The organism is Lacticaseibacillus jixianensis, from assembly GCF_003946485.1.
GTDB classification, from domain to species: Bacteria; Bacillota; Bacilli; order Lactobacillales; family Lactobacillaceae; genus Lacticaseibacillus; species Lacticaseibacillus jixianensis.
Window position 1 is genome coordinate 1 of sequence record NZ_RHOJ01000001.1, and the last position, 112,445, is coordinate 112,445.

Annotated in this window: 110 protein-coding genes, 2 tRNA genes and 1 riboswitch (1 of these 113 running past the window's edge); of the genes, 66 read left to right on the forward strand and 46 right to left on the reverse strand. The window is 59.4% G+C overall.

What is annotated here, in order from left to right; genetic code table 11:
• Positions 1-113: 113 nt before the first annotated feature.
• Positions 114-1,496, reverse strand: a complete 1,383-nt coding sequence (locus EKM85_RS00005; protein WP_125584222.1) for an aspartate kinase — start codon at positions 1,494-1,496, stop codon at positions 114-116.
• A gap of 111 nt (positions 1,497-1,607) precedes the next feature.
• Positions 1,608-1,782: riboswitch (Lysine riboswitch) on the forward strand.
• 72 nt (positions 1,783-1,854) lie between these two features.
• On the opposite strand from EKM85_RS00005, the gene dapD reads away from it, so the two are divergent.
• From dapD to EKM85_RS00045, 8 genes are all read left to right on the forward strand, one after another.
• Positions 1,855-2,571 carry a 2,3,4,5-tetrahydropyridine-2,6-dicarboxylate N-acetyltransferase gene (gene dapD, locus EKM85_RS00010; RefSeq protein WP_125584223.1) on the forward strand — a complete coding sequence of 239 codons (717 nt, stop codon included), beginning with the start codon at positions 1,855-1,857 and terminating at the stop codon, positions 2,569-2,571.
• A gap of 12 nt (positions 2,572-2,583) precedes the next feature.
• The gene (locus tag EKM85_RS00015) at positions 2,584-3,741 is read left to right on the forward strand and encodes an N-acetyldiaminopimelate deacetylase (protein WP_125584224.1); all 1,158 of its coding nucleotides are present in this window, start codon (positions 2,584-2,586) and stop codon (positions 3,739-3,741) included.
• Positions 3,741-4,625 carry a 4-hydroxy-tetrahydrodipicolinate synthase gene (gene dapA / locus EKM85_RS00020; RefSeq protein WP_125584225.1) on the forward strand — a complete coding sequence of 295 codons (885 nt, stop codon included), beginning with the start codon at positions 3,741-3,743 and terminating at the stop codon, positions 4,623-4,625. Before EKM85_RS00015 ends, dapA begins: the two co-directional genes overlap by 1 nt.
• On the forward strand, positions 4,622-5,368 hold the full coding sequence (gene dapB / locus EKM85_RS00025) for a 4-hydroxy-tetrahydrodipicolinate reductase (protein WP_125584226.1): 747 nt from the start codon (positions 4,622-4,624) through the stop codon (positions 5,366-5,368). The genes dapA and dapB overlap by 4 nt, the downstream gene beginning before the upstream one ends.
• A 24-nt stretch (positions 5,369-5,392) precedes the next feature.
• Complete coding sequence (locus tag EKM85_RS00030) at positions 5,393-6,580, forward strand: aminotransferase class I/II-fold pyridoxal phosphate-dependent enzyme (RefSeq protein WP_125584227.1); 1,188 nt, start codon at positions 5,393-5,395, stop codon at positions 6,578-6,580.
• A gap of 4 nt (positions 6,581-6,584) precedes the next feature.
• Positions 6,585-7,673, forward strand: a complete 1,089-nt coding sequence (locus EKM85_RS00035) for an aspartate-semialdehyde dehydrogenase (protein WP_125584228.1) — start codon at positions 6,585-6,587, stop codon at positions 7,671-7,673.
• 103 nt (positions 7,674-7,776) lie between these two features.
• Positions 7,777-9,501: an ABC transporter ATP-binding protein gene (locus EKM85_RS00040; protein WP_125584229.1), complete on the forward strand. Its 1,725-nt coding sequence runs from the start codon at positions 7,777-7,779 to the stop codon at positions 9,499-9,501.
• Entirely contained in the window at positions 9,501-11,282 is a 1,782-nt protein-coding gene (locus EKM85_RS00045) for an ABC transporter ATP-binding protein (protein WP_125584230.1), read from the forward strand. The genes EKM85_RS00040 and EKM85_RS00045 overlap by 1 nt, the downstream gene beginning before the upstream one ends.
• A 201-nt stretch (positions 11,283-11,483) precedes the next feature.
• Here EKM85_RS00045 and EKM85_RS00050 read toward each other — a convergent pair whose 3' ends face one another.
• A complete protein-coding gene (locus EKM85_RS00050) occupies positions 11,484-12,350 on the reverse strand; it encodes an ROK family protein (RefSeq protein WP_125584231.1) in 867 nt (288 codons plus the stop codon).
• Between the two features lie 201 nt (positions 12,351-12,551).
• Between EKM85_RS00050 and sstT the strand changes: the two genes are divergently transcribed.
• Together sstT and gdhA are read left to right on the forward strand one after the other, a co-directional pair.
• Positions 12,552-13,847 (forward strand): serine/threonine transporter SstT, encoded by a 1,296-nt coding sequence (sstT, locus tag EKM85_RS00055; RefSeq protein ID WP_125584232.1) that lies wholly within the window; start codon positions 12,552-12,554, stop codon positions 13,845-13,847.
• Positions 13,848-13,967: 120 nt separating this feature from the next.
• The gene (gene gdhA, locus EKM85_RS00060; protein WP_125584233.1) at positions 13,968-15,311 is read left to right on the forward strand and encodes an NADP-specific glutamate dehydrogenase; all 1,344 of its coding nucleotides are present in this window, start codon (positions 13,968-13,970) and stop codon (positions 15,309-15,311) included.
• A 182-nt stretch (positions 15,312-15,493) separates the two neighbouring features.
• On the opposite strand, the gene EKM85_RS00065 is transcribed toward gdhA, so the two are convergent.
• Positions 15,494-16,024, reverse strand: a complete 531-nt coding sequence (locus tag EKM85_RS00065) for a hypothetical protein (RefSeq protein WP_125584234.1) — start codon at positions 16,022-16,024, stop codon at positions 15,494-15,496.
• Positions 16,025-16,243: 219 nt separating this feature from the next.
• Between EKM85_RS00065 and EKM85_RS00070 the strand changes: the two genes are divergently transcribed.
• Positions 16,244-16,444, forward strand: coding sequence for a cold-shock protein (locus tag EKM85_RS00070; RefSeq protein ID WP_054662248.1), 201 nt, complete (start codon positions 16,244-16,246; stop codon positions 16,442-16,444).
• 296 nt (positions 16,445-16,740) lie between these two features.
• On the opposite strand, the gene EKM85_RS00075 is transcribed toward EKM85_RS00070, so the two are convergent.
• Entirely contained in the window at positions 16,741-17,307 is a 567-nt protein-coding gene (locus EKM85_RS00075) for an NADPH-dependent FMN reductase (RefSeq protein ID WP_125584235.1), read from the reverse strand.
• A gap of 49 nt (positions 17,308-17,356) precedes the next feature.
• The gene (locus EKM85_RS00080) at positions 17,357-17,914 is read right to left on the reverse strand and encodes a TetR/AcrR family transcriptional regulator (RefSeq protein ID WP_164510608.1); all 558 of its coding nucleotides are present in this window, start codon (positions 17,912-17,914) and stop codon (positions 17,357-17,359) included.
• 140 nt (positions 17,915-18,054) lie between these two features.
• Here EKM85_RS00080 and EKM85_RS00085 point away from each other — a divergent pair, with 140 nt between their 5' ends.
• A complete protein-coding gene (locus tag EKM85_RS00085) occupies positions 18,055-18,756 on the forward strand; it encodes an ABC transporter ATP-binding protein (RefSeq protein ID WP_125584237.1) in 702 nt (233 codons plus the stop codon).
• An 11-nt stretch (positions 18,757-18,767) separates the two neighbouring features.
• The gene (locus tag EKM85_RS00090; protein WP_125584238.1) at positions 18,768-21,380 is read left to right on the forward strand and encodes an ABC transporter permease; all 2,613 of its coding nucleotides are present in this window, start codon (positions 18,768-18,770) and stop codon (positions 21,378-21,380) included.
• Positions 21,381-21,416: 36 nt separating this feature from the next.
• Here the strand turns inward: EKM85_RS00090 and EKM85_RS00095 are convergent, their stop codons facing one another.
• The 6 genes from EKM85_RS00095 to EKM85_RS00120 all read right to left on the reverse strand — a co-directional run bounded on the left by EKM85_RS00095 (position 21,417) and on the right by EKM85_RS00120 (position 26,007).
• Positions 21,417-21,917: an NUDIX domain-containing protein gene (locus EKM85_RS00095; RefSeq protein WP_125584239.1), complete on the reverse strand. Its 501-nt coding sequence runs from the start codon at positions 21,915-21,917 to the stop codon at positions 21,417-21,419.
• A gap of 38 nt (positions 21,918-21,955) precedes the next feature.
• Positions 21,956-22,162, reverse strand: a complete 207-nt coding sequence (locus EKM85_RS00100; RefSeq protein ID WP_125584240.1) for a helix-turn-helix domain-containing protein — start codon at positions 22,160-22,162, stop codon at positions 21,956-21,958.
• A gap of 11 nt (positions 22,163-22,173) precedes the next feature.
• A complete protein-coding gene (locus tag EKM85_RS00105) occupies positions 22,174-22,650 on the reverse strand; it encodes a DUF2975 domain-containing protein (protein ID WP_125584241.1) in 477 nt (158 codons plus the stop codon).
• A gap of 102 nt (positions 22,651-22,752) precedes the next feature.
• Positions 22,753-24,255, reverse strand: a complete 1,503-nt coding sequence (abc-f, locus tag EKM85_RS00110; RefSeq protein WP_125584242.1) for a ribosomal protection-like ABC-F family protein — start codon at positions 24,253-24,255, stop codon at positions 22,753-22,755.
• Positions 24,256-24,519: 264 nt separating this feature from the next.
• Positions 24,520-25,143 carry an SDR family oxidoreductase gene (locus tag EKM85_RS00115; RefSeq protein ID WP_125584243.1) on the reverse strand — a complete coding sequence of 208 codons (624 nt, stop codon included), beginning with the start codon at positions 25,141-25,143 and terminating at the stop codon, positions 24,520-24,522.
• A 21-nt stretch (positions 25,144-25,164) separates the two neighbouring features.
• Positions 25,165-26,007, reverse strand: coding sequence for an aldo/keto reductase (locus EKM85_RS00120; RefSeq protein WP_125584244.1), 843 nt, complete (start codon positions 26,005-26,007; stop codon positions 25,165-25,167).
• A 109-nt stretch (positions 26,008-26,116) separates the two neighbouring features.
• Here EKM85_RS00120 and EKM85_RS00125 point away from each other — a divergent pair, with 109 nt between their 5' ends.
• Positions 26,117-26,824 (forward strand): TIGR00266 family protein, encoded by a 708-nt coding sequence (locus EKM85_RS00125; RefSeq protein WP_125584245.1) that lies wholly within the window; start codon positions 26,117-26,119, stop codon positions 26,822-26,824.
• A gap of 130 nt (positions 26,825-26,954) precedes the next feature.
• Entirely contained in the window at positions 26,955-27,839 is an 885-nt protein-coding gene (locus EKM85_RS00130) for an NAD(P)H-dependent flavin oxidoreductase (protein ID WP_125584246.1), read from the forward strand.
• Between the two features lie 44 nt (positions 27,840-27,883).
• On the opposite strand, the gene EKM85_RS00135 is transcribed toward EKM85_RS00130, so the two are convergent.
• Genes EKM85_RS00135 through EKM85_RS00145 form a run of 3 tightly spaced genes read right to left on the reverse strand, consistent with a single transcriptional unit; the run spans position 27,884 to position 29,766 of the window.
• Complete coding sequence (locus EKM85_RS00135) at positions 27,884-28,639, reverse strand: hypothetical protein (protein WP_125584247.1); 756 nt, start codon at positions 28,637-28,639, stop codon at positions 27,884-27,886.
• 50 nt (positions 28,640-28,689) lie between these two features.
• Positions 28,690-29,433 (reverse strand): permease prefix domain 1-containing protein, encoded by a 744-nt coding sequence (locus EKM85_RS00140; protein ID WP_125584248.1) that lies wholly within the window; start codon positions 29,431-29,433, stop codon positions 28,690-28,692.
• A 3-nt stretch (positions 29,434-29,436) separates the two neighbouring features.
• Positions 29,437-29,766 (reverse strand): PadR family transcriptional regulator, encoded by a 330-nt coding sequence (locus EKM85_RS00145; RefSeq protein ID WP_125584249.1) that lies wholly within the window; start codon positions 29,764-29,766, stop codon positions 29,437-29,439.
• Between the two features lie 101 nt (positions 29,767-29,867).
• Between EKM85_RS00145 and EKM85_RS00150 the strand changes: the two genes are divergently transcribed.
• A complete protein-coding gene (locus tag EKM85_RS00150) occupies positions 29,868-30,209 on the forward strand; it encodes a hypothetical protein (protein WP_164510609.1) in 342 nt (113 codons plus the stop codon).
• 72 nt (positions 30,210-30,281) lie between these two features.
• Positions 30,282-30,800, forward strand: coding sequence for a nitroreductase family protein (locus EKM85_RS00155; protein ID WP_225418911.1), 519 nt, complete (start codon positions 30,282-30,284; stop codon positions 30,798-30,800).
• Positions 30,801-30,878: 78 nt separating this feature from the next.
• On the opposite strand, the gene EKM85_RS00160 is transcribed toward EKM85_RS00155, so the two are convergent.
• The 5 genes from EKM85_RS00160 to EKM85_RS00180 form a co-directional block, all read right to left on the reverse strand.
• The gene (locus EKM85_RS00160; protein ID WP_125584252.1) at positions 30,879-32,351 is read right to left on the reverse strand and encodes a family 1 glycosylhydrolase; all 1,473 of its coding nucleotides are present in this window, start codon (positions 32,349-32,351) and stop codon (positions 30,879-30,881) included.
• Positions 32,335-34,224, reverse strand: a complete 1,890-nt coding sequence (locus EKM85_RS00165) for a beta-glucoside-specific PTS transporter subunit IIABC (RefSeq protein ID WP_125584253.1) — start codon at positions 34,222-34,224, stop codon at positions 32,335-32,337. The genes EKM85_RS00160 and EKM85_RS00165 overlap by 17 nt, the downstream gene beginning before the upstream one ends.
• Before the next feature lie 89 nt (positions 34,225-34,313).
• On the reverse strand, positions 34,314-35,150 hold the full coding sequence (gene licT / locus EKM85_RS00170) for a BglG family transcription antiterminator LicT (protein ID WP_125584254.1): 837 nt from the start codon (positions 35,148-35,150) through the stop codon (positions 34,314-34,316).
• A gap of 885 nt (positions 35,151-36,035) precedes the next feature.
• Positions 36,036-36,584 carry an NADPH-dependent FMN reductase gene (locus EKM85_RS00175; RefSeq protein ID WP_125584255.1) on the reverse strand — a complete coding sequence of 183 codons (549 nt, stop codon included), beginning with the start codon at positions 36,582-36,584 and terminating at the stop codon, positions 36,036-36,038.
• 63 nt (positions 36,585-36,647) lie between these two features.
• Positions 36,648-37,592: a Dyp-type peroxidase gene (locus EKM85_RS00180; protein WP_125584256.1), complete on the reverse strand. Its 945-nt coding sequence runs from the start codon at positions 37,590-37,592 to the stop codon at positions 36,648-36,650.
• A 279-nt stretch (positions 37,593-37,871) separates the two neighbouring features.
• On the opposite strand from EKM85_RS00180, the gene EKM85_RS00185 reads away from it, so the two are divergent.
• Positions 37,872-39,494: an ABC-F family ATP-binding cassette domain-containing protein gene (locus EKM85_RS00185; protein WP_164510610.1), complete on the forward strand. Its 1,623-nt coding sequence runs from the start codon at positions 37,872-37,874 to the stop codon at positions 39,492-39,494.
• Positions 39,495-39,663: 169 nt separating this feature from the next.
• Here the strand turns inward: EKM85_RS00185 and EKM85_RS00190 are convergent, their stop codons facing one another.
• Positions 39,664-40,290 carry an HAD family hydrolase gene (locus tag EKM85_RS00190; RefSeq protein WP_125584257.1) on the reverse strand — a complete coding sequence of 209 codons (627 nt, stop codon included), beginning with the start codon at positions 40,288-40,290 and terminating at the stop codon, positions 39,664-39,666.
• Positions 40,291-40,428: 138 nt separating this feature from the next.
• On the opposite strand from EKM85_RS00190, the gene EKM85_RS00195 reads away from it, so the two are divergent.
• From EKM85_RS00195 to EKM85_RS00205, 4 genes are all read left to right on the forward strand, one after another.
• Entirely contained in the window at positions 40,429-41,541 is a 1,113-nt protein-coding gene (locus EKM85_RS00195) for an exonuclease SbcCD subunit D (RefSeq protein WP_125584258.1), read from the forward strand.
• On the forward strand, positions 41,541-44,627 hold the full coding sequence (locus EKM85_RS00200) for an AAA family ATPase (protein ID WP_164510611.1): 3,087 nt from the start codon (positions 41,541-41,543) through the stop codon (positions 44,625-44,627). The genes EKM85_RS00195 and EKM85_RS00200 overlap by 1 nt, the downstream gene beginning before the upstream one ends.
• A gap of 105 nt (positions 44,628-44,732) precedes the next feature.
• Positions 44,733-44,879, forward strand: a complete 147-nt coding sequence (locus EKM85_RS11395; protein ID WP_164510607.1) for a hypothetical protein — start codon at positions 44,733-44,735, stop codon at positions 44,877-44,879.
• Between the two features lie 355 nt (positions 44,880-45,234).
• The gene (locus EKM85_RS00205; protein ID WP_125584260.1) at positions 45,235-45,882 is read left to right on the forward strand and encodes a TetR/AcrR family transcriptional regulator; all 648 of its coding nucleotides are present in this window, start codon (positions 45,235-45,237) and stop codon (positions 45,880-45,882) included.
• Positions 45,883-46,429: 547 nt separating this feature from the next.
• Here EKM85_RS00205 and EKM85_RS00210 read toward each other — a convergent pair.
• Positions 46,430-47,242, reverse strand: coding sequence for a Cof-type HAD-IIB family hydrolase (locus tag EKM85_RS00210; protein WP_125584261.1), 813 nt, complete (start codon positions 47,240-47,242; stop codon positions 46,430-46,432).
• 98 nt (positions 47,243-47,340) lie between these two features.
• Between EKM85_RS00210 and mutY the strand changes: the two genes are divergently transcribed.
• The 4 genes from mutY to EKM85_RS00230 all read left to right on the forward strand — a co-directional run bounded on the left by mutY (position 47,341) and on the right by EKM85_RS00230 (position 49,904).
• Positions 47,341-48,444, forward strand: coding sequence for an A/G-specific adenine glycosylase (mutY, locus tag EKM85_RS00215; protein ID WP_125584262.1), 1,104 nt, complete (start codon positions 47,341-47,343; stop codon positions 48,442-48,444).
• Positions 48,441-49,121, forward strand: a complete 681-nt coding sequence (locus tag EKM85_RS00220) for an NAD(P)H-dependent oxidoreductase (protein ID WP_125584263.1) — start codon at positions 48,441-48,443, stop codon at positions 49,119-49,121. Before mutY ends, EKM85_RS00220 begins: the two co-directional genes overlap by 4 nt.
• On the forward strand, positions 49,121-49,300 hold the full coding sequence (locus EKM85_RS00225) for a hypothetical protein (protein ID WP_125584264.1): 180 nt from the start codon (positions 49,121-49,123) through the stop codon (positions 49,298-49,300). The genes EKM85_RS00220 and EKM85_RS00225 overlap by 1 nt, the downstream gene beginning before the upstream one ends.
• 70 nt (positions 49,301-49,370) lie before the next feature.
• Positions 49,371-49,904: a DUF308 domain-containing protein gene (locus EKM85_RS00230; protein WP_164510612.1), complete on the forward strand. Its 534-nt coding sequence runs from the start codon at positions 49,371-49,373 to the stop codon at positions 49,902-49,904.
• A 132-nt stretch (positions 49,905-50,036) separates the two neighbouring features.
• Here EKM85_RS00230 and EKM85_RS00235 read toward each other — a convergent pair whose 3' ends face one another.
• The 4 genes from EKM85_RS00235 to EKM85_RS00250 form a co-directional block, all read right to left on the reverse strand.
• Positions 50,037-51,080, reverse strand: coding sequence for a hypothetical protein (locus tag EKM85_RS00235; protein ID WP_125584266.1), 1,044 nt, complete (start codon positions 51,078-51,080; stop codon positions 50,037-50,039).
• Between the two features lie 200 nt (positions 51,081-51,280).
• The gene (gene thiD / locus EKM85_RS00240; RefSeq protein ID WP_125584267.1) at positions 51,281-52,114 is read right to left on the reverse strand and encodes a bifunctional hydroxymethylpyrimidine kinase/phosphomethylpyrimidine kinase; all 834 of its coding nucleotides are present in this window, start codon (positions 52,112-52,114) and stop codon (positions 51,281-51,283) included.
• 143 nt (positions 52,115-52,257) lie between these two features.
• A complete protein-coding gene (locus tag EKM85_RS00245; protein WP_125584268.1) occupies positions 52,258-53,310 on the reverse strand; it encodes a hypothetical protein in 1,053 nt (350 codons plus the stop codon).
• A complete protein-coding gene (locus EKM85_RS00250) occupies positions 53,303-54,142 on the reverse strand; it encodes an SbcC family exonuclease (protein WP_125584269.1) in 840 nt (279 codons plus the stop codon). The genes EKM85_RS00245 and EKM85_RS00250 overlap by 8 nt, the downstream gene beginning before the upstream one ends.
• Positions 54,143-54,336: 194 nt before the next feature.
• Here EKM85_RS00250 and EKM85_RS00255 point away from each other — a divergent pair, with 194 nt between their 5' ends.
• From EKM85_RS00255 to EKM85_RS00265, 3 genes are all read left to right on the forward strand, one after another.
• Positions 54,337-55,494: an MDR family MFS transporter gene (locus EKM85_RS00255; protein ID WP_125584270.1), complete on the forward strand. Its 1,158-nt coding sequence runs from the start codon at positions 54,337-54,339 to the stop codon at positions 55,492-55,494.
• A 382-nt stretch (positions 55,495-55,876) separates the two neighbouring features.
• Positions 55,877-55,949: transfer RNA gene (locus EKM85_RS00260), tRNA-Ala, on the forward strand.
• Between the two features lie 259 nt (positions 55,950-56,208).
• A tRNA-Ala gene (locus tag EKM85_RS00265) sits at positions 56,209-56,281 on the forward strand.
• Positions 56,282-56,503: 222 nt separating this feature from the next.
• On the opposite strand, the gene EKM85_RS11400 is transcribed toward EKM85_RS00265, so the two are convergent.
• Positions 56,504-56,674, reverse strand: coding sequence for a hypothetical protein (locus tag EKM85_RS11400; RefSeq protein WP_164510613.1), 171 nt, complete (start codon positions 56,672-56,674; stop codon positions 56,504-56,506).
• Positions 56,675-56,942: 268 nt separating this feature from the next.
• Here EKM85_RS11400 and nrdD point away from each other — a divergent pair, with 268 nt between their 5' ends.
• From nrdD to EKM85_RS00280, 3 genes are all read left to right on the forward strand, one after another.
• A complete protein-coding gene (gene nrdD / locus EKM85_RS00270) occupies positions 56,943-59,129 on the forward strand; it encodes an anaerobic ribonucleoside-triphosphate reductase (RefSeq protein ID WP_125584271.1) in 2,187 nt (728 codons plus the stop codon).
• A gap of 176 nt (positions 59,130-59,305) precedes the next feature.
• A complete protein-coding gene (locus EKM85_RS00275) occupies positions 59,306-60,100 on the forward strand; it encodes a transporter substrate-binding domain-containing protein (RefSeq protein ID WP_125584272.1) in 795 nt (264 codons plus the stop codon).
• 30 nt (positions 60,101-60,130) lie between these two features.
• Positions 60,131-60,835, forward strand: a complete 705-nt coding sequence (locus tag EKM85_RS00280) for an amino acid ABC transporter permease (RefSeq protein ID WP_125584273.1) — start codon at positions 60,131-60,133, stop codon at positions 60,833-60,835.
• 57 nt (positions 60,836-60,892) lie between these two features.
• On the opposite strand, the gene EKM85_RS00285 is transcribed toward EKM85_RS00280, so the two are convergent.
• From EKM85_RS00285 to EKM85_RS00300, 4 genes are read right to left on the reverse strand one after another with little or no spacing between them, the layout of a single operon-like run.
• Complete coding sequence (locus tag EKM85_RS00285) at positions 60,893-62,158, reverse strand: MFS transporter (RefSeq protein ID WP_125584274.1); 1,266 nt, start codon at positions 62,156-62,158, stop codon at positions 60,893-60,895.
• A 19-nt stretch (positions 62,159-62,177) separates the two neighbouring features.
• Positions 62,178-63,458 carry an MFS transporter gene (locus tag EKM85_RS00290; RefSeq protein WP_125584275.1) on the reverse strand — a complete coding sequence of 427 codons (1,281 nt, stop codon included), beginning with the start codon at positions 63,456-63,458 and terminating at the stop codon, positions 62,178-62,180.
• Positions 63,459-63,470: 12 nt separating this feature from the next.
• Complete coding sequence (locus tag EKM85_RS00295) at positions 63,471-64,235, reverse strand: LiaF transmembrane domain-containing protein (protein WP_125584276.1); 765 nt, start codon at positions 64,233-64,235, stop codon at positions 63,471-63,473.
• Positions 64,235-64,684: a LytTR family DNA-binding domain-containing protein gene (locus tag EKM85_RS00300; RefSeq protein ID WP_125584277.1), complete on the reverse strand. Its 450-nt coding sequence runs from the start codon at positions 64,682-64,684 to the stop codon at positions 64,235-64,237. The genes EKM85_RS00295 and EKM85_RS00300 overlap by 1 nt, the downstream gene beginning before the upstream one ends.
• Positions 64,685-65,502: 818 nt before the next feature.
• Here EKM85_RS00300 and EKM85_RS00305 point away from each other — a divergent pair.
• The 3 genes from EKM85_RS00305 (at position 65,503) to EKM85_RS00315 (ending at position 66,676) form a co-directional block, all read left to right on the forward strand.
• A complete protein-coding gene (locus EKM85_RS00305) occupies positions 65,503-65,859 on the forward strand; it encodes an iron-sulfur cluster biosynthesis family protein (RefSeq protein WP_125584278.1) in 357 nt (118 codons plus the stop codon).
• A 77-nt stretch (positions 65,860-65,936) separates the two neighbouring features.
• Positions 65,937-66,356 carry a GNAT family N-acetyltransferase gene (locus tag EKM85_RS00310; protein ID WP_164510614.1) on the forward strand — a complete coding sequence of 140 codons (420 nt, stop codon included), beginning with the start codon at positions 65,937-65,939 and terminating at the stop codon, positions 66,354-66,356.
• A gap of 26 nt (positions 66,357-66,382) precedes the next feature.
• Positions 66,383-66,676, forward strand: coding sequence for a hypothetical protein (locus EKM85_RS00315; protein ID WP_125584280.1), 294 nt, complete (start codon positions 66,383-66,385; stop codon positions 66,674-66,676).
• A gap of 30 nt (positions 66,677-66,706) precedes the next feature.
• Here EKM85_RS00315 and EKM85_RS00320 read toward each other — a convergent pair whose 3' ends face one another.
• Positions 66,707-67,729: a zinc-binding alcohol dehydrogenase family protein gene (locus EKM85_RS00320; protein WP_125584281.1), complete on the reverse strand. Its 1,023-nt coding sequence runs from the start codon at positions 67,727-67,729 to the stop codon at positions 66,707-66,709.
• 82 nt (positions 67,730-67,811) lie between these two features.
• On the opposite strand from EKM85_RS00320, the gene EKM85_RS00325 reads away from it, so the two are divergent.
• Positions 67,812-68,228: a hypothetical protein gene (locus EKM85_RS00325; RefSeq protein WP_125584282.1), complete on the forward strand. Its 417-nt coding sequence runs from the start codon at positions 67,812-67,814 to the stop codon at positions 68,226-68,228.
• 55 nt (positions 68,229-68,283) lie between these two features.
• Here EKM85_RS00325 and EKM85_RS00330 read toward each other — a convergent pair whose 3' ends face one another.
• Together EKM85_RS00330 and EKM85_RS00335 are read right to left on the reverse strand one after the other, a co-directional pair.
• Positions 68,284-68,754 (reverse strand): hypothetical protein, encoded by a 471-nt coding sequence (locus EKM85_RS00330; protein WP_125584283.1) that lies wholly within the window; start codon positions 68,752-68,754, stop codon positions 68,284-68,286.
• Positions 68,751-69,929: an AI-2E family transporter gene (locus EKM85_RS00335; RefSeq protein ID WP_125584284.1), complete on the reverse strand. Its 1,179-nt coding sequence runs from the start codon at positions 69,927-69,929 to the stop codon at positions 68,751-68,753. Before EKM85_RS00335 ends, EKM85_RS00330 begins: the two co-directional genes overlap by 4 nt.
• 212 nt (positions 69,930-70,141) lie before the next feature.
• Between EKM85_RS00335 and EKM85_RS00340 the strand changes: the two genes are divergently transcribed.
• Positions 70,142-70,333 carry a hypothetical protein gene (locus EKM85_RS00340; protein WP_125584285.1) on the forward strand — a complete coding sequence of 64 codons (192 nt, stop codon included), beginning with the start codon at positions 70,142-70,144 and terminating at the stop codon, positions 70,331-70,333.
• Between the two features lie 166 nt (positions 70,334-70,499).
• Positions 70,500-71,126, forward strand: a complete 627-nt coding sequence (gene lexA / locus EKM85_RS00345; RefSeq protein WP_125584286.1) for a transcriptional repressor LexA — start codon at positions 70,500-70,502, stop codon at positions 71,124-71,126.
• Positions 71,127-71,177: 51 nt separating this feature from the next.
• Here lexA and EKM85_RS00350 read toward each other — a convergent pair whose 3' ends face one another.
• From EKM85_RS00350 to EKM85_RS00365, 4 genes are read right to left on the reverse strand one after another with little or no spacing between them, the layout of a single operon-like run.
• The gene (locus EKM85_RS00350) at positions 71,178-71,651 is read right to left on the reverse strand and encodes a hypothetical protein (RefSeq protein ID WP_125584287.1); all 474 of its coding nucleotides are present in this window, start codon (positions 71,649-71,651) and stop codon (positions 71,178-71,180) included.
• An 8-nt stretch (positions 71,652-71,659) separates the two neighbouring features.
• A complete protein-coding gene (locus EKM85_RS00355) occupies positions 71,660-72,604 on the reverse strand; it encodes an AEC family transporter (RefSeq protein ID WP_125584288.1) in 945 nt (314 codons plus the stop codon).
• Between the two features lie 49 nt (positions 72,605-72,653).
• Positions 72,654-73,196: a 5-formyltetrahydrofolate cyclo-ligase gene (locus tag EKM85_RS00360; RefSeq protein WP_125584289.1), complete on the reverse strand. Its 543-nt coding sequence runs from the start codon at positions 73,194-73,196 to the stop codon at positions 72,654-72,656.
• Positions 73,196-73,552, reverse strand: coding sequence for a DUF488 domain-containing protein (locus EKM85_RS00365; protein ID WP_125584290.1), 357 nt, complete (start codon positions 73,550-73,552; stop codon positions 73,196-73,198). The genes EKM85_RS00360 and EKM85_RS00365 overlap by 1 nt, the downstream gene beginning before the upstream one ends.
• 123 nt (positions 73,553-73,675) lie before the next feature.
• On the opposite strand from EKM85_RS00365, the gene EKM85_RS00370 reads away from it, so the two are divergent.
• Together EKM85_RS00370 and EKM85_RS00375 are read left to right on the forward strand one after the other, a co-directional pair.
• Positions 73,676-74,608 carry a magnesium transporter CorA family protein gene (locus EKM85_RS00370; protein ID WP_125584291.1) on the forward strand — a complete coding sequence of 311 codons (933 nt, stop codon included), beginning with the start codon at positions 73,676-73,678 and terminating at the stop codon, positions 74,606-74,608.
• Between the two features lie 60 nt (positions 74,609-74,668).
• Positions 74,669-75,610, forward strand: a complete 942-nt coding sequence (locus EKM85_RS00375; protein WP_125584292.1) for a magnesium transporter CorA family protein — start codon at positions 74,669-74,671, stop codon at positions 75,608-75,610.
• On the opposite strand, the gene EKM85_RS00380 is transcribed toward EKM85_RS00375, so the two are convergent.
• Together EKM85_RS00380 and EKM85_RS00385 are read right to left on the reverse strand one after the other, a co-directional pair.
• Positions 75,601-76,971 (reverse strand): class II fumarate hydratase, encoded by a 1,371-nt coding sequence (locus tag EKM85_RS00380; protein ID WP_125584293.1) that lies wholly within the window; start codon positions 76,969-76,971, stop codon positions 75,601-75,603. The two genes, EKM85_RS00375 and EKM85_RS00380, sit on opposite strands and share 10 nt — an antisense overlap.
• Entirely contained in the window at positions 76,971-77,855 is an 885-nt protein-coding gene (locus EKM85_RS00385; RefSeq protein WP_125584294.1) for a LysR family transcriptional regulator, read from the reverse strand. Before EKM85_RS00385 ends, EKM85_RS00380 begins: the two co-directional genes overlap by 1 nt.
• 251 nt (positions 77,856-78,106) lie before the next feature.
• Here EKM85_RS00385 and EKM85_RS00390 point away from each other — a divergent pair, with 251 nt between their 5' ends.
• From EKM85_RS00390 to EKM85_RS00400, 3 genes are all read left to right on the forward strand, one after another.
• Positions 78,107-79,789 (forward strand): malolactic enzyme, encoded by a 1,683-nt coding sequence (locus tag EKM85_RS00390; protein ID WP_263853283.1) that lies wholly within the window; start codon positions 78,107-78,109, stop codon positions 79,787-79,789.
• A 2-nt stretch (positions 79,790-79,791) separates the two neighbouring features.
• The gene (locus EKM85_RS00395; RefSeq protein ID WP_125584296.1) at positions 79,792-80,778 is read left to right on the forward strand and encodes an AEC family transporter; all 987 of its coding nucleotides are present in this window, start codon (positions 79,792-79,794) and stop codon (positions 80,776-80,778) included.
• Between the two features lie 238 nt (positions 80,779-81,016).
• Entirely contained in the window at positions 81,017-82,510 is a 1,494-nt protein-coding gene (locus tag EKM85_RS00400) for a metallophosphoesterase family protein (protein WP_125584297.1), read from the forward strand.
• A gap of 44 nt (positions 82,511-82,554) precedes the next feature.
• Here EKM85_RS00400 and EKM85_RS00405 read toward each other — a convergent pair whose 3' ends face one another.
• A complete protein-coding gene (locus EKM85_RS00405) occupies positions 82,555-83,055 on the reverse strand; it encodes a thiol peroxidase (RefSeq protein ID WP_125584298.1) in 501 nt (166 codons plus the stop codon).
• A 172-nt stretch (positions 83,056-83,227) separates the two neighbouring features.
• Here EKM85_RS00405 and EKM85_RS00410 point away from each other — a divergent pair, with 172 nt between their 5' ends.
• Entirely contained in the window at positions 83,228-83,722 is a 495-nt protein-coding gene (locus EKM85_RS00410) for a flavodoxin domain-containing protein (RefSeq protein ID WP_164510615.1), read from the forward strand.
• A 138-nt stretch (positions 83,723-83,860) separates the two neighbouring features.
• On the opposite strand, the gene pepF is transcribed toward EKM85_RS00410, so the two are convergent.
• On the reverse strand, positions 83,861-85,669 hold the full coding sequence (gene pepF / locus EKM85_RS00415) for an oligoendopeptidase F (RefSeq protein ID WP_125584300.1): 1,809 nt from the start codon (positions 85,667-85,669) through the stop codon (positions 83,861-83,863).
• Positions 85,670-85,787: 118 nt separating this feature from the next.
• On the opposite strand from pepF, the gene EKM85_RS00420 reads away from it, so the two are divergent.
• Together EKM85_RS00420 and EKM85_RS00425 are read left to right on the forward strand one after the other, a co-directional pair.
• Positions 85,788-86,135, forward strand: a complete 348-nt coding sequence (locus EKM85_RS00420; RefSeq protein WP_125584301.1) for a hypothetical protein — start codon at positions 85,788-85,790, stop codon at positions 86,133-86,135.
• Between the two features lie 404 nt (positions 86,136-86,539).
• Positions 86,540-86,989, forward strand: coding sequence for a universal stress protein (locus EKM85_RS00425; RefSeq protein WP_125584302.1), 450 nt, complete (start codon positions 86,540-86,542; stop codon positions 86,987-86,989).
• A 76-nt stretch (positions 86,990-87,065) separates the two neighbouring features.
• On the opposite strand, the gene EKM85_RS00430 is transcribed toward EKM85_RS00425, so the two are convergent.
• Complete coding sequence (locus EKM85_RS00430) at positions 87,066-89,411, reverse strand: HAD-IC family P-type ATPase (protein WP_125584303.1); 2,346 nt, start codon at positions 89,409-89,411, stop codon at positions 87,066-87,068.
• A gap of 136 nt (positions 89,412-89,547) precedes the next feature.
• Between EKM85_RS00430 and EKM85_RS00435 the strand changes: the two genes are divergently transcribed.
• The 6 genes from EKM85_RS00435 (at position 89,548) to apf (ending at position 94,357) form a co-directional block, all read left to right on the forward strand.
• Positions 89,548-90,447 (forward strand): proline iminopeptidase-family hydrolase, encoded by a 900-nt coding sequence (locus EKM85_RS00435; protein WP_125584304.1) that lies wholly within the window; start codon positions 89,548-89,550, stop codon positions 90,445-90,447.
• A gap of 62 nt (positions 90,448-90,509) precedes the next feature.
• Positions 90,510-90,839: a hypothetical protein gene (locus tag EKM85_RS00440; protein WP_125584305.1), complete on the forward strand. Its 330-nt coding sequence runs from the start codon at positions 90,510-90,512 to the stop codon at positions 90,837-90,839.
• A gap of 151 nt (positions 90,840-90,990) precedes the next feature.
• Positions 90,991-91,509 carry a GNAT family N-acetyltransferase gene (locus EKM85_RS00445; protein WP_125584306.1) on the forward strand — a complete coding sequence of 173 codons (519 nt, stop codon included), beginning with the start codon at positions 90,991-90,993 and terminating at the stop codon, positions 91,507-91,509.
• Between the two features lie 18 nt (positions 91,510-91,527).
• Positions 91,528-92,694 carry a cation:proton antiporter gene (locus EKM85_RS00450; RefSeq protein WP_125584307.1) on the forward strand — a complete coding sequence of 389 codons (1,167 nt, stop codon included), beginning with the start codon at positions 91,528-91,530 and terminating at the stop codon, positions 92,692-92,694.
• Entirely contained in the window at positions 92,691-93,359 is a 669-nt protein-coding gene (locus tag EKM85_RS00455) for an HAD hydrolase-like protein (protein ID WP_125584308.1), read from the forward strand. Before EKM85_RS00450 ends, EKM85_RS00455 begins: the two co-directional genes overlap by 4 nt.
• A 242-nt stretch (positions 93,360-93,601) precedes the next feature.
• The gene (gene apf / locus EKM85_RS11405; RefSeq protein ID WP_164510616.1) at positions 93,602-94,357 is read left to right on the forward strand and encodes an aggregation-promoting factor; all 756 of its coding nucleotides are present in this window, start codon (positions 93,602-93,604) and stop codon (positions 94,355-94,357) included.
• Positions 94,358-94,437: 80 nt separating this feature from the next.
• Here the strand turns inward: apf and EKM85_RS00465 are convergent, their stop codons facing one another.
• Positions 94,438-94,953 carry a MarR family winged helix-turn-helix transcriptional regulator gene (locus EKM85_RS00465; protein ID WP_164510617.1) on the reverse strand — a complete coding sequence of 172 codons (516 nt, stop codon included), beginning with the start codon at positions 94,951-94,953 and terminating at the stop codon, positions 94,438-94,440.
• Positions 94,954-95,091: 138 nt separating this feature from the next.
• On the opposite strand from EKM85_RS00465, the gene EKM85_RS00470 reads away from it, so the two are divergent.
• Positions 95,092-95,976 (forward strand): alpha/beta hydrolase, encoded by an 885-nt coding sequence (locus EKM85_RS00470; protein ID WP_125584428.1) that lies wholly within the window; start codon positions 95,092-95,094, stop codon positions 95,974-95,976.
• Here EKM85_RS00470 and nrdI read toward each other — a convergent pair.
• Positions 95,964-96,431: a class Ib ribonucleoside-diphosphate reductase assembly flavoprotein NrdI gene (gene nrdI, locus EKM85_RS00475; protein WP_125584429.1), complete on the reverse strand. Its 468-nt coding sequence runs from the start codon at positions 96,429-96,431 to the stop codon at positions 95,964-95,966. The genes EKM85_RS00470 and nrdI overlap by 13 nt on opposite strands.
• A gap of 137 nt (positions 96,432-96,568) precedes the next feature.
• Here nrdI and EKM85_RS00480 point away from each other — a divergent pair, with 137 nt between their 5' ends.
• From EKM85_RS00480 to EKM85_RS00515, 8 genes are all read left to right on the forward strand, one after another.
• On the forward strand, positions 96,569-97,522 hold the full coding sequence (locus EKM85_RS00480) for a hypothetical protein (protein ID WP_125584310.1): 954 nt from the start codon (positions 96,569-96,571) through the stop codon (positions 97,520-97,522).
• 404 nt (positions 97,523-97,926) lie between these two features.
• Positions 97,927-98,400: an S-ribosylhomocysteine lyase gene (locus tag EKM85_RS00485; RefSeq protein ID WP_125584311.1), complete on the forward strand. Its 474-nt coding sequence runs from the start codon at positions 97,927-97,929 to the stop codon at positions 98,398-98,400.
• 164 nt (positions 98,401-98,564) lie between these two features.
• Complete coding sequence (locus tag EKM85_RS00490) at positions 98,565-99,791, forward strand: hypothetical protein (RefSeq protein ID WP_125584312.1); 1,227 nt, start codon at positions 98,565-98,567, stop codon at positions 99,789-99,791.
• Positions 99,784-100,479 carry an ABC transporter ATP-binding protein gene (locus EKM85_RS00495; protein ID WP_125584313.1) on the forward strand — a complete coding sequence of 232 codons (696 nt, stop codon included), beginning with the start codon at positions 99,784-99,786 and terminating at the stop codon, positions 100,477-100,479. Before EKM85_RS00490 ends, EKM85_RS00495 begins: the two co-directional genes overlap by 8 nt.
• The gene (locus tag EKM85_RS00500) at positions 100,472-101,677 is read left to right on the forward strand and encodes a hypothetical protein (RefSeq protein ID WP_125584314.1); all 1,206 of its coding nucleotides are present in this window, start codon (positions 100,472-100,474) and stop codon (positions 101,675-101,677) included. The genes EKM85_RS00495 and EKM85_RS00500 overlap by 8 nt, the downstream gene beginning before the upstream one ends.
• Positions 101,674-102,798 (forward strand): hypothetical protein, encoded by a 1,125-nt coding sequence (locus tag EKM85_RS00505; protein WP_125584315.1) that lies wholly within the window; start codon positions 101,674-101,676, stop codon positions 102,796-102,798. The genes EKM85_RS00500 and EKM85_RS00505 overlap by 4 nt, the downstream gene beginning before the upstream one ends.
• A 13-nt stretch (positions 102,799-102,811) precedes the next feature.
• A complete protein-coding gene (locus tag EKM85_RS00510; RefSeq protein WP_125584316.1) occupies positions 102,812-103,936 on the forward strand; it encodes a hypothetical protein in 1,125 nt (374 codons plus the stop codon).
• Between the two features lie 15 nt (positions 103,937-103,951).
• A complete protein-coding gene (locus tag EKM85_RS00515; protein WP_125584317.1) occupies positions 103,952-104,650 on the forward strand; it encodes an ABC transporter ATP-binding protein in 699 nt (232 codons plus the stop codon).
• Positions 104,651-104,698: 48 nt separating this feature from the next.
• Here the strand turns inward: EKM85_RS00515 and EKM85_RS00520 are convergent, their stop codons facing one another.
• Together EKM85_RS00520 and EKM85_RS00525 are read right to left on the reverse strand one after the other, a co-directional pair.
• Complete coding sequence (locus tag EKM85_RS00520) at positions 104,699-105,520, reverse strand: Cof-type HAD-IIB family hydrolase (RefSeq protein ID WP_125584318.1); 822 nt, start codon at positions 105,518-105,520, stop codon at positions 104,699-104,701.
• Between the two features lie 146 nt (positions 105,521-105,666).
• Positions 105,667-107,088: a DHA2 family efflux MFS transporter permease subunit gene (locus tag EKM85_RS00525; RefSeq protein WP_125584319.1), complete on the reverse strand. Its 1,422-nt coding sequence runs from the start codon at positions 107,086-107,088 to the stop codon at positions 105,667-105,669.
• 457 nt (positions 107,089-107,545) lie between these two features.
• On the opposite strand from EKM85_RS00525, the gene EKM85_RS00530 reads away from it, so the two are divergent.
• The 5 genes in view from EKM85_RS00530 to EKM85_RS00550 are tightly spaced (at most 49 nt apart) and all read left to right on the forward strand, a layout consistent with a single transcriptional unit that may run on beyond the window.
• Positions 107,546-108,556, forward strand: a complete 1,011-nt coding sequence (locus EKM85_RS00530) for a LacI family DNA-binding transcriptional regulator (protein WP_125584320.1) — start codon at positions 107,546-107,548, stop codon at positions 108,554-108,556.
• Between the two features lie 4 nt (positions 108,557-108,560).
• Complete coding sequence (locus tag EKM85_RS00535) at positions 108,561-109,727, forward strand: galactokinase (RefSeq protein ID WP_125584321.1); 1,167 nt, start codon at positions 108,561-108,563, stop codon at positions 109,725-109,727.
• A gap of 49 nt (positions 109,728-109,776) precedes the next feature.
• Entirely contained in the window at positions 109,777-110,769 is a 993-nt protein-coding gene (gene galE, locus EKM85_RS00540) for a UDP-glucose 4-epimerase GalE (protein ID WP_125584322.1), read from the forward strand.
• Positions 110,769-112,232 carry a UDP-glucose--hexose-1-phosphate uridylyltransferase gene (locus tag EKM85_RS00545; protein WP_125584323.1) on the forward strand — a complete coding sequence of 488 codons (1,464 nt, stop codon included), beginning with the start codon at positions 110,769-110,771 and terminating at the stop codon, positions 112,230-112,232. Before galE ends, EKM85_RS00545 begins: the two co-directional genes overlap by 1 nt.
• A gap of 11 nt (positions 112,233-112,243) precedes the next feature.
• Positions 112,244-112,445, forward strand: the 5' end (the start) of a protein-coding gene (locus tag EKM85_RS00550; RefSeq protein ID WP_125584324.1) for an aldose epimerase family protein. Its footprint extends 800 nt past the window's final position; only the first 202 of its 1,002 coding nucleotides appear in the window; its start codon is at positions 112,244-112,246; the stop codon falls past the right edge of the window.

Sequence of the window (112,445 nt, forward strand, 5' to 3'; positions counted from 1 at the left end):
TAGTATACCTGTATTTTTTTGAGATTTCGAGTAAGTGTATTTAGTGTACTCAAAATCAAGTTCTGTTTCATATAAAAGGCCAGTCCTTCGTTAAGGGGGGGCTGGTCTTTCGTTTACCTTTCCGCGGCCGGGGCGGTCTGGCGCCGGCAGCTCAGCGCGTAGATCGCGCGCACCGCTGCGGCCGCCCTGGCGGTGGGCACGGTCAGCATGAGGCCGATCTTCGACGCCCCCTGGTTGATCACCGAGGGCTCGATGCCGGCGTCGGCCAGGGCGACCATGATGCGGGCGACCAGATCCGGTCTTGCGTAGAGGCCCTCGCCAACCACCATGACAATGGCAAAATCCGGTAGCCACTCCAGCTCATCGGGATGGATCTGCGCGCGCACCTCGGCGGTGATTTGGTCCTTGATCTGCGGCGTGAGCTGGTTTTCGTCAATGATCATGGTCAGGTCATCGATCCCGGAAGGCATGTGCTCATAGGACACTCCGTACTGGGCAAGGATCTTCAGTAGTTTCAGGGTGAAGCCAACTTCCTGGTTGATCAGGTAGTGGTGCAGGTACAGGGCGGTGAAGCCCTTCTTGGCGGCGACGCCGGTGATGTGATGGTGGTGCTGGACGTTTTTGGTGGGGGCGATGATGGTGCCCGGATCGTCCGGCGCGTTGGTGTTCTTAATGTTGACCCGAATGCCGGCCTCGATCACCGGGATCAGCGCCTCGTCGTTGAACACGGAAAAGCCTGCGTAAGCCAGCTCCCGCATCTCCCGATAAGTCAGGGTGTTGATGGCTCGCGGTTGCGCTACGATCCGCGGATCGGCGGCGTAGACCCAAGACACGTCGGTGAAGTTCTCATACAAGTCGGCGCCCAGGCCCTTGGCCAGGATCGACCCGGTGATGTCCGAGCCGCCGCGCGGGAAGGTCAAGACATTGCCCGCCTCGTCGTACGCGTAAAAGCCGGGAACGACGATGACCGCGCCTTCGGGCACTGCAAACTGGGCGAGTGCGGTGTAGCTGTCCTCGTTCACCTGGGCCGCCCCGGGTTTGCCGGTCAGTGTGATGCCAAGGGCCTTGGGGCTGACAAAACGCGCGTTCATTCCCAGGTGCGTCATCACGGCGGCCACCAGCTGGGCGTTCATGTGCTCGCCTTGCGCCATGAATGCGGCCTTCAGGTACGCCACACCGGGGTAGGTGGCCTTGGCCAACCGCTTTAGGTGCTGGCGCAGGTGCTCGACCACGTCGTCAGCGAGCCCGAAGTAGTGCTGAATCTCCGTGTAACGGGCCAAAATCACTTCGATCTGGGCCGCGGGATCCTGGCCTGCCAGCACCTGATCGGCCAGTTGCTTCAGGAGGTCGGTGACCTTGACGTCGCTTGGGCTGCGCTTGCCCGGGGCGGAGACCACCACGACCTGCCTAGTCGGGTCCTGGCGAATGATGTGAATGACTTTTTCCAGCTGGGCGCCAGTGGCTAAGGACGAGCCGCCGAACTTGATGACTTTCATGTTTCTCTCTCCGGTTTCTAATGAATTGGCTTCAACATAACCAGAGCGCGCCGCCAATGTCAAGGGTTGACGCCATCAGATTTTAATTGTAGGCTTGACCCAATCACATACGAAACAGATAGAGGTTGCGGTCGCCATTAGTAACCTGCCCGAGCATGACACGTGCGAGGAAGGCAGGCCAAAGGGAACACCGCCGAAATCCTCACCGCAGTGCACACGGTGAGCGGTTGGGCTGCTGGAGAACATCCGGCGGACTGTCGCAGAGATGCGGGGCGCTATCGTCAACGAATTGGACTATTTGACGTCCATCTGGCGAGCGTTGCCGGATGGACGTTTTGTATTCTAGGAGGAATCAGTTATGGCTCAGGAATTCAACGCGGAACAGATCATTGATTACATTGCCAAGGCCCCTAAGACCACGCCGGTGCACGTCACGCTGGCGGCGGCGATGGCCAGCCTGTCCAAGGTCCCGGCCGGGGTGCAGGCCTTTTTCGACAGTAAAACCGGACAGCTGTATGGCGATGCGGCGCTCATCTCGCCGTGGCTGGCCGCTAATCGCGCGGCGATCACGACGTTGCGGGTCGAAACGACGGGCCGCAACACGGGCGTGCCGATGCTGGACATCAGTCAGGTCAACGCCCGCATTGAACCGGGCGCGATCATTCGCGAGCACGTCACCATCGGCGATAACGCCGTGATCATGATGGGTGCCATTATCAATATCGGTGCGAAAATCGGCGCGGGCACGATGATCGACATGGGGGCCGTCCTTGGCGGCCGCGCCACGGTCGGCAAGCACGCGCACATCGGGGCCGGCGCCGTTTTGGCCGGGGTGGTGGAGCCTGCTAGCGCCACGCCGGTGATCATTGAGGATGACGTGCTGGTCGGGGCCAACGCCGTGGTGATCGAAGGGGTGCACGTCGGCAAGGGTGCCGTCGTTGCGGCCGGGGCGATCGTCATCGATGATGTGCCGGCAGGTGCAGTGGTGGCCGGGGTCCCCGCCAAGGTGATCAAAATGAAGGACGCGAAGACCGCAAGTGAGACTGGCCTGATCGACGCGTTGCGCAAGCTGTAGGAAGGCGAAACCATGGCAGTTTTATCTGAAGCCGATTTGATCGCGGTGCGCCGCTCGCTGCATCGCATTCCGGAATTGGCGCTGCACGAGATCCAAACCCAGGCTTACATTGAAGAGTTCGTGAAGCAGCTGGACTGCGCCTGGCTCAGCGTCAAGCACGTTCCAGCAGTGCCGACCGCGCTGCTGGTGCGCCTTGAAGGCACCGCCCCGCGCCGCACGCTGGGTTATCGCACCGACATTGACGCGTTGCCGGTCGAAGAACAAACCGGCCTCCCGTTTGCCTCCAATCACCCGGGCGTGATGCACGCCTGCGGGCATGACGTGCACATAACGGTGGCGCTGGGCATTCTGGCCTACTTTGCTGCGCATCAGCCAAAAGACAACCTGCTCTTCTTCTTTCAGCCGGCAGAGGAGGCTGAGTACGGCGGCAAGCGGGTGTACGACGCCGGCGCGTTTGCAGGCCGGTTCCGCCCGGACGAGTTTTACGCGCTGCACGACAACCCGGCCCTGCCGGCCGGCCAGATCGCCACGCGCATGGGCACCCTGTTTGCGGGCACGACTGAGATCCACCTGACGTTCACTGGCAAAAGCGGGCACGCCGCTTTTCCCCAAAAGGCCAATGACGCCATCGTGGCGGCCGCCGCGTTCGTGATGCAGGTGCAGACCATTGTGGCCCGCAACGTGGACCCCGTCCGCGGCGGGGTGGTCACGCTCGGGACGTTCCACGCCGGCACGATCGGCAACGTGATCGCGGGCAGTGCGCGGCTGGATGGCACGATCCGCGCGTTTCGCCAAGCCGACATCGAAATGATGCAGCAGCGCGTGCGCCAGATCGCCGAAGGGGTCGCCGCCACGTACGGCGTTCAGGCCGCTCTGAAGCTGATCCAAGGGGGCTATATGCCGGTCGAGAACGCCCCGAAGCAAACCGCCGACTTGATCCATTATATGAAGCACGCGCCGGCCGTTGATTTTGCCGAGGTGGCGCCGGCCATGACCGGCGAGGATTTCGGCTTTCTGCTTCAACAGTTTCCGGGCACCATGGTGTGGCTAGGGGTAAACGACCCGCAGCACAGTCTGCACGCGGCCAATTTCAGTCCGGACGAGGCCGCGCTCAAACCAGGCGTGGCCGCCTTGGTTGGCTTTTTGAAGCATCGGATGGAGGAAGAATAATGCTAGAAAATCACCCTATCTTAACGGCCCTGATCACGCCGTTTAACGCCCACGACGAGATCGATTATCCCGCGTTGGATCGGCTCATTGAGCGCCTGCTGGTCGAGCACACCACGGGCCTTGTAGTCGGGGCGACCACGGGGGAATCACCGACCCTCAGCCGCGCGGAGAAGCTGGACTTGTTTGACCACGTCGGCGCCGTCTTGGCCGGCCGGGCCGCACTGATCGTGAACGTCGGGACCAACTCGACGCGGGAATCCGTGGCGTTTGCCAAGGAAGCGTCGGCAATTGCGGCCGTGACCGCGGTGCTAGCGGTCGTCCCTTACTACAGCAAGCCTGGGCAGGCCGGGATGATCGCCCACTTTCGGGCCATCGCCGACGCGTCCAGCAAGCCGGTCATCATTTACAACATTCCAGGCCGCTCGGTGGTCCAGCTGTCTAACGTGAGCCTTCAGACCCTCGCGCAGCATCCGAACATCAAGGGCGTCAAGCAGTGCACGACCGTTGAGGACCTCGCCTGGCTGGTGCAGCACCTGCCGCAGGACTTCGCGGTGTACACCGGTGATGACGACCAGTTTGAAGCGGCGCTGAAGGTGGGCGCCCGCGGGGTTATCTCCGTCGCCTCGCACCTTTACGGCGACCAGATGCAGCAGGTGATCGATGACCTGCATGCCGGCGCCACCGCCGCTGCCGATGCGCAGATGGCTCGGCTGGTCCCGCGGATGCACGCACTGTTCGCCTACCCGTCGCCGGCGCCGGTCAAAATGGCGCTGAGCCGCCGCGGTGAGATTCAAAACCGGCTGCGCCTGCCGATGGTACCGCTGAATGACACCGAAACGCAGGTCGTGCTGGCAGCACTGGGTGAAACGGAGGACGAAAAATGACGCAAGTGTTAATTGCCGGTGTGTTCGGTAAGATGGGCCAGCAGGTGGCGGCAATGATGACTGCCGCAAAGGACCTCACGATCGTCGGCGGCCTGGCGCCTGAGGCAACCGCCAAGCGCGCTTTTCCCGTTTTCACCAGCCTGGAGGAGATCAACGTTCAAGCTGACGTCTGGGTGGACTTCACCTTGCCCCAGGCGGCGGCCACCAACGCCGAGTACGCCCTGACCCACGGGATGAACGCGGTGATCGGCACCAGCGGGCTAAGCGAACAGACGCAGGCGCGCCTGGGCGAGGTGGCCAAAGCGGCCGGCGCCCGGCTGCTGATCGTGCCGAACTTTGCCATTTCGGCGGTGCTGATGATGCAGTTCGCCGCTAAGGCCGCCAAGTACTTCCCGGATGCCGAGATCGTCGAGGCGCACCACTCGGACAAGCTGGACGCCCCGTCTGGTACGGCCAAGGCGACGGCTAAGGTGATTGCTGCGGCGCGCACCGAAAAGCCGCTAGCGCCGCACCAGGACGCCCCGGCGCGCGGTGAGTGGCTGGATGACGTACCGGTGCACGCGTTGCGCCTGCCGGGTTACGTCGCCCAGGAGGAAGTTCTGTTTGGTGCGGCGGGCGAAAGCCTGACCATCAAGCAAGTCTCGTTTGACCGGTCGAGCTTCATGGCCGGTGTGGCGCTGGCCGTGCGGCAGGTGCACACCCTGCCGGTGGGCCTGACCGTCGGCCTTGACGCATTGCTCTAACTTTATATAGAAGGAAGTCAGCTTATGCCTGAATTAAAACCAAGTCTCCAAGCCCTCGGCAATCGCCGGGTCGCAGCGGTGCCACCCAGCGCAATTCGCGCGGTGGACAACAAAATTTCATCGATCCCGGGAATCATTAAGCTGACGCTGGGGGAGCCGGACTTTGCGGTGCCGGCCCACATTAAGCAGGCAACCACGGCGGCGATCGAGGCGGATTGGTCCCATTACGCGCCGTCGTTTGGGTACGCCAAGCTGCGTCAGGAAATCGCCGATTACCTGGCGACCACGTTTGACGCGCATTACGCCGCGCAAAGCGAAGTCGTCGTGACGGTCGGTGCCACCGAGGGCATCCATGCCGCGATCGCGGGGCTGTTCAACCCCGGCGACACGCTGATCATTCCGACCCCCACTTTTCCCCTGTATGAGACCGTTGCGGCCGTGGCCGGGCTGAACGTGGTGCGGGTCAACACCGCCCCCCAGTACCTGCTGACGGCGGAGCAGCTGAAAACGACGCTGGCGGCGCACCCGGACGCCAAGGGGCTGGTGCTGAATTACCCGAGCAACCCCACCGGCGCGACCTACACGCACGCCCAGCTGCGGGCCCTCGCGGCGGTGATCGCGGATACTGATCTACTGGTGCTTTCCGATGAGATCTACGCCGAGCTCAGCTACGAGGCGCCGCACCTCAGCTTGGCCGCACTGTTGCCCAGCCAAACGGTGCTGATCTCCGGCCTGTCCAAGTCGCATGCCATGACCGGCTACCGCATCGGCTACCTGGCCGGACCCGCACCGCTGATGGCCCTGGCGGGGAAGATGCATCAGTTCATGGTCACCACCGCGGCTAGCCCGATGATGAAGGCGGCCGAGGAGGCCCTCAGTCCGGCGGGCCGAGGGGATGCCGAAGCGATGAAAAAGGTTTACCGGCAGCGGCGCGACCTGATGATGGCGGCGCTCCTGCAAGCGGGTTTCACGGCGCCAAAACCAGCCGGGGCGTTTTACATTTTCGCCAAGCTGCCGGCCCAGTTTGGCACCGATGACGTGCAATTCGTGTACGACCTCGCGGCGGCCGGCAGGGTCGGGCTGGTGCCCGGGTCGGTGTTTGGACCCGGCGGGGAAGGTCACGTGCGGCTGTCGTACGCGGCGTCGACCGAGAATTTAACGGCAGCCGCCCGGCGCATTCAGCGCTTCGTTGCGGCAAAGGAGGAGCAGTAAGACAATGGCAAAAGCGTATGTGGTGGCAATTTTAGGTGCGACCGGCGCGGTCGGCACGCGCATGATCGAACAACTGGAACAATCGACGATCCCGGTCAAAGAGATCCATCTCTTGGCGTCTTCCCGGTCGGCGGGTAAGACCCTGACCTTCAAGGGCCAGCCGGTGACGGTCGAAGAAGCCACGCCGGATTCTTTTAACGGCGTCGACTTGGTGCTGGCCTCCGCCGGCGGGGCGGTGTCGGCTAAGCTCTTGCCCGAGGCGGTGAAGCGCGGCGCTGTGTGCGTCGATAACACGTCGCATTTTCGCATGGATGACAGCGTGCCGCTGGTCGTACCCGAGGTCAATCCCGACGCGCTGAACCACCACAACGGCATCATCGCCGACCCTAACTGCTCGACCATTCAGATGATGATGGCGCTGGAGCCGGTGCGCCGTGCGTTCGGCCTGCGCCGCATCATCGTGTCGACTTACCAGGCGGCCAGCGGGGCGGGGCAAAGTGCCATCAACGAGCTTGAAGACGAGGCCCAAGACTACTTGGCCGGCAAGCAGATGAGCGCGCGCGTCCTGCCGGTGAAAGGGGCCGCGCGCCACTACCCACTGGCGTTCAACCTGCTGCCGCAGATCGACGTCTTCGAGGAAGACGGCTACACGCATGAGGAGTGGAAGATGATCCACGAAACCAAGAAGATCATGCTGGGCGACAAGAATTCACCGGCCATCAAGGTCACGGCCACCTGCGTGCGGGTCCCGGTGCCGATCGCGCACGGCGAGTCCGTGTGGTTCGAAGTGGGTGCGGGCAACACCCCGAGCGCCGATGAACTGCGAGCGGTCATGGCCAAGTTCTCGGGGCTGGTCGTCCAAGACGACCCGGCCCACCAGGTCTACCCGCAGCCCATCAATGCGGCGGGTTCGCGCGCGACCTTTGTCGGCCGGGTGCGGCCAGACCAAGAAACCCCAGGGGCGTACAACCTGTGGGTGGTGGCCGATAACCTGCTGAAGGGCGCGGCCTGGAACGCGGTGCAGATCGCTGAAGAACTGGTGGCGCGCGACCTGGTGCGCGTGCCGGCGGGGGCAGCGGCAAAGTTTTGTTAGGCTAATGGTCTGGGGCTGGCGGCAGCACCGGGCCATTTTTGCGCTTGCGTGAAATTAAAAATTCGGGTACGCTAGTCGGACTAGGATTTTAAGGAGAAACAAAATGAAAGTGCTTTTACCGTACCTGAAAAAATACCGCAAGGATGCCCTCATCGCCACGCTGGCGGTTCTCGTGCTCGTGTTTGCCACCCTGTGGCAGCCGCGGCTTTTGCAAACGGTGATGACGGCCATCATGGCCAAGGACCGGGCAGCGGTGTGGCAAAACGGCATCTGGCTGATTGTCCTCGCGGTGATCGGCATTGCCGGCGGGGTCGTCAACACGGTTTATTCGGCGCGCCTGGCCCTGGGCGTGGCGACCGACCTGCGCGCTGACATCTACCGCCACGTGCAAACGTTTGCTTACGCGGACATTGAGACGTTCTCGGCGTCCAACCTGGTGGTGCGCATGACCAACGACGTGCAGCAGATCCAAGGCGCGGTGATGGCGGCGTTCCAACAGGTGACCCGCATCCCGCTGCTGTTCTTCGGGGCCTTGGCGCTGGCGTTGACCACGATGCCGCAACAGTGGTGGGTGATCCTCGCCATGCTGGTGATCATTGTGCTGGTGGCCGTGGTCGCCTTTCGGCAGATGAGCAGCCTGTTTGGGCAGACCCAGCAGCTGATCGAAAACGTCAACACCGTCGCACGCGAAAACCTGATGGGCATTCGCGTGGTCAAGTCCTTCGTGCAGGAGGACAACCAGATCAAGACTTTCGCCAAGCCCTCCGATGAGCTGCGCGATGTGACCACCCGCATCGGCGAGCTGTTCGCAGTGCTGATGCCGGCCTTTTTCCTGACCGCCAATGTGGCGATCGCCGGGTCGGTGTATTTGGTCGGCACCCAGGTCCTGGCGCACCCGGCGTACATCGCCGCGGTGTCCAGCTTCACCTCGTACCTCGGCCAGATCTTGTTCGCCGTGATCAACGGGTCGTTCATCATGACCTTTGCGTCGCGCGCCTTCATCTCGATGGGGCGGGTGCGTGAGGTCTTCGATCACCAGCCCAGCATGCACTTTGCCCAAGGCCCTGCTAAACCGGTACGGGGGGACATCACCTTCGACCACGTCACCTTCACGTACCCGGGCGATGAGACGCCGACCTTGAAGGACGTGTCCTTTACCGTCCCTGCCGGCCAGATGCTGGGGATCGTCGGGGCGACAGGGTCAGGCAAAACGACCCTGGCCCAGCTGATCGCGCGCCTGTTTGACCCGGATTCCGGGCGGGTCCTGATCGGCGGCGTCGACGTGCGCGACCTGCCGGAGCAGACGCTGCGCGACGCGGTGGCGTTTGTGCTGCAGCGCTCGACCTTGTTTTCCGGGACCATTGCGCAGAACCTGCGCCAAGTGCAAAAAGAGGCGACGGCGGCTAGCATGCACCGTGCCGCGGAAATCGCCCAGGCGGCCGAGTTCATCGAGCGGCTGCCGGAGACGTACGACGCGCCGGTCGAGGAGCGCTCTGCCAATTTTTCCGGCGGGCAAAAGCAGCGCCTCGCCATCACGCGCGGCGTGATCGCCGACCCGGAGATCCTGATCCTGGACGACGCGACCTCGGCTTTGGATGCCAAGTCAGAGAAGCTGGTGCAAGAGGCGCTGGATCGCGACTTGAAGCACACGACGACGGTGGTGATCGCCGAGAAGATCTCCTCGATCATCCGCGCCGATGCGATCCTCGTGCTTGACGGCGGCCGGGTCGTGGGCGAAGGCACCCACCAGGAACTCGTGCGCGAAAACGCTATTTATCAAGAAATTTATCAAACGCAGAAGGCCAAGGAAGGGAGGCTGCCGGCATAATGAAAGACTTAAAACTTGCAGGCCGTTACTACTGGCATTACCTCAAACCCTACGGCTGGCCGTTTTTCTGGAGCGCGGTGCTGATCGGCATCAGCACTGCCTGCGTCGTGGTCGCGCCGACGTACCTGGGCCGCGCCATCAGCGAGCTGACGACGTACGTTCAGGCGTGGGCGGATCCGGCCACCCGCGCCGGCGCCAGCCTGACCACTTTTCACCACACATTGCTGTTCTACGTGCTGTTTTACTTCGGCGACGCGTCGTCTTTGCTGATCGCCTCCTGGCTGCTGGCCAAGGTCACCGCGTACTCCACGGGCACGATGCGCATCGGGCTGTTTCGCAAGATGCAGCGGATGAAGGTCCAGTACTTCGACCAGCACTCCGACGGCGACATCCTGGCGCGCTACACGAGTGACTTGGACAACATTTTCAACGCCTTGAACCAGGCGCTGATCGATTTTCTGCTGGCCATCGCGCAGATGATCGGCATTTTGATCATGATGTTCAACCAGAGTACTACCATGGCGTGGGTGACGATGAGCACGACGCCGGTCGCCCTGCTGATCGCCGCGTTGGTGATGAAAAAAGCGGCCGTTGCCGTTGATCAGCAGCAAACCGATATCGGCGCCTTGAACGGCTACATCAACGAGCAGGTCACCGGCCAAAAGGTGATCATCACCAACGGCCTGCAGCAGGACTCCGTCGCGGGCTTCAACACCTACAACCATCAGGTGCGCAAAACGGCGACCCGGGGCCAGATCTGGTCCGGGATCCTCAGTCCGCTGCTGTCGGGGATGTCACTGCTGAACACCGCCATCGTGATTTTCGCCGGCTCTTGGCTGGCGCTCGGCGGCAGTCTGAGCACCGGGGCGGCGCTGGCGCTGGTCGTGGTGTTCGTCAACTACGCGCAGCAGTACTACCAGCCGATCATCACGCTGACGAGCCTGTACGGCATGATCCAGCTGGCCATCACCGGCGCGCGGCGTGTCGATGAGGTCCGCAGCCAGCCCGATGAGGTGCGACCGGTGAACGGTAAGGCGATCGATCACATTGACCGCGCCCTGAAAATTGACGACGTCCACTTTTCCTACCTGCCGGGTAAGGAGATCCTGCACGGCGTGACCATCGACGTGCAAAAAGGCCAGATGGTGGCCTTGGTCGGGCCGACCGGCTCGGGCAAGACGACCGTGATGAACCTGCTGAATCGCTTCTACGATGTGGATTCCGGGCGCATCACGATCGACGGCACTGACCTGCGCGACTTTGACCTGGCGCAGCTGCGCCAAACCGTCGGCATCGTGCTGCAGGACCCGCAGTTGTTCTCGGGGACGATTGCCGATAACATTCGCTTCGGGGATCCTGACGCGGGGATGGACCGCGTGCTCGCCGCGGCCAAGCAGGCCAACATCCACGACTTTATCGAAAGTCTGCCAGATGGCTATGAAACCAAAGTCTCTGACGAGCAGAACGTCTTTTCTGCCGGGCAAAAGCAGCTCATGAGCATCGCGCGCACGATCCTGACCGACCCGCGCCTGCTGATTTTGGACGAGGCGACCTCGAACGTCGACACCGTGACCGAGGCGAAGATCCAGGCGGCGATGGACAACGTGATCCAGGGCCGCACGAGCTTTGTCATCGCCCACCGGCTGAAGACGATCCTGAACGCGGACCGCATCGTGGTGCTGCAGCACGGCCGGATCATCGAGCAGGGCAGTCATCAGGAGCTGCTGGCCCAGCACGGCTTTTACGCGGAGCTTTACCGCAACCAGATGGTGTTTGAATAGGAAGCAGGATGAGACATAAAGCGGTTTTAGCCCAAAGCACAAGGGCCTCCGCTGTGCGATTCGTTTTGAGAATCGTGCTGCGGAGGCCCTTGTCTGCGTGGCGTTGCTTGATGGAACGCGAATAGGGCATTTTGTCCTAGTCTTTTTTGATGCTTACGCCCCACCGGCGAGCGGCTGGGCACTCACCGGTCGGGGCGGGTCTTAGCGTTTGAGCGCCTCGTTGGCCAGGAAGAACCCGCCCATCACGCCGGCCTCGTCGTTCAGACCGATGCGGACAATGTAGTCAGCCAGTGGCGGCGTCGAGACGTAGCCTTGGTTGTGTTCAGCAAACTTGGTGCGGATCTTCGGCAGCAGCTGCTCTTGGTGCATGATGCCGCCGCCGAAGACGATGATGTCGGGTGACAGCATCATTGCCGCGTCAACGCAGGCAATCGCCAGGTAGTCGGCCTCCATGTCCCAGGCCGGATCGTCTGGCGCCAGTTCGGTGCCTTTTTTGCCGGCACGTTCTTCCACCGCGGGCCCGGCGGCCAGGCCTTCCAGGCAGTGGTTGGCGTGGTACGGGCAGCGGCCCTTGTAGGTGTCACCAGGCAGCTGCGGCATCATGATGTGGCCCATTTCGGGGTTCGAGAAGCCCTGCAGCAGTTTGCCGTCGTGGACGTAGCCGGCGCCGATGCCGGTGCCAACAGTCCAGTACAGCATGTTGCGGTGCCCCTTGCCGGCGCCGGCCAGCCACTCGGCGTAGCCGGCCTCATTGACGTCGGTGGTAAAGGCGTATGGCACGTCGATCGCGGCTTTCATCGCGCCGAGAAAATCGTAGTCGCGCCAGCCCGGCTTGGGCGTCGAGGTGATGTAGCCGTAAGTCGGACTGCTTGGGTCGATGTCCGCCGGGCCAAACGTCCCGATGCCGATCGCTTCTACCGGGTTATCCTGAAAGAACTTGATCACCGCCGGCATGGTTTCCGCGGGCGTGCCCGTGGGGATGCGGACCTGCTTTGCGACCTTGCCATCCGGCGTGCCGGTGGCGCACACAAACTTCGTCCCGCCTGCTTCGATTGAACCTAGAATCATTGTTGTCCCGCCTTTCGAAATCGTTTCCACCCTAGGATAGCGCTGCGGCGCGGGAAGTGCCACCCAAGTTTGCTGCCCCATATAAATTTTAGTGAGCAGCAAGAAAAAATTTGGCAGTTTGAAATTTTGTTTTTAATTTCTAGACATTCGTATACGCTTCGTGTACAATACTGTTTATTACTTCTGATAGGGGCGAGGCTGATGTTTGCCAAATATAAATCCGTATCGTTGATCCTGCGCATTGTGATCGGGCTGCTGGTCGGCTCGCTGCTCGCGTGGCTGGTGCCGTCCTGGTCCGCCATCGGGATCCTGGGGCAACTTTTCGTGGGCGCCTTGAAGGGCATTGCCCCGGTCATGGTGTTCTTCCTGATCATGTCTGCGGTGTCCGGTTACCAGTCCGGCAGCACCAACCACTTTGGCACGGTCATCGTCTTGTACCTGAGCGCGACGCTGCTTTCGGCCTTCGCCGCCGTTGGGGCTTCCTATCTGTTCCCGGTTCACCTGGTCTTGCCCAAGGCGGCGCACGTGGCTGCGGCCGCCCCCAAAAGCTTGGGTAAGGTCTTATCTGACCTGCTGACCAACGCGGTCGGCAACCCCTTAGCCGCGATCGTGAACGCCAACTACCTGTCGATCCTTTTCTGGTCGCTGATGATCGGCTTCGCGTTGCGGCTGACGTCCAAGCAGACGCGGGCAGTGATCAAGGAGCTTTCCGGCGCGATCACCGGGGTCGCACAAACCATCATTGAATTTGCCCCGTTTGGGATCGCCGGTCTGATCTACACGACGATCAGCGAAACTGGGTTTGCTGGCGTTGCCCGGTACGGTCAGCTGGTCCTGCTGCTGGTCGGCACAATGGCGTTCGTTTACCTGGTGGTTTACCCACTGATGACCTTCCTGCTCACCCGGCAGAACCCGTACCCCCTGACGCTTTGGACCCTCAAGCGGTCCGGCATTCCGGCCTTTTTCACCCGCAGCTCGGCCGTGAACATTCCCATTAACTTGCAGGCCTGCGCAGATCTTGGGCTCAACAAGGCCTCGTACTCGGTGTCGATCCCCCTTGGCGGGTCGGCCAACAGTGGGGGCGCAGCAATCACCGTTTCCGTGATGACGCTGGCGGCCTGCTCGACGCTGGGAATCCAGGTCTCCTTCCCGCTGGCCTTCCTGCTGTGCGTGCTGACGGCGCTGGCCGCCACCGGCGCGTCTGGGATCGCCGGGGGGTCACTGCTGATCATTCCGATGGCCGCCTCCTTGTTTGGCATCAGCAATGACATTGCCATGCAGGTCGTCGGGATCGGCTTTATCATCGGAGTTATTCAGGACTCCGTTGAAACGGCGGTCAACTCGGCCTCTGACCTGCTGTTCACGGCGACGGCCGAGTACGCCGACGCCCGCAAAAAAGGCCATCCGGTCGATATCAAAGCCGCGGTCCACGCCGCGGAGCATCAAGGCGATGCCGCAAGGGCGGCCATGGGTGACGCGGCCGTCCAGGAAAACTAGACCTGATTAAACCGCTGTAGAATCGCAGCGGTTTTTTTATCTAGAATTGCGGTTGAAACTGCCTCGGCTGCGGGTGGCTGTGGTAAAATTTGAGCAATCTGATAAAGGACAGGTGATACGATGAGTCAGGCAACGGCATACATTGAAGCAGTCAAGCAGACGATCAAGCAGCGCGACCCGAATCAGCCGGAGTTTCAGGAGGCGGTGTTCAACTTTTTGGCCACCATCACCCCGGTGCTTGAGCAGCACCCGGCGTACATTGCCGCCAGCATCCTGGAGCGGCTGACCGAGCCGGAGCGGGCCATTCAGTTTCAGGTGGCCTGGCAAGATGATCAAGGCCGCATGCAGGTCAACCGCGGGTTCCGCGTCCAGTTCAACTCCGCCATCGGCCCTTACAAGGGGGGCCTGCGCCTGCACCCCTCGGTCAACCTGTCGATCATCAAGTTCCTGGGTTTTGAACAGGTCTTTAAAAACTCGCTGACCGGCCTGCCAATTGGTGGGGCCAAGGGCGGCTCCGATTTTGACCCCAAGGGCAAGTCCGACGCCGAGATCATGCGGTTTTGCCAGAGCTTCATGATCGAGTTGCAAAAATACATCGGCCCAGACCTCGACGTGCCTGCCGGAGACATCGGGGTCGGCGGCCGGGAGATCGGTTACCTGTACGGCATGTACAAGCGGCTGCGCGAATCCGACCGCGGTGTTTTGACCGGCAAGGGGCTCAGCTACGGCGGCTCGCTGGCGCGCACGGAGGCCACCGGCTTTGGCCTGCTTTACTACCTGGAGGAGATGCTTAAGCATAACGACCAGACCCTTGCCGGCAAGCGGCTCTTGGTGTCCGGGGCCGGCAATGTCGCCATCTACGCGATTCAAAAGGCGCAGGAGCTGGGGGCCACGGTGATCTCTGCCTCAGATTCCACCGGTTATGTCATTCAAGAAGCTGGCATCGATGTGGCCAAGCTGAAGCAAATAAAGGAAATCAAGCGCGGCCGGATGAGTGATTACGCCAACGCGGCGCCCGGCGCTGAGTACCATGAAGGCTCGCTTTGGGACGCGGCGGTCAAGGCGGACATCGCCTTGCCTTGCGCCACGCAAAACGAGATCAGTGGCGAGCAGGCGCAGCGGCTCATCGACGCCGGTGTGATTGCCGTGGCTGAAGGGGCGAACATGCCGAGCACGCCAGCGGCCATCGCGGCCTATCAGCAAGCGGGTCTGATGTTTGGCCCGGCCAAAGCCGCCAACGCCGGTGGGGTGGCCGTGTCGGAGCTGGAAATGAGTCAGAATTCGCGGCGCCAGGCCGATAGTTTCGCCACAGTGGACGCTGAGCTCAAGGAGATCATGCAGGCCATTTTCCACAAATCCGTGGCCGCAGCCAAGGCGTATGGCCTGGGCGAGGATTACGACGCCGGGGCGAACATCGCCGGGTTCACGAAGGTCGCTGATGCCATGCTGGCCCAGGGCTGGTAAGAAGCGTCTGAAAATGCAACAAAAAACGAGTGTTGCCCGCTGGGCGGCACTCGTTTTGCTTTTGGCTGGGACGTCAGCTCAGCACTTCCTCAATCGCCTGGGCAAGCAGGGTAAGGGGGCCGAGTACGGTCAACAAGACCTGCGTCTGCTCGTCAAGCGCCCAGGCGGCGGTAAGCCAGGAATTAGGCCTGGTCGCCTAAATTGAGCCAGACGCCCGTTTTTTGGTCCAGCTTCTTGGCAATGACAGTAATGGCGGCAATGTCCGCTGCCGGAAGGAGGTTGATGTCAATCGTGTAGTTCGCGTCAAACTCGCGGCTTAACTGCTTCATCAGGGCATTTTTGCGCTGGCGCGGCGGATTTTTGACCTTCAGGATCAGGGTCGAATGAATCACCGCCATGCCGCTGACTTGGCCCCAGGGGAGGAACGTGCCGCGCCAGGCGAACACCCCGGTGTTGTCGGTGATCCCTTGGTGGTCGAAGATCAGGCTGGGGTGGCTGAGGCCGGACAGCAGCTGGACCACAAAGTAGGCGATGGCAAGGGCCAGCACGAGCCAGCCGACCATAGCCACGATGCGGCCAACGCCGCCGCCCATCATGGCGCCTTGGCGGGTGATGATGACGCCGGCAGCGAAGGTCAAAGCGAAGCCAACGATGAGTTGAAAGAAGAGGTGGAACAGGTTGGGCTTGATGGTAAGGGGCTTGATGTCGTTCAAAACAGGACCTGCTTTCTATGAATGAATAACGCTGCTTTTGATTGTAACGCGTTTCTTTTCGGAATGCTGGACAAATGATTAGGCTTTCCGGGGAAGACGTGTTATACTGAATCCAGTAATTGATGAACTGAAACAGTTGTGTTCATGCATAATGGATTTCTTTCAGCGATTACCAAGTTGTTTTGTCACTTAAGTATTAATGAAGGAGATTCACACATTATGCAACAGGGTACTGTTAAATGGTTTAACGCTGATAAGGGTTACGGCTTCATCACTGGTGAAGACGGCAAGGACGTTTTTGTTCACTTCTCCGCCATCCAAGGCGACGGCTACAAGACGCTTGACGAAGGCCAAGCTGTTAGCTTCGAAGTAGAGCAAAGCGACCGCGGCCCACAGGCTGCTAACGTTACCAAGCTGTAATCTACAGCGTTGGGAAACACCCATCCGGATTTCATCCGGGTGGGTGTTTTTTTGCGCAGCCTCTTAGCGCTTTCGCGCTTAGAGGCTGCCACTCGACGCAGGCATGCGGGAGCGTGCCTGCTAGAGCAAAACGGAACAGGCAGTCGCCTTGCCGCCTAGAGCTAAACCAAGCAGGAAGTCGCTCTGCCGTTTAGAGCAGGCCCCGTAAAAGAGCGGATGACCCATTTTCTCACCAAGCTCGAGGGCCAAACAACAAAGACGAGCAGACGCACCACGCGCCTGCTCGTCTTTTCATCTTATTTGTTTAGTTGTTCGAAAAACCGGATATACGCGTCTACGATCACCCCGAAGAACTGCATCGTCCCAGCCTCAAAACTGTCTGGGGTGTAAGGCTCCCCGCCTTTCAGGTGGGTCAGGACGTTGCCGATGTAGGCTTCCGGTTGTTGCAACGTTGGCATATCCAGCTCAGTCAGGGCGGCGCGTAGGCTGTGATTGGCGGCATACCCGCCCAGTGAGCCCGGTGAGGTGGTGACGACTAGTGCCGGCTTGCCCGCCCAAAGATTTTGCCCGCGGGGGCGAGAGGCCACGTCCAGTGCATTTTTCAACACGGCGGGGGTATCGCGGTTGTATTCAGGACTAAAGAACAGCACCCCATCGACCTGGTCAAGCTCTGCACGAAAGGCAGTCCAGGCCACCGGCGGGTCGTCGGTTTCCAGATCGGGGTTGTAGTAGGGCAGTTGGGCGATCGCAAGTTTCGTCGTGGCATACTGGGCCGGAATCAGCGTTTGAAAGGTGTCCGCGACCAACTGATTGTACGAGCCGTGGCGCAGACTACCGACAATGAAACCAAATGTTGTGGTCATCGCACTCATCTCCTTTTGCGGTCATTATAAAAGCCGCGCGGGAAAAGTTCTAAGCAAACGGCTCGGCCGCCAGCGAGGCTTGGGCGATGACTTTGGCGATGGCCTGCGGCGGCTGCGGGGCGCCGCCTTTCAGCCAGCTGGTGATCACTTGGATCGCCCCGCTGAGGTGAAAGGTAAAATAATACGTCAACATTTGGGGGTCCGTTTCGTGATACACCCGTTCATACTGCTGCAGCGAGGCCTCGCGCAGGGGATTCATGATGGCCAGCAGCAGCGGGCTGACGGTCAGGTTACGGATGATGATTTCGGTGGCCGCGGCGTTTTCCTTCAGCAGGCGCAGGATCGGCGTCAGCCAGGCGGCCATGTCCTCGCGGGGGGCGTCGACCAGCACTGCGACTTGGTCGATCAGATCCATTTCGATGGCCTGAAAGAGCGCCTGCGGATCCGCAAAATGGGTGTAAAAGGTGCCGCGATTCACATCGGCTTCGCGGCACAAAGCGGTAACGGTGATTTTTGCGAGCGGCTGGTGGGCGAGCAGCTGCAGCAGCGCTTGTTTGAGCTGCTCTTCGGTGGCTTGGGCCCGGCGGTTATTTTTCGTGCCGACCATGATGATGCCTTCTTTCCAACAAAAATGACGTGACTGTTGATTTAATGACACTCTGAAAAGGGATTGGCGGTTGAACTGCTGACGCCGTACTTGCATAATAGCATTATATCAACACCTTGTACGGTTAATGGAGGCAAATTTTGGCATACATCGAAGTCCGCAACGAATTTAAGAAGTATCAAATGGGCGAAACGGAAATCATCGCCAATAACGACGTGTCATTCAACTGCGAGGAAGGCCAGCTGACCGTGATCCTCGGGCCGTCCGGGGCTGGCAAGTCGACCGTGCTGAACATTCTCGGCGGCATGGACGTCCCGACGTCCGGCCAAGTGGTGATCGATGGCGTCGACATTGCGCGCTTCAACGACAAGCAGCTCACCGAATTTCGCCGCCACAACGTCGGCTTTGTGTTCCAGTTTTATAACCTGATCCCGAACCTGACCACCAAGGAAAACGTGGAGCTCGCTAACTCGATCGTCGATGACGCACTGGACGCCGAGGACACGCTTAAAGCGGTCGGCCTGGCGGAGCGCATCGATAATTTTCCTTCCCAACTTTCAGGCGGGGAGCAGCAGCGCGTTGCTATCGCCCGCGCCTTGGCCAAAAATCCCAAGCTTCTGCTGTGCGACGAGCCGACCGGCGCCTTGGATTACGAAACGGGCAAGCAGGTCCTGCAGCTGCTGCAGGATGCCTCGCGTAAAAACGGCAAGACGGTGCTGATCATCACGCACAACTCGGCGCTGGCACAAATGGCCGACCGGGTGATCCGGCTCAACGACGCAAAGGTGCGCGAGGTCACCGACAACGCTCACCCGCTGCCGATCGCTGAGATCGAGTGGTAGGGGGCACCGTGATGAAGCCAATGCGGAAAAATATGTGGCGGGAGATCGGCGCCAACAAGGGCCGCTTCATCGCCATCGTCCTGATCATTTTACTCGGCACGCTGACGTTTGTCGGGGTGCGCGCCGCCGGACCGGGGCTTGAGGACTCGATGGACCGGACCGTGAAGGACCAGCGCCTCACCGACGTGCAGTTGCTGGCGACCACTGGGTTCACCCAGCAGGACGTTAAGACGGCGGAACAGGTCAGCGGGGCCAAGGCTGAGCTGACCAAGTTCAAGTACGTCACCGGGGGCAAGGATGACCTGGCGATCGCGCTGTACGGGTATCAGGCTAAGGTCCAGCAGGACCGGCTGACTGTCACGGCCGGCCGGCTGCCGCACGCGGCCGGCGAGGTCGCACTGGATACCCGGGCTAAGACCGAGTACCACTACCGGCTGGGGCAGACCTTTACTTTCAGCAAGGACGCGGACTTAAAGCGGCGGGCGTTTAAGATCGTCGGGTTCGTGGATTCCCCGCGCTACGTCGATAACAACGAGCGCGGCTCGACCAACGTTGGCGATGGCACAGTACGCTTTTTTGCCTATGTGCAGCCCGCGCAGTTAAACCTCGATGTGGCCACGCTGCTAGCGGTGCGGTTTGGCAGTCTGCAGGATGAAAATAGTTATAGCGACGCTTACAAGGATGACGTTGCCGCCAAGCTCACCGCCCTAAAGCGTGCCTTCAAGCCCCGGGCCAAGGCGCGGGACCAAGCCCTTACGGCCGCGGCACTGAAGCCAATTGCTGCCGAGCAGGCCAAATTAGACCAAGCCAACGCCCAATTGACCGCCGCTACGGCTCAAGTCGAGGCGGCCTCTCAAGGCGCAATGACCACGACGCCAGAATTGACGGCCCAGGCCGCCCAGCTGGCTGCGGCGCAAAAGAAGTTGGACGCGGCCAAGCAAAAGGCGCGCGCGGCCATTCACACCAGCTACACGTGGCAGACTCGCGCCGATTTGCCGGGCTTTGCCTCGTTTGGCGATAGTGCCGACCGCATCGCGGCGATCGCCAACGTGTTCCCGGTGTTCTTCTTCCTGATCGCCGCGCTGATCACCTTTACCACCATCACGCGGATGGTCGAGGAGGCCCGCGGCCAAATCGGCACATTCAAGGCGTTGGGCTACGGTAAGTGGGCGATTGCGCGCAACTACCTGATGTACGCGCTGATGGCCGGCCTGCTGGGCGCAGTGGTCGGCAGCGTGGCCGGCAACTTGACCCTGCCGCGGTTCATCGTGTCGCTGTATGACATGGTGATCCCGCTGACGCCAACCATCCCGCTGATGTGGGGCAGTTTTGCCATCGCCTTGGTGGCGTCGCTGCTCGCGACGGTGGGGGCGGCCTGGCTGGTCACCCGGCGCGAACTGCGCGAGCGGCCGGCGGAGCTGATGCGGCCGGCCGCGCCGAAGTCGGCCAAGCGCATCCTGCTGGAGCGGATCAAACCGCTGTGGCGCCGGCTGTCGTTTAATCAAAAAGTGTCCTACCGCAATCTGTTCCGCTACAAGAGTCGCATGATCATGACGATCATCGGCATCGCCGGCGGTACGGGGTTGCTTTTGACCGGGTTTGGGCTCCGCGACTCGATCGGCACCACCGCCAGTCACCAGTACGACACCGTGTTTCACTACGATGCGACCGTCGCGTTGAAGAGTGCTGGCAAGCAAACCAAGGCGCTCAGTTTGGTCAAGGATTCTGGCAAATACCAGGCCCACCGCGTGATCAACGCGGACACTGGCAAAGCGAAGGCCAACGGCAAGCAAATTGCCGACATTAATCTTTACACCCCGCTTAAGCGCACGGGCCTGAACGGGTTTGTCACCCTGAGTCAGCACGGCGACCGTTATCAGCTGCCGGCCAGTGGCATCGTCATCGCGCAGAAAATCGCCAACCAGCTTGGCGTGCAAAAAGGGGATACCCTGACCTTCACGCGCACCGGCAAGGCCGCCGTGAAGGTCAAGGTCAGCGGCATCACCACCAACTACATTGGGGTGTTCGCGTACATGAGCCCGCAGGCGTACACCAAGGCATTTGGCCACCAGCCGGTCGCCTCGGCGCTGCTGCTGAAGCTGCGGCCGATGACCGACAGCCAGCGCAATCAGCTGGCGCATCGCCTACTTAAACAAAATGCCGCTTTGGGCACCAGCTTCAAGGCGGATGAAACTAAGTCGGTCGGTAACATGGGTTCATCGCTGAATCCGGTCGTGCTGATCTTCATTTTGCTATCCGGGGTCCTGTCGTTCGTTGTGCTGTACAATCTAACGAACATCAACGTCTCCGAGCGCATCCGCGAGCTGTCGACCATCAAGGTGCTCGGCTTCTACGACCGTGAGGTGACGATGTACATCGTGCGCGAAAACATTGTGATGACCATCGTCGGTGTCCTCTGCGGTTACGGGGTCGGGTACGGACTGCTGGCCTACATCCTGCACCAGGCCGAGACCACCCAGGTGATTTTCCCGGTCGTGCTCGCACCGCTCAGCTACGTCTGGGCGACGCTGCTGATGGCGGGCTTCACCGCGGTGGTCATGCTGGTCACCCACAAGCGGCTGCAGCGCATTGACATGGTCGGTGCGCTGAAATCAAGCGAGTAATGCCAAAATAACCGCCGCGGAAAAATTCCGGGGCGGTTATTTGATTGCGGTTCCGCGGCGGTCGACCAAATGGTGAAAGGTGCCGGGGGTCAGACACTGACCCAGCGCTTTCGGCAGGATGCCGGTGGCTACGGTTGCGGCCGGTTGCCAGACCAGGGTGGTGCCGGCTGGCAAATCCAGCGCTGACATGTCCAAGTTCGCGAGCTGTTCAAAGGTGGCCTGATCAACTTCACTTTGATACACCATCAGCAATTGGTGATAAGCAGTCTCGTTCAGGGTGAAAAAGGCTTCGATCAGCCCCGTCAAATTGAGGGTCGCAAGCGCAAGGCCCAGTTCCTCCAGGGCCTCGCGCCGGGCTGCCGCCTCTCCGGTTTCCCCAAACTTCACCGCTCCGCCAGGCACCACAAAGCGCTGCTTGCCGCCTTGTGTCCGGGGCGTCACCAGCACCTGGCCGGCATGCGTCACGATCAGCACAGCGCGGACGTTAAAGCGTTCATCTGGGTGAACAAAATAGCGGATGTCTTGGTCTTCTTGCATGTGCCGCCTCCTGCAAATTTTAGCTCATCATACCACAGTCAGTTTGCCGGCCGGTACGCCAGCAGATCCCCAGGCTGGCAGTCCAGCACCTCACAAAGCTTGGCCAAGGTGGAAAAACGCACGGCCTTGGCCTTGCCGGTCTTCAGAATGGACAGGTTGGTCAGGGTGATCCCGACCTGATTGGCCAGTTCGGTCAGGGTCAGGTCGCGCTTTTTCAACATTAGGTCCAAATTGATCTCAATCATCGCGGGCCTCCTCACACGGTCATGTCGTTTTCAGTCTTGTAAGCCAGGGCGGTCGTCCAGAGCTGCTGCAAGATCGCCAAGAAAAGCCAGACAATGGCGGGGATGGCGAAGAAGCCCAGCCCGATCACCATGAGCCCAGGGCCGTCTTCCTGGTCGGCCATCCGGTACCACTCCGGCAGACAGGCGAAAAGGCCCAGGGCCATCGTGCCGACTGCCCACTTCAGGCGGATGATCAGCGTTACGGCGCGCTGCGTGAACGCGGCGTTGGCCGTGATGCAGTCCAGCAGGCGCCAGGCGATGACGGCGGCGAGCCAGTAGCTGACCACGGCGACCGCCGCGCCCAGGGTGAAGCTCCACGCCGCGATTGGCCACTGGTAATCGCGCACCATGACCACAGGAAAGCGCGGGATCAGGCCGATGCCAAACGCCCCAATGGCGATGACACTGGCGATCAACAGCAGTTTTAACAACCAAATTCGCATCTTCATGATGAATCCTCCCAGCACTCGATGTCGCCATCGGGTTGATGGGAATAATTTAGCACGAGATTATCGACTATCGATAATCATTTATCGAAAAACGATAAAATCTTAAGGATTTGCCGCCGGGCTCAGGGTGATCACTTTAGTGGCGACCCGGTCGATGAAGGCTTGGTCGTGCTCGACGAACAGCATGGTCGGCTGGGATTTGAGGAGGCTTGCCGCGAGCTGATCTTGATTATAGAGATCCAGGTAGTTGAGCGGTTCGTCCCACACCAGCAAGTTGGCCGGCGTGACCAGTGATTTGGCCAATTCGACTTTTTTCTGCTGACCGGCACTGAGGCGCTCGATCGGGGTGGTGAAGGCCAAGCGTTCCAGGCCCAGTTTTTTCAAATTGTTCAGCAAGTCCTGGTAGTTCAGATGGTGGGCTTCAGCAAATGCGGCGATGGTGCCGGTGTTGTCCGCGTACAGCTGGCGGCTGAGGCTCCTGGTCAGACTAGGCGGGCAGGCTAGCGTGCCCGTCAGCGTGCCAGTAAATGTACCTTGCAGGGCGTGGAGCAGTGAGGACTTGCCGATGCCGTTGGGTCCGGCCAAGGCCACGCGCTCACCGCGGCGCACGTCGAAGGTCACCGGCGCAAACAAGGGCTGGCCGTCATAACTCAAGGTGAAGTCTTCAACGTGCACGTAGACGTCGTGGTGGTCGGGGCTGGTGTTGATGGTCAGCTCAGGCACGTCCTCGATGTTTTTCAGCAGCTGGGACTTGCCTGCGATGGCCTTGTCCATCCGGTGTTCGAGCACCTTGGACTTCTTCATCAGGCGCGCGGCGCGGGCGGTGACGAAGCCGGCATGGCCGGTGCCGCCGCTGCCTTTGACATGGGGATCGCCGTGAATGTCGCCTTCGCGGCTGAGCGACCAGTCGTGCTTGGCGCGTGAAGACTGCTTGAGCCGGCCGATGTCGCGCTTGAGTTTGGCGTTTTCCGCGCGCTCGTATTCGTTTTGCCGCTCGCGCTCTTGAGCATAGACACTGTAATTGCCGGCGTACAAGGTGATGGCCTGCTTATCGATGGCCAGGGTATGGTCGGTGATCGCATCCAAAAAGGTGCGATCGTGGCTGATGACGATGAAGCCGGGTTTAGTTTTCAGGTAGTCGGCGATGAGCTCGCGGCTGGCGGCATCCAGGTGGTTGGTCGGCTCGTCGATCAGGGCGAACCCATCCTCCTCGGCAAACAGCAGGGCCAGCCGGACCTTGGTCTGCTCGCCGCCGGACAGCAGGTTGAACGGCCGCCAGAGAATGTCGGGGTCGCCGTGCATCAGGTTCAGCTCGCGCTCGAGCTGCCACTGCTCGGCCGTGCTGGCTTCCTGCATGGCGTAAAGGGTCAGCTGCGTCTCATCCTGGATGGGCTGGGGGAAATACCGCAGCTTGGTGGGGACGCTGATCTTGCCTGCGTAGTCGTGCTGGCCTTGCATCAGTTCCAGCAGGGTCGTTTTGCCCCGGCCATTGCGGCCGACCAAGCCGAGGTGCCAGGACAGATCCAGGTCAAAGGAGACATCGTGAAACAGTTCGGTTTGACCGTCGTAGCCAAACGTGAGGTGCGAGAGGGTAATGGTTGCCATGAGGCGCTCATCCTTTCTGAAGGACGGGCCTGAAGCCGCGCAGTAAATGGCATTTGGACCACGCAAAAAGCCAGTCCAACCGGGCTGGCCAAGCGAGTCGTCTCGCCTGGTGCCGCCTGAAGTCTGCCATTGAGAAAAGTCGAGACTGCGCCCTTGCTTCAGGGCTTCGACGTTTCATCAATGGCTTACTTCAATGGCGACACCTTCTTCGTAATTTGTTGGGTCCACTATACCGCGCGGCTATGGCGCGGTGCAACTCTTTTTTTAAAAGGCTTGGGCGACCGGGACATCACCGCTGGCGATTTGGAGGGACTGCCTGTGCAAATCAGAGTTGACTGCCTCGACCAAGACCGTGGCGACGTCCTGGCGTGAAATCTGGCTCTTGCCCTTGGGGTTCAGCGTGATCTTGCCGGTGCCGTCAGCGTTGGTGAGCGCAGTTGGCTCAACGATCACCCAGTCCAAGGTGGTCCGGGTCTTAAGCCATTCGTCGGCGTAATACTTGGCAATGTAGTAGTCGTTGATCCCGGACTTGGCCCAGAAGCGGCGGTCCTGGACGTTCAGCGCGCTGAGGTGAATAAAGCGGGTGATGCCAGCGAGCTGGGCCGCTGCCATGGTCTTGACCGCTCCGTCTAAGTCAACGGCAAGTAAATTCTTACCACCAGAGCCGGCCGCAAAGATCACCGCGTCGCAGCCTTTCATGGTTTTCGCCAGCGTGCTGATCGAGTCAGTCAGGTCGAAGTGCACGGCGTGGTACTGGGCGGTGTCACCGCGGGCCTGAGAAACCGGGTCGCGGTACCCACCCACGGCCTCGTAGTCGTTCGTCAGCAGCGTTTCGACCACCAGTCGGCCGACTTGGCCGTTAGCGCCGGCAACAAATACTTTTGTCATAATGATCACTCTTTCTATAAGTTAAATGGATTGCAGCGGGACCTTGCGCGTCGGCGCAGGGAATGCGGCATCGATGATGGCCAGCTGGGCTGCCGTGAACTGGACAGCGAGGGCGGCGAGGTTGGCCGCCATGTGCGCGGCGCTGCCGGTTTTTACCAGCGGGATCACCGGCCCGCGCCCGGCCCAAGCGAGCAGTAGTTGGTGAACGGAGAGGTGCATCTGGTGGGCGAGCTGAACCACTGCGCTCGGCAGCGGGATCTGCCGGCCGTTGCCGGACCCGAATGGCGAGTAGCCCAGTAGCGGCAGGTTGCGCTGCTGCTGGTAAGGGATGAGATCAAAATCGATGCCCCGGGCGGCCACGTTGTACAGCACCTCATTGGCGGCAATGCCCTTTCCGCCTGGCAAAGCGCGAGCGGCCTTGAGGGCGGGCAGGTCAAAGTTTGATAGCCCGTACGCCCGAATGAGGCCGGCCTTTTTCAACGCCACCAAGCCGCTTAGGGTTTCGGTCAGGGGTGTTTCCCCCGGCCAGTGAAGGAGGTACAGGTCCAAGTAGTCCGTGCCCAGCCGCTGCAGGCTCTTCTCTAGGGCCAGCCGCATCAGCTTCGGCGTGGCGTGCCACGGATAAAACTTGGACACGAGGTAAAGCCGACTGCGGTCGTACGGCGCGATGGCCTGGCCGACCAAGGTTTCGGCTTTACCGTCACCGTACATCTCGGCCGTATCGATCAGGGTGAGCCCTGCGTCCAAACCCGCGCGGATCGCCGTCAGCTCGGCAGTACTTTGGGCGGCGGGGCCTTCCCCCAGCGCCCAGGTCCCGATGCCTAAAGCGGGCACGGTCACTTGGTTGATTTGAGTCGTTTTCATTGATGGCCGACCTCCTGACTACTTGCAGGTTTATCATAACACGCCTTCTGGGTGGGGTCGAAAGCGCTTGCCTGGTGGGGTAGAATACAAGGCAACGGAGGTGAGCCAAATGAATTATCAACTGAAGGGCAACGTCCCTTTTCCCATTGCATTGCTGCACTTAGACCGCGGCGATCGCGCGCAGCTCGAGGCCGGGGCAATGATCTACCACAACGGCCGGGTGACGCTTGAGGGCCACATGAACAGCAACGGCAAAACCGGCCTGGGCGGGATGTTGTCCGCGCTAGGCCGCAGCGTGACGTCCGGCGAGTCGTTTTTCATCACCACGGCCACAGCGACAAGCGATGGTGCCGAACTTGCCATTGCGCCGGGCAATCCCGGGGTGATCCAGGCCTTGACGCTGGATGGCGACCACCAGTGGTGCCTGAACACCGGCGCGTTTCTAGCCATGGACAGTACGGCCGGCTATTCGATGATTCGCCAGAAGGCTGGGCGCGCGCTCTTTGGCGGCACCGGCGGCTTCTTCATCATGGCAACCACCGGCACCGGGACGATGCTGGTGTCCGCGTACGGCGACCTGCTGCCGGTGGATCTCGATGGTAGTACCGATTACGTGATCGACAACAATCACGTCGTCGCCTGGGAGTCCACCCTCGACTACAGCATAGAAATCGCCAGCGGGACGTTTGGCTTCACGACGGGGGAGGGGCTGGTCAACCACTTCACCGGCCGCGGCCGGGTGTACCTGCAGACGCGCAACGTGGAGGCGCTGGCGAACTTGGTCAAGCCGTACCTGCCGAATAAATCCTCGGATTAAGGCGAATGCCGGGCCCAGTGCCCGGTTTTTTACTAAAAATGGTGGCGCTTTCATGCCGAATCAGCTAAGGTAATAGGGAAGCCTAGTCGCCTTGGCGACTGGTGAACTTTTTGGCCCGGGAGGCATGTTGATGACCACAGTGTTAGGAACAAGGCTGCCACTGATCCAGGGTGCGCTGGCGGGGATCTCGCAGCCGTGCCTGGTGGGGGCAGTGGGCAACGCCGGCGGGCTCGGCGTGCTGACCACCAGCGACAAGAACGCGGCGACTTTGGCCAAGGCCATCAAGGCGATCCGCGTCTTCACGGCCGCTCCTTTTGCCGTCAATCTGATGCTCCAGCAGGATAATATCGCTGAGCTGGTGCCGTACCTGATCGACCATCCGGTGCCGGTGGTCACGACTAGCGCCGGCACCCCGGAACGGTTTGTGCGCGAGCTGCGGGCGGTGGGCACGAAGGTCGTCGCGGTCATTCCGTCGGTGAAAGTGGCGACTAAGATGGCCGCCCTTGGTGTGGACGCGCTGGTGGCCGAGGGCATGGAGTCCGGCGGCCACATCGGCACGGAGACGACCATGAGCCTCGTGCGGCAGGTGACGGCGGCGGTGGCGGTGCCAGCGTTTGCGGCCGGCGGCATCATTGACGCGGCCGGCGTGCGCGCCGCTGAAGCCCTTGGCGCGTGCGGCGTGCAGGTCGGGACGGCGTTTCTCGCAGCGCACGAGGCGCCCCTGAGTGCGGCTTATAAGGCGGCCGTGGTGGCCGCCGGCGACACGGCGACGGTGATCACCGGGCGCGCGTTGGGGGATGCCGTGCGGTGCCTGCGCAATCCGCTGACGGACCAGTATTTCATGGCCGAAGCGATGGGGGCGTCCAATATCGAGCTGCACGCCCTGCTTGATGGTAGCCTGGCCAAGGCCATTGCCGGCGACGTGGCGCATGGTACCCTGATGGCCGGTCAAATTGCCGGCATGGTGCACGGCACCGCGCCGGTGCAGACAATCGTTGATCGGCTTTTCCCGTGACCGCCAAAACCGGCCCCCACTGCAAAAGTAGGGGCCGGTTTTGATCAATCGCCAATGCGGCGGTGGGCCAAGCGCTTGTACTGGCGATCAATGCTGTGCACGTAGACGAGGCAGAAGACGCCCAGGCCGATCAGCACCGCCATCAAGAATGTGCCTTCATTGCCGCCGCTGTCGAGCGCCACGGTGAGAAGCGCGGCGGCCAGGCTTACATAGCCCGCGCTTTGGCCGATGACGTAGCGGCGGTGGTAGGCGGCCCGGCGCGCGATGGCCTGATCGTGAACCGCAGCCGCGACCGGCAGGTGCCGCAGGGGGCGGCGCGCTGCCTTGAAGGCCTTGCTGCTCAGAATGAGCGCAGCGATGCCAAGCAGGACGGGAATGTAGAAGGCCACCATCGACCAGTCGTGGCCAGAGTCGCCAACGATCGTGAAGCCGCTGCCCACGATGAGCAAAAACACCCCGCCAGCCATCGCCAGCGCGTGCGTGCCGGCCGCCTGCCAGAAGGTTTCGGCTTGTTGCATGGTCACGCAGCGCTCAACCGGGACGTTTCGCTTGGCCTGGGCTGCTGGTCGGGCCGCGGGTTCAGCGCTCGCCTCGGCGTGTGCTTGCGCCAGGCGGGTTTTGATCCCGGCGGTGGCCTTCAGCGTGGCGCCAATTGCGGCGTCCTCGTCTTTTCCGCGCTGGCGCTGTTGATTGTAAAAAGTGGTCATGGCGTCAAGCAACTCGGCTTGAGCCTTCCGGTTGGCCGGCGTGTCCGGCAACTCCTGATATAAGTCGGTGAGATAAGTTTTGAGGGTGTCCATAAGCGCCTCCTGCGGTCACAGCGATGTCGGTGCTATCTTATCACATCTCGCTAGTCGGCGATGGGCCGGGTAGCCAGCCGCTTGTAACCATTGCTGATCGTCTGGACATAGACAAGGTAAAACACGCCCAGGGCGATCATGCCGATCATCAGCGGGGCCCCAAGTTCTTCGTTTGCAATGGCGTTCATCACAATGGGCGGGAGCACTGAAAACAGGCAGCACAGGATCCCCACCATCAGGCCAATAGTGTAGGACTGATGATAGGCGGCCATTTTCTCATCGGCTAGGGCTTTGGTTGCGGGCGTCAGCGGCCGCTCGCCAATGCGCTGGCGCTGCGGCTTAATGCCCATGGCGCTGGTGATGATGGCGGCCACGCCGATGCCAAGCGCAAGAAAGAACATGACTGCAGCGATGGTGGTGTCATCAATGCCAAACGCGGCGGCAAGCGCGATACTCAGGATGCAAAAGGCCACGCCTGCCCCGAGGGTCAATGCATAGCGGGCGTTTGCCTGCCAGTAGCGCTCGGCGGTGGTTTCATCGATGGCGTTAGCGGCACTTGGCTGAGGCTTTGCCGCCTGGCGTGGATCAATCTCCAGCGCGGCAAGCACTTCGTCGATCGAACCCACCGCCGTAATGGCCGCGCCGATCGCTTCGGCCTCGCTTTTGCCCTCTGCCAGCTCCTCATGATAGTGATCGGTCATGAGGTCGAGCAGGTCGACTTTGGCCTTGCGGGTCGCTGCTGTGTCCGGCACGCCTTCAAACAACCCAGCCAGATATGTTTTCAAGGTTTCCATTGGTTATTCCTCCGTGGCTAAAAATTTTGAAACGACCGCTTGCGTCTGCACCCATTCCTTGCGTTTGGCGGCCAGCAGGCGCCGACCGGCCGCCGTCAGTCGGTAATACGTCCGCGGCCGACCATAAGAGATCTCGCCGGCGTAGGCTTCAATGCTGCCGTTTTTGACCAGACGGGTGAGCGTCGAATACAAGGTGGTTTCGCGAATACTGTACGCACCGCCCGTACGGTCGCGAATCGCTTTTTCCACCTGGTAGCCGTACGAGTCGCCCCCGGCCAGCACGGCTAAGATCAAGGCATCATTGTAGCCTCGCATGCTGTCGCTTGAGATCATCCACTCGCCTCCAACTACTTCATCTGATGCAGTAATCTTACCACAGCTGCCTTGGTGCAGTCTCGGCCCTGAGGCTGATATTGTGAAACAGTGGCGAGTGCGTGATATTAATTGTTAATACGGAGGAAAAATGCATATTTAGTTACGTTGTGGATGGCGAGCTTCAGCTGGCGATCCCGCGCCCGGCGCTGGATGCGGGTCCGCTATACGCGTTGATCGCGGCCGATCGGGCGACCTTTGAACGCTATTTGCCGTGGGTCAAAGACACGCAAACGGCGGCCGATGAACAGGCTGCGCTGACCTTATTCAACCAGCATTTTGGGGCCCGCACTTCGGCCAATTTGGTGCTGGTCGTCGCCGGTCAGCCGGCCGGAATGATCAGCTTCAACGGCTTTCACGATGAAAATGTTTGGTCAAAGCTCAAAAGCGAGTGGGCCGACTGAACTACTCCTTGGAGGCGCTTTCCCGATCAGTGCTACAATAATGGCGAAAAGGAGTTGATAGGATTGAATACGATGAAAGCATTGCTGCGGCGCAAGTCGGTGCGGACCTACACTGGGGTGCCGGTGACGGAGGACCAGCGGGCACAGCTGCTGAAGGCGGCTTACGCATCGCCGGTCGCAATGGGTCAGTACGATTCCATCGTGATGACCGTGGTGGAAAAGCCTGAGCTGCTCGCCCAAATCGATGCGGCCGCGGCCAAACAGTTTGGCCGCGAAAAAATGCTGTACGGTGCGCCGATGTTGATCATTTTGGCGACCAAGCTCAAGGATGACGCTAGCGATAATTCGAGCTATTCCAATGCCGCGACTGTGATCGAAAACCTCAACCTGGCGGCGGTCGAGCTTGGCCTTGGCGCCTGCCACATCTGGGGTGCGATCGCGGCGCTGGCCGGGGATGACACACTGAAGCAAGCGCTGAAGATCCCTGAAGGCTTCACGCCGGTGGGCGGCCTCGTCGTTGGCGATAGCACCGACGCCTACACGAAGCGAGACATCCCAGACCAACGCATTGCCACAGAAATCCTAGATTAATGACACCAAAAAACAGACCCGCCAGCATCTCACTGATGCCTGGCAGGCCTGCTTTGATTTTATTTACTTATCCCTCATTTATTCAGGCACAGGGGCAGTTGTCTGCTCGGCACTTTCTTTCAGTGCGGAGTCGCCGTTGCTGGCGATGACGTCGTGGTACCAGACCGATGATGCTTTCGGAATGCGGGTCAGAGAGCCTTGGCCCTGATCATCGCGGTCGACGTAGATCAGACCGTAGCGCTTGGCCATTTCGCCGGTGCCGGCCGAAATGACGTCCATGGCGGTCCACATGGTGTAGCCGATCAGGTCGACGCCGTCTTCATCGATGGCCTGGTGCATCGCCTCGACGTGCGCGCGCAGGTAATCGATGCGGTACGGGTCGTTCACCGCGCCGTCTTCCAGCGTATCGATCGCGCCGAGACCGTTTTCGACGACCATCAGCGGCACTTGATAGCGTTGGTACAGCCGGTTCAGGGTCAGGCGCAGGCCGCTTGGATCAGTCTGCCAGCCCCAATCGGAAGTCTCCAGGTAAGGATTTTTCTGGCCGGCGATCAGGTTGCCCTGACCAACGTTTTCGCTGGTTTTGGCGACGCAGGAGCTGGAGTAGTAGGAGAAGGAGTAGAAGTCGACCTTACCATTCAGCAGATCTGCTTCATCCGCCGCGGTCACGTTAAGCTTGATGCCACGCCTTTCAAACCGCCGTTTGGCAAAGCTAGGGTAGCTCCCGCGGACTTGGACGTCGCCGCAGAAGTTGTTGAACCAGTCGGCGCGCTGCTGGGTGGCCAGCACGTCCTCAGGCTTGGGGGTCAGCGGGTAGGCCAGGCCGTTGGCGATCATGCAGCCAATTTGATTCTCCGGATCGATCTGGTGGCCGCTGATCACGGCCCTGGCCGAGGCCAGAAAGACGTTGTGCAGCGCCTGGTACTGCTCGGTTTCGTCGCCGGAAGTAAAGAAGTAGTTCTCCTGCGCCGCATCGCGCAGGCCCAGGCAGAACAGGCGGCCTGCGCCTAGTGTGCCAAAGTTGATCTCGTTAAACGTCAGCCAGTACTGGACCAGCCCCTTGTAGCGCGTGAAGCAGGTCTCGGCGTAACGGACGAACATGTCGATCACTTTTTTATTTGCAAAACCGTTGTACGCGGTGATCAGGTGGTACGGCATCTCGAAGTGGCTGAGGGTGACGATCGGGGTGATGTTATTTTCCTGGCAGGTCGTGAACACGCGCTCGTAAAAGCGCAGGCCTTCCTCGTTTGGCTGCGCGTCATCGCCGTTTGGAAAAATCCGGCTCCAGGCGATGGATAGGCGCAGACTCTTAAGGCCGATTTGGCCAAACAGCGCAATGTCTTCTTCGAAACGGTGGTAGAAGTCCACCCCAGTGTGCGAAGGAAAGTAATCGCCGAGATTCAGGTCCTGGACGAAGCGGCGCGGCTTCGTTCGACTGCCTGAAGTCAGGTGGTCGGCGATGCTTTCGCCTTTACCGCCTTCGTTCCAGGCGCCCTCACATTGATTGGCAGCAAGTGCTGCTCCCCAGAGAAAATTATTCGGAAACGGCATGGGCATTGACCTCCGTGGCTTCTTGAGTGTCTGCGATCAGCGTGAGCAGCGGCTCGCCGGCTTTGATCTGTGCATTGCCGGTCAGCTCGGCGATGACATCGAGGTAGTCGGCGGTATTGGTGACCACGATTGGCGTCACCATCGAGTAGCCAGCTTTGCGGATCGCCTCAATATCGATCGTTGCGAGTAGGTCGCCGGCCTTGACGTGCTGCTCGGCTTTGACGTTGATGTCAAAATGCTCACCGTTCAGTTGGACAGTGTCCATGCCCAGGTGGATCAGGACCTCGGCGCCGCTGTCGGTGATCAGGCCGATGGCGTGCTTGGTTGGGAACACGGTCATGATCGTCGCATCGGTTGGCGCCACCACGCGGCCGTCTGACGGGTCGATGGCGATGCCTTGGCCGAGGGCCCCGGCGGCAAATGCGCCGTCTTCAACATCGCGCAGCGGCACCAGCTGACCGGTCATCGGACTGGCGAGCACGGTGTCGCGTTCCAGCCGTGGAGCAGTTGGAATCGCTGCGTCTTCGATGCCGTTGACGATTGGGTCATCTTGGTACATCACGTAAGCTGCGATAAAGCTTGGAATGATCGCGATAGCCAAGCAAATGCCGGCGTACATCAGGTCGCGCCCGGCGTTGTCGGTACTGAGCATGCCGAGAATCGCGAACAGGCCCATGCCGCCCATACGGTAGGTCTGCATCCCCAGTGCGCCAGTCATGGCGCCGGCAAGACCGCCCCCGATGCAGGAGATCACAAACATCTTCATGCGCGGCAGGGTCACGCCGTAAATGGCCGGTTCCGTCACGCCGAAGATCCCGGAGATCCAGGCCGGCAGGGCGATACCCTTGAGCTTTTTATCCTTGGATTTAAGCCAAATTGCGACCACCACGGCGGTTTGGGCAAAGGAGACCCAGGCAATCGAGGTCAAAATGGCAGTGGGGTTGCCGGCGGCCAGTGGGATCATCGCCATCACGACGATCATCATGTGCACGCCGAACATCACCAGCAGCTGCCAGGTCGCGCCTAAAACGAGCCCCGCCAGGATTGGGCTGAAGCCCATCAAGGCCTCGATGCCCTGGGTCAGGACCAGTGATACCGCGTTGGCTGCCGGGCCGATCAGCATGAAGCCGATCGGCACAATGATCACCAGCGTCAGCATTGGCACCAGGAAGGTCTTGACCACATCTGGAATGACTTTTTTGAGCCAGCGTTCTAGCGGCGCCGCCAGGGCCACCATCAGAATCACTGGCAGAATGGTTGAGCTGTATGAGGCATTGAAGTTCATGCCCCAGAAATTCAGGTCGATACCGTTGATGTTCGGGTGAACCAGCGCGGCGCCGATGATGAGACCCAGAAATGGCGTCATGTTAAACTTCTTGGCGGCATTGAAGCCGATGACGATCGGGAAGAAGTAGAAGCAGGCGTCCCCGATGGCATCGAGCATGATGTAGGCGCCAGATTTGTCCGTCAGTACGCCAGTGACCATCAGGATCACGGCGAGCCCCTTGATGATCCCGCCCGCACACATCACGGACAGGGCGGGCATCATGATGCCGGAAATCAGGTCGATGACGCGATCGCCAAATTTCATTTTCTTGGCAGGGGCGTCTGCTGCCGCGGCTTCTAAGTTGCCCACGCGCATCACTTCCGCGAACACGTCCGGCACGTGGTTGCCGATGACGACTTGATATTGACCGGCCGACTGCATCACCGTGACGACGCCAGCCATACTTTTCAGGCCGGCGGTGTCGGCGATGCTTTCGTCCTTGAGCTTAAACCGCAGCCGGGTGACGCAGTGCGTGAGGCCGAGAATATTATCGCGGCCGCCGACTTTAGCAATGATATCAGTTGCGAGTTGTTCATATTTAGTCATGATTGTTCCTCCTGAAAGATTATTCTTCCCGAAGGTTTGGCCAACTTAATGTCACCATCCAACGCTCTGACAAAATGTGGTGGTTAGCATTACTGTGCTTGCGCCCGGTAAACCAGGCGTTCGATGTGCAAGGTCAGGTAGCCGCACTCGGCAGGCGTGACCTGATAGCCGTGGCGATTGCTGAGAAAAGCGCTGATCTTCTGCGCGCAGGCCGCCGGGGCTTGGTAGCGCCGCATGATCAGGCGAAGCAGTTCTTCGTCCACCGTCGCCATCGGCTCGCCGCGGAGCAGGCGCTGGGCGAAGAACTTAAGGTGGGTGATAAACCGGCAATAATCCGGGGTGGTCGGATCCGGCTCGAAGTGGAAATGGAAACGCACGATGTTGACCATTTCTTGCATCAGCTGCGTGATCTTGGCCGCATCGGAGCGGGCGCTGCCACTTTCAGCGTTGACGAGGTGAAAGGCGATGAAGCCCGCCTCATCCGGTGGCAGTGAAACGTTGAGCTGAGCCTTGACCATCGTCAGTGCGGCCTGGCCCACGGCGTATTCGCGCGGGTAGAAGCGCTGGGTGTCCCAAAGCATGACGTTCGGGACCACCTCGCCAGCCTTGGCGCGCTTCACGGCGGTAAAAAGATGGTCAGCCAGCGTGAGCGCGGCGCCCCGGTGAAGGCTGATCCCGGTTTGCTTCGCGTGATCAATGATCTGCCCGGTCACCTGAAGGTACGGGTAGGGGATCTCGGCGACCAGCTGGGTCAGCTGCACAGTCGCCTCGGGTTGCAGGGTAAAGGTTTGAGAAATGTTCGTGCTCGCGATCTCGTCGCCCGGGCGTTTGCCAAAGGTGAGGCCGCGGCCGGAGACCACTTGCTCATGCCCGCTGCGATCGTGCACGATGGCAACGTTATTGTTCAACACTTTGATGATCTTCATGGCGGCGCCTCCTTTGCCAAGCGAGGATTGCTTATAAGCTAAGCATGTGACGGTAAAACGGTTCCATGGAATAATTTAAGCTTAGCAAACCTGGCGCCGCCACGGCAAGTAAAATCGTTGAGCGAATTAATTATTTCCATAAGTAAATGTGTAGCAACACTTGACCAACCGGGCCAGAGCGCTGTTGAGAATCAGCTGCTAAGTGCGTCCGCCTGCGCACCGTAACTGGGCTGCGAGCTGGCAACGCGGGAGTGCTTTGCTACGCTCAGTGCGCCGAAGCCAAAGTGCGGTTTCAACGCGCTGAGCTAGGCAAATCATCCCGCTAAGTGCGCCAGCCCTGCGCACCGTAACTGGGCTACGGCGGACAACGTGGGAGTGGCTAGCTGCACTCACGGCCTCACCGCCAAAAAACGGCGGCAATGCCGTGAGTTTCGCTATCCATCCCGCTAAGTGCGTCCGCCTGCGCACCTTAATTGGGCTTCGAGTTCGCAACGCGGGCGCATCTAACCTAGCCGTAAGCCTCACCGCCAAAATGCGGCGGCAATGCTTACGGCTAGGTTAGCTGTCCCGCTAAAACCGCGAACTCTGCGCACCTTGTAATTGGGCTCGAGCTGGCAACGCGGGAGTGGCTAGCTACGCACCAGCCCTCGCCGCCAAAAAGCAGCGGCAATGACTGGTGCTAGGCTACCCATCCCGCTAAGTGCGCCAGCCCTGCGCACCTTAATTGGGCTGCGGGTCGACAACGCCCGAGCATCTAGCTACGCTCCAGGCCTCGCCGCCAAAAAACGGCGGCAATGCCTGGAGCTAGGCTAGCTGTCGGGCTAAGTACGTCGACCCTTCGCACCTTACAAAAAAGGTGACAGCTACTGCGCCATCACCCACGATTCATTCTTGTTCGGCGTTCAGAAATGCTAAGTAGTGCGCGACGCAGGTGTCCAGAAACGCGATCGTCTGCGGGTTTGTCAGCTGACCCTGCGCATCAAATTGGGCATGTGCGCCGGCCAGCAGGAATTCATTACCAGGGAGGACGTGCGCGGCGATGGCCGGGGAATCCAGAATTTGCCGCAGGTGCCCCTGCGCCCGCACCGTCCCCATTGGCCCCAGTGCGGAGCCGACGATCATCACGCGCTTGCCAGCGAGGGGGTGCTCAACGCGGGAACACCAGTCCAGCGCATTCTTGAGCACCGCGGGGATGCTGTGGTTATGCTCCGGTGTCGCAATGATCACCCCTGCCGCGCCGGCAACGGCTTGGCGGAATGCTTCAACCGCCGGGCCGGGCGCGTTCTCGTCGTCCTGAGAAAACAGCGGCAGGGAGCCGGGTTCTAGTAAAGTCAGTGAAAAGCGGTCAGCGTAGCGCGTCCTCATGTACTGCAGAAGCTGTCGATTTGTTGAACCAGACCAGTTGTTGCCAACGATCCCAACCAGATTGATCATGTGTGCGCCCCATTTCCTTTGATACCTCCATTATCTTGGTTGGGGGTGCCGGTTGCAAGCTTGCTATGGCAGCTCGTTTGCCGCAATCTGGGCCAGCGTATCCAGTGAAGGAATGAAGAAGACCTCACCGGTTTCGGGCGTGGAGAAGTCCAGCAGGCGGTCTGATTGACTGAACATGTTTTGGAGCATGCGCTTGGTCACCGTCCAGTGTCGGGCGTAACCGATAAAGTAGGTGCCTTTCACATTCTTGGCCGCATCGGCGAACGGGACGTTCATCCGCACGATCTTATGCTCGACACCACCTTCGTTGTCCTGCGAGGCGACGTTGTGGGCGTTTGCCAGCTTTTCGTCGTCTTCCAGCTCGACGTCGTTGAACTTTTTGCGCCCGATGGCCTGCTCCTGCTGCTCGACTTTGAGCTGCTCCCAGGCGTCCAGGTCGTGGCGGTATTTCTGGGCAAAGGCGTAAGAACCGTTGATAAAAGCGGGGTCCTCATCGCCGACCACCGCGTACGCTGGGGTCTGCAAGGCGCTAGGGTTCTCGGTGCCGTCCACGAAACCGATGATGGCGCGGCCCTCAAAGTAGCGAAAGCCGTGGGTCTCGTCGAGCGTCGTCACGTTGTGCTCGATGCGAGTCATGATCTCGGACAGGATCTCGTACGGCACTGCCGAATTGTGCGCGCGAATGTGGAAAAAGAGGTCCGCCGGGGTGGCCACCGCCGTGTGCTTCGGCCCGACGATCGGCTGAAACGCCTCCAGTTCGGCGGGCCGCTGGGCGTCGGGAAACAGGTAGTCCCAGGCCCGACGCGACAGCCCGAACGCGACGGCCAGGCCGGCGTCCGGATAGCGGATGTTCATGCTGTTGATGAAGGCGGGCAGGTGCTCAGCTAGGTCTGAAACGGCGCCCAAGTCACGACTTTGATCCTGACGATTGAGGTCCATGGTGACAAAGATGATGCTGTCGCCGGCGTCTTTGTAGACGTCTTGGACCCGCGTTAAATCGATTGGCATATGATCCCCTCCAAATTAGAATTGTTACAATTCGAGGATAGCATAGAACCAATGACAGCGGTACCAATTTTACATAGAATATTTTGCACAATTGAACTCGCCCCAACGACTCGCTGGTCTAAGTGGCTGAACAGGGCCTATCTGGACGATAGGGCCAGGTTAGTCAGCTTGCTGAAGGCAGCGGCCCTAGCGCGACTGGCGGTCCGTTGATAAACTGACCGGCATCTGGTATCATGGTGCGAATGTATGCCATCTATAGAAGAAAAGCGAGGTAGCGAAGTGCTAACTGTTTCTAACGTCTCAATGACGTTTTCCGACCGGACACTGTATTCCGACGTCAACCTGAAGTTCACGCCAGGCAACTGTTACGGCATCATCGGTGCCAATGGCGCAGGCAAGTCCACCTTCCTGCGCATCCTGGAGGGCAAGCTGACCCCGACTGAGGGCAGTGTGACGCTGGATCCAAACGAGCGCATGAGCTCCTTGAAGCAGGATCACTTTGCCTTCGATGATCAAACTGTCATGAACACGGTGCTGCAGGGTTACACCCGGCTGTACGCGGTGATGACAGAAAAGGATGCCTTGTACCAAAAGGCCGATTTCACTGAGGCAGACGGGAACCGCGCCGCCGAGCTGGAAGGCGAGTTTGCCGAAATGGACGGCTGGAACGCCGAATCTGACGCCAGCCAGCTGCTGCAGAGCCTGGGGATCCCTGAGGCGCAGCACCAGAGCCTGATGAGTGAGCTGCCGGAAGGCGAGAAGGTCAAGGTGCTGCTGGCGCAGGCCCTGTTTGGCAAGCCTGACGTTTTGCTGCTGGACGAGCCGACCAACGGACTGGATCCCCAGACGATCGCCTGGCTGGAGGACTTTCTGGCCGATTATCAAAACACAGTCTTGGTGGTCAGCCACGACCGGCACTTCCTGAACGCCGTTTGCACGATGATGTGCGACGTTGACTTCGGCAAGATCGAGCTGTTTGTCGGCAACTACGATTTTTGGTTGGAAAGTTCAAAGCTGGCCCAGCAGCTGCGCAGTCAGCAGAACGCGAAAAAAGAGGAGCAGATGAAGCAGCTTCAGGACTTTATCGCGCGCTTTTCGGCGAACGCCTCGAAGTCCAAGCAAGCGACCTCAAGAAAGAAGCAGCTGGAGAAGATCACGCTGGATGACATCAAGCCGTCCAGCCGCAAGTACCCTTACATCAAGTTCACCCCGGAGCGCGAGATCGGCAATGACCTCCTCCGGGTGGCGAACGTGGCCAAGACCATCGATGGGGAGCAGATCCTCAGCAACGTCTCCTTCATCCTGCGGCCCGGCGACAAAACCGCCATTATCTCGCGTTCGGACGTCACGGCCAGCGTCTTGATGCAGATCCTCGCCGGCACCATGACGCCCGACACCGGCAGCGTGACCTGGGGCGTGACCACCTCTCGCGCCTCGATGCCGCGCGACCTGAACCCGGAATTTGCCGACGAACGCCTCGACATCCTCGAGTGGTTGCGGCAGTTTGCCAGCAAGGAAGAGTCCGATAATACGTTCCTGCGCGGGTTTCTCGGGCAGATGCTGTTTCGCGGCGACGACGTCTTGAAGAAGACGCCGGTCATGTCCGGGGGCGAGAAGGTCCGCGCCTACCTCGCCAAAATGATGCTGAGCAAGGCCAACGTGCTGCTGCTGGACGATCCGACCAACCACTTGGATCTGGAAAGCATCACGGCCCTGAACGATGCCCTGATCGATTTTCCTGGCTCGCTGATCTTCACCAGCCACGATCACCAGTTCATTCAGACCATCGCCGATCACATCATCGAAGTCGGACCGAAAGGCATTGTCGACCGTGCCGACACCAGCTATGACGAATTCATGGCTCATGAGATCGCGCAGGCCCAGGTCGCAAACATCTACTAGCAGCGCCCAATCTAAGATTAGTGCCGGTGCGTGAGCCAACTTGCCATCGGCGCGTCGCTACACCCAGCCACGCAAACACCCCTGCACCGCGATTCACTTCGAATCGCGATGCAGGGGTGTCGTCGTTGTTGGCTAACACCGCTTTGGGTTTAACCCTCGCGTTACTTGTTCATAGCAGTTTCAGTAGATCGTCTGGCTGCTTCAGGCGGTAGGCGATCGGTTCAAACGCCGGGGTGGGTTGAGGCGTGGTCCAGGTGGCCAGGCCAAACGCGACTTCGGCATCGTGGGCGGCCTGGGCGTCTGTCAGGGTGTCCCCGATGTATAGCAGGGTCGAGCGGTCGGCGTTCAGCCGCTCGGCCGCAAGCAGGATCGGGTCCCCGGCCGGTTTGTCCCGTTTGGCCTCACCGGTGGTAACGTGGGTGTCCGTATAATTGCTGAAGTGGTAGCGCTGGTCGTCGATGGCGAACTCAGCCGCACTTTTGGCGGTCACGATCGCGATCTTGGCGCCGGCTTTCCGCAGCTGGGTCAACACCTCAGGAAAGTTGCCGACCCAGCCAGACAGGTCTGAGAAGGCCAGGGAGTCGTCGATCCACTCCTGGATCGCGGCGGCGTTCGCGGCCGGTTCCGTGAACCCGAGCCGATTCATTGTCGCCTGTGAGGTGATCCCGTTGGAAAAGGTGAGCTCCGCCAGTGCGTAATCTTTACCGTGGCGGCGCATCATGCGCTGTAAGCCGTGCAGGTACATGTTCGGTGAATCGATCAGCGTGCCGTCGATGTCGAAAACAAAAGTGTTCATAAGCTTCCTCCTAGGTTCAGTATAGCGGAAAGCAGCCCGGGCGGGGGACAAGAAATCTTCGGCCAAAGAGAGGCGAATCGGCGTTGACAGGGCGGTGAACAAATGTTTGGATTAGAGGTAAGAAATGGGGGCGTTCATATGCGGATCATGCATACGGCCGATTGGCATATCGGCAAACGACTGGCCGGCTTTGACCTGGCGGCGGACCAAGAGGCGGTGTTTGAGGAACTCGTCAAGGTGGCGGCGCGAGAGCAGGTCGACGCGATCATCATTGCCGGTGACTTGTACGACCGGGCCAACCCCAGCGAGGAGTCCGTTCTGCAGGTCAATCATATGCTGAAGCGGCTCAATCGCGAGCTGCACTACCCGCTCTTGGTGGTGTCGGGCAATCACGACTCGGGGGTGCGCCTGGGGAGTGGCCGGGAGTGGTTTGATGCGACGGGTCTTTTCATGCACACCACCCTGGCAGAGGCCTTCACGCCGGTCGTGCTTGGGGACACTCAGTTTTTCCTCCTACCCTACTTTGAACCGGTCGCCGCGCGGCTGTATTTTGACGACGCGACGTTGACGAACATCAACAAGGCGATGCACCGCGTCAGTCAGACGCTCCAGCAGCAGTTTGACCCGGCCAAAAAGCACGTGCTAGTGGCCCACTTTTTTGCGGCCGGCAGTACGCATTCGGAGTCTGAAACGCTGGTCAACGTCGGCGGTCTCGATGCCGTGGCCGTTTCCGATCTGGCGGCCTTTGATTATGTGGCGCTGGGCCACCTTCATAATCGCCACGCCCTCAATGAAGCAAAGGTGCAGTACGCCGGGTCGCTGCTGAAGTACTCAGTGTCGGAGGCCCACCAGGAAAAAGGAGTCTACATTCTGGACACCGAGACGATGCGGCGCAAGTTCGTCAGCATCAAGCCCCTGCACGACCTTCAGCACTTGACCGGGACCTTTGCGGGGTTTGCGGACCCCGCCGGTTTTTCTGCCGCAGAGCGTGACGCGTACACCGCGCTGACGCTCAAGGACGACACCGTGATCCCCAACGTGATGGCCACTTTGCGGAAGATCTTTCCGCGGCTGATCGGGCTGGACCGCGAACGTCAGGTCGATCTGGGCGAACAGCCGCACGCCAACGTTAAGCTGGCACCCACTATGCTGGTGGCGGAGTTTTTCCACCAGGTCACCGGCCACGAAATGAGTGCAGAGCAGCTTGAATGGGCGAAAAGTGCGCTGGTCAAGGCAAAGGAGGAAGACTAATGCAGCTGCAGACGTTGCGGATGGAATTTTTCGGGCCGTACCGGGACGAAACGGTCGATTTTGCAAGTTTTGACGACACGCCGCTGTTCTTGATCACCGGCAAGACCGGCAGTGGTAAGACTACCATCTTCGACGCGTTGGTGTTTGCGTTGTACGGTGACACTTCTGGTGATGAGCGCAGCGGGGATGAGATGCGCGCCAACTTCGCCACGCCGGCCCAAAAAACGCGGGTCACGCTGCGGTTTCACCATAATGGTCACGATTATGAGATCTGGCGCGAACCGGCCCAGGCCCTCGCCAAAAAGCGCGGCAAAGGGACCACTGCCAGCACCATGAACCAGTGTCTGACCGTTTACACGGATGGGAAAGAAAGCGGCCAGTGGACCAAAAAGCGTGACGTCGCCCCCCGGATCAATGACCTGCTGCATCTGGACGCTGATCAATTCCGGCAGATCATCCTGCTGCCGCAGGGCCAGTTTAGGCAGTTTTTGGATGCCAATTCCGATGATAAGGGTAAGCTCTTGCAGCGGCTTTTTGGGACCGGCATTTACGCCCGCTGGCAGGAGGCGGTGAAGCAAGCGGCCAAAAGCGCCCAAGCCAAGGTCAAACATACCAGTGATCAGTTGACCACGCTTGCTGGCCAGTTTGCCTACGCTAAGGACCACCAGCCAGCCGCCGCAACGCTGACGGACCAGCTCGCGGCAATGAAGCAGACGGTCATCGTGATGCAGGCGGACAGACAGGCGGCAGAGAACGCGCTGAAGCAGGCGGAGGCGGCTTACGAAAAGGCGAATCAGGCCTATCAAACTGGCAGTCAGCTTCAGCAGGCCTTCGCCCAGCAAACGGCGGCCACTGCCGCATTAGCCGAGCTGGCCGCTGCGGCCCCGAAGCGTGCGTCCCAGACCGCCCGCCTCGCCCAGCTCGAATGGGTGGCAGCACACACGGCCGATGCGGATCGGCTGGCCGGCCAGCGCGCAGAACTTACCACCTTGGCCCAGACCCTAGTGCGCACGACTGCCGCCTTAAGCGCCGCTCAGGTCAAGCTGGCGGCTGCCCAGCAGAGCCAGGCCGCATTGGCGGCCAAGGCCGCTGACGTAGCGGCCGCCCGCACGCGCCTGCAGCAGTTGGCCGCCCTGCGGCCACAACTGGAGCGGGTCGCTGCGCTGCAGCAGGCGCAGGCGCTCGCCCAGACCCAGTTGCAAGCCGCAACCACCAGGCACAAGGCGGCGCAGACGCAAGCAGATCAGATTGCGGCGGCGCTGAAGCAAAACGCGGTTAAGATTCAGCAGCTGATGGCGGCAGATCAAGAGCCAGCCTATCAGGCGCAAGCCCTGCGTCTGGCCGCGCTGAAGCCGGTGTACGAGCAGTGGCAGGAAGTAACGCGCGACCTGGATAAAGCGCAGCACGAAGCCGCTGCGGCCCGGACGACGGTCGCCAAGGCCGCCAAGGCGGCCGCGGGCGCGCAGGCCCAGTACGTGAAGCGCCATGATGCGCAGCTTGCGGCCCAGATCGCCAACTTGGCAGGGCAGCTTTCCCCGGGGGCGCCCTGCCCGGTGTGCGGGAGTACCGACCATCCGCACCCAGCTGCCGGGCGCACTGCGGCCTCCGTTTCAGAGGAGGACGTTGAGCGTGCCGACGCTGAGCGGCAGACGGCTCAGCGCCGCTTGGCTGAAGCTCAGGCAACCCTTGATCACGTGCTGGCGAACGCAGCCAAACTGACGACGCAGCGGGCGGACTTGGCCGCGGAACTGGCTGAAGACGGTGCGGCGGCGCAGGCGTACCAGCAGCTTGTTGATCAGGTCGCCCAGCTTAAGCAGGCGGTGGCAGCACAGCAAAGTGCGCTTGCCCGGTTGCAGCAAGAGGGAGACCGCCTGCAGCAGGCCCAAGCCAGTGCGGCGCCTGCGCTGCAGCGCGCCGAAGCGGCGGCACATCAGGCGGATACTGCTTTGAGCAGTGCCGAGGCCGCCCTTGCAACCGCCCGGCAAGCTTTACCAGAGGCGGCGCCGGCACTTTCGGCGCTGACGGCCGAGCAACATGAACTGCAGGCCCAGATCGAGGCCTACGAAACTGCGCAGACGCAAAATCAGGCCGCGCTGAGCAGCGCCAAGGAAGCAGTCGCCAGTGCCCAGGCGACCAAGGCGGCGCAGGAGACGCAGCAGACCACGCTCCAAACGGCGCTCGGCCGCGCCCAAGCAGACTTTACGCAGGCGCTTGACGAACACCTAGGGACCGCCGCTAACTTTGCGGCGCTGCGGACGCAGATCGACCAAGTCGCTCCGCTGAAGGCCACCCTGGAGGCGGCCAAGGCGCAGCAAACCGCGCAGACGGCCCTGCTGAAGCAAGCCACTGCGCAAATCGGGGACGCGGCGGCACCGGATCTCGCAGGCCTGCAGCAGGCCCGTGAACGGGCCGCGGCCGCGCAGCGTGCTGCGCAAGCAGGGACCGTGGATGCCCTGCGCCGGCTGGAGCAAAACCAGGCACTGATGACCCAAATCGAGGCCGCCTTTTCTCAGAACAAGGCGGCGCAAAGCAAGGCTGACGCCCTGGCCTCACTGGCGGATGTGCTAAACGGCAATAATGATCGTAAGCTCTCGCTGGAGCGCTTCGTTTTACGCGCGTACCTTCAAGAGGTGCTGCGAGTCGCCAATTTCCGCTTCAGCAAACTCACGGCCGGGCGCTACCAGTTTCAGCTTCACCAAGAGCCCGGCAGCTATCGCAACGAGTCTGGACTGGAAATCGATGTGTACGACGACCAGGTCGGGGCGACCCGGTCCGTGCACACCTTATCCGGTGGTGAAAGCTTTATCGCCGCTCTTAGCTTAGCCTTGGCGCTTGGCGAGGTGATTCAGCGGGAGGCCGGCGGGATCGCCATCGATGCGCTTTTCGTGGATGAAGGTTTTGGCTCGCTGGATTCGGCTAGCCTGCACACGGCGATGGAAGCGCTGGAAACCATTGAAGGCCAGGCCCGCATGATCGGCATCATCAGCCACGTGGCCGAACTGCGGGCGACCGTGCCGGACCAACTGCAAGTCAACGCGACGGGCACGGGTGAGAGTCACCTGCATGCCGTCCACGCCGATCGCTGAGTTAGCAATTACCTGTGAAGTGTGCTAACGGCGCTGATAAGTGGTACACTAGTGGCGTTGAGGACGATGTTGTTCCCCGACAAAGCCACGGCAAAAGAGGCGAGAATGATGGCAGGAAAGCTTAGCAAGGAAGAGCGCAAAGCGCTGATTCAAGAAGCTGAGAAGAAGCGCTCTGAGCACCCAGTAAAGAAGTCTGAGTCAGGGTTTGCCACAATCGACAAAGAAGCCGAGAAGCTCGAGAATGAAAACTAAGATCTTTAATCTTTGTAGTCGCCAGTGATGGCGGCTATTTTTTATGGTGCAAAGGGGCGACGTATTTAGCCCGACGGCTAGCCGCTACGCATGTCACCCTGTACGCCATAAATGGCTACAGGGTGATCATAGCCCAAGCCATTGCCGGCGTTCTTTGCCGGCGAGGGCTTGGGTGTAGCTAGCCGCTCGGGCGTTGTCGCCCCGGCGCCCAGTTAAGGCAAGGTGCAAAGGAGAGGTCTGGCAACTGGGGCGGCCCCACCAGACCGCACGAAAATGAACAAAATGGATTATTCCTGTTAAATTTGTTGTGGGCCACCTGCTGGGGTATAATCGACTCAATTAGGTGGAGGTAGTCATGACAGGCGAAGAGATCCGGCGCGGGGAGTTACTTTCGCGCATCAATAATGTGCTGGTCCAAGGCGGCCTTGCGGGGCAGTCGATGGCGTCTTTGGCCAAGGCCGTGGGCGTTAGCCGCGGGAAGCTCTATGTTTATTTTGCCAATCGTAAAGAAGTCGTGGGCGCCGTGGTCGATCAGTACCGGGAGCTGGCGGCAGACCAGATGGCCACCCCGTCCGCTCCGTGGACAGTCGAAGCATTGCCGCAGTGGCTGCTGGCCGCGGTGCTCGTACTGGCGTCGTGCAGTCCCGTGCTGTTAGCCGACATGACGCGCGCCTATCCAGACGAACGTCAGCGGGTGGCAGACGCCCAGCACCAGTTCGAAGAGCGGTTCGCCGCGTACCTCAACGAAGGGGTGGCCAACGGCACCTTTCACACCATCGATATTCCGTTGTTTTTGGCGATGATTCAGGCCAGTGTGGCCGGGCTGAACCATCCAGAACGGATCGGTCGCGCCGGCGCCAAGCCCGTGATCAAGCACTTGGTCCGCATTTTGACCTTAGTGCTGCTCGATGAGGCAGCGGCCAAGCGGCTCCTCACGCAGGAGCGCACCCAGCGGGCGGTAACGGCACTTGCCGGTGAATTGACCCTGCGCTACCAGCACTAAACGGGCTCCGCGTTCGCAGTGGGGGAGCATATAGTTACGCCGCAAGCCTCGCCGCCAAAGTTCGGCGGGAAGACTTGAGGCGATGATCGCCCTGTAGCCATTTATGGTGTACAAGCTGACATGCGGAGCGGCTAGCTGGCGGGCTCAGCGCGTCGCCCCCTCCGCACCTTCTAACTGGGCTCTGACGTGGCAACGGGGGAGCATCCCGCTACGCTCCAGTCCTCGTCGGCCAAGTACGCCGACAAGGACTAGAGCTAGGCTGGCTGTCCCCCTAAGACCGCCACGTCTACGCACCTTGTAACTGGGCTATGGGTCGCCAACGCCCGAGCACTCAGCTACGCCATCGCCCTCGCCGCCAAAAAGCGGCGGCAATGCCGACGGCTAGGCTGAGCGTCGGGCTAAGTGCGTCGCCCCTCCGCACCTTCCAACTGGGCTATGGTCGACAACGCCCGAGCAGCTAGCTACGCTTAGGGCCTTGGCGCTGAAAACCAGCACCAATGCCCTAAGCTAGGCTAGCTGTCGGGCTAAGTGCGTCGCCCTCCGCACCTTATCGTAGGGCATACTGCCGGATCGCGGCGGCTAGGCCGCCTTCGTCGTTGGTGCCAGTCACCACCTTGGCGTGCGCCTTGGCCTCGGCGGTGCCGTTGCCCATGGCGACCGGGAGCCCAGCAACGTCGAACATAGCGATGTCATTGCCCTCGTCGCCCACGGCCATGATGTCTTCGGTGCTAAGCGCCAGCACCGCGGCGAGGTCGCGTAGCGCTTGGCCCTTGTTGACCAGCGGATCCATGACCTCGAGGAAATAACGGCCGGCACGGACGACGTAGAACCGCTCCCCTAGCGCTGCCCGCACCTTGGGCTCGTTTTGGTCAAGCAGTGCTTGGGGCCCCACGAACGCGCCCTTGGCGATGGCAAAGGTGGCGGGCAGTTCATCGGGGTCGCGGATAAAGAGGCCCGCCTCGTTTTCTGCGGCTTGCTCGACAATCCACCAGTCGACGTCGCGGTCGGCGGTGTAGATGTTGGAATGCTCATCCAACACGTTGGTCGGCAGGCCAAGCTTCTTGCCCAGGGCGGTAATCTCTCGGTATGCCTGATTGTCGAGCAGGTGCCTTGCGACCACGCGGCCGGCGGCGGATTCGATCACGGCGCCATTGTAGGTGATCACGTACTGATCGTCGCCGGTGATGCCTAATTCATCGAGAAACGGCTGGACCCCAGCAAGCGGGCGACCGGTGCAGAGCACCACCTTGATGCCTTGGCTCAGCGCGGCTTGCACCGCCTGCTTGGTGCTCGGCAAGATTTTCCGGGCCGAGGAAAGTAGGGTGTCATCGATATCCAGTGCGATCAAGCGAATGGTCATTATTGTTCCTCCATTTCCGTATTAACTTCATCATACCAAAGCCTGGCACCGCTTGCAGCCACTGGTGTAGGTAAATCCATCAATCACGAGGTAGCCAAATGGTCTTAGACTGGTCTACAGAAAAAATCAAAGCGTTTCGCCGCGCCCTGCTGGACTGGTACGACCAGGAAAAACGGGATCTGCCGTGGCGGCGTGATCACGATCCCTACCACGTCCTGCTTTCGGAGACGATGCTGCAGCAGACCCAGGTCGCCACGGTGATCCCGTACTATGAGCACTTTTTGCAGCTGTTCCCGACCGTGGCCGCCTTGGCCAAGGCGCCTGAGGCTCAGGTGATGAAGGCCTGGGAAGGCTTGGGCTACTACTCCCGCGCCCGGCATTTACAGCTGGCCGCCAAGCAGGTCGTGCTGGACTTTGGCGGTCTTTTTCCCGAGACGGCCGCCGAGCTGCGGACGCTGGCTGGCATTGGTCCGTACACGGCCGGCGCCATCGCGAGCATCGCGTTCAACCAGCCGGAGCCGGCGATCGATGGCAACGCCTTTCGGGTGTTTGCACGGTTGCTCAAGATTGACGCGGACATTACCCGGCCCCAGACGCGCCAGGTGTTCGATGACCTGATCCGGCAGCTGATCGATCCTCAGCGGCCCGGGGACTTCAACCAGGCTATCATGGATCTGGGGAGCAGTTACATGCGCGCCAAAGACCCGGACCCGGCGCATTCCCCCTTGGCCGCCTTTGATCAGAGCTACTTGAGCGACACGGTGCTGGATTACCCGGTCAAAAGCAAAAAGAAGCCGCCCGTCGTGATCCCGTACTTTGCGCTGGTGGTCCACTCGCCGCAAGGGTACCTCCTGATGCAGCGGCCGCGAACGGGAATGCTGGGAGATCTTTGGATGTTTCCGCTGGTGGACCGCTCCGCGTTGCCCGCTGCGTCGCTGACCGCTCAACTGACGGAAGCCGCGGCCCAATTTGCTGCGGAGACGGGGGTGCAGCTACCGTTTACCGATGCCGGCAAGCCCCTGGTCAAGCACACCTTCACGCACCAGCAATGGCAGCTGACCCTGATTGAGGCAGCCAGTCCGGCGTTTGACCTGGCGGTGCTGCCGGCCCGGTGGGTGGCTGAAGCAGACCTTGCGACCGTGGCGCTGCCGACGGTGCAAAAGAAACTCTTTAAAGCCCTAGCGGTAGGAGGAATGAAATGAAAACATTGATCGTGGTGAGTCACCCGCAGTTGGCCGATTCGCCCACGCAGCAGTTCCTTAAAGCCTGCGCGGCAGGGGTGACCGGTGCGACTTGGCACCACCTGGACGCACTGGGAAGGTTTGATGTGGCCGCGGAGCAGGCCCAGATCCTGGCCGCGGACCGCCTGGTGTTTGAGTTTCCGCTTTACTGGTACCAGGCGCCGGCCAGTCTTCACGAGTGGCTGGCGCGGGTGTGGACGCGCGGGTTTGCCTACGATGAGCAGGGGGGTAGATTGCGGGGGAAATCGCTGGGGATGGTTGTTTCGTACAGTCAGCCTCGCAGTGCCTACCAGCTCGGCGGCACCGAGAACGTCTCCTTGTCTGCCCTGCTGAGTCCGTACGCGGCGCTGGCCAGGAAGACGGGGATGACCCTGCTGGCGCCGCTAGAAATCGCACAGTTTGGCTACCTCACCGAGCAGCAGCGCGGCGAGCTTTTTGCTCAGTACCAGCAGTATCTGACCGTTGGCAGACCGGCGCGGTTTGCCGAGCAGGCGGCGTGGTTTCTGGCCGCACTCGCCGCGCGGGCCGAGACCGACCCGACCGCGGCGCTGATGCACGACACCCTGGCCGAGCGGCAGGACCAGCTGGCGAGCCTGCAGCAAACCATTACCGAACTGCGAGAAGGAGAGGCCGACTGATGGACGAGACGACAAAGTGGCTGCTGGAGCAGGCCAAACGGCAGGCCGAGCAGGCAAAGGCGTATGAGGACCGGGCCTTTTTCCTCGCCCTGGGGACGTTCATCCAGAAGCAGGAACTCCGGCTCACTCAGGCCCAGGGGGAAGTGGATGGCCGCTTCTGGGACCACCGCCGCTGGTAAATGCAACCTCAGGCTGATGAGTCGACCCGCTGGCGGTGGTAAGCTTAAGGGTGAAAAGGAGTTGAGCCGCATGCGTGAAAGAATTGAAAGACTGACCCGGTTCGCCTGGCTGCGGGCCTTGGGCCTGGCGCTGGTCGGCGTCTGGTTTCTGCTAGCGCCATATTCGGTCTATCACATGGTCAAGTACGTCCTCCTTGGCGGAATGTTGCTGCTGGCCGTGGGGGCGTTCGTGGACGCTGTGCGCGCCCCGCGCGGCACGCTTGAAAGCCAAAGTGCGCTTTGGCGAGGCGGCGGCCTGCTGGTGATGGCCCTCATCTTTGCGGTCATGCTGCGGCCCGCGTTGGCGCTTTTGCCGATCGTCATTGGCCTCATGCTGGTGGTGTACGGGATCTCGCGGATCGTGACGGCCCGCGACCGGCAAGTCTACGTGAACGTCTCACCGTTTCCCACCATTATCTACGGGCTTGTAGTGGCGATCACCGGCTTCGTCCTGCTGTTCAATCCGTTTCGGTCGATCATGGCCCTGCTTCAGGTCGTTGGGGTCATGCTGATCACAATGGGGATCCTTGAGCTGGGCGATATTCTGCGCGGGCATCGCCGCTGAGTCCCAGCTGGCGAAGCCGGGAGATACGCGGTCCTAGCCCAAAGTAAAAGTGCCTCTGCAGTGCGATTTTTTCGAATCGCGGTGCAGAGGTCTTTTGTCCCTAGGGGTTGCTTAATAAAATCCGATTGGGGATCAATGTGAAGGCTGAGCATTAGTGGTGGGTGCCGCCTGCTCGTTGGTCACCCAGCTCCACGTGTACTGAACAGAACCGTTGCCGAACTGAATGGAGTACGCACTGGCTTGGCGAGTGTTGCCGGTGGCGTTTTGGGCTGCTTTCATTGCCGCTTCGGCCTCATGCATGGTGTCAAAAAGGCCACCGATCCCGATCAAGTCGCGATCTGCCTGAGAAAGCGGCAGCCCACTAGCGGGACTTTGCGCCGGTGCGGCAGGCTTTTTCGCCGGGGCCGGCTGCGGTGAGCGTGCGGGCGCGGTGTAGTTCTCGCTTGGAGCTGCAGCTTGAGTGCCCGCTGACTGTCCTGTTGGGTTTGGCCGTTGGTCGCTGGCATCAGCCGCCCTAGCAGCTGAGGGGGCCGCCGCATCGGGGTTGGCGGTGGTCCGTTGCTGCAGACCGTCGGCAATGGGGGCGTAGGTCGCCTTGAACGCTTCGACGGGCACTTGCTGGATCGCCGTTTCTGCCGCTTGAATGGTCCTCAGCGTTGGCTGGCTTTGTTGAGCCGCGGCAAGTTTGGTTAAGGCCGCGACCTGCAGCGCAACTAGGGTGATGTGCGGCTTGACGGCTTTAGCGTAAGTTTGGTCAGCCGCTTCCAGCGTGCGGAAAGCGCGGTCGAGCGTTGTGTTGTCGTAGTGCGGATCCGTGATGACCCGTTGGGGGCCGAGGACTGTGGTCGCTTCTGTCTGGATCGCCACGTAGAGCTTGGCGTCCTTCAGGCGGGCGGCAGCTTGGCGCAATTTCGCCTGTTGGCTTTTACTGTAACTCTTCTCGTGCTTTTTGGCCTGCTGATAAACGTAGCTGGCATGGTTGAGATAAGCGCGAGCAAGGTTGCTTTTGGGGTGGGCGATAAAGTGCGCTTGGTGCAACGTGCTGGCCGCCTTGGCCGCCGCGGCAAGCGAGCGCTCAGCCGCTTCCGCCTGTCGGTACTGATTGTGAAATACTATACCAATTGCTGTCAAAAGGCCGACGCCGACCATTAAAATAGTTGCGATGGATCTTTTCATTACTAGTCACCTCGGGTCTTGGTTGCGTTCGGTAAATGTACTATACCACGATGGCGCTTTCAGAACGATTGGACCTGGTAAATGTGACAGCAATGTTAGCTGGTTGAAATATTGAGACGACGTTGTCATGTTCACGGAGAGCAAAAAAGAGACCAGGACAAAATGTCCTAGTCGCGTTCCGTCAGCCTGTGCTCGCTGCGTTAATCTTCTTGATCGGGGGTCGGTTGCACGAGCGCGTTGGCCCAGTGGTTAATGGGACCAAACTTGTGACCAACCGCGATCTCGTGGGCAATCGCCGTGTCGACGAAGTGTTTGGCCAGCCGGATCGCGTCCTCGACGTCGTTGCCCTTACCCAGCTCGGCGGTGATCACGGCACTCAGGGTATCGCCCGTGCCGTTTTTGCGCTCCGTGTCATAGTACGCTCCCGTGAGCCAGAAGCTCTTGCCGGATTCGAGGAGAACAAAATCTTTGACCTCGGTTTGGGCGGACGAATCGTGGCGCCCCTTGAGCATCACGTTTTTGGCGCCCATGGCCTGAATCTGGTGGGCGGCCTGCACGATGGCCGTGGGATCAGTGAGCGATTGGCCCGTCAGGTGTTCCGCCTCGTAGAAGTTTGGCGTGATGACCGTGGCCATTGGGATCAGCACCGTTTTCAGCGTCTCGAACGCGTCGGTTTCCAGCAGCATGTTGCCGTGCTTGGTGGAAATGACCGGATCCAGGACCAACGGCCCGAAGTCATACTTTTGCAGGTTAGCCGCAACGTTGTTGATCACTGCAGAATCTGCCAGCATGCCGGTTTTGGCGGCGCGGATGTGCAGGTCTTCGCCCACGGCTTTGAACTGACTGTCGATAAAGGACAGCGGCATGACCTGCGCGTCGTGGATGCCATAGGAATTGCCGGCCACCGCGGCGGTCAGGATCAATGCCCCGTATGTCCCGCGCATGAAAAAGCTGTGCAGATCCGCCTGTGCCCCCGCACTGCCGTCGCTGTCAACGCCTGCGATGGTCGCAACTTGTGGAAATTCATTTGCCATGCTCTCGCTCCCTCAAATTTCCGCTGCGGCAAAGGTCTTCGTTCGGCTCCCGCAGCGCACTTAATCAGTATCGGCCTTAATTGTACAGGCTCCGCGAGAATAAGCAAACGAAAAGCGCTCTGATCGCGAGCGCTTCGGTGATTTTAGTTAAAAGCCCGCCGCTGCGGCAGCACGGCTTTGAGCCACTGTCCCAAAAATGGGTACAGGTGGTCGAGTTCCATGACGTGGACCGTTTTTTCGGGGTAGTGCAGGATGATCCGGTTGTTGGCAGTGTCCAGCTTAATGCCAAGCACGTTGTGGTTTGGCAAGTCCAGCGCGTAGGCGTTACGCCCGGCCTGTCGCATCAGGATGGCGTTGCTGGACGCAATCACGAACAGCTCGTCTAAAGCAGGCGAATTCTCGGCGGTGCGGACGTTGACCTGGAGCCGCAGGTGAGCGCCGACCAACTCCCCAGGGATCGTGGTGGAGGCCCAAGTCAGCACGTCGTTGTCGGTGCTGTCCGCCCCCAGTTCCTTCCAATCGTGCCCGTTGTCATCGACGACTTGGTAATCCACCACGCTGCCGTGATCAAGCGGCACGGCTAACTTGATGTTTCCTGACGATTTGATTTCGACAGTGGTGGACAGCGGCTTGGAGCTGTCGAACTTGGTGGCAAAACTCAGGCCGTCAACGGGCTGAAGGACTGTCTCGTCGATCGTCGCAAAGGTCAAGTCGGCGGTGTAAAGGACCTTGATCATGGCGGCTAGGGCGTGCACCTCGGCGGCGGTGTATGGCAGGTCTGGCTCCTTGGCGGTGATCTGAAGCAGCGTTGGCAGGTTCTTGGCGACCAAGCGGCCGCTGTCAGTGAGAATTCCCTCAATGGCAAGCAGCTCCGTGTTCTGGTCCGGGCTGGCGAGGTAGACCTTGATGGTGCTGTGATCGCCATCACCGACCGCCGGCTCAAACCAGAGCCGCTCAGCAAACGCCGGATCGATATCTTTGCTTGCCTTCAGGGTTTCCAGCAGCTTGTCGGCCATGAGCGCGGTGTAGCTCAGCGTTTCGGCTTGAAGGGCCGGAAGGTTACCTTGCCACAGGGGGTCGTTGCGCAGCAAGCGCATCCGGCTGTTGTACGCCTGAATGATCGCCTCGCGGGCAGCCTTGGCAGAAAGGGTGCCGGTGATGATCTTGGTCAGTTCCTGATTTTTAAAATTAAGCATTTGCCTGCTCCTCCTTCAGCTCCAGTGCCCGCATGAAGTCCGCTTGCAAACTGCTCAGGATGTTCTCAAATTGCTCAACGGAACTGTAAGTGGCCAGGACAGCCTGATACTCGTAGCGGGTGATCGCCGCCGCCACCTGAAGCTGGCGTTTCTGGGCGTCGAAGGCCTCATCGGCAGCCGCCTTAGCGGAGTCAAAGCGGGCCTTGAGCTGGCTTGGATCGATCGTGCCGGCTTTGCGCGGCGGCGTGCTTGACTGTTCCTGGTCGGGATCGACGAAGCTCTTCAGAAAGCCCCGAACGCGAGAAGCTGGGGCCTCAGGCTGCGTCGCGACAGTTGAAGCCGCATCGGCCTCTGCGTCTTCGATTTGGCGGTGCAGGCGGTCGACTTCTTGGTACGTGTCCTTGCGCAGGGCTTCAAGCTGATGGTCCAGAAAATGATCTGGATCCTCGGCGAAGGCCCGCAGCTGCGGTAAAATATCGCGCTCGGCGTCGGTCCGCTGCACGATGCCGCGGGCAAACACGTCGATCACGCCAAACTGGCGCCGGTGATACCAGTCACCGAAGAAGACGTCGCCTTGATCGGAGACTTCAAAGAACGGAATGTGTTGGCGTAAAAACGCGATGAAGTCCTGCCGCAAAAAATCGTGCAGTTCGCGTTCTGCGCCCTTGTCGTACGCCAGAATATAACCAGGCGTTTCGGTCAATGCCAGCCGCAAGGTCTCGCTGGTATCGTCGATCCCTTGGTACAGGCGGTACGTTGACCGGTCCGCCCACGCTTTTGCAAATGCTTTAAAGAAATTATTTTGATAATTAAGGCTGGATTCTACTGTCATATCGTTTCCTCTCGCTTCTTCGCTGATACTTTCAGTCTACCGCAACGGTAGCAAGGGGGAAACCGCTCGGGATTAAAACTTTCCTTATATTGGCCGTGATTTTGCTGGTTCAAAATGAGAAAGTGCCCATTTTGGCGGACAACGGCCTGATTCCCCGTTAGAATAAAAGCCAGACTGATTCAGGAGGGAAGCACATGGTGAAGAAGACGCTGACTTTGAAGTGGCTGTTTCTTGGCTCTTTGATCACAAACACAGGGATCTCGTTTATTTGGCCACTCACGACGATCTACATGCACGAGTACCTCGGCGAGCCGCTGACCGTCTCGGGCATTGTCCTCTTCTTCAACTCGCTGGCGATGATGATCGGCAACGTGGTCGGTGGTCGGCTGTTTGACCGGTGGTCGCCGTACCGCACGATTTTAAGCGGGATCGCGCTAGACGTTGCCGCGGCGCTGGCCCTGATCTTTTTCCACGGCTGGCCGGCCTATCCGCTTTTTCTGGTCATGATGGGGTTCGGCTCCGGCTTAGTGAATACGTCCATCAATTCCTATGCGACACTGTCGACGAGCCGTCGGGCCAGCTATGTGTTTAACGTCCTTTACTTTATGCAAAACCTTGGTCTGGTGATCGGCACATTGATCGTCGGCTATGTGCTGCCTTTGGGCATTGGCTACATCTTTGCGCTTGCCTGCGGCCTGTTTTCACTGTTCTTCGTGGTGGCGCTGCGGCACTTCAACGTGGCACCGCGCGCCGCCGCCGTGCGGGCCGAAGCGGCACCGGTGCAGCCGCATAATCCGCACCTAGTGAATATCATGCTGCTGCTGGCCACCTTGTTTTTGACCTGGGTCGCTTACGAGCAGTGGCAAAGTAACATTTCGACGTTCATGCTGCACCTGGGGATGAACGTGCGGGATTACTCGTTTCTGTGGACCTTCAATGCCGTCTTGATCGTGCTCGGCCAGCCGCTTTTGACGCTCTTTGACGACTGGCTGACGAAACACTTGCGCTTGCGCCTGGGGGTGGGGTTTGCCTTGTTCGGCACGGCGTTTTTGCTGCTGATCCCGGCCCACACATACTGGATGTTCCTGCTGGCGATGGGGGTGTTGACGCTTGGCGAGATCCTGGCTTTGCCGTCGGTTGCCACCTATGTCGACATGTACACGTCGCTGGCGGAAAAAGGCCGGTTTCAGGGGTACGTGCAGATGTTTGCGTCAGCCGGCCGGGCGGTTGGCCCCCTGGTCGGCGCACTAGTGATCGAGGCGGTGGGGTATCACCCGTTATTTCTGGCCTTGGCGGTGATCCTGTACGGGTCGATCGCCATTTTCTCCTGGCGCGCGGCAATCGTTAAATAACTAATGCGATTCATAATAAATATGGTAAAAGTTCACAAATTCTTCACACCTTATAGCTATGATAAGAACATAGAAATGGCGCAAGCCTTTCTACCCCAACCCAATTTTCATTTTTACTCCTCCAAGTAAAAATCGCTGGACGGTCCCCCAACCGTCTAGCCAACTCCTCAGGCCGCTTACCCAGCGGCCATTTTTGTGGCCAGCAATGCGGGGGGGAGGTCTTATACTAAGACGAGTGGCATAAAGAGTGCAGGCGCCCCTAGCCGCTGTTGCTGTTAAGCGGCCGGGTGCGGCGCTTTCGCTGCAGGACGCAATTATCCTCGCTGCCGCTAAAATCTTCTTTACAGCGGCGCCGGGTATGCTACAATTAGTCTTGTGTTTTGGGTCCGTAGCTCAGCTGGGAGAGCGCTGCCTTCGCATGGCAGAGGTCGAGAGTTCGAATCTCTTCGGATCCATAAGCGCTAAAATACCGGTATTCACAAGGCGCGTATAAGGCCTTGAGAATACCGGTTTTATAGTATTTCTGACGTTTTTCGGTTGCTTGGCTGTCTATCCGGTTATCTCAAAGGATGACCAAAAATGAATGCCGCGGCCGCGGCTGGCTGCACTCTTCAGGGCTGGCGCTGATCGCCAGCGGTGCCCGCGCTAGTCTTGAAAATTGTGGTAGAAGAGACTTGTCAGCGTTCTCATAATTCGGTAAGCTAGTAATCAAAAGGGTCCTTAGCTCAGTTGGGAGAGCGCCTGCATGGCATGCAGGAGGTCGCGTGTTCAAGTCACGTAGGATCCAGGAACACAAAAATACCGGGATTCACAAGGCGCTTGCAAGACCCTGAGAATGCCGGTTTTATAGTGCTTCTGGCTGATTGCTGGCCGCCGTACGTTGGCTGGAAATATCACCAAAGGATCACCACAGAAATGAAATAAAAATCAGCCGGCGGGCGGGGTTGGCGGCACCTTCATGAGGTACCGCCTTTTTCATACGACGGCCCCGCGGCCGGCTCGAGTGCTGTTATTTCTTGATAAAGGTGAGGTACGCCCAGTAAAGACCCGCCACGATCGCGAGGAACAGCGCAACCTTGACGATCAGGCCGACGATGCCGGCAACCAGTGGGAGCAGGATCAAACCCAAGATGATGATGACGGCGATGATACCAATTTGTTTCCATTGAGCAGTTTGCATAATATCCCTCCACGTGATGATAGCTTAATTATAGCAAAGCCCCGCGGAAAAAATCGGGCGAGCAGATAAAATCAGCCTTAGGACGGAGCTTTCTTAGGTGTTTTCAAGGCAATAAGACGTCCACAATTAAATAAGGAACCACACAACATCTAGTATTTCTGGACTAATTGGACGGATTTAATTCTATATATAGTGCCAGCAGCCCCCAAACGTGATAGACTAGTTTTATCAAGTTCTAAAATGAACAATCATTTGGAGGTAGGGCATCATGATCGATTTGAAAGTGCATATCAACGTTAAAAAGCGGGATGGCCGCATCGTCGATTTTGACCAAAGCAAAATCACGGCGGCGATCACAAAGGCGGCGACGGCGGTGAGTGGGGAACTCGCGCCGACAGATTACACGCTGATTGAATCGATCTCTGATGCCGCGGTTGCCACGATCACCGAGCGGTTCAGCAAGGATGTCCGCATCCCTGAGGTGCAAAGTATCGTCGAGCAGGCGCTGCTTGACGCCCACCAGTACGACTGGGGCGAGGCCTACACCAAGTATCGGGTGCAGCGCGATATCGAGCGCTCCAAGAAGGCCGACGTCAACTACAACGTTCAGCAGCTGATGGATCGTGATTCAAGCGTGGTGCACGAAAATGCCAATAAGGACTCGCGCGTGTTTTCCACTCAGCGCGACCTGACTGCCGGCGCCGTGGCCAAGGCCATCGGGCTGAAGATGCTGCCGCCGGCGGTTGCTAACGCCCACCTGCGCGGCGATATCCACTGGCACGATCTTGACTACACCCCTTACATGGCCGAGACCAACTGCTGCCTGATCGACTTCAAGGAAATGCTGAACCACGGGTTCTGCATCGGTAACGCCGAGGTGGAGCCAGCCCACAGCATCCAAGTGGCGGTCACTCAGATGACGCAGATCATCGCTAACGTGGCCTCTAGTCAGTACGGCGGCTGCTCGTCTGACCGCACCGACGAGGTCCTCGCGCCGTTCGCCGAGAAGAACTACCAAAAGCACCTGCAGGAAGCGAAGGAGCTGCCGATCGATGCAGCGACGGCCGAAGCCTACGCCAAGCGCCGTACCAAAAAGGATATTTACGACGCCCTCCAGACGCTGGAGTACCAAGTCAACACGTTGTACTCGACGCAGGGGCAAACGCCTTTTGTGACGGTCGGCTTTGGCCTGGGCACGAATTGGCTGGAACGCGAGATTCAAAAGGACATCCTCAAGATCCGCATCGCCGGCCTGGGCAAGGAGAAGCGCACTGCGATTTTTCCTAAGCTCGTCTTCACGATCAAAAAGGGTCTGAACCTGCACCAGGGTGATCCGAACTACGACATTAAGCAACTGGCGATCGAGTGCGCGACCAAGCGGATGTACCCGGACATCCTGTCCTACGACATGATCAAGAAGCTGACCGGTTCCTTCAAGGCGCCGATGGGCTGCCGGTCATTTTTGCAGGGCTGGAAGGATCCAGACACCGGTGAGGAAGTCAACGCCGGCCGCATGAACCTTGGGGTCATTACCGTTAACCTGCCGCGCATCGCAATGGAAAGCAAAGGCGACAAGGACAAGTTCTGGAAGATCCTTGAACAGCGCCTCGATATTTGCAAACAGGGGCTGGTATACAAGGTCGAACGCGCCAAGCAGGCCACGCCGGAATCCGCGCCGATCCTGTACAAGTACGGCGCGTTCGGCAAGCGGCTGAACGATGACCAAAGCGTGGACGAACTGTTTAAGAACTCGCGCGCTACGGTTTCGCTGGGTTACATCGGTCTGTACGAAGTTGGCACCGTCTTTTACGGCTCGGCCTGGGAGAAGAATCCGGACGCTAAGGCCTTTTCGATTGACGTGGTCAAGGACCTGTACGAGCACTGCCAGCAGTGGGAGAAGGAGTACGGTTACCACTTCTCTGTTTACGGCACGCCATCTGAAAGCCTGACCGACACCTTCTGCCGGCTAGACAAGAAGCGCTTCGGCGTGGTCAAGGACATCACTGACAAGGATTACTACACGAACTCCTTTCACTACGACGTCCGCAAGGCCCCGACCCCGTTTGAGAAGCTCGACTTCGAAAAGGACTACCCGAAGTACTGCTCGGGCGGCTTCATTCACTACTGCGAGTATCCAAATCTGAAGCAGAACCCCAAGGCTTTGGAAGCCGTCTGGGATTATGCCTACGACAAAATTGGGTACCTTGGCACCAACACCCCGATCGATCAGTGTTTCGAGTGCGGCTTCAAAGGTGAGTTCAAGGCCACGGAGAAGGGCTACCAGTGCCCGCAGTGCGGCAACCACAATCCGGACACATGCGACGTGGTGAAGCGGCTGTGCGGCTACCTTGGCAATCCGAACAAGCGGCCGATGGTGCACGGCCGCCAGGAAGAGATCATTCACCGCAAGAAACACATGGTGATCGGCAATGACGACTTAGCCGGTCAGGCATAAGCTTGCACGTCAAAGTCCCATCCGCATCCTGGATGGGGCTTTGTGTGTCTGGGCAGGGATTCGGCCCGACCGCTGGATTCAAGGGGCACCGCGAAAAAGTGCCGTCAGCCTATCGATTACCAAAAGTAAGTCGTGTATAATGGGGGGTGCTGATTTTCAGAAACGGAGGAATTCTCATGAAAAAATGGTTGATCGGTTTGGCAAGTGTGCTCATGGTCGGCGTGTTGGCCGCCTGCGGTAATAGTCAGACCAGCAGTAGCAAATCCAGCGATAGCGTCAAGCTGGTGACGCCGAAGACCCTGACCATCGGGCTGGAAGGCACATACCAGCCGTACAGTTACCACGAAAACGGCAAGCTGACCGGGTTTGAAGTGGAACTGGGCAAGAAAATTGCCGCCGAGCTCAACTTGAAGCCGAAGTTTGTCGAGACCAAGTGGGACTCGTTGATCGCGGGCCTGGATGTTGACAAGTACGATATCATTTTGAACAACGTTGCCAAGACCCCGGAGCGTGCGGCCAAGTACCGCTTCACCGCGCCGTACACCTCAGGTAAGTCGCAGCTGGCGGTCAAGAAGGACAACACGACCATCAAGTCGCTCAAGGACATCAAGGGCAAGAAGATGGCCCAAAGTGTCACCTCGAACAACGCGGCGAACGTCAAGAAGCTTGGTGGGGTCATCGTCCCGGTCGACGGCTTCGCCCAGTCCGTCACGCTGATCGAGCAAGGTCGCGCGGATGGCACGGTCAACGAATCTGCCTCGTTTTATTCCTACCTCAAGCAGCAGCCCAACGCTGATATCAAGCTGATCAGCGTCGGCAATACGATCAAGGCCAACCCGGCCCGCGGTCTGCTCCGCAAGGACGAAGCACCGCTGCAAAAGAAGGTCACCAAGGCGATCGAGAAGTTGCGCCAAAATGGCCAGCTTGGTAAGCTAGCCAAGAAGTACTTTGGCAGCGACATCACTAAATAACCGCACTGCGGCAAGTAAAGGAGGAATTCGATGAGTGCCTGGCAAATCGTCATGAAGTCATTACCAGAACTACTGGTTGCGATGCTCAAATACACCATTCCCATTACGCTGATTTCGTTTGCGTTGGGGCTGATTTTGGCGGTGCTGGTGGCACTCGTTCGAATCTCCCCCTCGCACCAGCCAGTGATGCGGGGACTGAAGGGTCTGACCTGGTTCTACGTCTGGATCTTCCGGGGCACCCCGTTGCTGGTCCAACTGTTCCTGATCTTCTTTGGCCTGCCGTATCTGAAAATGAACGGCCACGCCATCATTGAGCTGAATGCATGGACCGCCGGCATCCTGACCTTTTCGCTGAATACCGGGGCGTACGCTTCCGAAACGATCCGCGCAGCGATCCTATCCGTGCCGCAGACCCAGTGGGACGCGGCCAAGGCCTTGGGAATGAAAAAATCCCTGATCCTGCGCCTGGTGATCTTCCCCCAGGCGCTGCGCATTGCGCTGCCGCCGCTTTCCAACAGCTTCATCAGCTTGATCAAGGACACGAGCTTGGCCAGCGGCATCACGATCATCGAGATGTTCCAGGTCAGCCAGCAGTTTGCGGCGCTTTATTACAACCCGCTGGTGTCATACAGCCTCGTCGCGTTCCTCTATCTGATGCTGACGACGGTCTTGACCGGCGTGCAGAGCTGGCTGGAAAAACGCACCAGTCGGTACCTGATCAGTGAAGGGCAATAAGTGATGGCAATCAAAATGGCTCAGAGCGTCGCGCGACGCTCTGAGCCATTTTTTGCCTTAATTCTGATCTGCTTCCGGCACCTGATTTTCCGGCCGGACCAGCAGGTGCTGGCGGCTGATGACGGTGGTGACGGTCAGGGTCAATAGCAGCAGGCCGCTGCCGGCGATGCCAAACAGCAAAGGCGCCGCGAAGTGATCAAACAGGGCTCCGAACACCAGCGTGCCGATCGGCGCAAGTAGCGTTGAAATCGTGAGGTCGAGAGAAAAGACGCGGCCTTGCAGATTCTGGGGAATGATCCGCTGCTTAAAGGTGTTTGCGGGAGTGTTGATCAGTACCATCAGGACTCCGTTGAGCATGCTTTGCAGCCAGAAAAAGGCGGTGCTGAGCCAGCCGGGCCAGGAGAACAGGGCCGGCACACCAGTGGTCGTGAACATGGCGCCCAGCAGGAACAAGTTGAAGTAGGAAAAACGGATGGGATGGGTGCGGATGGTGATGGCCGCCAGCAAAATGCCGCCGCTGAACATGCCAATGGCAAAGCCGGAATCGACCAGCCCGTATTGCTGGTTGGAAAGCTTCAGCGTCTGAATGAGCAGATACGACAGACCAACGTTCATGGCCGCAAACAGGAAGTTGACCGCGGCTGAGGAAATCATGACGGTCAGAATCAGCTTCTGGTTTTTGACGTAGGCGAACCCGGTCTTGAAGTTGTTCAGGACGGACTCGCGCGGCTGCGGCGTGGCGGGTTGGGCGAACGAGCGGAATTTCAGCAGCAGGATCGCGACCAGCGCGGTCAGCTCGAACAGTACCTCGATGTAGGCGAAGGTGTCGATGGCCACCAGCGTGTAGAGCCAGGCGCCGATCAGCGGCGCCAGGAACGCAGCCAGGCTGGTGATGGACTGATTCAGCGAGTTGACCCGCTGCAGCTCGCTGCCCTCAAATAACTGCACCAAGCTGGCGGTCAGCGTGGTGCTGAGAAAATTGTCGGTGACCTGCAGCACGATGATCAATGCAATCAGTTCCGCGTAGTACTGCGCGGGCCAGAGCTTAAAGACGACCCCAAAAGCCACCAGCGCAGCACTGGTGACCACCTGCGCACTCAGCATGATGCGCCGGTGATTCATGGTGTCCACGACATAGCCGACAAACGGCGTCAGAAGCAGTGACACCACCGGCCCGGTGACCAGCGTGACGCCCATGCTAAGGGCGGAGCCGGTGCGGTGCAGAATGTACAGGCCAATGGCAAAAGACAGCATGCTTGACCCGAACGTGCCGGCGAATTTTAAGATGAGCATTTTGATGGTCTGCGGCGTAAGGTTTTTCAAGAGCAACTCCTAGTGAGGTTTAGTTGGCTGAGGCGGCGACTGCTGGCAGCTGGTTTTCCGGCTTGTCGTAAAGCCGGTGGTGCTTGATCAGGCCGGTGACAATCAGCGTGAAGATGATCAGGACGATGCCAGTGACGCCAAACAGCAACGGGGCGGCGAGGTGATCAAACAGCACCCCAAACATTAACGTGCCCAGCGGCGCCAGCATCTGCGAAATTGTGCCGTCGAGCGAGAACACGCGGCCCTGCAGGTGATGCGGGATCACTTGCTGCATGAAGGTGTTGATCGGCGTGTTGATCAGCACAATCAAGACCCCGTTGACGATGTTTTGAATCCAGAAGTAGCCGGTGCTTAGTAGCCCCGTCCACCGTAGCACGGCTGGCAGGCCGGTGAAGGTGAAGAGAATCGCCAGCAGGATGATGTTAAAGAACGAGAACTTGATCGGATGGCTGCGCATTTTCAGCATCGACAGGAGGATGCCGCCGCCAAACATGCCGATGGCAAAGCCGGAGTCGACGAAGCCATACTGGTTATTGGTCATTTTCATGGTTTGGATCAGCAGGTACGGCAGGCCGACGTTCACGGCGGCGAAGAGGAAGTTCAGAAAGGCCGAGGACACGGTCAGGATGAAGATCAGCTGCTGATTTTTCAGGTAGGCAAAGCCGGTTTTGAAATTCTGCCAGACGGATTCTTGCGCCTCCGCCGCCTCGGCTGGCGTTTGGGCCGCGAAGGGCTGAAACTTCAGCAGGAAAATGGCGACCAGCGCAGTCAGCTCGAACAGCACTTCAATAAAGGCAAAGGTGTCGATCGACACCAGCGTGTACAGCATGGCCCCCATCAGCGGTGCCAGAAACATCGCGAGGCTGGCAATGGACTGATTCAGGGAGTTCACCCGCTGCAGCTCATTAGGCGCAAACAGTTGGACCAGGCTGGCCGTCAGCGTTGTGCTAAGAAAATTGTCGGTGACTTGCAGCGCGATGATGAGTGCGATCATTTCCGGGTAATACTGCGCCGGCCAGAGCCGAAAACCGAAGCCGAACAGCACCAGCGCAATACTGGTGGTGACCTGCGCTGTGATCATGATCCGGCGGTGGTTCATCGTGTCGACCACGTAGCCAACAAAGGGGGTCAGGATCAAAGAGACGATGGGGCCGGTGATCATGGTGACCCCCATGCTGAGCGCGGAGCCGGTGCGGTGCAAGATGTACAGGCCGATGGCAAACGAGAGCATACTTGACCCGAAGGTGCCGGCGAATTTCAGCACCAGCATCTTGATGGTTTGGGGCGTGAGATTTTTCATGGCGGGCGCCTCTCAGATATAGTGGATCGTGACGTCGCCCATTTTAAAATCACCGGCCAGCACCACGAGCGGGCCGGTCTTGGTCGGGGTCTCGCCTTTTTCGTTGAAGTCGACCGCAAAGTTGCCCAGGTTGGGTTGGACGTTCCATTCGCGGGGGATGTACAGACTGATGTCGCCCATCTGACCGAGCACTTCGATCAGCGCTGGCTCGTTGATGATGGTCGCCTTGTCAAAGAAGACCTTGGCATCGCCCAGGTTGGTGCGGATCACCGCGTGGCGGAAGTCGCCTTGCTGGACGTAGCGGGTGGCGCTGCCGAGTTTCACGTTGACGGTGACGTCGGCGGATTCGCTGCTCGGGACGTAGCTGGGCGCTTGCTTCGCCTCTTTTTGCAGCTGCCGCAGTTCGCTGATCGTGTAATGCTTGTCATTAATCGTCACGACGCTGAAGTGGTGCTTTTTCAGCGGCCTGAACAGCAGGGTCAGGCCAATCGACAGCAGCAGGGCCGCACCGAGGATCGTCCATGGGACCAGTTGCTGGATCCCCAGCGGCTTGGCGAAGAGCATCGCCAAGAACGCGAGGCTGAAGGACAGCCCAGTGAAGGACAGGCTGGCGAGACTCTTGATTGCCGCGGCGACCAGGATCAGGACTAGGACCAACGTCCAGAAGCGCAAGTGATAGGTGAACAGGCCGAGTTGGCTCAGCACTAAGATGCCGGCGCAGACGACGAAGAATAATCCCCAGAACCAGTGGCCCCATTTAACTTGTTTGGTTTCCATTACAAACCCCTCATTTCGTTTAACCGCTCGACCAGCGCCTTGTAATAGCGCCGGGATGCGTAGACCTGTTTATGACTGTTTTGAAATTCGACCAGGCAATCAGACAGCGACCGGTTGATTGAAGCCACCTGGTTCAAATTGATGATCACGGACTTGGCGACCTGCATGAAGCTCCCAGGCAGGGATTCGGCCAGCTCGTAAAGCTTTTGCTTGCTGGTGAAAATATCATCAGGGGTGTGAACCTGCAGCGTTCGGCCTTCGGTTTCGATGAACAGGATCGCCGGCAGCGGCAGGAACCGCTCCACCGTGTCCTGAAAGACCGGCAGGGTGGGGGCGGCGGTGGGCGCCGTCAACGCGTTGCGCACTGCCTCGGCCGCTGCCTGATCCTTCGCCCGGATGATCAACTCCGGTTCGTCAAGCTGCGGATCGGTTTCAACTGTGACTTTCATTGCCCCACCTCCCTGTCTGGTACTTTCTTATTAGACCATTAAAATCTGCTGAGTGAAATAGGCGGCGCGCATCCGGTCAAAAATGCCGCGTGAGTGGTTGAGCCGGGGGTGGTAGTCGGCTGGAAATGTGAAGGAAGGGAAAACTGTGTCGCAGTATCGCATCGAGTCGGGCTCCCTTAGCGATAAGCACGTGAGCGGTTTTGCTCTAGCAAGTCTGCGTTGCAGACTTGCGCCGAGTGGCAGTCTTTAAGCGGCCAAGCCGCTAACAGACTGCGCAACTGGGCTATGGGGCGACAACGCGGGAGTGCTTTGCTACGCTCAGTGCGTTGAAGCCGCTTTTTGGCTTCGGCGCACTGAGCTAGGCAAATCATCCCGCTAAAACCGTCGCCCCTCGCACCTTCACCTAATTGGGCGCGGCGCGACAACGCCCGAGCGTCTAGCTACGCCAGAGGCCTCGCCGCCAAAGACCAGCGGCAATGCCTCTGGCTAGGCTAGCCGTCGGACTAAGACCGTCGCGCCTTCGCACCTTCATACAAAAAAGGCCATCACTGGGTGGGTGATGGCCAAGGAGTAAGGTTTGGCGAGTCAGCTGGGCGGCCGACTCGCGATTTTTACTTTGGAGGAGTAAAAATGAAAAAGTTGGGTATGGGTATGGAAATGAGTGGGTGGCTCATTTCTATGAGTTTAAGATAGTCCCATAATGTGAAGAAAGTGTGACCTTGGACCAGCAATTTGTCAAAAAAATCTTAAGGCTCTCGAGCCTGATTAATTGCCCTTAAAGCGCAGATGGCTTAGTCTTTGGCATGGAGGTGATTGAGATGGAATTAACTTTTGATGATGCGGCCAAGGCGAAGATCCAGCCGCACTTGGGGCCGGATAAGAAACTGCTTTTGACGTTTGAGGACGGCGTGGGCCAATACTCGCAGCACGCGATGATCCACATGATGATCCAGTTTACGCTCAATGTTGTCGCCAAGGATGCTAAGGCGGACGGCTATAACGTGACGGTCGACTCGAATCTCGGTCCGCTCCTGATCAAAGACTACTCAGCCGAGGACCTCGATGAGCATCTGACGGTCCACTTGAACGAGACGCTAAACACCATGCAACTGAGCGGTGACGGTGGGGTGATCGATAGCGATATGGGCTTTTTGGATTTCACCGAGAAAAAATAGGTAGGCACTTTTCCTCTTGAATTAACGGTAGCTTGGGTTAAAATCTAATCTGGCACCTGAATTCTGGAGGTTAAATTTTGAACTACACATTTGAATCGGCACTGACGATCCATGAAATCAAGGCACTGTATGGTGCGGTCCACCTGACCCACTACCTCAATGACCCCGCTGAGACCGCCCGCGGCATTGCGAACTCGACGCTGCTGACAGCGCGGGACGGCGACCAACTGATCGGCGTCATCCGCGGAGTCTCCGACATGCACACCATCGTGTTTGTCCAGGACCTGATCGTCCTGCCCGAGTACCAGCACCAGGGAATCGGGGCCGAACTCCTCAAACAGTTTGACGAGTACTTCAAACAGGTCGACCGGATCGTGATCGTGACGACCAACGATGCGCTCGCTGACTTTTTTGAGCACGCTGGGTTTCAGCGCGGCAGCGACACTCGCGTGGCCACGTTCGTGCGGCCGCGGAAGCTGCTGGAGCCAAAGTTTTGATTTAGACACTTATCTGGGAGGTCGCAATGGAACCCACCGAAAATGTGACGCGGGAACAAAAAGCTGAAGGCGCCAACCTGATTCTTGAGCAGGGCTACGTCACCGAGCGCGACGAGCCCGCGATGATGGACGCCGGCTGGTGCCATGAATACCTTGAGCAGATCAACGACGAGTTGCGGTTGCGCACGGTGGCCCCCCGGGGGACCTTGGCACTGTATCATTATTACATGGGGCCGGGGAGTATCATTTTTGATCCGGCACGATTCACGGCGGCACAGGCCAAGGCGGTGCTCCAAAAAGCACTGGGCTTTGCTAAATAAAGGAGTGGCAATGATGGCCACTCCTTTTCGTTAGGCCTCAAACGGGCCTTCGAGCACGATTTTGCCGACTTGGTGGCCCTGCATCAACTGTTCGAGGCCGGCCTTGATGTTAGCGGCGGTGATGCGGTCAAAGCGTTTGGTGACGCTGGGCTGGATCAGCCCGGCCTGGGCCATGGCCCCGAGCTGCGATAAAATGTGGCCCTGGCTGGCCGGGTCATGGTCAAAGTCACTTTTGGCGAACATGAATTCAAAGTCTAGGCTGGCGGCCTTGGCCTTGAGTGCGGTCACGTCCAGTGGGCCTTGTGGGGTGGTCAAAGTGCCGACGTGGCCAAACGGGGCAACCAAGGCGGCGGCCACGCTTAAGTGCGGCTCGGTCGCGTACAGGAGCGCGACGGCGTCCACAAACGCATAGCCGGCCTGGTGCACGGCAAGGGCGAGGTCGTCGTGGTAGTCGAGCGGGAGCGCCACGCCGTGTTGATACAGCCAGTCAAAATGGCTGGGACTGGCGGTGGCGATGACCTTCAGGCCGCTCCAATGGGCGAGCTGGCTGAGCATGGAGCCGACGCCGCCAGCGCCGTTGATGATCAGCAGCGTTTGGCCGTGGTTGGCGTTGGCAGCGGGCTGAAAGTGCATTTTTTCAAATAAGAGTTCCCAGGCGGTCAGCCCCACTAAGGGCAGCGCGGCGGCCTCGCCGGCGGTCAGACGGGCAGGGGCGGCGGCAATCAGTGCCGCGGCCACCGCCTGGAACTGTTGAAAGCTGCCAGGACGCTTGGTCGAGCCGGCGTACATGACCCGGTCGCCCACTTTGAAACCTTTCACGGCCGAACCGGCCGCGGTGATGGTGCCGCAGGCGTCGTAGCCTAAGATCCGGGGGGTGGCTTGGTGCAATCCGGCCCGCTGCTTTTCATCCACCGGATTTAAGGCGATCGCCTGGACTTGGACAACCACGTCGTGCGGGCCCGGGGTTGGACGATCGATCATCAGCGGGACCAAGCTTTCCGGCTCGCTCAGCCTGACCCCGTTGTAAGCGACAAAAGCTAAGTTTTGACTCATCATTACGGCTCCCTTTGAATGTGCTATATTAATTGTAGCTGTTTTGAGCAATAAAGAGATAAATTCCGAAAGAAGGCCCCGTATGCGCACCACCAAAAAAGCTTCCCACACCCAGCTTTGGATCAACGTGCTGCTTTTCGTGTTTGGCTGCCTCTTCAGTTGGTTTGCCTGGTACGTCACCCTGCCTGAAACCCCGGTGGCCAAAATGGCCGCGCTCAGCTTCGGGTTTGGGCTGGTAATTCTGATTGGTCTTTTGGCCTACTTCGACACGGCGGCGCGGACGCGGATGAGCCGCTTCTGGGTGGACTTATTGTTTGGGGCCGGGATCGTCGCCCTGATGTACGTTTACCTGATCGGTCTGTTGGTCATGTGGCAGGTGATCGTGGGCATCGCTGGCGGCGTGCTGGTGTTGGCGGGGCTGTTTGCGCTTCGTGAGCCGCACCACATTTCTGACCGCGGCCCGCTGCCCCCAGCAGATCTGGATGACAGTCAGAAGTAATATCAGTAGCCACGAAAGCCGCCTGGCAGCGCCAGGCGGCTTTTTGAGTGGTGACTTACTGAAGCTGCTGCACGCGGATCTCAACGTTTTGAGGGACCCGCGGGCGCAAAATGGTCACGAGTGATTGCAGGTCGGAGCGGAAGGTCAGGCGCACGAACCGCCGGGCGGACAGGCCGAACACGGCGACGACCATCGTTTGGCCGTTCGGCAGCTGCAGCGGCGTTAGGGTGACGCCGATCAGCCTGGTATAAGGAATCACGCGGGAGAACAAGCCGACGTTGATCAGCCGCGTGGGGGTGAGCCCGGTGGTGCCGGTCATCACCGTTAGGGTCAAAAATGCTGCCATGAAGATGATGTAGTAAATGCTGGCGGCGCCGCTACTGATGAACCAAAAGCCAAACAGCACGGCCATTACCAGCTGAAAGGTCGAGTAGGCTCCCGGCACGTCGATGCGGCTTTGCCAGTACAGGTAGTACGCACCAAGGCCGATCAGGGCAATATCGAGAACGATTAGGAAAAGATTCATTTTGGCTCATCTGCTTTCTCCTGCGCATTTGCTGGCAGGTTGCTGGTGGGGGGATCGCTTGGGTACAGGCCTGACACTTGCTGGTACCACTTGAACAGGCGGACCGCGATGATTTTGATCACGGCAAACCCGGGGATCCCAAGAATGACACCGAGCAGGCCGAACATTGACCCAGCCGTCAGCAGCACCACGACGATTGTGATCGGGTGCATCTCTAGTTTACTCCCCATGACAAACGGGGAGATCAATTGCGTCTCAAGCAGCCACTCGATGAAGAAGACGATCACGACGGCGATCACCATTTTCGGCCCCTGAATGGCGCCCATGATCAGCGCCGGCACTAGGGCTAAGGCCGATCCGAAGTACGGGATCAGGTTTAAAGGCGCCGCCAGCATCCCAAAGATCAGACCGTAGCGCAGGCCGATGATCGAGTAGCCCAGCATGTAGATGATCCCCACCGCCAACGCGACGGTCAGCTGTCCCTGCACGTAGGAGCCGATCTTGAGGTTCATCTCGTGCAGCATTTCGCCGAAACTCTGACGCTGCTTGGTCGGGATCAGGTGCAGGATCATGGGCGTAAACTTGTTGCCTTCCTTCAGCATGAAGAAGAGGACGATGGGGGCGGTGCCGAGGGTCACGACCACCGTGCCGACGGTCGAGATGATCGAGGACAAAGACGACAGCGTCCCGGACAAAATAGTGGAGCCGCGTTTTGTGACCCAGTTTTGAATCTCGGTGGCAAACTGGTTCAGCTGCTTGTCACTGAAGAGGTTCTGCTGGTTGTTAAGGTCGGTCGCCCACTTGACGAATTGGTCCCAGTAGCTCGGCGCGGCGCTGATGAAGCTGCGGACCTGGCTTTCGATGGGAGGCACCACGCGGGTGATCGCTAAAGCGAGAATCCCAATGAGCAGCAGGAAGACTAAGCCGATGGCCCAGAGGCGGTTCATCCCGCGGCGATGGAACCAGTTGACGACCGGATTCAGCATGTAAAAGAGGATCCCCGCGAGGATGAACGGCGGGGCGACAATGCTCAAAAAGTTGGCGACCGGGGTGAACACCCACGTAATTTTGCTGAACAGCAGAATCGCCAGCAGGACGAGCACAATGTCGATCAGGAAGACGGCAAACTTATTATTAAGAAACCGCTGATAGAACTGGGAACGTTTGGTCTGCATGCGGGTGCCACCTTTCTCGACCACTAATTATATGATACCCAAACAGCAGGGTGAAAGCGAATCCGACGCTAGACTGATTTTTCGCTAAGTAAAGATCTTATTCGAATTGTGAAGAAATTGGAGAAATGTAAACATTCCGTATACACAAACTTTACAATCAGTCTGATTCATGTATAATTGAGGGTATTAAAAACAGAGAGGGGGGACGTTCAATGGTCTTAAAAGTCATGAAGTGGGGGCTACGGGTCCTGGTCCTAGCGACGGTGGTCTTACTGGTTACCAACACGGCCGTGGGGATCGGACTGAGCGCGGCGGATTTACTGGTCGGCGGCGTCTACCTGATGCAACGCAACAAGTGTGACCGGCGGCAGCTGCACCGGCTGGATCTGGTTCACCGGTACTGAGGCCTAAGCGACTGCCTGCGGGTGGTCGCTTTTTGTTTGCCACTGACAGGCTTTGCCACTGACAGGCTTTGCCACTGCTAAATCCGCTTACCGGCGCACGATTGACTTGCAAACAAGCGTTCCCGCTGGTATGATAGAGAAAACTAGAGAGCGGAGGCGGACGGCCATGCCATCCCAAGCAAGTCAGAAACGTTGGAAGCAGATCCTGCACACGATTCACGATTCCATTCAGAGTAACGGGTTCCCACCAACGGTCCGTGAAATCGGCAAAAGCGTGGGCCTAAGCTCTAGTTCCACCGTGGCCGCGTACCTTGATCGGCTGCTGGCGGAGGGTTACATCGCCAAGGACCCAGCCAAGCCGCGGACGCTGATGCTCACGAAGGCGGGCCTCTCCTACATTGGCATCGCCGAAGAGGGGATCCCCATCGTGGGGACGGTTGCCGCCGGGGTCCCGATCACCGCGATTGAGAACGTCGATGGATACTTTCCGATCCCGGATGACTTGGAATACATCGCCGATGACCTGTTCATCCTCGAGGTGTCCGGGTCTTCCATGATCAAGATGGGCATTCTCAACGGCGATAAGCTGATCATCCGCAAGCAGGAGACTGCCGAGAATGGGCAGGTCGTCGTTGCAATGACTCAGGACGATGAGGCCACGGTCAAGCGGTTCTACCGCGAAAATGGAGGCGTGCGCCTGCACCCCGAAAACGACACGATGGCGGACATGTACTTTGATGACGTGTCGATCCTTGGTGTCGTGGTGGGCCTTTACCGGAGCGAAATCAAATAGTCACACCAAAATGGCGGCGTCGGGATTTTTCCCGACGCCGCCATTTTGATGCTACTCGTGTTCGATCGTTGTGAGGTCATCGTTTTTGACTCGCCTGAAGACCGGCCCCTCCGGCAACTGCTGAATGCGGGTGCGGCTCAGCTTTTTGAACTGCCACGTCGCGCTTGTGGCATTGGGCTGGGCCTTGCCGCTGAAAGTGTACGTGTCCTGATTCAGGGTGAGTGAGGCCGCGAACACGCCGGCGCTTGCCGTGGCGTAGCCTGCTTGGGCCGCCGTGTACCGCTGCACATCGATGAAGTAGCCCCCGGTAGAGGCCGTGATTTGAAGCACCTGGTCGGAATCTTCGGTGTTGAGCCAGTAGTGGCCGATCAAGTCGTCAATGCCCGCCTTGGTGTTCGGACGCTTACTGGGCTTTTTCAGCTGAGGCGAGGCGGCGCTGCTGCTCGCCGCCGGTTGTTTGGCGGCCGGGTGCCCGCACCCGGTCAGGGCGAGCAAGACGACCAGACTGATGATTAACTTTTTCATTGCCAACCTCATAGGCGCGAGACCAGCGTCATCACAATGGGGATGACGATGATCGCAAACAGGGTCGTCGCGGACACGGTGACGGCGGCGTTTTCAGCGTCGGCGCCGTACAGCTTGGCAACGACCGGCGCGTTGGTCATGACCGGCATGGCCGACTGCAGGATGAAGACCTGCTTCATCAGCACCGGCACCGGTGCAAAGGCCACTAGGCCGAACATGATCAGCGGCGCGAAGACGAAGCGGCCGGAGAAGACGCCGATCATCTCCCGGTCAAAGCGAATGTTGCCAAGGCCTGCCTGGTACATGGCGATGCCGATGAAGAACATGGAGCCGGGGATGGTCAGGCCGCCGACGTAGCCAAACGTCGCCATCAGAAACTGCGGCAGTTGAACGTGAAGCAGGACCAGCAGGACGCCGACCATGAACCCGAGCAGCGGCGGGGAGAAGATCTTGCCCAGCGTTTGCTTGAGATCAAAGTGAGCGGCGTGCGGGCCGTCTTGCTGGATCAGGTAGACCCCGATCGTCCAAAAAATCGTCGTGTTGGCCATGTAGTAGACCAGCACGTACGGCAGGCTTTTGGGCCCGAACAAGGCAAGGTTGACCGGCAGTCCGATGAAGACGGTGTTGGAGTTGAAAAACATCGACTTAAACAGACCACGCCGCTTGGGCGCCACGCGGATGATCCGGGCGACTGCAAACGACAAGCCGAACAACAGCGCCATAGACAGGACGGGAAAGCGAAGGTCGGGCAGAAGCGCTTTGAGCTCGCCGGCCGAAAAGCGTGAGCAGATCGTGTCGATCATGTAAGCGGGGAGGGCGACCTGGGTGACCACTTTGGCGATTACCCGACTGGACCGGTCGTTGAACCAGCCAATAGCCGTCAGCCCGTAGCCGATGGCAACCAGAAGTAGGATCTCTGTGACCCCACCTAAACTAGAGAGAAAAGCAGTCAAAAAATTACTCCTAACAAGCGGCGGGGACGAGCCGCAACGAATGGTTGGATCAAACAGTGAGCAGCGTCTGGATCAAGACGTCGAAGGGCTCAACCGGCCAGGCCGGCGCGGCGAAATTCATCACACTGGGCACGAGGGTGACGGTGGGGCCAGGGTAGTCGGCCAGGAAGCGGTCGTAGTAGCCCGCGCCAAAGCCGATCCGTGCGCCGGTTGCTGGCACAAAGGCGATGCCGGGCACAATGATGAGGTCCGGCTGCTGAGCGACCTGAGTGGGGTCGTAAGGCGGCTCTGGAATGCCAAACTTGCTGGTGATCAGCCCGTCCTCGCCGGGGTCGGGAAGAAAGACCATCTGGCGGTGCGGCATCACGCGCGGGAGCAGCACGGTCTTGCCGGCGGCGCGGGCGGCCTGCACGATGTCCGCGGTGTTGACTTCGATCGGGCCGCTGACCGTAGTCGCGACCGTATGCGCTTTTTGCCACTGCGGCAAGACCAGCAGCTGAGCAATCAGCTGGGCGCTTTCGGCCTGGGTCGTTGGGGCTTGCTGTTTAAGGCGGGCGAGTTGGGTTTTGCGGAAGGCAGGTTTGGTTTGCACTAGCCGATCTTCTCCTTTAGGTAGCCAGAAAGCACGGTGGCATTGTTGTCGTCTTCGTCCTTGGCCCCGAAGAGCAGGAGGACGCGCGCTGTTTTCAGCGCCCGCACTTTAGCTAAAAAGGCAGGAGTGGCGGGATTAGCCTCCAGCTCTGCCAAGTAGCGGCGGTTAAATTCGGCCGCCTTTTCCGGGTCGTGTCCGTACCACTTACGCAGTTCGGTCGTCGGGGCGATCTCCTTGGCCCAGTCGTCCAGGCGCGCGTTGACCTTGCTGATGCCACGCGGCCAGACCCGGTCGACGAGCAGGCGGTACCCGGCCGGCTGGTCATGGGCGTAGATCCTAACGGGAATAAACTCCATGATGAAGACTCCTTTCTGAAACTAACAATACCCAAATTAAAGGCCAATTCGGCGTGCGGGTCAAGCGGCCGACTGCCGGGGTGAAAGTGCTAAACTTAGAGCCAAAAGCTTAAGGAGGCAACTATGCATCTTTTCACTGCGCTGGGTGTGAAGCCCAAAGAGAAGGCGGCGGCGACGGCCCTGCAGTGGTTGTCCGTGCAAGAGGCGACTGAGGAAGAATGCCATGAGCTGGCCACCCAGTACGGGATCCCAGTCGACTACATGACGCCAGTGTTCAATGCCCACGAGAACCCGCGGGTGGCCGGAATGGCGGATAAAAGCGGCGCCGGACTGATTCTGGTGCGCTGCCCCTACCAAACCACCAGCAAGAACGGGGAGCGAACCTACGCGACGAGTCCGTTGGCCATCATCATTCAGGATCATCTGGTGACCACCGTTAGCCCGCGCAAGGTCGCGATCCACAACCGCTGTGTGCAAATGGCGGATCACGCTGCCGACCCGGTCGTGTTTGCCCTGTCGGTGCTGAACTTGGTGTTTGGCCAGTTTCTCAACGATACCGACCAGCTGGCGGCGCAGACGCAAAGCATGGAGATCCGGGTGGGCAATGCGTCGCATAACACGCTGCTTTACGAAATCATGGCCGTGGAGAAAAGTCTGGTCTTCTTCACGTCGGCACTCCAAGATTCGCAGGCGATCTGGCCGGCGCTTCAAGGTGCCGCGTACTTTGCGGCAGAGCCAGCCCACCGGGAGAAGCTGGCGATCGCGGAGCGGACGGCTCACCAGGCGTTTACCCTGGCCCAGTCCAACCTGGCGATCCTCGATCAGTACAACGCCACCGTGTCCTCGGTGGTCTCCAATAACCTGAATTTGATCATGAAGATGCTGACGTCGGTCTCGATCATTATGACCATTCCCAGCATCATTGGCAGCCTGTGGGGGATGAACACCAAGGTGCCGTGGCAGCAGAGCCTCACCGGGTTCTGGCTGCTGCTCTTCGCGACCCTCTTATTCTGTGTTGCGGCGGCTTACTGGCTGCATAAGAAGGACTACTTCTGACCCGTTTGACGTGCACGAAGCGCCGGCGTTTTTCTACAATTATTACAAGAGGTGATAATCATGCGGAAAGATTACGCGCTGACCCGCTCGCGCGAAACGAGTGCGCAAGAGACAACTGGCGCCTGCTGGCACTGCTACTATCAGCCGACGGCAGTGGAGCTGCAGACGCTAAAACAAGACTACGCCCTGCCAGATGGCTACGTGGAGGCCGCGCTGGATGATCACGAGGACGCCCGCAGTGAGGCGCTGGGCGCCGAGGCGACGGCCCCTGGGTTCGTATTGATCCGCGAGCCTTACCGCACTGAGAGCAAAAATGGTCACCCTGAGTACGAGACCATGCCCATTGCCATGCTGTTGGTGGCGGATGGCCTAATCACCATCAGCCAAGAGGCACCGCGGCTGATGGACCGCTATTTGGCGGCGCTGGATCAGGTTGAAGCTGCCGACAGCCTGGCGCTGCACATTGTCGATCAGATCCTGGATTGTTACACCGCGGACACGGATTGGATCGATGACCAGGCCCGCGCCATGGAGCAGCGCGTCACCCAAGCGGCCAAGAACACGCTGATTTACGAGGTGATGGCGCTCGATAAGAGTCTCGTCTACTTCAATGCGGCCTTGACCCATACCCAAAAGCTGATCGAGGAGCTCCAGGCTAGTCCCCGTTACTTCACGGCTGCCGCTGACGCGAGGCTGCGCTACCTCCTCGGCGTGAAGGTCAGCCAGCTGCTGACGATGGTGGCGAGCACGGAAGAGGTGATCGACCAGTACAACACCGCAATTTCCTCCGTGGTCGCCAATAACTTGAACCTGATCATGAAGATGCTGACGTCCGTTTCGATCATTTTGGCGATCCCGCCGCTGGTTTCGGGGATTTTCGGCCAAAACACCTGGATCCCGTGGCTTGGTAAGCCGGTGGCTGGCTTCTGGCTGACCCTCCTGATCGCCGCGGGGCTCAGCGGGCTCGCCGCGTGGTGGCTCCACCGCAAGGATTACTTCTGATCCAGATTGGTCATAGTCAACGGATCGACCCATAAGTCAAACTGTTCGGCCGTCACTGCGCCTTCGGCAATTGCCACCTCGCGCAGGGTCTGGCCGTTTTTTTGTGCCGTTTGCGCGAGTTTGGCGGCCCTGGCGTAACCGATGTGCGGCGATAGGGCCGTGACCAGCATCAGCGAGTGATCGACCAGCTGGCGCATCCGCTCAGCGTTGACGGTCAGCCCTTTCAGTAGCAGCTGATCGAACTGAGTCATCCCGCCGGCCAGCAGGTCGCAGCTTTCCAAAAAGGCCGCGCCAATCAGCGGCTTGTAGACGTTCAACTCGAAGTTGCCCTGGCTTTCCGCAATGCCAACGGTGGTGTCGTTGCCAAGGACCCGCAGCGCGATCATGGTGAGGGCTTCGGCCTGCGTCGGGTTGACCTTGCCGGGCATGATCGAGCTGCCTGGCTCGTTGGCCGGGATCGTCAGCTCCCCGTAGCCGCCGCGCGGGCCCGAGGCGAGAAAACGGATATCATTGGCAATTTTCAGCAGGTCGGCCGCCAGCGTCTTCAGCGCCCCGTGGACCACGGTGAGCTCGCTGTGAAAAGCCAGGCCGTGGAACTTGTTGGGCATGGTCGTATACGGCTGGCCGGTCAAAGCGGCGATCTTCGCCACCATCGCGGCGGTCCTTTCCGGGGTGGTGTTCAGCCCGGTGCCTACTGCCGTGCCGCCCAGCGGCAGCGCCGCCAGCTGCTTCTGCAGGCTGGCCACTGTGGCGGCATCCTGCGCTAACGTTGCGCGCCAGCCGGAGACCTCCTGGCCAAAGGTGAGCGGCGTCGCGTCCTGCAGGTGGGTGCGGCCGAGCTTGACGACCCGCGCGAATTCCTGCTCCTTGGCCTGGAGGGTGGCCGTCATGCGTGCGGCTGCCGCAAGGACGCGGCCGACTGCGGGGTAGGCCGCAATCTGCAAGGCGGTCGGGAAAACGTCGTTGGAGCTTTGGCCGCGGTTCACGTCGTCGTTGGGCAGGACTGGCTGACCGAGCGCCTCGCCGGCCAGGTGCGCGAGGACTTCGTTGACGTTCATGTTGGTCTGCGTGCCGCTGCCGGTTTGGTAAACGTGCAGCGGAAAGTTCGCCATCAGCTGGTCATCGGGCAGCGCCAGCAAACGCTTGGCGGCTGTTTGGATGGCCTCGCCGACACTCGCTTCCATCCCGCTGGTCACGTTGACGCAGGCGGCCGCTTGCTTGATGGTCAGCAGGCCGCGAATCACGGCGGCCGGCATTAACGGGCCGACAGGAAAATTGTGACGCGAGCGTTCGGTTTGGGGGCCCCAAGCGGCGCGGTCCGGGACCGCGACTTCGCCAAGGGCGTCTTTTTCAATCCGCATTAGAGGGTTCCTTCTTTCTTAAGTAAAGTGAGCAGTTGGTCGATGGCGGGCGTTTGCCGCAGCGTCTTGCTCGTGACTAGCGCGATATCAAAGGTCGGCTGGCCCAAATCAGTGAGGGGGATGGCCTTCAGATGATCGGCCGGCAGCACTGCCATTTCGGCCAGCAGCGCAACGCCGACTTTGGCCTGCACCATGTGCTTGAGCAGGGCGACGTCCTGGGTGCGGTAGACCACACTGGGCTGGATGCCGGCAGTGCGGGTGAACCACGCGAAGGCCTTGGTGTGGACAAACCCCTCCGCCAAAGTCACGAAGGGCTCATCTTTGAGGTCGGCAAAGCGGAGGCTTGAGTGGGCCGCTAGCGGGTGGTCATTCGCAACGACGATCGTAAACGGGACCCGGCGCAGCGGCTGAACGACCAGTGCTGGCGCATTCAGGGGCCCGGTTGAGCCGAGCAACGCGCCGTCGAGGTGGCCGGTCCGCAGATCTGAGAGCAGATTCTGGGAGCCTGCCTCGACCGTTTGCAGCTGGTCGATGAGGCCGGCTTGCATCAGCGCCGGGGCCAGGGTTGGAAAGTAATAGTTGCCGATGATCGGCGGCAGACCAAAGCGAATCTTACCGCTGCGGGCGCGGGCCAGCTCGGCTTCTGCGGCCGTGAGCTCCGCGGTGATCACTTGGACGTGGGCGGCCAGCGTGGTCCCTGCCGGGGTGACGGTGACCTGGGCGTGGCTTTGGTCCCGGTCGATCAGCTGGATGCCAAAATGGGCCTCCAGGCGTTTCAGGGCCATGGTGATGGTGGGCTGGGTGACGCCGAACTGGTTGGCGACTTGGGAAAAGTTTTTCAGTTTCGTCAGCGCCTCAAAGTAGGCAAGGTCTCTGGTGTTCATGGGCGGGGTCCTTTCTATCATATAAAGAAAGATTAACACAGGTGGGCCGGTCTGGGCCGCAGGCGGTGAAAAAAGGCGGGTCATTTAACGTTTAGGCCTAATAATTGATCCAATGACGAAAAAATTACCGGCGGCCCCGGGCAGAAATCCTGGCCCGCCGACGCTTTCACCACGCATGACCCGTCATATAAATAAACAATATAGCTTATGCGAGGTTTGACTATATTTTTGGTCACCGCGTAAAGTGGGCCTTGTCATTAAACAAGGAGGTTTCCATGAAATACACACCAGAACAACTGATCCACGATCCGTTCGTCAACAAGGGCACGGCGTTTACCGCTGAAGAGCGGGCTAAATACGGGCTGAACGGCCTGCTGCCAAGCGCCATTCAGACTTTGGCTCAGCAGGTCACCCAGGCTTACGCGCAGCTTCAAAGCAAACCGACTGACCTCGCCAAGCGCCAGTTTTTGATGCAGCTGTTCAACGTCAACCACGTCCTGTTCTACAAATTATTCTCGGAGCACATCGTGGAGTTCATGCCGATCGTCTACGATCCAACGATCGCCGATGCCATTGAGAACTACTCAGCGCTGTTCGTCGAGCCGCAAAACGCGACTTACCTCAGCATTGACGCGCAAGATGGGATGGCCGACGCACTTCGCCGCAGCGCCAACGGCCGCGACATTCGGCTGATTGTGGTCACCGACGCCGAGGGCATTCTGGGTATCGGCGACTGGGGCACGCAAGGCGTGGACATCGCGGTGGGCAAGCTGATGGTCTACACGGCCGCCGCCGGGATCGACCCGAGCCAGGTGCTGCCGGTCGTTCTGGATGCGGGCACGACCCGGCAGGAATTGCTGGCAGACGACCTGTACCTCGGCGTGCGCCACGAGCGGGTGTACGGCAAAGCTTACCACGCCTTCGTCGACAAGTTTGTCGCCACGGCCGAGGCCCTGTTCCCGCACCTGTACCTCCACTTCGAGGACTTCGGGCGCGCCAATGCGGCGGATATCCTCAATCAGTACAAGGATAAGATCACGACGTTCAACGACGATATTCAGGGCACAGGGATCATCGTGCTCGCCGGCCTGCTGGGCGCTATGAATATTTCTCACCAGAAAATGACCGATCAAGTCTACATGAGCTTTGGTGCCGGCACCGCCGGGGCGGGGATCGCGCAGCGGGTGTACGATGAATTCCTGCAGCAGGGCATGAGCCCGGCCGAGGCCAAGAAGCATTTTTACCTTGTCGACAAGCAAGGGCTGCTGTTTGACGACGACCCCACGCTGACCCCGGCGCAAAAGCCGTTTGCCCGCAGTCGCAGCGAGTTTGCCAACGCCGCCGCACTGACCACCCTCGAAGCGGCAGTCAAGGCGGTTCACCCGAGCGTCTTGGTTGGGACCTCGACGCAGCCCGGCACCTTCACCCAGCCGATCATTGAAGAAATGGCGGCCCATACCGAGCGACCGGTGATCTTCCCACTGTCCAACCCGACGAAGCTGGCCGAGGCCAAGGCTGAGGACCTGATCAAGTGGACCGCTGGTCGCGCCCTAGTGGCCACCGGGATCCCGGCTGCAGACGTCGAGTACCAGGGTGTCACTTACGCGATCGGCCAGGCGAACAACGCCTTGGTCTATCCGGGGCTGGGGCTGGGTACGATCGCCGCCACTAGCCGGCTGCTGACGGACGCAATGATTTCTGCTGCCGCGCATAGCCTGGGTGGGTTAGTCGACCCAACGCAGCCGGGCGCTGCGGTTTTGCCGCCGGTGTCGAAGCTGGATCAGTTTAGCAAGACAGTCGCGCTGGCCGTGGCTAACCAAGCCGTTCAAGACGGCCTGAACGAGGAGCCGATCGCGGATGTGGCCAAGGCGGTCGCCGCCAGCCAGTGGACGCCTGAGTACCGTGAATTGACCGACGTGGAGATGGAGGAGTAAGCATGACCGCATTAGTGACAAGTATTGAAAGCGTCCTGACCATCGTGATCATGATCGCGTTGGGCTACCTGCTGCAGCGCAACGGTTGGTTCGACGAAGCATTTGGCAAGACGATCTCTAATTTACTGATGAAGGTGGCCCTGCCGGCGTCGATCTTTATTTCCGTGCTGCAGCGCCTCACGCGCGACAAGCTGATCAGCTTGTCTTCCGGGCTGGTGTACGGCTTTGGCGCCGTGGCGCTGGGCTACGTGGTGGCCTTCCTGCTGGTCAAACTGCTTAAAGTGCGGCCGGGCCGGCGCGGGACGTTCATCAACATGTTCGTCAACGCCAACACGATCTTCATCGGGCTGCCGCTGAACATGGCGCTGTTTGGCGACAAGGCGACGGCGTACTTCTTGATGTACTACGTGGTCAACACCGTGTCGACCTGGACCCTTGGCGCGTTTTTGATGAGCTGGGATGATCCCACGAAGGTCGCCGGCGAGCTCGGCGCGCGCACTGCCTTCAACTGGAAAAAACTACTGCCAGCGCCGCTGGTGGGCTTCTTAGTGGCTTTGGTCTTCCTGCTGTTTAACATTCCATTCGTCAACGTGGGCTGGCTGAGCTTTCTCGTGAACGCGATGACTTACGTGGGCAGCTTGGTGACACCGCTGTCTTTGATCTACATCGGGATCATCTTGGCCAAGGCGGGCTTTAAGGCCATCAAATTTGACCGTGATTCCGTGGTCGCGCTGATTGGCCGCTTCGTGATCGCGCCGGCGCTGATCTTTGCCTTGATCATGGGCGGGCTCAAGCTGGGCTTCCACATTCCAAGTTTGGAGGCGCAGACGTTGATCGTTCAGGCCTCGGCCCCTGGGCTGGCAGTCCTGCCAATCTTGGCGACCGAGGGCCACGGCGACGTCGAGTACGCGACCAACGTGGTGACCTTGTCGACAGTCCTGTTCGTGATCGTCGTGCCGGTGATCATGCTGCTGATCCAAGGAATTTGATCAAGTGAATTGAATCTTCGCTTCGGGTCATTGACCGTTGAGCGTCCGCTAAGCCGGGCGCTTTTTTTGCGGTTAGGGCGGAATGGATGGGCTTTCACAATTGGCAATGCTGGTGTAACCTAGGGAGTAATTGACTTGAAGCAGTCCGCAGCCGCGGATCATGGCCCTGCTCGAGCACAGCGGCAGGATGGGTTGGCTGCTGGCCATGATCGATCAGCAGTGAAAGGAAGGGTATGTCGTGGATCTTGGTAGCTTGCACTTGTTCATTTTGGCCGACTTGCACCTCGGGAGCACGCGCCACACCACCGCCTCGTTTCATCACGCCTTGGTCAACATGCGGCGGCTGGATCCGGCGGCCGCCGTGGTGGTCGCCGGCGACATCACGGACTGGGGGGCCCCGGAGCAATTTCAGGATGCGTGGAGTGCGCTGGAGAAGGTGCCGGTCGACCAGCTGATCGTTTGCCTGGGCAACCATGATGTTCGCGGGCCGCACACTTTAGATTGGAACAATGATCAGGAAAGCGACCCCACCTATTTTCGCGACGTGGTCCTGCCCGAGTACCAGGCCCATTACCTGAGCCGTCTGCCGGGAGCTGTGGCCTGGCAGCCATACTTCACCGTGGATTTAGGCGACTACCACTTCATCGTGATGAACTCGGAAAAAGGCCTCAAGGATGCGGCCTACATTTCCGCTCAGCAGATCGCCTGGCTCGATGAGCAGCTGCAGGCGGGCGAAGACGAGGGTCAGAAAAACTTGGTCCTAGTGCATCAGGCCTTGCGCGACACTCATTGGCGCAGCAACATCGGGGGCGGGTTCGGGATCCAGGATGCGGTGGTCAAGGACGTGCTCAGGCGCCATCCGAACACCTTCATTCTCTCCGGGCACCTGCACAACGGCTTTGGCGTCGCAGAGGCGATCCCGCGCAGCTTTGGCACCTGCATTGATCTGCCGGCTTTTGCGCTGAGCGTGAACGGCTATGTCGGGGCGGCGCTTGGCTACTACTGCACGTTCAGTGCTCGGACGATGAAGTTTGCGGCGTGGGACTTCGCCATTAATCGGCCGCTGCCGCAGTATGATTTGCTCCTGAGCACGACAACGCTGGCGGCGGCGCTACCGGGTTTGGCCAAGAAGGATCCTGAAGCAGCCAGCCGGGCGCTGCAGCTGCTTCACCGCAGCTATAGTTCAGCTACCGTCGATGACCCGCGCCAAGCTGAAGTGCCAGCGGCCCCGGCTGAGAAGCTGTTTGGGGCGGCGGTGCAGACGCAGATCACTGACTTGATCGGCAGCGTGCGGCCGCGGCGGGCGCTTGATCAGGACCTGAACCTCAAGCCCTACCACGCCTACTTTGCTCGGCGCGATGACAGCGTTGAGGCCATTTCCCGCTTGAGCCAGAATCTCTTAATGGGATCGGCAAGCGACGCGGCGATCGAAGCGCGGCTGACTCGCCAGTTTGTGCAGGCGCGGCTGGCGCAAGTGGCGCCGCAGTTTGCCCGCTTCAGTGACGACCAACTGCGCAGTCTTGCCGAAGAGGCGCAGCGGCTGCTCGTCGGGGTGTTTCCGCGAGTCGACCGCACGGCCCTTGAGCAAGCGCTGGCCGCGCACGCCCAGGCGCAAGATGCGCAAACGCGCCTGGTGGCGGCGGAAGCACGCTACTTGCTGAAGGACCCGGCGGCCACCCAGCCGACCATCGACGCCATGGTGGCGCGGCTCGATAAGCTGCCCGTGGACTAAAAAAGCTGTGCAGCGGTTAGCTGCACAGCTTTTTCGATTGGTGATCAGCGGTTAGCGTGCGTCTCGAGGTAGGCGAGGGCACTGTCGTAATCGGGCTCTTGCGTTTGCTCCAAAATCAGCTCTCGGTAAACGATCTTACCGGTCGGATCAGTGATCCAGACGCTGCGGGCGTCTGTGTTGTTCGCCTCAACGAACAGGCCCATTGCCCGGCCGAAGCTGCCTTCTGTGTCCGACAGCAACTTCATGTTCTTCACGCCCTCGTTTGCGCACCAGTCGCTTTGCTGCGCGCTGGTGTTCGTCGAGATCGTGTAGAAGTTGACCCCGGCGAAGCGGTCGGCGGACTGGTTGAAGTTTTTCGTGGAGATGCTGCAGACGCGGGTGTTGATGTCAGGCACCACCGAGATCAGGCTGTAGCGGCCCTTGAGGTGCGACTGATCGAACGGGGCACCGTTTGCGGTCGTTGCCTGAAATACTGGTAAGGGGTGACCAATCAACGGTGGTTCGCCAGTGGTCTGTTCTACTTCACCGTGACGCGTAATTTGCATGATGAGATTCCTCCTTGAATATGACGACACCCAACTGGCTGCGGCGTTCAGGCCAGTTCTCTTCCAGTGTAGCATATCCCTGGGGGTTTGCCAGAGGTTGAAAGTGGCATCGCTGACCGCCGTCTTGCTACAATTAGCCTGTATCAGTGGGCAAATTCATAAGGAGAACGCTATGGGTAAAACTGTCATCGTCTATTCATCGCAGACCGGTTTTACGCAGGGTTACGCGTTGTGGATCGCTCGGGTCCTGCACTGTGAGGTGCTGGATGCCGCGTTTGTGACGACGAATGATCTGATCCACACTCGCTTAGTGATTTACGGCGCGCACGCCACCAAGCGCAGCGGGGTGCTCGGCTTTCGGCCCTTTTACCAGCAGTATCAGCTGGCCTTGCCGCAGCAGCTGATCGTGTTTGGCACGGGGCTGCTGCCGCCTGAGCAAGTTGATATGCAGCTGATGCGCCAGCACACGTTTCACCAGTGCAAGCGGCAGCCGCAGCTGTTTTACTTCAACGGGCAGATGGATCCCAGTGCTATGCCGCTGCGCATCAGGTTGCCTTACTACTCAGCCAAACGCAAGCTGAGGGCCAAGCCGCCAGTGTGCGGAATGGGGGCGGTGCGGCCGCTTTTGACGGAAGTTGACCGGCTGGAGGCACAGGGCATCATCTAGGCGAAAGGACGTCTTCTCGGTCTGCTGCTAATTATTGTAAGACTCTGGTGACCACCGCTTGGCGTAATGCTGGCGGTGGTTTTTAACCAAAGAACTGGGAAAACGGCGTATGCCTCTGCCGTCAAATTTGCGTACGCCTCACAGGTTGGCGCTGAGCTGCTCGATCTGTTTTTCCGTGTCGTCGAGGAATGCAATCATGGCCTTCAGCGGCTGGTCCGTGCTGATGTCGACGCCCGCAACTTTGGCCGCTTCGAGCGGCGGCTTGGTGTCGCCGAGGGCGAGGAACTGCAGCCAGTGCGCAATGGCAGGCTGGCCCTCTGCGCGGACCTTCAGGTAAGCGGCGGTGGAAACCACCATGGAGGCGGAATAGGTGTAGGAATACAGCCCCATGTAGTAATGGCTTTGCCGCATCCATGTCAGCTCCGGCATGCCGTCGTCTAAATCGACCGCATCGCCCCAGAACTGCTTCAGCAGCCCTTTTTTCAGTTGGTTGAGCGTGGCGGCATCAAACGTCTCGCCGCGGTCGATCAAGGTGTACACCTCGCGCTGGAAGGCGGCCTCAAGCAGGTGGGTGACGCAGTTGTGGAAGTACGTGTCCGAAAGCAGCCGGCTCAGCGCAAACCGCTGCAGCCGCAGATCGCCGGCCGCCTTGTTGATCAGGCTATGCGTCAGTAGTAATTCATGGAAGGTGCTGGGCGCCTCGACGATGTAAGTGGAAGGAAAAACGGCCAGAATGCTGTGGTGTTGTTCGGCCAAGCTGAAGTGGCCGGCGTGGCCCAGCTCGTGCACCAGCGTGTAGAGTGCCGGCAGTGTGTTACTCCAGCTCATTAGGATGTAAGGGTGAACCCCATAGGCCCCGGAGGCAAACGCACCGGACTCCTTGCCTCGGTTGGCGGGAAAGTCGACCCAGCGCGCAAAAAAAGCGCGCATGATCAGGCCCTGGTAGTCCTTACCTAGCGGCGCCACCGCGTCTTTGATGGCCTGCGGTGCCTGGGCTAGCGTGACTTGAGGGGCGTAACTGGGGTCAAGGTCCACTTGAAGGTCGGTGTAACCAATGTGATCCAGCCCCCACAGCTGTTTAATGTGCGTGACGTAGCGGCGCATCACGGGCGCAAGGCCAGCCATCAGCCCATCGATCTGACGGTCAAACATATCACGGGAGACTTCTTGGTCCGCCAGCAGGTAATCGACGACCGAATCGTAGCCGCGCATGGTGGCGATGGTCTTTTCCTTGGCCACTTGGTTGTAATACCCGGCAGCGATCGTATTCTGGTACTTGGCCAGGACGTTGCAGAATTGGTGGTAGGCGGCGCGCCGGACGGCTGTGTTCGGGTGCTTTTGGTACTCCTCCTCGTAGCGCACGAAGGACAGTGGATAGGTCTTGCCGGCAACGGTGAACGAGCCGAAATCCATATCGGCAAAAATTGCCTGACTGCGCATTTGACTTGGGGCGTCTAACGCGGGAGCCAGCGCAGCGAGGACCTCTTCCGCGGGCAGCGGCAAGGCCTGCTTTTTGGCCAGCTTGACGTGGCGGATAAAGGCGGCGTTGTCTTCACTGGTGGCGGCGACCCCGTCCAGAACGGCCAGTGGCTGCGCCTGCAGCTCAGTTTGGAAAAATTGCAACTTGGCGTCGGTTGAAGCGAGCAGGGCTTGAACCTTGCGATTGCGCGCGTTGGCCTGCGGGTCTCCGGTGTCAGCGGCCTGGGGCAAAAAGCCGTAGTGCATGATGCGGTCGGCCAACTCCTGGAGGGTCGTGTAATCCCCAAGCGCGTCGAGAATAACCGGCACCGCGGTCAGCTGGCCCCGGTACATTTTAGTGAAGTCGGCGGTCAGCTCTTGGAGTCTGCGCAGCGCCTCGTTAAAGGCAGTCTCGTTTTTGAACAGCGGCGTCAGATCCCAAGTGGTCTCCTGGGCCACCTCGCGGCGCGCCGGTTGTGCTTGCGTCATGTCTCCCACTCCCTTGAATTTGGTTGGCCTCAGTATAGCATGGCCCGCGGCAAGCAAGTTTAGAAACTCGGCGGTTTTTTTGGTACACTTGGTCCAAGCAGAAAACGGAGGTCACCCTATGACAATCGATAACAACCAATTAGTAACCCGTTATTACAACCTGAAGGCCAAAAATACCGACCTATTCAAACTCATCACCGACTTTGTGGATCAGCAAGTTGCTGAGGTCTACGCCCAGCTGGACGCGCACTTCGTTGATACGATCACGATCGATCTGGATGAACTAATGACCCTGGCCGCGGCCAAGGCACCGCATTTGGACCCTGCAGAGCTGGAAACGGCCGTGACCAATAACGTCCACAAGCACCTGGACGCCCTGGGCCTCTTCGTGGTGCCGGCCACATTCACCGATGCAAATACCGTGGTGGCCAAGCTGAACTTCTTCAACCACAGCCGGTACTATTAAGAAGGTGCGAAGGCGCGACGCACTTAGCCCGACGGCTAGCCTAGCGCTATGCATTGCCGGTGTTCTTTGCCGGCGAGGCATAGCGCGTAGCTAGCCGCTCGGGCGTTGTCGCCCCGCAGCCCAGTTAAGAGAAGGTGCGAAGGGGCGACGCTCTTAGCGGGATGGGTAGCCTAGCTTACGGCCTTGCCGCCGCACTTTGGCGGCGAGGCCGTGAGCGTAGCTAGCCGCTCGGGCGTTGTCGCCCCGCAGCCCAGTTAGAAGAAGGTGCGAAGGGTCGACGCTCTTAGCCCGACGCTCGGCCATTGCCGATTCGCAGCCCGATAAACAAGGCGCGCAGACCAGCCCTTATTGCTGCCCACGGCCTAGAACAGTGTGATACAAATAAGGCAGAAGGGAGTGATTGGATGCTGAAGACGCGGATCCTGGTGGCCTTAGACGGCTCACCGGCTGGGGCGGCGGCGCTGGAAAAGGCCGCTGCGCTGGCGGAAGTTGACGATGTGGAACTGGACCTGTTGTACGTGATCGACACGCGCAGTTATAACGTGGGCTTTGCCCAGCAGCCGGACGTGGACGGGACGATCCTCTACAATGCGGAGACCAGAGCGGAGATCGAGCTTGAAGAGCAGGCTGCACCGTTGCGCAAGCGTGGGCTAAAGGTCAACGTTCATCTGCGCTTCGGCAATCCCCGCACCGTGATTGCCCTTGATGCCCCCCGGGATTATCACAGCAGCCTGATCATTCTCGGCCGTGCCAGCAAGCGACTGGCGGCGAGAATGTTCATCGGTTCGGTGGCTAGTTTTGTGACCGAAAATGCACCCTGCGACGTGTTGATCGTCGCGGCGCCCGGCGCGTAATCAAAAACGCCTCGCTTCAGCTTAATGCTGAGCCGGGGCGTTTTTTGGTGGGCCACCGGGTGCGGCGAGTCGGCCACTAGAATCGCCAATTGATCTTCGCCAGGATGCGGCGGCCCAGCAGCTCCTGCAAAAGCAGGTAAACCGGGATGCTGGACAGCAGTAAGGGGACGTAGAAGAAGGCACGGTCCCATGTCCATAGCGTGGTCAGCGAGAAGACGTGATTAAAGACGAAGAAGGTCAGGAAGAAAAGTAGGCCGATCAGCGCGACCAAGCCGACCTTGTAGCGGTTGAACGGTCTGGCCACAAGCAGGACCACGTGCAACTCGATCACGCCGATCATAAAGACGACCAGCGTTGAGGTCAGGGCAAACGACCAGTTGAACACGTACTCGAACCGCGTCAGCAGCAACGTGTACAGGACCACTGCCAGAGCCGCCGGCGCGGCGATGGTCATGACCTTCTGCAGGAACCGACCAGTGACGCGCATGAAGTTCGGTTCAAGCGTCAGGAAGAAGGACGGGATGGCGACACAGATCGCCGACACCGGGGTGAGGTTGATTGGGGTGATGGGGTAATCAAGCGGCAGAAAGACAAAAATCGCCGTCAGAATCACGGAAAAGATGGTCTTGATCAGGTACATGGAAGCGACGCGTTCAATGTTGTTGATCACGCGCCGGCCTTCGTTAAGCACGCCGGTCATCGCGTCAAAGTTTGAATCCAAGAGGGTGAAATCGGCAATCGACTTAGCCGCTTCGGCGCCGCTAGCCATGGCGATGGCGCAGTCGGATTGGCGCAGGGCCGGCACGTCGTTGACCCCGTCGCCGGTCATTGCGACCGTGTGGCCCTGCGCCTGCAGGGCGGCAATCAGCTGCTTTTTCTGCGGCGGTGTGACGCGGCCAAACACGGTGTAAGTGGCGGCCAGGGTTCCGAAGTCGGCGTCCTCGCCCACGGTGCTCATGTCGATGGCCTGTTCCGCGTGCGGCAGGGCGGCCTGCTGGGCCACGTTAGCGACGGTGAGCGGGTTGTCGCCCGAGATCACCTTCAGCTGCACGTCCTGCGTGGCAAAAAAGGCCAGCGTTTCTGCGGCCGCTGGGCGCACCTCATCGGCAATGGTCAAATAGCCGAGCAGCCGCAGCCCTTGCAGCGGCATCGCCAGTCCCTGGTGGGTTTCCGCGACGGCCAGCACCCGAAACCCCGCCTTGGTCGCCGCCGCGATGTGCGAACGCGCCGCAGTCGGCAGTGCGCCGCCGAAAATGAACTCAGGGGCCCCGATCAGAAGACTGCGGCCATCCGAGAACGTCGCCCCGGACCACTTGCGTGCCGAGGAAAAGGGGACCGTGGTCGTGGTCGTCAAGCTCGCCGGCTGCGGCCACTCATGTTTGATGGCGAGGGCGGTTTCGTTATCGTCGTTTAAGGCATAGGTGACAGCGGTCGCGGCCGCGGCAACAGTGGCTTCGTCCGTCCCGTTTTCGGGGTAGATCCCGGCGACTCGGAGCTTGCCTGACGTGATCGTCCCGGTTTTGTCCAAGCAAATGACATCTACGCGCGCCAGGGCTTCAATGGCCGGCAGCGCCCGGACTAGCACCCGCTTGCGGGCTAAGTTCAGCGAGGAAACAGCAAGGGCCACGTTGGTGAGCAGGACGAGTCCTTCGGGAATCATGCCGATCATGGCCGCGGCGGTCGAAAGGATCGCACGGTCGTAATTGCCGCGCCGGATCATGGCGACGGTGAAGTAAGCGACGCCCAGGGGGATCAAGACCCAGGTCAGCACCTGAATGATGCGGTCGATGGTCGCCAGCAGCTGGCTTTGCTTGTGGCGGTCGGCCTTTGCGGAGTGCGTGATCTTGGCGGCAAACGTGGCCTCGCCGACTGCGGTAGCCTGCATCAGGACCTGGCCGGCAACGATGAAGCTGCCGGATAGCAGCGGATCGCCCGGTTGTTTGGTGATGGCGTTGGCCTCCCCAGTGAGCGGGCTTTCGTCGACCTCTGCACCAAGGGTTTCGCGGACCTGACCGTCCACCGGGATCTGATCGCCGCGCCGCAACCGGATCAGATCACCCAACACCAGCTGGTCCTGAGTCACGGCGGTTTCTTGGCCATCCCGGAGCACTCGCACCGGTGCTTCGGCGAGGATGGTCATCTGGTCGATCTGGCGCTTTGCCCGTAACTCCTGAAAGGTCCCGATGGCGGTGTTGATGATCGCAACGCCCAGAAACAGCAGGTTGGCGTAGCTGCCGGTCGTGGCGATCAGGATACCGAGCGCCAGGTTGACGAAGTTGAACAGTGTCAGCGTGTTGCTTTTGATGATGGCGCTGGGTGAGCGCGTCAGGCTGGCACTGGCGGTGTTGTACTGCCCGGCCGCGATCCGTTCTGCCACCACCGCCGCCGTCAGGCCGGTTAGCGGGGTTTGCGCATTTGACATTGCGCCACTTCCTTTCTTCCTCCATTTTAGCGGATCGCGGCTGGCCCTGAAGCAATTCCGCCTTGTTTAAGAGATTTTTAGGCGCACCGCCGGGTTTTAAAAAGGTGCATAATAAGGACCATAGGAGTTGATGACGATGAAAACAGCACCGAACGGCACCCGGTTTGTCACGCTGGCAAACGGTTATCATTTGTGGACCCAAACGCGCGGAACCGGCACGATCCAGCTGATGACGCTGCACGGCGGGCCTGGGGGCACCAACGAAGTATTTGAAAACTTCGCCGAGCGGCTGGCACCGTACCAGGTCCAAGTGACCCGCTACGACCAGCTGGGGTCGTGGTACTCCGACCAGCCGGACTGGACGGATCCGGCGGTGCGCGCGCAGTTCTTGAACATCCCTTATTACGTGGATGAGGTGGAGGCGGTCCGCCAGCAGCTGGGGCTCGACCATTTCTTTCTGCTGGGCCAAAGCTGGGGCGGGGTCCTGGCGATCGAGTACGCGCTGAAGTACGGTGAGCACCTCCAGGGGCTGATCTTGAGCTCGATGATCGACAACTTGGCGGAATATATTGAGAACATCAACGCGATCCGCGAGCGGATGTTCACGCCAGCGCAGGTCGCGTACATGAAGGACATCGAGGCTGCTCACCGGTTTGCCGAGCCAAAGTACCAGGCGCTGGTGGCCGTGCTTGGTGAGCAGTACCTGCACCATGCCGCTGACCCGCAGCCGCGGCACCTGATCGCCACGATGGCGACGCCAGTTTACAATTATTTCCAGGGTGATAATGAGTTTGTCATGGTCGGGGCCCTGAAGGATTGGGACCGGCGCAAGGATCTTGGACGGATCAAGACGCCGACCTACCTGACGTTTGGCGGCCACGAGACCATGCCGCTGCAGGCGGCCAGGCGGATGGCCCAAACGCTGCCCGCTGCGACCCTGCACGTTACCCCTAACGCCGGCCACGGTCAGATGCTGGACAACCCAGTCGATTACTTCCAGCACCTTGGGGAGTGGCTGACAGCACACCGTAAATAAGCCGCCGTTAGCGGTTACATTTTTCGCTGATATTGGTATGATGAAGGCAGGAGGCGATGCTCATGTTCAAAGACACGAAAGCGTTAGTCAACAAGATTGCAGATACTGCTGCTGAACCAGTGCATACGTTTAACTCGATGTTGCAAGAGGATCCCGAACTACTGATTCCGCTTGCGGTGATCCATGTGGTGCCGATCGCCCTGATGATCGTCGGGACCACGCAGATCATCTTGGGCCGCCAGAAGCTCAAGGCGGAAAAAGAGCGGACCAAGCAGGCCAAACTGCGTGCCATGATCGCCGGCCACGGGCCACACTGTGGGCGCCACGGGCGGCTCCACGGCCCCAAGCCACCAATGAAGCTGATGGCTGAAGAAGAATCACCAACCGAGTGAGCAACTGACCATTCCGGCGTGTCACCGCCGGGCCCAGCGCCAATTTGCGCGCTGGGCCCGGCTTTTTGGTGTACGCTGGCCTTAATTGCCAAGAATCGGCTTTTGCGCGACAATGGGGCTACTATATTATTAACGATTCGGGGCAGAAATAATGACAACAATTTATGTACGGCAGGGCACGCAGGCGGACATTCCGGCAATTATGGGCATCATCGAGGACGCCCGGGCCTTTTTGCACGCCCAGGGGATCAACCAGTGGCAGGGCACTTATCCCGACCAGCCAGCAGTCGCCGCCGACATTCAAAAAGGCACGAACCGCCTGCTGATCGTCGACGGCGTCGTGGCTGGGAATGCCAGCCTGCTGGAGGGACCGGATCCGTTCTACGGTAAGATCGACGGCGCCGGCTGGCAGGGGGCGCTGCCGTACATGATGATCCACCGCTTCGCCGTCTCGGCGAAGGTGCGCGGTCAGCACCTCAGCAAGCTTTTCATGTCGAATTTGATCACCGAAGCATACGGGCGCGGGTTCCGTGATCTGCGCATCGACACGCACGCGCAAAACCAGATCATGCAGCACGTGATCCTAGGCAACGGGTTCACCTTTCGCGGGATCGTGTACCTCGACGAGCCAGTCCCTGAACGCAACGCGTACCAACTGCTTTTGCCGTAATTTTGTAAAGGAGGAGCCATGGCCTACTTAGGAACGCTAGCGCTGATCCTTGCGGCGACCGTCGTACTGAGCCATTTTAGCCTAAAACTTGGGATCCCCGCCGTGATCGGCGAGCTGTTGGCCGGTATTCTGTTTGGCCCGGCGCTGCTCAACTGGATCCACCCCAGCACGATGGTCAACGAATTCTCTGAGATCGGGGTGATCCTGCTGATGTTTATCGCCGGCTTGGAAAGCGACCTGACGCTGCTGAAAAAGTACTTTCGGCCAGGAGTGCTGGTCGCGGTGATCGGTGTGATCGTGCCGGTGTTCGTGATCTTCACCTTTGCGCAGGCGTGGGGCTTTTCCTTTGTGGCGGCCACCTTTCTCGGTATCACCTACGCCGCAACGTCGGTGTCGATCTCCGTGGAGGTGCTCAAGGAACTTGACGCACTGGACACAAAAAGCGGGGCGACCATCCTTGGGGCGGCGGTGGTGGATGACATCCTTACGGTGATCATCCTCAGTGTTGCCGTCAGTATTTTTGGCACGGGCGTCAGCACGGTGGACACGCCGCTGTGGCTGACGCTGCTAGAGGAGCTGGCGTTCTTCGGCCTGATTTTTCTGGTGGTAAAATGGCTTGCGCCCTTCATCATGCACCTGGCGGAGCACCTCTTGCCCGCCGCTTCGGTGACGATCGGGTCACTGCTGCTGTGTTTAGGGATGGCCTACCTGGCCGATCTCTTCGGCCTGTCTGCGGTCATCGGCGCCTTTTTTGCCGGCGTGGCGGTGAGTGAGACCAAGTACCGGACAGAAGTGGACAAGGCGCTGGAGTCAATTGGCTACGCCGTGTTCATTCCGGTTTTCTTCGTCTCGATCGGCATGAACATGCGCCTGGATAGCCTTGGCCGCGATTTCTGGTTTATCGCCATCATGACGGTGCTCGCGCTGTTGACCAAGTGGCTCGGGTGCGGCGCTGGGGCCAAGTTAGCTGGCATGTCGTGGCACGAGGCAAACATTATCGGGGCGGGGATGGTCAGCCGCGGGGAGATGGCACTGATCGTCGCCCAAATCGGGTTTGATGCCCACCTGTTGCACCGGGATTTTTACTCAAGCGTGATCATCGTGATCATCTTGACGACCCTGATCGCACCCTTTATGCTAAAAGACGCGTTGAACCGTCACCACCCCTTGGAGGAAAATTCTTGAAGACTTTGTTTTTTGACCTTGATGGCACGCTGGCCGATTCGCAGGAAGGCATCATCAACAGCATCCACTACATGATCCAAAAGGCGCACCTGCCGCTGCTTTCAGACGACATTTACCGGCTGTTTATTGGGCCATCGCTGGGCAGCAGCTTGCACCAGTATTACCCCGCGCTGAGTGAAAGTGAAATCGACCAAACGATTCAGTATTACCACGAATTCTACCTGGAGCAGGGCATCTTTCAGCAGTCCCTGTATCCCGGGATCTTGGCCGCGCTGGCCCAGCTGCAGGCAGCGGGTTATCAGCTGAACATTGCCTCCGCCAAGCCGGAGCCGATGGTCGACCAGATCGCCGAGCGGTTTGACCTGAACCGCTATTTTACCGGTCTTTACGGTGCCACGATGGACGAACGAATCCGCTCGTCCAAAACGGCCGTGCTTGAGTATGCACTGACCCAAAGCGGCGCCGACCCAAACCAGGCCCTGATGATTGGCGACCGCAACACCGACATGATCGGCGGGGCCAATAATCACGTCAAGACCTTAGGGGTGACGTATGGGTTCGGGACCGCGACTGAACTTCAGGCGGCTGGCGCCGATGCCATTGTTGCCAGCCCCGCTGAGCTGCCGCAAGCCGCGGCGAAACTACTAACGCCGCCAATAAGCTGACGGCTCGAGGCCACTCTGGCCGCAATCACCAGGCGCCCTTGCCCCGCGATCCGTTCACTGGACCGTCGTGCAAGGGCGCTTTTGCCTGGCTCACTGTGAGATTTCGCCACCGTTATGCGACATTTTCATGACAATAAGACAAAATGTGGCTGAACCGTAACATGCCTGTGGCGACACTGATATGTTGACCCGTTAACATAGTAAGCGTTGAACGTTACTGCATAAATCTCATATAGGAGTGAATGATTATCAAAAACTCACATTTAGCATGGCTGTTTTCTACGGCAGCAGCATTAAGTACCGCGGTTGTGATTGGGCAGCCAAACACGACTGACGCTGCCACCACGAATGACTATGTTGTGAAGTCGGGTGACACTCTGTCTGGTATTGCCGCAGCAAACGATACGAGCGTGGCCAAGTTGGCAGCTGCCAACAAACTGGCCGATAAGAACGTCATCCAAATTGGCCAGAAACTCAAGGTCACGGATGACACTGCTAAAGCGGCCACCTACACCGTCAAAGCGGGCGACACGCTGTCTGCCATTGCGTCCCACACTGGCGTCAGCCAAAGCACCCTGATCCAGTTGAACAGCATTCAAAACGCCAACATGATCAGCGTTGGCCAAGTTCTGAAACTCAGTGGTGCGCCTGCTGCCCAGCCGGCCAAAGCGCGGCCTGCCGCTACGCAAGCCGCAGCCCCTAAGGTTGTCAGCGCCCCGCGGCAGACCGTCAAGGCGGCTCCGGTGCAGCAGCGGACCTACGCCGCCACGTCGACGAGTGAGGCGGCAGCGAAGGCGGCCATCGCCCAGCGCGAATCCGGCGGCTCTTACACTGCCCGCAACGGCCAGTATTACGGCCGCTACCAGCTGACCGTTTCCTACCTGCACGGCGATCTCTCAGCCGCCAATCAGGAACGCACCGCGGACGCCTATGTTGCTGGCCGCTACGGCAGCTGGGCCAATGCGCTGGCGCACTCTAACTCATACGGCTGGTACTAATCAGCAATCAAGCCCGAAAAAAAGCCGAGACGCGATATCGCGTCTCGGCTTTTTACGTTCCTCGCCGGTTTAGTGCTAGGTCAATCCGTGACCTCGCGATTGTCCGCGACCAGGCGGGGCCCACGCACCTGTGACTGCTTTGCGGCGGCCGCTTCCTCGGCTTTGCACGCCTTGAGGTGGTCTGCCGCGTCCTGCAACATGCTTAGAAGCGCCATGAGCTTGTCCTTGCCCAACATGCCGACCCACTTGTCGAACGCTGCGTAGGAGGCTTTTGTCGCTTCGGCTTCGACCCGCTTGCCCAATGGCGTCAGCATCAAGATGCGGCGCCGCCGGTCGGTTTTGCCGGCGACTTGCGACACGTAGCCCAGGTCCCGGAGCACGCGCAGCTGCCTGGCGATCGCCGGCTTCGTGACGTGGCGGCGGCCGACGATCGCCGTCAAGCTGGTGGCCTCATTACTGGCCAGGTCGGTCATAATTTGGTATTGTTCAAAGGATAGCTTGAATTTCTCGAGTGGCCGTGAGAGGTCTGCCTCGACCTGTTTGATCAGGGTGAAATAGATCTCGATGAAGCCGGCTCGAAGCGCCCGTTCGTCCATGCGTAATTGCCTCCTCATTCATGTTATATTTAGTCTAACGTAATTTGAGTATGGCGCCAACTATTAATAGGGTTGATCAATACCCGAGGGAGGGCTCTCGTGAAACGTAAATGGACAATCATTCTTGCTGCGCTTGGCATGCTGCTGACGCTTGGCATGCTGGGGGCATCGCTGTATTTTTACCAGTACGCCTTTGTGCCTTCCCATAAGACGTTCCTCAGTAACCGCACCGAACCTGCCGTTTTGCGCGCTCAGCAGTGGCTGAAGCACGTGCCCAAAGAGACGTGGACCGAGACCGGCGCGCACAGTGAGCTTCGCCTGGTCGCCGACTGGGTGCCAGCCGCCAAGGCCACTGCGAAAACGGTGGTGATCGCGCACGGCTACATGAACACGAAGGAGGACATGGCGCGGCAGATCCGGTTCTTCCACGCCGCTGGGTTCAACGTGCTGGCGCCAGACGACCGCGGGCACGGCCAGTCCCAGGGCAATTACATCGGCTACGGGTACGCGGACCGGCTCGACTACCTAAAGTGGCTGCAAAAGGTGATCCACCGCGTTGGCCAGGGTGCGCAAATCGGCTTGTATGGGGTCTCGATGGGCGGCGCCACCGTGATGTATCTGAGCGGCGAAAAGCTGCCCAAGCAGGTCGTCGCAATTGTCGAGGACTGCGGCTACACCAGCATCATGGACGAACTAGCCGCGCAAGGCAAGCAGTTGTTCTCACTGCCGCGCTACCCGTTGATCCCGGCGGTGGCGCTAACGGCAAGCATCAAGGCCCACTACAACGTGTTTGCCGCCTCGACCATTGCGGCGCTTAACCACAACACCCGGCCGCTGCTGTTCATCCACGGGGCGCGGGATAAGTTTGTCCCCACTAGCATGGTGCACCGTGAGTACGCCGCGGACCACAGCGCAAAGCAATTGTGGATCGTGCCGAAAGCCGGCCACGCCCAGAGCCTGACCGTGGAACCGGGACGTTACCAGCAGCGGGTGATCGGGTGGTTTGATCGCTACTTCGATTGAGCCGTGCTGATTTGGGCCAACAGGGCGTAAATGCGCTGGGCGTCGGCGTCGGTACCGCGCAGCTCGTAGTCGGCCAGGAACGGCACGTCGAATTCCTTGCAGTATTCTTTGGCGGTCAGGCAGTACTGCTCGTTGAAGTTGCGGTTGCCAGAGCCGATAATGCCCCGGCACCATTCGGCATTGCCCGGCTCGCGGAGGTAATCACCCATCGCGGTGGTCATCAGTTCGTTAAAACCGTTGTCGATGCCGTTGCCACCATCCAGGTACGTGGGGATCATCACAAAGTAGGGGGCGGACTCGCCAACGTTTTGGGTCGCGTCTGAGACTTCCTCGAGGTGGATCAACGGCTGGGCCGCGTTGGCCTCGTGCTGCTGGGCGGCATATTTAGCTAAGTGCTGGGCGAAGGCACGGGTGTTCCCGGAGATTGAAATGTATAACAAATTGATCACGGTCAGGGCTCCTTTAATAAAGACTCTCGTCCTAATGTAACACGAATTGGCCACCACCGGTAGTAGTGAGACAATCTTGATCCACAAGATGTGGCTCGGCGAAAATTCGCGGAGTCGGGTATAATGACGGTGGAGGATTTGTGATGGGACATGCACGGTACACAGCGACCAGCAGAGGCTGGCTCGCGTTTTTCGGATTGATTTATGCGGTGCTGCTGGTGGTGTTTGGCGTTGGCCTAGGGCTGGCAATGACACTGGGTGACACTGATCAAATGATCAAGGTGGTCACCGACGAGGCGAGTCTGACCAGCTTGCAGCAGGCGATGAATAAAAGCGCGCTGAGCCAGGCCGCTAAGGCGGGCGTGGCGCTGCCGCAGGGCACCCAGCTGATCGCGCAGCCGGCCCTCAAGCGCGGCATTCAAACCGGGATGGCGATCAGTGCCAACTTCGGTGAGGTCCCGCAAAAGAGCCACTGGATCGACTGGGATTTTGTCAGCACGGATCCAGAAGAGCCCAGCAAAATGACGCTGAAGCCGCTGCTCAAGCCGCTGAACCGGCGTTTGGCCGCCGCGGCCAAGACGATCGCGGTCGATTACTCGGGTGAGGTGCGCGTGTCGGTGGAAAAGGCGATCGCCACTCATTTCAACACCATTATCTTGGACACGATGATGACGCACGGGATCGGCATCGCCTATCCCATGCTGGTCTTGATTTGTCAGACGGCGGCAATTGTTGGCGCGATCCTCGGCGGCTTGGTGCTTCTGATCATGCGCTGGTGTGCCCACTCGTGGGAGCGCTGGCTGCGGGTGGCCGGGCGGCTGACCTACATTATCGCGCTCCTTGCCGGGTTGGGCGCCCTGATGGCCGCGATCCCGGCGCTTGGCCAGTACATTCATCTGGGCGGCATCAACCAAGTTATTGTGCAGCAGGTCCAGGCGGCAATCACGCCGACTTGGCAGCGCCTGGCGGGAGTCGTTGCGCTGATTGGGCTGGCAATGGCCGGGGCGGCGGCCTTGATGCGCATGGTCATGCGCAAGCAGGTGGCCAAGATGATCGAGAATGAGGAACGCGGGGGGGCCAAAACGCGGCGCCGTTAGCGGTAGAATTCCCGTTGACAAGGGCGAACGCTGGCGGTAGGCTAGCCGCATAGTTGATTGAGGAAGCTTTGCGGAGAAGAGTAACCAAGGCGCAGCGGCATAGAGACCCCGGATGGTGAAAGCGGGGACGCAGGTGCTTGGCGAAGATGAACTCCAAATAGCTGCGTTGCGGTTCACGCCGCTGCGCCGGGTGCAACCGTTAACTTGCCGGGTACTGATTGGTACTCAAGGCGGCATTTGCCGCAAACAAGGGTGGCACCGCGATAATCGCCCCTTGGCTCGTGCATTGGCACGGCCAAGGGGCGATTTTTTGTGATGGTGCGAAGGCGGACCCCTATTGGGCGCCGCGGGCTTCGCTAGATCAATTTAACCGCAGGCATTCATATTTTAAGGAGGAATTACACATGGCTAAAGTCGAAAGTTTCACATTGGATCACACCAAGGTCAAGGCACCCTACGTGCGCTTGATCACTGAGGAACACGGGCAAAAGGGGGATACCATCTCCAACTATGATCTCCGGCTCGTGCAGCCGAATACGGCCGCCATTGACACAGCGGGCCTACACACCATCGAGCACCTGTTGGCCAGCCTGTTGCGCGACCGCATGGACGGCGTCATTGACTGCTCGCCGTTTGGCTGCCGCACCGGGTTTCACCTGATCACCTGGGGCGAGCACAGCACGACGGAAGTGGCCAAGGCGCTGAAGTCGAGCCTGGAAGCCATCGCCAACGACATCACTTGGGCCGATGTGCCCGGCACGACCATCAAGTCCTGCGGCAATTACAAGGATCACAGCCTCTTTTCCGCGAAGGAATGGGCGAAGCTGATCCTCAGCCGCGGCATTTCCGACGATCCTTTCGAGCGTCACGAGGTTTAACAAGAAGTTTCATGCTGGCGTTGCCGTTCGCGGTGGCGCCTTTTTTGATGGCTCTGACCGAAAGCGCTTAATTATTTGCTTAAAATGAGCATACGATTAATTAATCGTAGTATAATGAGAAAAATTCTTAGTTTTGGGGCACGCGGTCAGCGGGGGACGCAGCGATGAAACACACAGTGGGGCTGGAGTGGAAAAGGCAACCTTGGCAGCTGGGGCTGGTTGGCCTGCTGGCAGGCTTTTTAGTGCTGATCGTGCCGCTGATCCACTGGCAGCCGGTGCCCGTCGACTACAAGACGTTCAACTACTGGCCGGTGACGGTGACGTCTGAGAAGCGGTATATGGAACATGCACTTGAAAGCGGCACGAAGGACTATTCACCACAGGCAGAAAAGGGCGTCGGCAACCAGAACCCTGCCGAGACGCGGGCGATTGGCCGGCGGTATCAAACCATGCTGAAGGCGTTTCGCCGCGGTGACTACCTGACCGTGGACCGGCAGATCATGAAGGCCTTCGACAGCGGGGTCAAGGACGGGCCGATGTGGAACGATTTCGATTTACCAGACATTGCCTATTTTGGGGACTTTGCGGTTTCGGGCAGTCGGTCAGCCATGCAGATGCGCGCGCTCTACGCCTACTTGGTGAAGCATCACATTAACCGTATTCCAATGATGGGCAATAATAGCGGCGCCGGGCAAGCCGTCACGCGCGAGTTGATGTATTCACGTTACTTCCTGGTGATGCTGGCCTTGATGGTGCTGATGCTTGGCCTGACCTACACCCGTGACCACACTGACGGGACTGCGGCCTTCAGTCGCACAGTGCCCAAAAGCGACGTGATCTTGGCCCTACAGAAAATGCTGCCAGCGCTGCTTTGGCTTAACGTTGCCGTTGTCTGCAGCTGGGCACTCACGATGGTGGTGTTTGCGCTGATCCCGGGGCAGGATTTTGGCTCGTTGATGGTGCCGTTCAGCTACGACGTCCACGGTGAGGCGATGGTCATGCCGCTGTGGCAGTACACTCTTTTGGTGTGGCTGGTGCTCAATCTTTGGGCGTTGTTCCTTGCCGGCCTAGCCTACCTGTTCAGCCTAGTGATCCATCAGCCGGTCGCAATGTGCTTTGGGCTGGGCCTGGTGGTGTTTGCTCGGCAGCTAGGATTGCTTGGTCTTGTGCCTGACTGGGCCTGGAACTTTCTGCCTTCCAAATACACTCTGCTGCCCGAAATGCTGACGCGCGGCGGGGAGTTCATTAACCAACAACCTTGGCAGTGGCTACTGCTCTATGGCGGCTTCATCATCGTGGTTTGGAGCCTGGGCGGCCTGTTGACCTGGTGGCGCGACCACCGCCGCAGCCGCGTGGGGAAGGGAGTTAAAGGAGGCGAGCAGCATGCTTGAAGTCAGTCATCTGAATTTTGCGTTTGGCAAGCAGGGCCTCTTAAGCGACCTGTCGTTCACATTGGCCGCCGGGTCGATCACCGGGCTAGTGGCACCCAATGGGACCGGGAAAACGACGCTGCTGCGGTGCTTGTGCGGCCTGCTGCCCAGTGGGCCGGGGGTGCTGCACCTCAATGGCATCGACTTGTACCGCAAGCGGACGGCCTATTTGGCGCAGCTGTTCTTCCTAGAAAACTCGACCCAACTCTACGCCGATTTGACCGTGGCCGACCATCTGAAATACGTGCGCAAAATGTGGCATTCCAGCGTCAGCATCCAGGATACCGTCGGCGAGCTGGAAGTGGCCGGGTATTACCGCAAACGGATCCGGGACCTGTCGCTGGGGATGAAGCAGCACGCGTTGCTGGCGATGTACTTGGTGGCCGACCCGCAGCTGCTACTGATCGACGAGCCGTTGAACGGTCTAGATCCCACCAGCATCCAGCAGTTCGAACGGATCTTCACCCAGCTGAAGGCGGCCGGCAAGACGCTGCTGGTGTCCTCGCACCAGATGGACAGCGTCGGGCGGGTCAGCGATGACGTCTTTTTCCTCAAGGACCAGCACATCCTCGCGGAGCCGAACACGGGGCAGGACATGATGGCCGAGTACTCGCGCATCTTCCTGGGCCAGGAGGCGGCCCATGGTTAGCCAGTTTGGGCTCGACTTCAAGCGCCTTGCGCGCACCAGCACAACGGTGGTGATCTATCTGGCGTTCGGGTTGCTATTGCTGACCAGCTTTTTCATGAAGATCCATGACGACAACTATGGTCCCGGGCTGCAACTCGGCCATTACACCGCTACGATGGGCAGCTTGGACAAGGCCATCGATCGGCTCGAGAAGGTGAAGCCAAAGACCAAGCAGGTCAAGGCAGAACTGAAAAGCAAAACGACTCAGAAGACTCTGATCGATGAGATCAACCTGGCAGACACGCAGCTAGTCGCTTCACCAGTGTTGAGTGCGCAGGACCCGGACCCAGTAAACCGCCTGCTGCTGAAGCTGGCCAGGTTTCAGGTCAAGGAAACGGCGGCCGGTCGTGGTGCTTGGTTGGAATTGTATCGCGTTGAAGGCGAGCCGACCGATTCTAGTCTCCTGGGACGCAAAAAGGCGGTACTGCTGTACCAGACCTTATTGAAACGGCATCGCAGCCAGCTCTTCTTTAACGCGGCACGCTTGCCGGCAGCCAGCTACCTGACCGCCCAGCTGCGGTCCGGCCAAACCACGCTGCTGCTGTTGGCGGTGGTCGTCCTGCTGGTGGCCGAAAGCTTCACCCTGGATCAGCGCAAGCACACCACAGCGCTGCAGCAGACCCTGCCGCATGAGCCGTTCGGTGTGCTGGTGGCACGGGTCGGCGCGACCTTTGTGCTCGCGGTGCTGGTCCTTGCGGCGGCGCTGGCAACGGTTTTCGTGATCGTCGGCTTGCATGACGGTTGGGGGAACTGGGCGTACCCGCTGATCTACTCGCCTAATGGCCGCACGGCGGCGGTCCTCACCCTGGGCCGGTTTGCGGCGGGGTGGGGCGGTCTGATAGTGCTGGCGGTGCTCCTGCTGACTGCGTTGGGCGCCTTGGTGAGCCTGTATACCGCGAAAATGGGCCTGCACCTGGCCAGCGGCGTGGCAGTCATTTTGCTAGCGGTTCCGGTGGTGCTCACCGCGGCGGTGGTGCGGCCGGTGGTGCGCTTTTTGCCGAGTGCCTACTTGCAACCCGCGCCAATGCTGCTGCATGAGGCGAGTTGGCCCCAGTTGCCGTTGGGAGGCGGGCTCGCGGTGCTACTGGGCTGGACGGTAGGACTATTAGGGCTGGGCTGGCTGCGCTTAAAGTGGCACCCAAGGGGGCAGAATCAGTGAAACGACAGCTTTACTTTGAGCGCTTGCGTTATTTTCACGACTGGGGTTGGCTGGGCTTCGCGCTCGTGTTCGCCTTGCTTCTCATGTGGCCCAACACGGCGCGGCTGGCGCCTAGCAGCGGCTATGACGCGGAAATGCCAGCCCTCCAAGAACTAATGAAGGCTGATACCAAGCAGCAGGAAAAGGCCCCAGCCAAAGCCGATGCGAAAGGGGCGCGGCCGACCCAGGAGGACCTGCGCAAGGAGCAGGATCAGCTATACGATCTGACCGCGGCCATTGAGAACCAGGCTTCGCCTTGGCGGCTCACTCAGCTGATGTACCGCCTGCGCCGGTCGATGGTGGCGCAGATCAACGCCGGCCGCGTCTACGTCGATAGTGGCGGTACCCCGATGGATGTCCTCCCGGCTCGAGAGGACGCGGCGGTGCTAAAAATCCTCGTCAGGCGGCATCAAGTCTTTATGCCGGCGGCCGCAACCAATTTGCCGGCCAGCCTGGCCCTTGCGCGCACGCTTCAACGCGGCGTGCCCGCACTTTGGCTGCTGCTGTTTATCGCCGTTTGGAGCAGCTATTACCTGATCTGGGATAAACGCAGCCGCGTCGGGGAGTTCACGGCCCTCGTGCCGCTGCGGCAAGGGACGATTCTTTTGGCCAAGCAAGTCGTGTTTTGGGTCATCGCCAGTGCGACCACGATTACGGTGTTCGCACTGGCACTGGTGATCCCTGTGCTCACCAGCGGCGTTGGGGATGCGCGCTATCCGTTGGCTTTCTCACCGACAGGTCAAGCCATCCAGGTCATGACGGCCGGTCGTTTCGTGCTGTTGTTTCTGCTCAGCATCTTGGCGCTGTTAGCCTTCATGGCGGCGGTCAACAGCTTGCTGCAGCAATTGATCGGCAACTACTTTGTGGTGTTACTGCTGCTAATGGCGCTGTGCGTCGCCGGCCCGACTCTGCAACTAGGGTCCTTTGCGCCGTTTGCGTACCTGGACCCCGCGGCCACCTTGCTGCCTCAGGGCAATTCAGGCATTCTCACCCCGGGCTGGGGCCCGGTGATTTTGGCGGGGTGGGCCGCGCTGCTAGGGACGGTCAGCTTGATTGTTGCCGCGCGTCGGCAGCGACTTTAAAGGGGGACTAGTAATGAAACAACAAAAATGGGAGTGGCTGCTCGCCCTGAAGCGCCCAGTGATCTGGGTCATTCCCCTCGTTATGGCAACGCTGTTCCTACTGCCGATGCTGCGCGGGCGGCTGTCCTACGCGCCAAACGTGGCCACCGCGCTGCGGCGGGACGCCCAAGACCAAATGGATGTCCGTAGTACTGCGGCCATTCGCCGGGTGATCAAAGCCGGTCCTAAGGCGCCGCCGACGATCCTCACCTACCAGCAGGCAACGAAGCTGTTGCCGCTGGCGGAAAAAGTGGACGCAGCGGTCAAAGCCGGCGATCGAATGGCTTACGCGAAAGCGATGGCGCACTTTCTCACCACCGGGGACCAGCCCGATCGTGCGCCTAAGTATCAGTATCTCGCAGCTCATCACGTCCCTTTTTACGGCTTTTATGACGCCAAGGTTCCGTTCACGACCTACCTGTTGAACAATGTGCTGTATTTTTCCCACACCAGCACGTACATTGTGCTCGCGCTAGCGGTGCTGGTCGCCTTCTTGACCACCATGGGCCGCGGCAAACGTGACGAGTTCTCGGCGCTGTTGGCGATGCGGCCGAATCAGGTGCTGTTCAATCAGCAGGTGGTCATCGGCCTGACCGCCTTTGGCATGGTGCTTCTGGCGCTGGTGCTGATGGCGATTCCAGTCATTGCGCGCGTGGGGATGGGCTCGTGGCAGACCGCCTTCTTCTCGGTGACTACGGTGCCTGGCAAAACTGATCCGCAAACCGTCATCGTGCCGTTGTTCAAGGCGCTTGCCTTCTACCTACTGGGAATCTTTGCCATCATCGCGATGCTGACCGGCCTAGCGCTCTTGCTTAAGCAGTGGCACGCCAATCTCATTGTCACGGTGCTTGCCTTGGCCGCTGTGGCCGTGCTGCCGAGCCGAGCCGTTGTGAGGTGGTTACCATCACTTACTGGCCCCTTGCAGGTCCTGCCTGGCAGTCACACTGACATCAGCTGGATGCTAATGGCCAGCCAGCAGACCTACCCCGCCGGCCCCTTTGGCGGTCAGGGCTTGTTTGGGTTAATGGTGCTGTTCGGCTGGGCAGCGGTCTTCCTGATTGCTGGGCACGTTGTCGTCCACCGGCGCCAGGCCGCGTGAAAGGAGTGTGTACTGATGCTCGAAGTGAAAAATTTATCCTTTAACTACGGTAAGCAGCAGATCCTTGATGACCTCAGCTTTAACATCGACGCCGGCACCATTGTCGGGCTCGTGGCCCCCAACGGCACTGGTAAAAGCACGCTGCTGCGGAATCTGACCGGCCTGCTGCGGCCCAAGCGGGGCACCGTGAGCCTGCTCGGCCACGATGCCTGGCACGACCGCCAGGCGTTCTTGAAGCACCTCTTCTTCCTTGAGGATTCCGCCAGGCTGTACGAGGGCCTCAATCCCAACGAGCTGTTCGGCTACGTGAAGGACGTCTGGGGCGGCCCGCTGACAGTCGACCGCGTCGTGAAGGTGCTGCGCATGGAAAAGTATCGCAAGAAGCGCGTCGCCAGCATGTCGCTGGGGATGAAGCAGCACGTGCTGCTCGGCATGTACCTGATTTCTGGGGCCGACCTGCTGCTGTTCGACGAGCCACTGAACGGACTGGATCCGACCAGTATCGAGCTGTTCACGCGTATTTTTTCGCAGCTGAAGGAGCATGGGAAAAGCATCCTGATGTCGTCGCATCAGCTGGGCAATGTGACCACCATGGCGGATTCGGTCATGTTCCTTAAGGACGGGCACCTGCAGACCTACCAGACCGCGGCCATCGACTTGCAGCAGAAGTACGATGAGCTGTTTGCGGTGGATGAGACGCTGCTGGAGCCTTAGCCGCACACGAAAAGCCCGGCAAATTGCCGGGCTTTTATCGTGCTCTCGTTAGTCCTCTGCTGCGCCGCCGAGAAACTTGTCCAGGGCCACCGCCACGCCGTCGTGTTCCAGGTCCGCGGTGTGAAACTTGGTCGCGGCTTTGACTTTCTCGTTGGCGTTGCCCATGGCGATGCCGTAATGGACGGTTTTTAACATCTCCAGATCGTTGGATCCGTCGCCAAACGCCATGGTGCGCGCCAGTGGTTGATTCAACTCCTGGCACACGCGCAGAATCGCCGTGGCCTTGTTCACGCCATGCGCCGTGATTTCAATATTGTCCGCGTAGGAGCTCGAGGCGTCGACATCGGGCAGCGCGTTCATTGCCACGCGGGCCTTGGCGATCTTCTCCAGGTCAGGATCGATGGCGATGGCGTTGATGATCTTGCCGGCGTTGGCTCGCAGCTGTTCCAGGGTCTCGATGGCGACGTACTTGCTGGGGTCCTCACCGGCGATGCGGTGCTTGCCGTCGGCGGACACCGCGGCCGGCAGCGGCGTCAGGTACATCACCTTTTCGAGGGTGAAAAAGTATTGGGGTAAGTCATACTGTTTGGCGACCCGCCAGATGCCTTCCAGTGCATTGGTTGAGAGGTGCTGTGCCTCGACCTGCCCGCCGATGCGGGTGACGGTGCCATTGGAGCAGATGATGTCTAGGTCCGGGCCGATGCGGTCTGCCATCATCGAGGCGGAAAATAGTGGCCGGCCGGATGCGATGAAGAAGCGGTGGCCTTGGGCGCGGTACTTGGCAATGGTATCGACCACGCGCTTGCTTGGGTACTGGCTTTCCCCAACCAAGGTGCCATCGATATCCATAAAGACAGTGTAAGGTGACATAGTGACCTTCCTTTGAGCGTTGTTGTGGGAACAATTCAAGCGGTTTCATTATACCAAACTTTGGCGCTCGTTGATCAGTCGCAAAAACGGCCTCGTGCAACCGTGATTTTCACGATTACCCGAGGCCGTGTCTTAATGTTAGCTGATTAGTCCAGCGGAGTGTCTTCACTCTTGACCTTACCCTTGACGCCCAGTGAAATCACGAAGGCAACCAACGCAATAATCAAGACGAAGCCAAAGCCCAGGTGAGCGCCGGTCGTCAGGCCCGCAACCCCAGCTCGGCTGGCGGTCCCCAAGGCGAGCATCGAGGTCGCAATGGCCGTGGCCACGGCGCCGACGATCTGTTGCAGCGTGTTGAGAATGGCACTGCCGTCAGCGCTTTGCGAGCCCGGCAGTGAATTCAACCCGTAAGTCTGGGCCGGCGACATGGCAAGCGGAGCGCCGATCATCAAGATAATGTGGCCGGCGATCACTTGGCCAAGACTGCTGTGCGCGTTTGTTGCCATGAGAATCAGCACGCCAACCATGGCGACGATGAACCCGATGCGGGTCAGCCATTTAGCGCCCAAGCGGTCGTAGAGGCGACCGGCGACCGCAGAGACAGCGGCGTTGACGATCCCGCCTGGGAGCATTGCCAGGCCGGTCATAGCGACCGGCAGGCCCATCACGTTTTGTAAGTACTGAGGCAGCAGGTACATCGACGCGAGGATCACGCCAAAGTCGAGCATGACCAGCAGGGTCCCGGTGGTGAAGGCGCGGTTTTTGAATGCATTCAGGTTCAGCATCGGCGCGCTTTGGTTGAGCTGGCGAATGGCATACATGGCCAAGGTGGCCACACCGACGACCAGGGCAATGATGACGCGGGCGGAAAGCCACCCTGCGTCGCTGGCCATGGAGGTCCCGACAACGATCCCGGCAAAGCCGATGGTTGAAAGAATGATCGAAGGCCAGTCGACTGGGACTGCTTTTTGCTCAAAAGCCGTGTCCATGGCAATAGCAGTGAGAATGAAGGCAATCGCCAAAAATGGCACTAGCAACCAGAAAATCGCGTGCCAAGATGAAATCCCCAGCAGGATCCCGGTGATGGTCGGGCCGATTGCCGGCGCGAACATGATGACTAAGGCGGCCAGGCCCATGACGGTGCCGAGGCGGTACGGCGGGAAGATCTGCATCGCAACGGCAAACATCAGTGGCAAGACAAGCCCAGTCCCGATGCCCTGAAGCATCCGGCCCAACAGCAGGACCGGGAAACTTGGGGCGATGGCGGCGATAACGGCACCAATGAGGAAGGCGCCGAGGCCAAACAGGACGATTTTCTTAGTCGCGAAGCGTTTGGTCAGCAGACTGGATAGCGGCATGCAGATGCCGATGACGAGCATGTAACCGGTGACGAGCCATTGCACAGTGCCTTGCGTGACATGCAGGGTCGCCATCAGCGACGGCAGCGCGATGTTCAGCGCCGTTTCTGAGAACATGCCGACGAAAGCCCCAATCATGAGGCCCAGCATGGCCATGGCCGGATGGGCGATTTCCACGCGTGCTTTTGGCAAACTTTGAGACATTTCCATAGATTAAAAACTCCTTACAGTAATGATTGCCCTTACCAAACCACACAAAAATCCCCACAGCGAAGGCCATGGGGACTTGGCCGCACCATAATAGGCGGAATGGTGCGGCGATTTGTTCTGTTTGGGGCCGAAGCCCAACGAGTGCTTATCTTACACGACAGCGAGGGTGAAAGTCAATGACTTTCAGAAAATGCCCAGGCAGACTGCCACCACGGGTCAACTGACGATGGCGCGTGATGACTCGCGATCATTAAAGTTATAGAAATATTTTAGTAAATTTTTTAGTTAATTGACGGCGCCTGACAAAATGTCATAGATGCTGTCATACCGCTTATAATTCAGAGAGTTGACGACTAGGAATATTTTTTGCCCGACCTTTAAATATCTACGTAAGCGCTAAATACGCTTTACTTTTTACCTCTATTCAGTAAAATTGGAAAAGAGAGGAGGCGTGTGCATGGCAACACTTAAAGATGTGGCAGCGGCAGCCCAGGTGTCGATCACGACCGCCAGTCGCGTGCTCAACCGTGACGAGAGTTTCTCGGTGACTGATCAGACCCGCAAAAACGTGCTTCAGGCTGCCTCGGCCTTGGGTTATGCCAGACCGACAGGCCGCCACAAAAGCAGCGGGACGGTGGCGCTCTTCCAGTGGTATCCCGACGCCGAAGGAATGAGCACCGATTATTACAGTACGATCAGACAGGCGGTCGAGGCCGAACTGACGGCCGTCGACCTCGGCGTGGTGCGCTATTTTCCTGGCGATTCGATGCCGAGCTTGAGCCGCTTTGCTGGCGTGCTGGCGCTGGGCAAGTTTAGCCCGGCGCAGCTGGATAAGATCGCCAATCGCGATCAGCCGCTCATCGTGATCGACCAAGATGTCCTGGCCCGCAAAATTTCCTGCGTGGTGCCAGACTTTGCTGGTGGTATCGGGCAAGTCGTGGCGCACATGAAGCAGACGGGGATCAAGCGGCCGCTGTTTCTCGCCGGTCAAGAGCATGCCAGCGATGGCTTTGCCCTCGCGGACCCGCGCACGCGCTTTTTCCCTCAGCTTGCCGCCCAAGCGGGGCTGACCCTTGCGGCGACGCTTACCGGCGACTTTACGATGAACGGGGCGTACAAACTGATCGCCCAGTTCTTGGCCAAGCACCCGGCACGTGAGTTCGACGCCATCTTTGCCGCCAACGACGAGATGGGCATCGGCGTCCTGAAGGCGCTGCACGAGCGCGGCATTAAAGTGCCCAGTCAGGTCGCGGTCTACGGCTTCAATGACCTTAACGTCGGCCAGTTCGTTAGCCCCGCCCTGACCTCGGTCCGGGTGCGCAGCGAAGAGCTCGGCGCGGCAGCCGTGCAGCTGCTGCAGACCAAGCTCGAGGGCAGCTTAAAGTTTCCGCTGCGGATCACGCCGGAAAGCGAATTGATCCTGCGCGGTAGTACCAATAATCGCAATCTCAACCATAAGGAGGAATAGAACAATGGATGTAGAGGAATTGACGAGCCAATTTGAGCAGGTGTTTGGCAAGCCGGCGACGGCCCGCTATTTTGCGCCAGGGCGGATCAATCTGATCGGTGAGCATACAGATTACAACGGCGGTCACGTTTTTCCGTGCGCCATCAGCCTGGGGACGTACGCGGCGGTCGCAACAAATGACGCCGCGACCTTGCGGCTGTACTCCGGTAACTTCAAGGAAGTCGGCATTGTTGAGGTGCCCTTGAGCGCGTTGACCACCCCGGCGGAGAAGAAGTGGACGGATTACTTCAAGGGGATGGCACAGCTGCTTCAGCAGGGCAAGCCTGAGTTCACGCAAGGCCTTGACGTCTACATTTACGGCAACCTGCCAAACGGGGCCGGGCTGTCGAGCTCTGCCTCCTTGGAGCTGCTGGCGGGGACGATCCTGAAGGACCAGTACGGTCTGCCGGAATCGATGCTCGATCTGATCAAGCTGGGCCAGAAGGTCGAAAATGGCTACATTGGCGTCAACTCCGGGATCATGGACCAGTTTGCCATCGGCATGGGCAAGGCCAACCACGCGACGCTGCTGGACACCAACACGCTGGAATACGAGTCGGTGCCGCTGGACCTGCAGGACAACGTGATTTTGATCATGAACACCAACAAGCGCCGCGAACTAGCGGACTCGAAGTACAACGAGCGCCGCAGCGAATGTGAAGAAGCCGTTCGCCGGTTGCAGACCAAGCTGGACATCAAGACCCTTGGCGACCTGAACGAAGACCAGTTCGACCAGGCAAGCTACCTGATCTACGATGCGACGCTGATCCGGCGCGCGCGCCACGCCGTTTTTGAAAATCAGCGCACCATCAAAGCGGCTGCCCAGCTTAAGGCCGGCAACCTTGCCGGGTTCGGTCACCTGGTCTCTGCGTCCGGCGTCAGCTTGGCGTATGATTACGAGGTGACTGGCGTTGAGCTGGACACGCTGGTCAAGGAAGCCCTCAAGCAAAAGGGCGTGCTCGGTGCCCGCATGACGGGCGCCGGGTTTGGCGGGTGCGCGATCGCGCTCGTGAACAAGGATCAGGTTGCGGCCGTTGAAACTGCGGTTGGCAAGAAGTACGAAGAAACGATCGGTTACGCCCCGGCATTCTACGTGGCGGAAATCGCGGATGGACCAAAGCGCCTCAACTAGGTCGACTAGGCTTAGGTGGAGGTGCGGAGTTAGGAAAGGAAGGTTTTTAATGACAATTGCAGTTTTAGGTGGGGCAGGCTACATCGGGTCGCACACCGTCGCTCAACTGGTCAAGGCTGGCGAAGACGTGGTCGTCCTGGATAACTTGATCACCGGTCACCGGCAGGCAGTGGATCCGAAGGCGCGGTTTTACCAAGGCGATATCCGCGACTATCACTTCCTGAGCAGTGTGTTCAGTCAGGAAAAAATAGACGGGATCATTCACTTTGCCGCCTTCTCGATCGTGCCAGAGTCGATGAAGGATCCACTCAAGTACTTCGACAATAACACGGGGGGCATGATCACGCTGCTGGAGGCCATGCATCAGTTTGGCATCGGCAAGATTGTCTTCTCCTCGACTGCCGCGACGTACGGCGAGCCAAAGTCCATCCCAATTAAGGAAGACGACCCGCAAGTGCCGACGAACCCTTACGGTGAATCCAAGCTGGCGATGGAGAAAATCATGCACTGGAGCGACGTGGCGTACGGCATTAAGTTCGTGGCGCTGCGCTACTTCAACGTTGCTGGTGCCATGCCCGATGGCAGTATCGGCGAAGATCATAATCCTGAGACCCACCTGATCCCGATCATTCTTCAGGTCGCGGCCGGCACGCGCGATGGCCTGCAGATTTTCGGCGACGATTATCCGACCAAAGACGGGACCAACGTCCGTGATTACGTTCACGTGGTCGACCTTGCCGACGCGCACATCCTGGCGATGAAATACCTGAACGATGGCGGCGACTCTAACGCCTTCAACTTGGGTTCGGCCACCGGCTTCTCCAATCTGGAGATCCTGAATGCCGCGCGCAAGGTGACTGGCAAGGAGATCCCGGCTAAGATCGGGCCCCGCCGTGCTGGTGATCCCAGCACGCTGATCGCCGCATCCGATAAGGCCCGGAAGATTTTGGGCTGGCAGCCGCAGTACGACGACGTGGAAAAGGTGATCGCGACCGCCTGGAACTGGCACGAGAGTCACCCGAAAGGCTTCGGTGACCGGTAATGACTGCCATCGATCGTCAAGTTGATTACATTCTTGAGCTGAACCCGGCGTACACCGAGCTGGATCGGCTCTTTTTGGTGAACCGGGTGCGCAACCTGGTGGGCGAGGCGGCTGCCGCGACGCCGGCTGCTCAAGACCCGCTGACGAACTTGGACCAGCTGGTCGACGCCGCCGCTTTGACCGGTCAGATCGAAGACCGGCTGAGTGCGCGGCAGATCCTGGAAGCGGAGCTGATGGCGCTGGCCACTCCGACCCCGAGCCAGGCGAACGCGACGTTCTGGGAGAAGTACCAAGGCGCACCGCGGGCGGCCACGGACTGGTTCTACGGCCTGTCGCGCGCCAACAACTACATTCAGACCCGGGCCATTGCCAAGAACCTTGGCTTTACCACCAAGACCGAGTACGGCGACCTGGAGATCACGATCAACCTGTCCAAACCGGAAAAGGACCCCAAGGACATTGCGGCCGCGGCGCATGCGAGCGCCGATGCCACTTACCCGGCCTGCCAGCTGTGCATGGAAAATGAGGGCTACGCTGGGCGCAGTGATTACCCGGCGCGCGGCAACCACCGTATCATTCGCTTCAGCCTCGGTGGGCGCACGTGGGGCTTCCAGTACTCGCCGTACGCGTACTTTGGCCAGCACGCCATCTTTTTGGACAGTGTGCACGAGCCGATGAAGATCACCCGCACGACGTTCAGCAACTTGCTGGAGATCCTCAATCTGTTTCCGGATTACTTCGTCGGCTCCAACGCTGATCTGCCGATCGTCGGCGGGTCGATGCTGGCACACGAGCACTACCAAGGCGGCAAGCACGTTTTTGCCATGAACAAAGCGCAAGTCGAGACCCCGTTCCTGCTTCCGGCCTGGCCGACGGTGGCGGCCGGTATCGTTAAGTGGCCGATGAGCGTTATTCGCCTGGAGTCACGTGACACCGAGGCGCTGGTGGCGGCGGCCGAGCACGTTCGCACTGCCTGGAATGCTTACACCGACGAGACCGTGGCGGTGCGCGCCTACACCAACGGCGTGCGGCACCACACGGTTACCCCGATCGCCACGCGGACCGGGGACATGTTCCGCCTCGACTTGGTGCTGCGGGATAACCAGACCTCTGCTGAATTTCCGGACGGGATCTACCACCCGCACCAGGACGTGCAGCACATCAAGCGGGAAAACATTGGGCTGATCGAAGTGATGGGGCTAGCCATTCTGCCGGCGCGCCTGAAAACCGAACTGGCGGAAGTGAAGAAGTATCTGCTGGACCAGCCGAACCAAATCGCGGCCAGCCACAAGCCGTGGGCCGATCAGCTCAAGGCGCAGCAGTCCTGGACCGAAGCAAACGCCGATGCCCAGCTGGACGATGCGGTCGGCCACGTGTTCGCGCGCGTGCTCGAAGATGCCGGCGTGTTCAAGCGGGATGATGCGGGCCGGGCCGCGTTTGGGCGGTTCATTAAGACACTTTAAGGAGGCATACGATGGCCATCAAGATGCAAAAATACGGCACCCTACGCGGGGAGCCGCTGTACGAGTTCATCCTGACGAATCAAGCCGGGATGGCCGTTCACCTGCTGAACTACGGGGCGACGTTGGCACGGGTTGTCGTGCCGACTGCCAGTGGCCCGTTGGATCAGATCCTCACCCTGCCCGCGATTGAAGATTACGCCAAAGAGCGCAACT

Coding starts and splice junctions, on each gene's coding strand:
- gdhA (WP_125584233.1), top strand. CDS start 13,968: ATGAGTCAGGCAACGGCATACATTGAAGCAGTCAAGCAGACGATCAAG.
- EKM85_RS00510 (WP_125584316.1), top strand. CDS start 102,812: ATGAAACAACAAAAATGGGAGTGGCTGCTCGCCCTGAAGCGCCCAGTG.
- EKM85_RS11395 (WP_164510607.1), top strand. CDS start 44,733: ATGATGGCAGGAAAGCTTAGCAAGGAAGAGCGCAAAGCGCTGATTCAA.
- EKM85_RS00255 (WP_125584270.1), top strand. CDS start 54,337: ATGGTGAAGAAGACGCTGACTTTGAAGTGGCTGTTTCTTGGCTCTTTG.
- EKM85_RS00040 (WP_125584229.1), top strand. CDS start 7,777: ATGAAAGTGCTTTTACCGTACCTGAAAAAATACCGCAAGGATGCCCTC.
- EKM85_RS00500 (WP_125584314.1), top strand. CDS start 100,472: ATGGTTAGCCAGTTTGGGCTCGACTTCAAGCGCCTTGCGCGCACCAGC.
- EKM85_RS00070 (WP_054662248.1), top strand. CDS start 16,244: ATGCAACAGGGTACTGTTAAATGGTTTAACGCTGATAAGGGTTACGGC.
- EKM85_RS00005 (WP_125584222.1), bottom strand. CDS start 1,496: ATGAAAGTCATCAAGTTCGGCGGCTCGTCCTTAGCCACTGGCGCCCAG.
- EKM85_RS00250 (WP_125584269.1), bottom strand. CDS start 54,142: ATGACAGTAGAATCCAGCCTTAATTATCAAAATAATTTCTTTAAAGCA.
- lexA (WP_125584286.1), top strand. CDS start 70,500: ATGCCATCCCAAGCAAGTCAGAAACGTTGGAAGCAGATCCTGCACACG.
- EKM85_RS00425 (WP_125584302.1), top strand. CDS start 86,540: ATGCTGAAGACGCGGATCCTGGTGGCCTTAGACGGCTCACCGGCTGGG.
- EKM85_RS00340 (WP_125584285.1), top strand. CDS start 70,142: ATGGTCTTAAAAGTCATGAAGTGGGGGCTACGGGTCCTGGTCCTAGCG.
- EKM85_RS00525 (WP_125584319.1), bottom strand. CDS start 107,088: ATGGAAATGTCTCAAAGTTTGCCAAAAGCACGCGTGGAAATCGCCCAT.
- EKM85_RS00530 (WP_125584320.1), top strand. CDS start 107,546: ATGGCAACACTTAAAGATGTGGCAGCGGCAGCCCAGGTGTCGATCACG.
- EKM85_RS00465 (WP_164510617.1), bottom strand. CDS start 94,953: ATGGACGAACGGGCGCTTCGAGCCGGCTTCATCGAGATCTATTTCACC.
- dapB (WP_125584226.1), top strand. CDS start 4,622: ATGACGCAAGTGTTAATTGCCGGTGTGTTCGGTAAGATGGGCCAGCAG.
- EKM85_RS00115 (WP_125584243.1), bottom strand. CDS start 25,143: ATGACAAAAGTATTTGTTGCCGGCGCTAACGGCCAAGTCGGCCGACTG.
- EKM85_RS00405 (WP_125584298.1), bottom strand. CDS start 83,055: ATGCAAATTACGCGTCACGGTGAAGTAGAACAGACCACTGGCGAACCA.
- EKM85_RS00515 (WP_125584317.1), top strand. CDS start 103,952: ATGCTCGAAGTGAAAAATTTATCCTTTAACTACGGTAAGCAGCAGATC.
- EKM85_RS00470 (WP_125584428.1), top strand. CDS start 95,092: ATGCTGCTGACGCTTGGCATGCTGGGGGCATCGCTGTATTTTTACCAG.
- EKM85_RS00535 (WP_125584321.1), top strand. CDS start 108,561: ATGGATGTAGAGGAATTGACGAGCCAATTTGAGCAGGTGTTTGGCAAG.
- EKM85_RS00375 (WP_125584292.1), top strand. CDS start 74,669: ATGCGGAAAGATTACGCGCTGACCCGCTCGCGCGAAACGAGTGCGCAA.
- sstT (WP_125584232.1), top strand. CDS start 12,552: ATGTTTGCCAAATATAAATCCGTATCGTTGATCCTGCGCATTGTGATC.
- EKM85_RS00335 (WP_125584284.1), bottom strand. CDS start 69,929: ATGCAGACCAAACGTTCCCAGTTCTATCAGCGGTTTCTTAATAATAAG.
- EKM85_RS00120 (WP_125584244.1), bottom strand. CDS start 26,007: ATGAAAACGACTCAAATCAACCAAGTGACCGTGCCCGCTTTAGGCATC.
- dapA (WP_125584225.1), top strand. CDS start 3,741: ATGCTAGAAAATCACCCTATCTTAACGGCCCTGATCACGCCGTTTAAC.
- thiD (WP_125584267.1), bottom strand. CDS start 52,114: ATGGCAAATGAATTTCCACAAGTTGCGACCATCGCAGGCGTTGACAGC.
- EKM85_RS00015 (WP_125584224.1), top strand. CDS start 2,584: ATGGCAGTTTTATCTGAAGCCGATTTGATCGCGGTGCGCCGCTCGCTG.
- EKM85_RS00125 (WP_125584245.1), top strand. CDS start 26,117: ATGAATTATCAACTGAAGGGCAACGTCCCTTTTCCCATTGCATTGCTG.
- EKM85_RS00365 (WP_125584290.1), bottom strand. CDS start 73,552: ATGGAGTTTATTCCCGTTAGGATCTACGCCCATGACCAGCCGGCCGGG.
- EKM85_RS00080 (WP_164510608.1), bottom strand. CDS start 17,914: ATGGTCGGCACGAAAAATAACCGCCGGGCCCAAGCCACCGAAGAGCAG.
- nrdD (WP_125584271.1), top strand. CDS start 56,943: ATGATCGATTTGAAAGTGCATATCAACGTTAAAAAGCGGGATGGCCGC.
- EKM85_RS00320 (WP_125584281.1), bottom strand. CDS start 67,729: ATGAGTCAAAACTTAGCTTTTGTCGCTTACAACGGGGTCAGGCTGAGC.
- EKM85_RS00155 (WP_225418911.1), top strand. CDS start 30,282: ATGAAAGCATTGCTGCGGCGCAAGTCGGTGCGGACCTACACTGGGGTG.
- EKM85_RS00545 (WP_125584323.1), top strand. CDS start 110,769: ATGACTGCCATCGATCGTCAAGTTGATTACATTCTTGAGCTGAACCCG.
- EKM85_RS00300 (WP_125584277.1), bottom strand. CDS start 64,684: ATGAAAGTCACAGTTGAAACCGATCCGCAGCTTGACGAACCGGAGTTG.
- EKM85_RS00350 (WP_125584287.1), bottom strand. CDS start 71,651: ATGAAAAAGTTAATCATCAGTCTGGTCGTCTTGCTCGCCCTGACCGGG.
- EKM85_RS00090 (WP_125584238.1), top strand. CDS start 18,768: ATGAAGCCAATGCGGAAAAATATGTGGCGGGAGATCGGCGCCAACAAG.
- EKM85_RS00205 (WP_125584260.1), top strand. CDS start 45,235: ATGACAGGCGAAGAGATCCGGCGCGGGGAGTTACTTTCGCGCATCAAT.
- EKM85_RS00445 (WP_125584306.1), top strand. CDS start 90,991: ATGACAACAATTTATGTACGGCAGGGCACGCAGGCGGACATTCCGGCA.
- abc-f (WP_125584242.1), bottom strand. CDS start 24,255: ATGGCAACCATTACCCTCTCGCACCTCACGTTTGGCTACGACGGTCAA.
- dapD (WP_125584223.1), top strand. CDS start 1,855: ATGGCTCAGGAATTCAACGCGGAACAGATCATTGATTACATTGCCAAG.
- galE (WP_125584322.1), top strand. CDS start 109,777: ATGACAATTGCAGTTTTAGGTGGGGCAGGCTACATCGGGTCGCACACC.
- EKM85_RS00430 (WP_125584303.1), bottom strand. CDS start 89,411: ATGTCAAATGCGCAAACCCCGCTAACCGGCCTGACGGCGGCGGTGGTG.
- EKM85_RS00135 (WP_125584247.1), bottom strand. CDS start 28,639: ATGGACACCCTCAAAACTTATCTCACCGACTTATATCAGGAGTTGCCG.
- EKM85_RS00035 (WP_125584228.1), top strand. CDS start 6,585: ATGGCAAAAGCGTATGTGGTGGCAATTTTAGGTGCGACCGGCGCGGTC.
- EKM85_RS00395 (WP_125584296.1), top strand. CDS start 79,792: ATGACCGCATTAGTGACAAGTATTGAAAGCGTCCTGACCATCGTGATC.
- EKM85_RS00045 (WP_125584230.1), top strand. CDS start 9,501: ATGAAAGACTTAAAACTTGCAGGCCGTTACTACTGGCATTACCTCAAA.
- EKM85_RS00130 (WP_125584246.1), top strand. CDS start 26,955: ATGACCACAGTGTTAGGAACAAGGCTGCCACTGATCCAGGGTGCGCTG.
- EKM85_RS00330 (WP_125584283.1), bottom strand. CDS start 68,754: ATGAATCTTTTCCTAATCGTTCTCGATATTGCCCTGATCGGCCTTGGT.
- EKM85_RS00420 (WP_125584301.1), top strand. CDS start 85,788: ATGACAATCGATAACAACCAATTAGTAACCCGTTATTACAACCTGAAG.
- EKM85_RS00095 (WP_125584239.1), bottom strand. CDS start 21,917: ATGCAAGAAGACCAAGACATCCGCTATTTTGTTCACCCAGATGAACGC.
- EKM85_RS00190 (WP_125584257.1), bottom strand. CDS start 40,290: ATGAACACTTTTGTTTTCGACATCGACGGCACGCTGATCGATTCACCG.
- licT (WP_125584254.1), bottom strand. CDS start 35,150: ATGAAGATCATCAAAGTGTTGAACAATAACGTTGCCATCGTGCACGAT.
- pepF (WP_125584300.1), bottom strand. CDS start 85,669: ATGACGCAAGCACAACCGGCGCGCCGCGAGGTGGCCCAGGAGACCACT.
- EKM85_RS00030 (WP_125584227.1), top strand. CDS start 5,393: ATGCCTGAATTAAAACCAAGTCTCCAAGCCCTCGGCAATCGCCGGGTC.
- EKM85_RS00495 (WP_125584313.1), top strand. CDS start 99,784: ATGCTTGAAGTCAGTCATCTGAATTTTGCGTTTGGCAAGCAGGGCCTC.
- EKM85_RS00180 (WP_125584256.1), bottom strand. CDS start 37,592: ATGCCAATCGATTTAACGCGGGTCCAAGACGTCTACAAAGACGCCGGC.
- EKM85_RS00480 (WP_125584310.1), top strand. CDS start 96,569: ATGGGACATGCACGGTACACAGCGACCAGCAGAGGCTGGCTCGCGTTT.
- EKM85_RS00490 (WP_125584312.1), top strand. CDS start 98,565: ATGAAACACACAGTGGGGCTGGAGTGGAAAAGGCAACCTTGGCAGCTG.
- EKM85_RS00200 (WP_164510611.1), top strand. CDS start 41,541: ATGCAGCTGCAGACGTTGCGGATGGAATTTTTCGGGCCGTACCGGGAC.
- EKM85_RS00195 (WP_125584258.1), top strand. CDS start 40,429: ATGCGGATCATGCATACGGCCGATTGGCATATCGGCAAACGACTGGCC.
- EKM85_RS00435 (WP_125584304.1), top strand. CDS start 89,548: ATGAAAACAGCACCGAACGGCACCCGGTTTGTCACGCTGGCAAACGGT.
- EKM85_RS00075 (WP_125584235.1), bottom strand. CDS start 17,307: ATGACCACAACATTTGGTTTCATTGTCGGTAGTCTGCGCCACGGCTCG.
- EKM85_RS00290 (WP_125584275.1), bottom strand. CDS start 63,458: ATGAAAAATCTCACGCCCCAAACCATCAAGATGCTGGTGCTGAAATTC.
- apf (WP_164510616.1), top strand. CDS start 93,602: ATGATTATCAAAAACTCACATTTAGCATGGCTGTTTTCTACGGCAGCA.
- EKM85_RS00220 (WP_125584263.1), top strand. CDS start 48,441: ATGAAAACATTGATCGTGGTGAGTCACCCGCAGTTGGCCGATTCGCCC.
- EKM85_RS00175 (WP_125584255.1), bottom strand. CDS start 36,584: ATGATCAATCTGGTTGGGATCGTTGGCAACAACTGGTCTGGTTCAACA.
- EKM85_RS00105 (WP_125584241.1), bottom strand. CDS start 22,650: ATGAAGATGCGAATTTGGTTGTTAAAACTGCTGTTGATCGCCAGTGTC.
- EKM85_RS00380 (WP_125584293.1), bottom strand. CDS start 76,971: ATGCGGATTGAAAAAGACGCCCTTGGCGAAGTCGCGGTCCCGGACCGC.
- EKM85_RS00050 (WP_125584231.1), bottom strand. CDS start 12,350: ATGATTCTAGGTTCAATCGAAGCAGGCGGGACGAAGTTTGTGTGCGCC.
- EKM85_RS00230 (WP_164510612.1), top strand. CDS start 49,371: ATGCGTGAAAGAATTGAAAGACTGACCCGGTTCGCCTGGCTGCGGGCC.
- EKM85_RS00385 (WP_125584294.1), bottom strand. CDS start 77,855: ATGAACACCAGAGACCTTGCCTACTTTGAGGCGCTGACGAAACTGAAA.
- EKM85_RS00305 (WP_125584278.1), top strand. CDS start 65,503: ATGGAATTAACTTTTGATGATGCGGCCAAGGCGAAGATCCAGCCGCAC.
- EKM85_RS00325 (WP_125584282.1), top strand. CDS start 67,812: ATGCGCACCACCAAAAAAGCTTCCCACACCCAGCTTTGGATCAACGTG.
- EKM85_RS00225 (WP_125584264.1), top strand. CDS start 49,121: ATGGACGAGACGACAAAGTGGCTGCTGGAGCAGGCCAAACGGCAGGCC.
- EKM85_RS00410 (WP_164510615.1), top strand. CDS start 83,228: ATGGGTAAAACTGTCATCGTCTATTCATCGCAGACCGGTTTTACGCAG.
- EKM85_RS00440 (WP_125584305.1), top strand. CDS start 90,510: ATGTTCAAAGACACGAAAGCGTTAGTCAACAAGATTGCAGATACTGCT.
- EKM85_RS00275 (WP_125584272.1), top strand. CDS start 59,306: ATGAAAAAATGGTTGATCGGTTTGGCAAGTGTGCTCATGGTCGGCGTG.
- EKM85_RS00145 (WP_125584249.1), bottom strand. CDS start 29,766: ATGATCTCAAGCGACAGCATGCGAGGCTACAATGATGCCTTGATCTTA.
- EKM85_RS00165 (WP_125584253.1), bottom strand. CDS start 34,224: ATGACTAAATATGAACAACTCGCAACTGATATCATTGCTAAAGTCGGC.
- EKM85_RS00245 (WP_125584268.1), bottom strand. CDS start 53,310: ATGCTTAATTTTAAAAATCAGGAACTGACCAAGATCATCACCGGCACC.
- EKM85_RS00280 (WP_125584273.1), top strand. CDS start 60,131: ATGAGTGCCTGGCAAATCGTCATGAAGTCATTACCAGAACTACTGGTT.
- EKM85_RS00450 (WP_125584307.1), top strand. CDS start 91,528: ATGGCCTACTTAGGAACGCTAGCGCTGATCCTTGCGGCGACCGTCGTA.
- mutY (WP_125584262.1), top strand. CDS start 47,341: ATGGTCTTAGACTGGTCTACAGAAAAAATCAAAGCGTTTCGCCGCGCC.
- EKM85_RS00370 (WP_125584291.1), top strand. CDS start 73,676: ATGCATCTTTTCACTGCGCTGGGTGTGAAGCCCAAAGAGAAGGCGGCG.
- EKM85_RS00520 (WP_125584318.1), bottom strand. CDS start 105,520: ATGTCACCTTACACTGTCTTTATGGATATCGATGGCACCTTGGTTGGG.
- EKM85_RS11400 (WP_164510613.1), bottom strand. CDS start 56,674: ATGCAAACTGCTCAATGGAAACAAATTGGTATCATCGCCGTCATCATC.
- EKM85_RS00295 (WP_125584276.1), bottom strand. CDS start 64,235: ATGGAAACCAAACAAGTTAAATGGGGCCACTGGTTCTGGGGATTATTC.
- EKM85_RS00485 (WP_125584311.1), top strand. CDS start 97,927: ATGGCTAAAGTCGAAAGTTTCACATTGGATCACACCAAGGTCAAGGCA.
- EKM85_RS00210 (WP_125584261.1), bottom strand. CDS start 47,242: ATGACCATTCGCTTGATCGCACTGGATATCGATGACACCCTACTTTCC.
- EKM85_RS00315 (WP_125584280.1), top strand. CDS start 66,383: ATGGAACCCACCGAAAATGTGACGCGGGAACAAAAAGCTGAAGGCGCC.
- EKM85_RS00235 (WP_125584266.1), bottom strand. CDS start 51,080: ATGAAAAGATCCATCGCAACTATTTTAATGGTCGGCGTCGGCCTTTTG.
- EKM85_RS00160 (WP_125584252.1), bottom strand. CDS start 32,351: ATGCCGTTTCCGAATAATTTTCTCTGGGGAGCAGCACTTGCTGCCAAT.
- EKM85_RS00100 (WP_125584240.1), bottom strand. CDS start 22,162: ATGATTGAGATCAATTTGGACCTAATGTTGAAAAAGCGCGACCTGACC.
- EKM85_RS00140 (WP_125584248.1), bottom strand. CDS start 29,433: ATGGAAACCTTGAAAACATATCTGGCTGGGTTGTTTGAAGGCGTGCCG.